The sequence below is a fragment of the Muricomes intestini genome (assembly GCF_004346165.1).
Classification (GTDB): domain Bacteria; phylum Bacillota; class Clostridia; order Lachnospirales; family Lachnospiraceae; genus Muricomes; species Muricomes intestini.
In genome coordinates, this window is record NZ_SLZZ01000013.1 from 1 (window position 1) to 96,638 (window position 96,638).

Consider the following 96,638-nt stretch of genomic DNA (forward strand, 5'->3'; position numbering starts at 1 on the left):
ATGCTCTCTGGGGTAGCCTCGTCTTTTACTACCTCGTCAATCTTCTCCCCGCCTTTATAGACCGCCATGACCGGAAGGCCCAGCACCTTCTGCCCTATGGCAAGGCGGCGTGCCTTGGTGGTGTTCAGGGAAGTAAACTTCATCTTGCCGCCGTAGGTATCTGCGAACTCATGTACCTTCGGCATCAATGCCTGGCAGGGCACACATCCGTCACCGTAAAAATCTACAAATACATAGCCCTGTGCCTTGAGCACTTCCTCTTCAAAGTTTGTCTTGTCAAGATCTTTCATCTGTTATCTCCTCCTTCTTTTTTGCGATTGAATCTTTTGTGACTGTTCAGAGCCAGACAGTGGGAAAGCCACTGGTTTTCGAGCTTGCCTCGTTAAGTTCAGGCGAGTTTAGAAATAGTCGGACAGGCTTCTCTCCACCTGCACTGCCGCAATAGCGCCATCCGCCGATGCGGTGACAACCTGCCGGAGGCTCTTCACCCGCACATCTCCCGCCGCATAAACTCCGGGAATATTGGTGTGCATATCCTCGTCTGTCTTGATATATCCTCTTTCATCCATATGGAGGATCCCTTCAAACACCTTGGTGTTGGGAATCATACCAATAAATCCAAACACCCCGAACATTCCGTCCTCCGGATCCGCGTCTATCTTTCTCGTCTCCCCGGTCTTTACATTCTTCACGGCCATCCCCTGGAGGATGTCATCCCCGTAAAGCTCTTCCACAACGCTGTCCCACATAAAATGCAGCTTTGGATTGGCGAAGGCCTTCTCCTGTATGGACTTTGCGGCGCGCAGCTCATTCCTTCTGTGAATAACCGTCACCTTCCTGGCAAATTTGGTCAGATACATGGCTTCCTCGACGGCAGAATCACCGCCGCCGACTACAAATACTTCCAAGTCTTCAAAAAAGTTTGCGTCACAGGTGGCACAGTAGGAGACTCCTTTTCCAAGATATTCTCTTTCCCCCTTGCACCCGATTGGTCTTGGGTGGGCGCCTGTGGCAATAATCACATTTTTGCCCTTGTACTCTTCCTTTTCGCCCTTTAAAACTTTCACTTCGCCTTCCAGGGAAACTTCCTTGATTGTGTCGGAGACACGCTCTGCACCGAATTTTACCGACTGTGCTGTCATCCTCGCAATCAGCTCCGGTCCCGATTCTCCATCTACCATCTGTCCTGGATAGTTCTCAATCTCATCTGTGATAGCAATCTGCCCGCCGTCCTGGCCCTTCTCGATGATCAGCGTGGAGAGACGGCTCCTGCCTGCGTACAACCCGGCAGATAATCCTGCCGGACCTCCTCCCAGAATAATTACATCATAAATTTTATCCATTTTTTCTCTCTTCCCAGTGCACTGTCGCATTAACACTTCGCAAAATAGCTTGCCTGAAAGTCAATGAGACAGCACACTAATCTTCAAATATTGTCTGCCCGTCTACCTCTGTAGTTAAAGCTTCCAGGGCTTTCATGACAATTTTACGGCGAAGTGCTTTCTCTTCGTCTTTCTTTAGAGCAGGATTTCCAAGAGGATGTGGGATTGCAATTGCCGGAACGATTCTATTTGCCCCTACTGTCATGGAAATCGGTGTTACTGTACAAATGTGCACTACAGGCAGCCCTGCTCTCTCTAATTCCTTAACCATCGTTGCACCGCAACGAGTACAGGTGCCTCAAGTGGAGGTCAAGATTACTGCATCCACACCGTCGGCCTTCAATTTCCGGCCAATCTCGGCGGCAAATGCTTTCGCAGAAGCAACTGCTGTTCCATTTCCTACAGTTGTATAAAACAAATGGTGAAGCTCTCCTATAACCCCTTCTTTCTCCATGTCCCGGAGTACATCAATAGGCAATACTCTGTCTGCATCCTGATTCGCATATACCGGATCATATCCTCCATGAGCCGTTTCATAGGTATCCTCTGTCAGATCTGTCACTCCTGTAATGTCATATTCACCATAATGAGATGCACTAGAGCTTTCTATGTGGTCTGGATTTCCTTTCGGCACGATACCACCGGAGGTAACAAGGGCAATCTTTGCATGTGCCAAGTCCTTTACTGCCGGGTTTGGAGCCACTCTGTCAAAGTTTGGCATAGGATATTCTGTCTCAAAGGGTTTGCCCGCTAGTTTTTTTAGAAGCATATCAACGGCTCTTGCTGAGCCCCGCTTCTTCTCAAAGAAGTTGACTCTGATGCCATTTGGCATATAGCCTTCTTCCGCAGAGGCACCTACAGGCTCACCTTTCCCAAGCTTTAATGCCAGAGGTGCCATTTTTGCTACTGCTCCGCGCATGCCGGCTGCATTATTTTTCGTGGCAATCATGTATACATGATTTTTAAACATATCTGCACCCGGATTCTCAACATACATGCCGGTAACAGCGGGAATCCCCAGTTCCTCCTGCACCGCGGCTGCAATCGTACCGCATGCAACACCGTAACGCCCCGCGTTAAAAGCCGGTCCTGCAATAAATACATCTGGCTTCTGTTCTTTCACCATGGCTAATATATCTGCCTTTGCCTTTTCCAGATTTTCATTAAAATAAGAATCTCCGCACACTATTGTAGCGATAATTTCCGCCTCATCTTTAAAATTTGCCGCAAATGCCAGCCCCGGGCCAACTGTCTCTCCGACACGCAGCTCTGCCGGGTAGTCAGCTTTTTCTTCTCCGCCTATCTGAGCAAAAAACTGGTTAATATAATGAACAACTTTTATCTTTGCCATTTTCTCTCCTCCTCTACCTTGCACTCAGTTTATTGAAACCTGTCTCATTTGTTGCACCTGTGATAACCTGCAGCTCCACTTCCAGAGAGCCGTCTTCGTGCAGAGTTTGTTCACTTGCTCCTGCGATTTTTGTTATATAATCGAGAGTTCCAATGACCTTGTCAAGTTTTGGAAGGATAACAACCTGGTTTGCATTTCCCCCTGTAATTACCGCATCCGCCGCAGTATCGGCATCCGCAAGAGACTGGGATTTTCCATCCCTGCCTGCATACTCGTCCGTGATAATAACGGTTTTAATTCCTTCTGCCTCAATCTTCTTGCAGTTCATAATTAGATCTGTGTCCGGATTTCCGAATCCCTCCTGAGACACGATTACACCGTCAAGATCCAGCATTCGGCAAAGCTTTGCTGTCCAGTCTGAGGAGCGCTGCTTATCCGCCAGGTAAACATTTTCATTGGTGATAATCTGACATACAAAATTCAGTGTTTTCCCATGCTGTTCAAACAGATCATGTACGACCGGATTGTTCAAATGTACATAAGTAGGATTCTTGTCACATGCAGATACACAGTTGCCGGACACAATTGCTCCATCCATTATTTCTGTAGGACTTAAGATTGTCGGGACAATTCTTTTTGCATCCACTCCATACACATAAGTATCGTGCAGAAGCCCCTGACTCTGTAGCATCTGTACATATGCCACCCTTGGAAGCTCCGGGTATTTTTCGATTCCTTCTTTCAATCCGCAGGTTTCATATACTGTCGTCTCATCCGGTGTCAGGGTGCGTGCTAATTCCCCAATATAAACAGCTACCCTGAAGCCTGCAAGTCTTACCGCTTTTTCATATTCATGAGGCTCAATTCCTTCCTGTGCCCCGCATACCATAACCAGATTCAATGTCTTAGAGAACGGTGTGTACTCTGCGCCCGGGCCGGTCATGTCGATAACCCCTTCCTGGAAGCCTACAATCTTGCCGGCTGTCACTACAGCCATTCCCTTTAATGCATATGTCTTTCCTTCTCCAACTGTATCTGTCTTCGAGATAATGCCCGGGAAGATTCCCCCTCTTCCCTCAACCTTAACCCTAGGTTCAATTACATCCTTCACTGGTGTGATCCTGACTGACGCCCCCGGTCTTGCAATATCAAAGGATACGCTTTTTAACTTTTCATCTTCAAGAGCAGTCTCCCGGACAGCCTTCTCGGACACATAAAGGATTCCGTCTTGAATTCTGGACTCTTCGGAAAACCGGATATCCTTTATGTGAATATACCCCATCTCTAATTTCACTTGCAACTACCTCCTTAAAATGTATTTTTTTAACTGCAACGAACTTAAAACTTCTCTCAATGAACCAAAATAATGCTGTCAGATTTCTGCTGATTCCAGCGCACTTTTTAATAAAGTCCAATCAATCAATTGAAAATCCTTATATACCCCTGCTCCATATAAGTCCGCTTTAAATGCAAACTTTCCACAGGCCTCAATGGCATTTTCAATGAGTTCCAAAGACTCTATATCCGGCTCCATCCCCTTTCCCGTTGTAATGATTATAGACTTGTATGGTGTTTCCTTAGGCTTTACACTTCCTGATAGCGGATGTGATAAAAGCCGGTGTCCCTCATGTATCCGGTCTCTGACCTCTTTTAAAATTTCTTCATAGGAAATGTCGTGATAGATGACATAGTGTGTCTCTCTTAGTTTTCCCAGAACTAAGGGATTATTCGTAATAATTTCGAAATTGTTTTGGGCCATTCATATGCTCCTTTCAGCATCCTTTTCTGTATAAAAAAAGACAGAGACGCACATTTACACAAATGCGTCTCTGTCTTATGACCTGAAAGATTCTCCCTGCGGCAGGAATTGCTTCTTCGGTGTCAAGTCAAAGACCCTGCAGCAAGCTGCGGGGTATTTGATCCTCGCGGCAGTCGCCAAATGGAAATGCAAGCATTTCCATTTGGCTCGTTGCTCGCGGGAATAAATAACTTTCCAGAGTTTCGTCAAATTCCAGTCCTTTTACCTGAGAGCTTTTACGCCTGTTCCCCTTCGGTTCCACAATCAAATATGGCTTCTCCTGGAATTATCAATCGAGAATACTATATGTCTTTTCTATATATTAGCACTTACTATTGCATTTATCAATGGAGGATTTATACATAAACTCTAAAACTTTTTTATACACTTTTACCAAATTATTCTGCAAATTTTCTTATTCTAAGACTTACTCCCAATTTGTTCGCCAGGGCTTTGCTGGCTTCTATCTGTTCCTCAGGCAGAACATCCACAATAGACACCTTTACCTGCGGAATCATGTCCCTGCACTCTGATATGAAATCTTGCATAGCCTCAAAGGCATTTTCAAATTTAGGCCGGGTAACCTTTATGTATTCATCCTTTGTAGGGGCATTGAGGCTGATAGATACAGAATCCACCACACCGGCAAGAATAGGAACGATATCTTTCTTATGATAAAGATTCCCCAAACCGTTTGTATTTACTCGGATGGACAGCCCATATTTCTCTTTTGCATATCTGGCCGATTCTATTAAATTTTCCAGAGCGCAGGTCGGCTCGCCATATCCGCAATAAACCAGTTCGCTGAATCCCCCAAAGTCAAATTCATCCATTGCAGCCTTAATTTCTTCCAGCGTCGGATCCTTTTTATGCCAAAGCGTACTGGAATCCCCTATGCCATTCTCGTGGCTGCGGATGCAGAAGCGGCAGCTGCAGTCACACAGGTTGGTAATATTTGCATAGACCTGTTCATTATAAACATACAAAATATCAGCCATTTTTTCCTCCATTCTTTGTCGGTTATTATAAATTCAGCATCTTCTGTGTTTTGCTTTTAACCTGCGCCTTATCCATAGATGCCCCTAATATCAGAAAAATTAGTGCGCTCCCCCCTGACTGTATTATACTTCCAGGCAGGGATATCACAGCCGCCGTAAAGGAGCCAAATAAAATTCCTTCTGTCAAGTAATATCCTCCCGCTGTAATTATTGCGGCAATAAACGGTGCTGCAATATTTCTTCTTGTCAGGATTCTTCCCTCCCTGCTCGTAAAAGGCAAGGTAATAAGCGCCTTTATTATAATCGTGGCAGGTGCCCACATTGGCGCCGTCAGTAAGTCCGCCGCACCTCCTCCGATAGCTGCCGCTGCCAACGCATACGGTCTGGGCAGAAAAACGGCCGCCATATAAATCAATGTATCTCCAAAATGGATATATCCGCCATTTGCCCCATATGGTATATGGCAGATGTAAGCCGTCATTACTGTGATCATGGCTGCAAACAGCCCTGCTGTTGTTATTTTTGATGTCCTATTCCGCATCTTTTCCGCCTCCGCTTACATAAGAATTCCCAAATACTTTTCATAATTCACGCCGTCATTTCGGGGGACATCCTCTTCTACAGAATCCACAATAGCTTTCTCAATAAATCTACCCGCCAATTCTATACACTCTGATACCTTATCTCCCCTTGCCATCCCCCCGGCTAGGACAGACGCAAACAAGTCACCGGTACCGGAATAACTTCCGCCGACATAAGGAAACGCTGAAATAGATGACTGCTTTTCTGTGACAGCCAGATTTCCCATTTTTAAAATGCCGTCATCACTATCCAGAAAGTGAACTCCTGTCACCACAACTGTCTTCAATCCCCGCTTTACCAAATTCCGGGCCAGCTGTTCAATAATTTTCAGCAAGTGCTTTTCATCCGTCATCTCCTGAATCATCCGATAGTTCGTATCTGTCAGCAGACAAAGCTCCGTCAGATTAGGTGTTATAATATCTGCACGCGCCGCCAATTCTTTCATCAAATCACAAATATTTTCAGAAAACATATCAAATACTTTTCCGTCATCTCCCAGAACCGGATCCACCAGGAGGAAAGTCTTTTTCTTATGAAACGTATCCAGAAAGTCAAAAATGTTCTCAATCTGCTGTTCACTTGCCACAAATCCGGTATAAATCCCGTCAAATTCCGCCCCCATTTTTTCCCATTCCCTCTGGAAATAGTGCATTCTATCTGTATAATCATCACAATAATAGCTTGGATATCCGGTCTGCGCACTTAATACCGCCGTCGGCAGGGGACAGGGCTGCACACCCATAGCAGCTATTACCGGAATAGCCGCCGTCAGCGAGCAGCGCCCAAAACCGGATAAATCATTGATGACAGCAATCTTCTTCGTCATGTTCAACCCTCACATAGTATAAAAACTTTTAGTATTATTACTGCCTGTTATCATATCACAATACTGGTTCACTCTAAATGTCCAGTTATTAAGATTTCAACCAGTCCAGTTATAAAAAGGGACTGACCCTTTTGAACGCCATTTTCTGAATTGTTGCAACAGTTCAGAAAATAGTCTGCAAAAGGTCAGTCCCCTTTGCAATAAGTATACATTTGATATTGCAACGTATATTTGATATCATGATACGAGGGTCAAAAGGTTATGCGTTTCATGCTAGCATGAAAAAGCATAACTTTGGAACCCCTAAAACATGAGAAAGAAGCCCGAGTAGGGCGGATTTCGAATGTTTTTAGGATTGCGGGAGCACAAAGTGCGGAGCAATCCGTAGGTATCATGGAGGCAAAATACTTTTTGACCTCAACATCATATGTTAAAAATGGATATTTGAAAAGGTGGAAACATAATGGATAATCAAAATAAAAAGCATCAGCGTCGGCCTAGATATAAAGGAACTTACCCGAAAGCTTTTAAAGACAAATATAAGGAATTGCAGCCAGAGTTATATGCTGATACTGTGGCTAAGGTAATTCAAAAGGGTAATACTCCCGCAGGCATGCACCGTTCTATCTGTGTGAAAGAGATATTAGAATTTTTGCAAATTACTCCCGGTCAGACAGGATTAGATGCAACCTTAGGTTATGGGGGGCATACTTTAGAGATGCTTAAATGTTTAGATTCGAAAGGGCACCTGTATGCTACTGATGTAGATTCTATCGAACTGCCGCGTACAAGAGAACGGTTAGAGCGTCTAGGTTACGGCCCGGAGATTTTAACAATCAGGCAGGCTAACTTTTCCAATATAGATCAAATTGTCTCTGAATCGGGCCCTCTTGATTTTATATTGGCAGATTTGGGCGTCTCTTCCATGCAAATAGATAATCCTGAAAGAGGTTTTTCTTTTAAGACAGAGGGGCCGTTAGACTTACGGCTGGATTCATCGAAAGGCATCTCTGCGGCAGAGCGTCTCAAGACTATTTCCCAGGATGAATTACAAGGTATGCTTTTAGAAAACGCAGATGAACCCCATTGTGTAGAAATCGCTCATGCCATTACCTTCGCTATTAAAAAAGGAGCGGAAATTACAACAACAAGCCAGCTCCGGCAAATTATCGAAGATACCCTGAAGTTCATTCCTGAAAGGGATAGAGACTATGAGGTTAAGAAATCCTGTCAGAGATGTTTCCAGGCATTGCGGATTGATGTCAATAATGAATTTGAAGCACTTTACGAATTTTTAGAAAAACTTCCTGATGCCATGGCTGAGGGCGGGCGCATTGCCATCCTTACTTTTCATTCCGGCGAAGATCGTCTTGTTAAAAAATCTTTCCGGCACCTTTACCGCGAAGGTGTCTATAAAGAAATAACACCCAAAGCTATCCGTCCATCGGCAGAAGAATGCAGCTCCAACAGCCGTGCCCGAAGCGCAAAATTACGGTGGGCTATAAAAAATTAAATGTGCAGATAAAATTAATGCTAATGCAAGATTCTCTCTGAGAGCTTTGCATTGGCATTTTTTATTTTCTCCCGATTTTTGATAGATAGGCCTAATATCTTTATTCATACAATCAATTTTACTTGCTTGATTTGGAGTGCTAAGATGAAGACGATGCAAAAAATGATACCAGGGGGCAAAATACCTTTTGACCCCTACATCAAAAAATGTCAATAAAGGATATTTATTTTCATATTGTTTTGGAAGGAATGCACATGAGCTCAAAAAAGGTTCCTTTTTTAAGGATAAAAAACATACATAAAAACTTTGGTCATATCCAGGCGCTGCAGGGCGTATCCATGGAAGCCTATAGGGGGGAGGTTCTCGCAATTGTCGGAGACAATGGAGCAGGAAAGTCCACCTTGATTAAAATATTGTCCGGTGTGCTTACTCCGGATACCGGAACCATTCAAATTGAAAATGATATTTATCGGAGTCTTACTCCCAGAAAAGCAATTGATGCAGGAATATCCACAGTATATCAGGATTTAGCTCTTGGTAATACAATGGATGTTAAATCCAATCTTTTTCTCGGAAGTGAGATGACACGGAGGGGATTCCTACAGAAGAAACGCATGGACGAAGAGGCCAGAAAACTAATCGGCAGCCTGGAAATCAATATTCCTGATGTAACCGTTCCTGTCGGCAGCTTGAGTGGTGGCCAGAGGCAGGGAGTTGCCGTAGCCAGGCTTGTGCACAATGGAGGAAGGCTCCTTATATTTGATGAACCCACTGCCGCTATGGGGCTGAATGAATCCAGCGCAGTATTAAAGCTGATTAAGAGACTTGCTGCAGAGGGGTTTGCAGTAATTGTAATCAGCCATAACCTTCCTCAGGTATTCCATATATCCGACAGAATATGTGTAATGCGGCAGGGAAAAGCTGTCAAAGAATTCATGACCTGTGATACAACAATGGATATCGTTGTTTCACTTATTACTGGTGTAACAACACAGTGAAACAAACATTATATAATGGAGGCTGACTGTGAGAAAGAGGAAGCTACAAGATTATTCATATACATTAATATTATTGGGGCTGCTTATATTGTTAATCGCAATGATGGCAGTTTCGTCACCTTATTTTCTTTCATGGAAAAACTGCAGAAATATATTGAATCAGTCTGCCATTTATCTCGTACTGTCTATGGGCATGACTTTCGTAATAGCAGCAGGTCAGATTGATTTGTCAGCAGGTGCAGTTATCGGATTCTCCGGTATGTGTATGGGATTGTCTTATCAGGCCGGTTTTCCGGCCATTGCAGCTATAATAATCGGATTATTCAGTGCCGCATTTATCGGACTTATTAATGGTTTGATTATATCCTATGGAAAGATAAATTCATTTATTGTAACCCTGGCAACAATGACGATATTAAGAGGGGTCATACTAATACTCACAAATTCTAAATCTATCTTTGGTTTTGGTCCTGTATTTAGCTTTATCGGAAGTGGCAATATCGGTCCGGTAAATCTACCGATTATAATTTCACTTGTCATTGCTGTTATCAGTGCGGTAATACTACATCAGACACGATTTGGAAATTACTGTCTTTTCATTGGCTCTAATGAAATTGCCTTGAACCGCTCCGGCGTAAATGTAAAAAAATATAAAGTAATGATATTTACACTCTGCAGTTTTTGTGCAGGGGTAGCCGGATTAATTGTAACTGCAAGGCTTAATTCTGCTGAACCTCTTGCCGGACAAGGATACGAGATGGATGCGATTGCGGCAACAATTCTCGGGGGGACAAGCATGCGGGGCGGCAAAGGCAGTATAATCGGAACAGTTATAGCCTGTTTTCTTTTGAATATTTTAAAAAATGGATTGACATTGCTTGCAATTTCTTCCCATTACCAGGAGATCTTGACAGGGGTAATATTATTGGTATCAGTGCTAATATCAGAATACAAAGAAAGAGAAAAAAGTGAGGTGTAAAAATGGGTAAGAAATTATTATCTTTGGGGGCAATTGCAATGGATATTGTAATTGGCAGTAATGAGCTTCCAAAAGATGATGGATTTGCGTTGATTGAACATGAAGACATGCTTCCAGGCGGAAGTGCTTCCAATGTATCTGTATCCGCAGCTCATTTAGGGCTGAAAGTATATCAGACAGGTAAAATCGGAGATGATAATATTGGAGATGAATTCAGGCGCACACTGGTGGCGGATGGGGTGGATGACCGTTATGTAATTACCAAGAGGGGAGGAACTACATTACATACTTATGTAATGACGGCGCCTGGAGGTAAACATTGTATTTTTGCCAATACTGGTGACACTGTATGCACACTAGTACCGGAGGAACTCCCAAAAGATATTATGAATTCTATGGATATTTTCTACAACGATATGTTTTCACCCAAAGCGGCGATCTGGCTTGCCAAACAGGCTGTATCACAGAAAAAGCCTGTTCTGTACAATATGCAGTGTGTCCCTTCGTTCATGAAACTTTGTGGCACATCCATGGCAAATATTGAAGAAATGTTAGGACTTTGTACTATATTTGTAAGCGGCAGAGAGGGATATTATGAGATGACTGGGGAGAAGGATTGCCGCAAAGCCATGAAAATAGTACAGGAGAAATACCATATTAAGGAAGGGGTAATCTGTACTGCCGGAGCTGACGGTGCTATGTGGTATGACGGCAATGAGCGTGAATCTCCTGCCTATTCTATTGTGCCCGTAGATACAACAGGTGCCGGAGACTGCTTTCTTGGAGGCTTACTGTACGCATACTTTGTACAGCATCAAAACAAGACTTCAGCTATGACTTTTGCGAATGCCTCGGCTGCAGTAAAATGTCTGCAGGCAGGTCCCAGAAGCAAAGCAGACGTAGAGACAATTACGAAATTTAAAGATTGCCACAATCTTTAAATACATAAAAGTACAGTTTTCAATAATCAAGGAGGAAATAGCATGAAAAAGAAACTCATTAGTGTACTGCTCTGTGTATCAATGGCTGCAATAATAGCAGCAGGATGTGGTTCATCCCCTAAAGGGCAGGCAGAGGAAAACAAAGAAACAACGGAAGAAAAGAAAACCGGAAAAGACACAAATACGGAAAAAACAGACACAGTATTTACAAAAGCAATGGCACAGGTAGACGCTGACCTTGCACCACTTCCTAAAAAGGATACAGGGGTAGAACTTGGCGCAATTGAGAGTACTCTCTCTAATTCATTCTGGGTCACCATGCAGGAAGGATATGAAGACGGGGCAAAAGAATATGGTGTCACAGTTGATGTCCAAGCTACAGACTCTGATACAGATACAGCTGGACAGCTTGATATTTTGAACAACATGCTAGTTAAAAACTATTCCGCTATCGCCGTCTCTCCTTTGACAGAAGACTGCCTCATTTCTGGAATTGTCTCTGCCAATAAAGATGACATTAAGATTATCACAACAGGAAATCAGGTGAATGAAGATGCACTGAAAAAAGCAGGCGGTAAGATTGACGCTGCAATCACTGTAGATTTCCGTAATCAAGGTGTGTTAGGGGCTCAGTATATTGTTGATAAAAATAATAGCAAGGGTAAAGTTGCCATTATTGCAGGAAATGAAGGCGGAACACAGGCTGATGCCCGCAGAGACGGAGCAAAAGAGACTTTTGAAAAAGCAGGCATGGATGTAGCGGCAGTTGAGCAATGTGATTTTGATGCCCAGAAGGCTTATGATTCAGCAGCGGCAATCGTAGAAGCAAACCCCGATATTGTAGGTATTGCCTGTGGAAACGATGATATGGCACTCGGTGTTGTCCGCGCATTAGAAGAAAAGAATATGAAAGATAAAGTAACCGTAGTTGGTGTTGACTTTACAGAAGAAGCAAAAGCAGCAATTGAAGACGGGTCTTACGATGCAACAGTTGCAATGTCCCCTTATTTGATGGGAAAAGAAGCCGTCATCATTATGTTGAAAGCGTTAGAGGGACAGGATGTATCTTCCGTCGGTGACAGTACTCCTATGGCAGTTGTAGATTCTAAAAATGTAGCGGAGATGTCCGACTGGCACTAAATTTGATTCCAGACAGGAGGGAGTAAGACATGTATCAGAATATACTTGGAGGCCTGATTGGGGCAGCTGCAGGGGATGCTATGGGGGCGGCAACGGAAGCCCGTACAACAGAACAAATTCTGGAATACTTCGGACATGAGGTCACAGATTTCGAAACGCCTCCAAAGGACACCTTTGGCGCAGGGAATGTTCCCGGACAATTAACAGATGATTTTAGCTCTGCCTATTTTGTGGCAAGACATATTGTTGATAATGGAGGAAAGGTTACAGAAGAAGTTGTGCAGGAGGCTTTGATTGACTGGTCTGAACATGAAGTATTCTTCGACCGGTTTGCCGGCCCGACAACAAGACTCGCCATCCGTGGTTTCCAGGGTGAGACAAAAGAAGACTCCAAAGAAATAAAGTTTGCAGTGCGGCAGGCTACCAACGGAGCTGCGATGAAAATTTCTCCTATCGGTTTACTCAATGGCGGAAATCTGGATCAAGCAATCCAGGATGCCGTAACTGTTACAATGGTAACACACGATAATTATCTTGCTATATCCGGAGCCTGTGCAGTAGCTGCTGCCGTCAGCCGGGCTACAATGCCGGATGCAGATATATATAATGTATTGCAGGCCGGGTTATATGGGGCAAAAGAGGGGGAGCAAATCGGCAAGGATATTGCAAAGGACGTGGCTGGGCCATCTGTAGTTAAAAGAATGGAAATGGCCATTGACATCGGTCTCGGCAAAGGTACACCAAGAGAGAAAATGGCAGAGATTGGTCACAGAATCGGTGCCGGCCTTCATGTTGCAGAAGCTATACCCTCTGCGTTTGGACTTTTTGCCGCCAATGACGGTGATGCAATGGGCTCCATTATCGGCGCAGTAAATATAGGATACGATACGGATACTATTGCAACAATGTCCGGCGCTTTAGCTGGCACACTTAAAGGCGCCAATGCTTATCCGGCACATTTTCTCCCCGTTCTGGAAAAAGCAAATTATCTGGAAATAGAGAGGCTTGCAACGGATCTTGCAAAGGCTGCCGAGGAAAGACTTCAAACACGGAAGGGGGAGAAATAATGAATCAAAAGGTGTTAGGATGTATTCTGGGTGCAGCCGTCGGAGATGCCATGGGTGCTGCGACAGAAGGCAGATCCCTCCGACAGATTGAAGCAGAATTCGGGGGACGGGTTGAAGAATTTAAAACTCCCCCTTCAGATACTCCGGCAAGGAAAAGAAGCGCTGGACAGGTAACAGATGCATTCAGTATACCCTATATATTGACCAGACATTTAATTCAGGCAAAAGGAAAGCCCTCACGGGAATTAGGAAAACAGGCATTGCTTGAATGGAGTGGTACAGAATATTTTGAACCATTCGCAGGCATGACAACCCGGAACGTAATTAACAGACTGAAACAAGAGGATAATATGAGCTTATGGGCTTTCAGCGGCCGCCTTGGAAATAAGCTTTATAAAGGACACTATTATGCCCTTTCTTCCAACGGTGCTGCCACTAAAGCTTATCCTGAGGGATTGGTCAGCCACGGTGACGTTGATAAAGCAATTTCTGATACTGTAGAACTCACCATGTGCTCTCATGATGATCCTTACAGTATTTCAGGTGCATGTGCGGTATCTGCAGCAGTAAGTGAAGCGTTAAAAGATAATACTTCTATATTTGAAATTATACAAAAGGCAATCTATGGAAGTATCAAGGGTGAATCACTTGCAAGAGAGCAAAGCGATATCTGGATCTATCCAGGACCTTCTGTAACAAAGCGTATAGAAATGGCTGTAGAAATTGCACTGCACAGTGGAAGTGGGGATGTCATTACGGAACTTCGAGAGAGGATTGGAAGCGGCCCTGCAATAGCGGAGACAGTTCCGTCCGCCCTTGGAATCCTGATTGCAAATCAGGGTAAAACTATGGAAAGTATCTATGATGCAGTAAATATTGGAGATGAGACCAGTGCGGTTGCAAGTATTGTAGGGGCAATTGCCGGTACATACTATGGCGCAGACAGTATTACAGAAGGATACCTGGATATTATTAACAGAGAAAATAATATAAATCTTCAGGAACAGGCAAAGCAAATAGCGCCATTATGGTAGTTTTCTGTTGTGAAGGTCCTGTTTACAGAGGCTATCAGGAAAGCGGAGGTATAACGATATCAGAAATTATCTTGTAGAATCTGCATTATTAGCTCACGGATTAGGAAGTCTTGCTGAGGAAGAATTGTTGCATTCATGGCCGGAGAATAATAAACAAATCGTATGGCTTGAAAAAGGAACCATTACCGTAGGTGGAATGGAGCAATTTTGTGAATTCAGAAAAGCAGCAATTAAAAATGAATATGGCCGGGTAAACTATTGCAATTTTAATGAATATATACAAACAGGTAAATCCGGAGTTCTGACAGCATCAGGTACAATGCATGTATGCGAGACATATAAGCTACCAATCGCAGTGACCTGCGGCATTGGAGGTCTGATGAAGGGGGGAAGTCTAAACAATTGTCATGATATCCAGGCCTTATCTGTAAGTCCGGTATCTTTAATTGCGACTTCTCCCAAAGATATGTTTGACCTAGATGAAACAATTAAGATAACAATAGAATCAGGGATCACTGTACTAGGCTATGATACCGACACCTGCGATGGATATCTGTTCCATGGGGAAAAGATAAAGCTCTCCGGATACTGGAACGACAATCGTGAGCTATCTGAAAAACTATTGTTGCTAAGGGCAATCCCTGAACAGGACAGAATTTCTGACAGAGAGATACTCAAACATGCATGTATCTATGGCAAGCAGCAGGAGCAGGCAGGGAAATACTACCATCCGGCTGTAAACGCTAAAATTGATCAGATGACCAGAGGGAAATCCTCAAAAATACAACTGGAATCTTTAATACAAAACATTGCCTGGGCAGAGAAATTGTAATTTTTCTTACCAAAGAAGCCAGTGCAAATTACTCTTTTAGGGCTTTGCACTGGCATTTGAGGCTCTAGTTTTTTTATTCGTTCATCCTATTTTACATATATTCAGCCATTCCTTTAGGCATATGTCCAAGTCTGGCTCCTTTGCCGTATTCTCTGGCGGCATAGATGAATGCCTCCACATTTGCCTTGGGCGTACCAATCGGCAGCTGACATCCTGTATTCAGGATAAATCCTGCAGGACTGTCTGCACACTTCGTAATGCACTCTTTACATGACTTAATTACATCATCTATAGTCCCCTGTTTCATGACATATATAGGCGGCACGTTGCCGGCCAGCCTCATACGGTCTCCCACTGCTTCTTTCGCCGCCGCCAGGTTCTCACAATTATCAATACTAAATGAAAAGAGTCCTGCGTCGGCAAGATCTTTCCAGATAGGACTTGTTTTTCCACATATATGGGCCCCCGGTCTGGTCCCCATAATCTTTTCGGTTCCGTCAATCAGCTTTTTCAAATATGGCAGAGAAAACTCATTAAATTGTTTCTTGCTTATAACATCCATGCAGGTTACCGGATCTGAAAAATTTGTACCCACCGGGCCTATTTCTTTTCTGAATGCCTCAAACCAGCGCAGTGAACTATCCACTGCCAAATCCAGCAGCCGATGCAGCATCTCTGGATTTTTTACTGTGTCGCGCAGTACCTTTTCCACCGGGCGTATAGAAATTGCCGTAGTGATAGGGCCTGCCACACTGGTTGTCATGCTAACATCGGGAAACCGGTCTTTTAAGCGCTTTGCACTTTCCAGGATGGGTGTCAAAACAGGGTTGTTATAAGGATCCACTACCTCCAGTTTGTCAAAATCCTTATAATCCTGCAGAGCATGCTCTGTCACATAGTCAATTCCGTGCTCTGGAGCATAAAGCTTCGAGCCAAGGGCACCCCCGATTGCCTTTAAGCCCAGACCCACATTAAAACCATCCACCCCAAACTCTTCTTTCCGCCGCCTGATCACTTCGCTCTTCACTTCAAAGTCCTTGGAAAACTGGGTGGTAGTGTATCCGAAAATATCTGCCATAGCCGCATCCGGAGCCTGCAGGGTATAGGGCTGATAATCTACCTCTTCCCCGGCATTATAAGCTTCCAGTCTCTCTGCGGCTGTCATTTCCTCTTTCTGCTGACTCATCAGCCGCTTCAGTTCCCCGTACTCCATTATTAACCACCTCCATCTTTCATAAAAGGGGTCTGACCCTTTTGAAGACCCCTTTTGAGCCCCCTTCTGCTATGTCCGGGAATATTAAACAATCTGCAAACAGTCTTTCATATCCTTCTATGGTACCAAGTTCTACGTATTCCATTTTGCCCGCCAGTTCCTCCATCTCCCGCTTTGCCGTTCTGGACATCAGTGCCATGTAGGCCCCTGTCTTAGACGAATTTCCTACATATACAAGCTTATCCCTGATTTCCTCGGGAAGAATTCCCGCGCCGATCAAGCTGTCCGCCGGAAGATGTGCGCCGAACTGTCCGGCAATCATAACCTGGTCAAGATCCTTCATCTGCTTCCCCGCCTGATTCAACAGAGCATAAAAGCCGGACAATATAGCTCCTTTCGCCAGCTGTACCTGCCGGACATCACCCTGAGTGACCAGCAGAGAAGCCGGTTCTTTCGCAATGACAAATTCCCGCTTCTTTCCATTAAGTTGAAGCATAGAACGCCTGTAATCTGTTTCTTCCAGCTTGTCTGGCTTTACAAATGCACCATCCTTTCGTACGATTCCCGTGCGGATGAGTTCCTTCACGGCGGCCATGATTCCACTTCCGCAAAGGCCGGCTGGTGGCTCATCCCCTATGGTTTTGACGTGTATACCTTCTTCAGAAATCTTCATATCCTCTATTGCGCCCTCGCAGGCCCGCATTCCCGAACTGATATTCATTCCCTCAAGAGCAGGTCCGGCCGCACAGGAGCAGCACAGAAGTTCCCCATGATTGGAAAATACGATTTCCCCATTCGTTCCAATGTCAATAAAAAGAACATTCTGGTTTGTCTCTTGCAGCCCGCATACATATGCCCCAGCCACGATATCCGCACCGATATATGAAGATACTGACGGCAGACAGTAAAGCCTGGCGCCTGGTGCCGCCTTAAGCCCGATACTTTCAGCAGCTATATCTCTTGCTTTTACAAACATAGGAGCATAAGGCGATTTTCCGATTGAAACTGCATCAACCCCCAACAGCATATGCATCATAGTGGAATTAGCACCCACTGCAATTTCGTAAATCTGTTCTTTTTCTATACCGGCATCTCGACATACATTTCCAATCATGGCATTAATAGACTCAACAATTGCCTCTTGAAGACGGGCAGCCCCATCTTCTGGATTTTCCAATTCATAGGTAATCCTTGTGAGCACATCCAGACCAAAATGCTTCTGCGCATTTATCATAGAATCATTGGCTGCCTGTTCTGAGGTCCGCATATTTACCAAAGATGTTACAACGGTTGTTGTTCCGATATCAATTGCCACCCCGTACAGAAGTTCTGATGTGTCTCCTTCTTCCAAAGCCATCAATTCCAATTGTCCCTTATCTGTCTCATGAAGTACAGCCGTGTACAGGCCCTCATGAAAATGAATTCTGGAAAGCACTTCGGCCGGAATGACAGGGCACTCTGTCTGCCGGCTTACCTGATCCTCAAAAGATGTCTGATCTGTCAGAGAAGGTTTTTGAATTCGAATCAGCTGTTTCCTGATATCAGGATCCTTAGCAAATTCAGGGACATATCCAGAGTTCAGGACATTATGCTTCCTTTCCTTTTGCATAAGCTCAAGTTCCATATTACTGTCCGGTCTGATGAGACAGGAAAGACGGACACCTGTATCAATTTCTTCCTGCTTTAGCAGCTGTTTTTCTGTAGAAGACAGGTCCCCCGGGATACCACTTACAACCCGCACCTTGCATTTTCCGCAGACACCTTTGCCATTACAGGGATTATCCACAAACACGTTCTCTGACAGAAGGATTTCCAGCAGCGTCTTCCCGGGTTCATATAAAAACTCTTTTTCTGTCTGCACTATTTTGATTTTATACATTATGATACAGCCTCTTGCCCCTCAAGTATTCCCCTCTTAATTGCCTGTATATTGGCCAGGGGTGATTTTGTACCCAGTCCGCACGCGGGAGAAATAATTCCGGAGCCATCTCTCCTGCATTTGTCCGCAAGACTGAAGACTTTATCTGGAGTACCGAATTCCAGAGCCCAGGTACTCACATTTCCCATCAGAGTATGGTGTTTCAGATTCTTCTTTGCTTCCTTCATGGGGACACAGGAATCAAAGCTCAGCACATCCGAATGGAGCTGCTCTGCCTGAGTATACACATTTTTCATTTGTCCGCATATATGTACAATGGTTCCCATTTTTTCTTTCTGCAGGCTGTCCAGAATGCGGTTAATATATTTCACCGCATACTCCTCAAACAGCTTTGGCCCAAGAATCTCCCCTGTACCACTGGGATCGGAAAGAGCAATCACATCCGCCCCTGCTTCAATCTGAGCTCTGGCATATTTAATGATTGCATCTGCCACAAACTGCATATATGCGTGAGCCTCTGTTCTGTTTTTCCGCAGACCTTTATAAAATACTACCGGGTCCATCACCGAACTTGCCGTACTCACAGGGCCTGTAATGTTGCCGACAATCGGTACATCCAGATTTCTCTCCTTCAAAATTTGGATAGCCTCCAGAACTATTTTTGCCCTTCCACGGGTTAAGTCTATGGGTGTGATTTTTCTCCACTCGGTAATGGAATCTACAGCATAATCTGTGACATGTGGTTCAAATATTTTTGTTCCCATTGTAACCTGGGCACCCATAGCTTCTGCCTCCACCGTCATACAGAAGGGAACCCCTACGTTCTCAAAACAGCCATTTTCATAATTTGCAATCGTAAGGTTGGCCATCTTCTGTGCGTCCAAATGAGCCTCCGGCCATACCACATGCGCTGTATCCATCAGCTCTGTGGTAATCATATTCATCATCCCGCCGGGACAGATACACGGAGGCCGGTCAACAGACTCGCCGCGCATGGCTCTGCTAAGCCTCTCCTTCTCATTCATAAGCCACTCTCCTTTGACTTTCCAGTATTAGCTACACTAGGCAATTCCTACCAGTTCCTTTGCCACACGGACCGCCTCAACAGCATTTACAGAATACCTGTCCGCCCCGATATCATCTGCATATTTCTGTGAAATGGGGCTGCCTCCCACCATAACTTTCACCTTGTCCCTGATTCCCCGTTCTTTCAGCTTATTAATGACTGTGGCCATTCCGTCCATTGTTGTGGTCATCAGAGTAGACATGCAAACAATCTTTGCGTCTACCTCTACTGCTTTATCCACAAAGGCATCCAAGGGCACATCCCGCCCCAAATCATAAGCTTCAAATCCGGCTGTCTCCAGCATGATTTTTACAAGGTTCTTTCCTATATCGTGTGTATCGCCTTCCACTACACCTATGACAACGGCAGGTTTTTTAGCATTTGCCGCTTCCTCCGGGAGATGAGGCCGAAGTACATCCAGCCCTGCATACATGGCGTCTGAACACAGCAGAACGTCCGTCACGAAATATTCTTCTTCATCATACAGCTCACTGGCCTTGTTCATTCCATCCACAAGCCCATCCATAATGCCGTCAAAAGCCGGATAGCCCGCTTCAATATATTCCGCGGCAACTTCCGGAACCTCCTCATCCTCCATTTCTACCACACATTCTGATAACTTTGCCAATAATTCTTCCTTAGATGCTGCCATCTCCATTACTCCTCCTTCTAAATAGTTACAGTTATTTTATTGAAAATTTTTAGGGTCTAAGGGGTATCTGCCATATTTGCGCGCCGCATTCATAAATGTTTCAATATTTTCCAGAGGCACATTTCCCGATAAATCACAGCCTGACGCGAGTATATACCCATTTGGAGAATCCCAGGCTTTTCGCAGACATACTTTTACAGCTTCCTCCATCATCTCCGTTGTTCCTTGTATAAAGTAATCAATCGGAGACACATTTCCAAGAATCGGCAGTTTCTGCCCTGCTGTATTTTTCACATGTTCCAGATCTACAATGTTGTCCACACTAATCATATCGCATCCGGAGGTCGCCATATCTGCTACTGTATTCGTTGTATCTCCGCAAATATGGTAACAGACCATCCCTTTGTTGTCATGAATAGATTGCATAAGCTCCTTCGTATAAGGGAGAGCAAATTCCAGATATTGCTTCCTGTGCAGTAATGTCCCTGATGCCAGAGGGTCACACAGCAGAATCAGCATTCCTTCTTTGATAAATTCTTTATAGATTAACTTCAGCCCCTCCGTAACAAATCGGAGCAGCTCATGAACCTTTTCGCTTTCTTTCCTTGTTGCCCGAAGCAACTTTTCTGTTGGGTAACAGCTTGTAGCCGCAGTAAAAGGACCTGCAATCAGGCAGCCTACGGGAACTTCGGCTCCAATTTCTTCTTTCACAATTTATTGTAGAACTACTGCTTTAAACATCCCGTCTCTCAAAGGATGCATGGCTTCCTTGATGCACATCTGGCCTGCAAATGTTACTTTTCCAATCATTTTAGTACAAGCTTCGCCATAATTTATGGGGGCTGGCAGCTTCTGGTCTTCAAATACCGCTCTCTCGGTGCCAAGTAAAGCAAATGTGGTTTTTGGGCATAGGAGCACCAGTTGATTTCCCTCTACAGCTTTCTCCACTTCTTTTAAAAAGTCATATGTAAAGTCCTCCACTACTTGCTTTGACATTTTTGGTCCTAAAATGTTTACACTGCCGGAAGAATCTGCATAACTAATTATGTCCACACCATATTTACCCGACTCTTCTATAAATTTCAGAACTTCCCCTCCCAGCTTCCAAAATACCCTTTTCATGACCTCCGGTTGTTTCCGCATAGCTTTTACTACATATTTAATATCAATGAGTACATTCAATATCGTAAATGGCCCTGACACATCTAATACTACATGTTCTCCTTGGCTTTTTAGTTCCTGACAGGCAAGAAGCACTTCATACACTCTTCCCTTTGAAAAATCAATTTCCGGGAGGTCTAAAATCTGTTCCACGGATGTACAGATGTATTCCTTTGCCCGGGGGCCAGCTTTCTCATCACCATATTTGATGATTCCACCCATAGCCTCGGCTTCAACAGTATGGCAAAACGGCAGTTCACAAAAGGGAGCGCCATTTTTTTCCTTCAGTGCTCTGGATAAACTGACCATCATATCCCGGTACATGTAAACATCTGGGATTTTCAGTCCCAGTTTTTCCATCAATCCTTTGTCGATTCCCACAGAATCATCATAAGTACAATGAAAATCTTTAATTTCTCCCATAGCCTTTTACTACCTTTCCTTATAGTTTTCTGTCTGGCTTATCAGTTTCAGCAGCACGGTTGTGTCCAGCTGTCTCCAATCATTTTCATATATCAATGCTTTTGGATTTGTCCCTTTTAATGTTTGTAGAAGTCTCTGCTTTTTTGACTCATCTCCCATATCCAGATTACTGAGAAGCAGCAGTCCTGCCTGCTCAATCTGATCCAGATAAAAACGTCCAAAATTTTTTGCTGCCAGTTCGTAATCGTCCAAATCTACAATGGTAATCAGCTTCGTAATTGAAATAGGCAGCTCTTCCTGGATCTTTGCTTTCATACACACATTGACAATATCCGAAAGCTGTCCCACGCCGGATGGCTCTATCACAATTCTGTCCGGTTTTATACTCCTTGCAATTTCTGATATTGTATCCCGGAACCCCATTGTCAGGCTGCAGCAGATGCACCCGGCATAAAGCTCCCGCACAGAAATATCTCCCCCAAACAATTCCTCATCCAATCTCACTTCCCCGAATTCATTCTCTATAATCACCGTTTTTCCCGGAAGTGCCGGGATATACTTGTTTAAAAAAGTGGTTTTCCCAACCCCCAAAAAGCCTGACACAATCTGTACCTCCACACTCTCACCTCATCCCCCCGGCTATTTTTATGCAGTGTTATTAGAGCATCTCTATAAATGCAGCTATTCTCGTTGTAATCTGGGCAATATCTGCCTGGGAATAATCCGTCTCAATACTGATATAGGGTATTTTTTTCTCTTCGTTAACAAACCGCTTAATTTTCATAGATTCCACTGTGTATGGCTGGCAGGCCTGCAGTTCCATGTCCACCACTGCATCAACTTTATATTCATCGATCATTTGATCCAATAGTTTTATCCGATTTTCATTCGGGCTCATACATGCACAGCCTATGTTCATATATTTTCTGGACAATGCCTCATAAACATCTTCAATGGCTTCATCCACGTTCTCCTCAATTGCTTTTGCACCGGTACAGTTTTCATATGCAACAACAATACCTCCATTTTCTTCGATAGCCTTAACAACCTTGAGAGTCGCTCCGCCCATAGGACACCCAGTTACCAGAATACGCGGTCTCTTCTCCCGAGTGCTTCCCTCGGACTTGATTTTATTGATTAGTTCTTCCATTTGTGCCGGAATGCCCTCCCGGTCAAAGTTAAACGTTATGCCCACTAATGTGTTGAGTAAATCTAAACCGGAAATAGGCACCGGATCTTCCTTCATGATTGAATACAATTGTTTGATCGCTGTACGTTCTGCATTTTTAACCCGGATTCCTCTTCGGATATCCTCTTCTGTGATTTCAATATAAAATACTTCCTCCAGTTTTTCTTTCATGCGGATAATTTCTTTTCTAAATGATTTTATACCGTCTTCACTGACCCTGTTAGGCAACTCCATCACATGTACCGGCTTAAACTCTTCCAGATACTCATACATCTTTTTCTTGCCGTCACATGTTGTTTCGCCTACTACCAGGTCAGAAAAGTAGAAAAATGGACATTTATCTGTTTTTCCAAAACCATAGCTTGATTTAATCAGAGGGCAAAGATTTTTAGGAAGATCCTGTTCTGCCGCCGCAATTGTTTCATCCGAAGTAGCACATAAAGAAACAACTGCCGCATTCATTGCTACTGCAAGCTCCTGGGGGAAAAATGTACAAAAAACACCAATTACAGGTTTGTCCTGATCTTTAATCTTTTTAACATTCAAAAATGCTGCCTGCCGCGCCTCGGCAAAGTCCTCAAATATCTCTGGTAAATTCTTTTTTACTTCCATTCTCATTATGTCCTTTCTCTAGCAATGCTTTGCTACTGCATCCATATAAAAAATCTCTCCTGTCTTTCCTGTAGAATTCAATGCTGATTACAGTATAAGCCCTATAATGGATTTTGACCAATTGGTATTCTCTATGCATTTCCATGTCTTATTATTATTTTCTATTACAAAAAAAGCCGCTTCTGCTTTAATTGGCAGAAACGACTTAATTTACTACAGTGCTGCAATTTCACTACAGCGCTACGATTTTTGCATTGTGATAGATATGAGGCAGGAACTTCTTCAACAAATCCTGTGTTTTCATTTTCAGATGTGCTTCATTAGTTCCGGGATTACATCCAAACCACTCATCTTCTGCTACTTCCTTATCTATAATGAGCTGTACATACTCGTCCTCATCATTCACAAGCCCCATAACAGATGCAGAGCCTGGTTTTTCACCCAAATGTTTTTCCATCAGTTGCCCTGATGCAAATGAGAGTTTTGATACCCCAATTTTCCTACTCAGTTCATTTGTATCAAGCTGCTTATCAGCAGGAAGAACTACCAGGAAGAAGCTTGTCTTTTTCTGATTACATAAGAAGATACTCTTTCTTATTTCCGTGCCCAGAGCTTCATCGATTTCCTTGCACTCCTCCATGCTTTCCACCACATCATTATCCACCCTCTCAAAGCTAATGCGAAGCTTGTTAAAGATCTGATATACCTTATCCTCCGTTGCATTGCGACCTTTCGGGGGCGCTGTTATACTAATTTCACTAATATGTACCATTTATATCTCCTCCTTCTTCATTTTAATATATAATCAAATGATGTAGGGGTCAAAAGGTCATGCTTTTCCATACAAGCATGAAACGCATGGCCTTTTGACCCTGGTATCATCAAATGTACTGTGACCGGCTGAATCACAACTATTTGAGGCAGTGAACTAACACTAGATATTGTTTTTTATAAAAGATTTCCTATAGTCAGGAAATCACAGATCGATCCCCAGCACATTTTTCACAACAAGCCCAATGACAAATGTAATCACTGAGACGCCCAGGCTTATTGCGGACATCAGGAGGAAATTTTTCTTGAAGGCCCTTCCCTTCGCAATTGATATATAGAAGTTAAATGCCGCAATGATAGCAATAGCGATTACCAGAGTGATTACCAGTGCTGCAATATAGCTTCCCTGAGGCATAACCAAATATGGAATAATCAGCAGAGCAACTGTTATCAGATACGCAAACCCGGTATAAACAGACGACTTCACAGCATTTTTCTGACTTTGCTCCCGGGAGGAAAGGTAACCGGAGGCTGCCATGGACAGTGTGGCTGAGACACCGGTAATCATTCCTGCCATTGCAATCACATGTGTATTCTGCATTGCCAGAGTGTACCCTGCAAGTGCACCTGTCAACTCCACCAAAGCATCGTTCATACCCAAAACAATATCGCCAATGTACTGAAGCCGTTCCTCATCCAGCATATCCAGCAGCTCCTGTTCATGCTTCTCCTCATCTTCCAATATCTGTGGGAGTTCCGGTATCTCTGAGAGTTCCCTCTCATAGACGGCGATCCCCTTATCTTCACCCTTTTCAAGGAACTTTATAACAAAAGTATACCCCAAAATACGCACTAATAATGAAAAAAAGAAGATATAGAAACGATTTGGTTTCACATTTACGCCTGAATACTTTCCAAAGGTCCTGGCATGCTTCCACTCATCTTTAGACATGGCCAACAGTGTTTCCTTTTCTTTCTGGTTTTTTGTCATTTCAGCTATTTTCTGATACAATGCAGCTCCCTGCACCTCATTTTTTTGAAGTTTTTTAAAATTATTTGCTGTCAAAAATGATCATCTCCCAACTTGTCAGTCTTCATTTCCTAAAGATTACTTCTATATTATACATGCCTCCAAATTATAGTGCAACACTATGAAAACAATCACATATATTTTCTGTACCAGTTCAGCCATCAGCTCGATTCCACCCCAAGGGTACCGTCCTTGTTAAACAACCACACTACGGTTGCTAACCAAGGACATGTGCTGCGCTTCATCTCGCTGTGGCAGAGCGCCATATGAATTTTCGGCAGCATATGCATACGAAAGCAAGCTTTCTCCTGCCTACGCTGTCGAAAATTCGCATGGCTAAACTGTTACCATTTTCTTTTACAAAAAAGGAGTATATACCGGACTTATATTCTCGGCATATACTCCTTGAGGATTTTCTTTTTTCTACTATGATACTTGTATCATGACCTTTCCGCTTTTGCGGTACTCTGGTTTTACGAACACATCTGCAATATCATCAAGAGGTACTACATTTGTAATTATACTTTCCACATCAATCTTTCCGGAGGCAAGTACCTGAATTGCTCTTCCAAAGGTATACGGATTGATGAATGAAGATGTAATGTGCAGTTCCTTCCTGAAGATATCATCAGGTTTAATGGAAAATCCTTCTTCAGGTGAAGACAAGCCGAAATACATAATCGTTGCGCCCTTTCCTGCAAACCGGACTGCATCCTCCTGGGTATGTATATTCCCAACACACTCTATCACTACATTTACATTCTCGCAATTTGCTGCAAGAAACTTCTCCACATCTTCCTCAAGAGGATTCACTGTTAAGTCAGCTCCCAGCGTCAATGCAAGAGTCCGCTTCTCCTCGACCGGCTCCGAAAGAATCACTTTGGAAGCCCCCGCATTCTTTGCAAGTTGAAGCATAATAACGCCAATGGGGCCGCCGCCCATCACAAGAACAGTATCTCCCGGCTTGATCTGGCACAGGTCAATTCCATGAATGCAGCAGGACATCGGCTCTGCCATTGCCGCTGCTTTATAACTCAAATCATCGGGTACCTTATAAACTTGTTTCTCCCTCATAATCACATATTCTGCAAAGCCGCCGTCAACTGTGGTGCCGACACCTATATTGTCGGTACAAAACTGCTGCATGGCATTTTTGCAGAAGTAGCACTCGCCGCACATGTCATTGGGATCCCCGCTTACTTTATCTCCTACTTTGAATTTCTTAACCTGACTTCCGACCTCCGCCACAATACCTGAGAATTCATGTCCTGGTATCAGCGGGGGATTTACTGCAAAAGCTCCCGGATCGCCATTATATATATGTACATCTGTCCCACAGATACCGCAATACTTTACTTTAATTTTGACCTCATTACTCTCAAGCGCCCTCTCCGGAACCTCTTCTACCCTCAGATCATGACGTCCGTGATATACTGCTGCCTTCATAACCTTATCCCTCCAATACTTGTTAAATACTGTTCAGAAAATTATCAATAAAGAAAATAGCTGCCCCAGCTGCTGTTGCCTCTATCTTGTATCTGCACTGCATGAGATAATCCTTTGCACAATCGTCAAAAGGATTATGTGCATCCACACGTGCACACAATTCATCCATATAATCCCCGATGTAAGCTCCCACATACCCGCCGACTATAATGACGCCGTCGAAAAGTATCCGCATGTTGTGGACAGCCACTGCAAGGTTATCCAGATATTCGTCCCACAATGCTTCTGCCGTTTTGTCCCCAGCCTTAAGCAGGACAAAAAATTCTTCCAGATTACCATCCGTGTACTGATCCAGGATACTAGCCCGGCATACAGTATCAAAACATCCGTATCTGCCGCAATAACACCTTTCACCGCCCTTGGGTACCACCACCATGTGACCGATCTCTCCGCCCTTTTGCGTATCGCCCTCATAGATAGACTGGTTAATAATAATGGAGCCTCCCACACTGTTGCTTAAGCTGATATAAAATCCGTTTTTAACTCTGTGGTCACTCCATGTCTCCGCATACCCTGCCGCATAAGAATCATGTACAAGGCGGTTGTGATACGGAATGTATTCAGCAATTTCTGCCCTGGTCTTTCCGGTAAAATCCAGTGTCATACCATAGAGGACAGACTCTCCGTCATCCGAAACCAGTCCGGGAACTGCAATTCCTACCCCAAGGAGATTCTCATCAGAAATCTCGGCCTGTCTCTTTACCTCTTTCACAACCATACCAATTTTTTTCAGATATTCGTCATCATCCAGAGCAAACTGACTTTGTTGCTTTACAATCCCTGTTACATTTCCTGACAAATCCACTGCTACGGCATTTATATGATGTGCCGTAATATAAACGCCGATTGCCATTTTCGCCTCTTTTATGTAGGTATAGGCAGTTGCGTTTCGACCGCCTGTATTTTTAATTTTGCGGGATGTATCAATAAGATTCTGTTTTTTCAGATAATCCAAATTTTGAGTAACTGTCGGAAGACTCAGCTGCAAAGCTACCACAATGTCCTGCTTCGACACTGAAGTATTTGTCCGGACATATTGATATATCATCTGCCGGTTCTTCAGCTTAATCTCGCTGGGGCTTATTTTTTCTCTGCTCATTTTGTCACCTATTTTTCGTAATAATTATTTTCCCCTTTTAGTCAAAGACCCCGCAGCAAGCTGGCGGGACATCAGACTTACAGCGCAGCAAGCTGCGGGGTATTTGACCCTCACGGCAGTCGCCAAATGGAAATGCAAGCATTTCCGCTTGGCTTGTTGCCCGCGGAAATAAAGTACTCAAAATTATAGTAATATCAAGTTGGTTTACTGTCAACCTATTTAAGTAAAACTCGCCAAAAGACCATGAAAATCATACTTTAACTTTATGTGGTCTGTCTCTTTTTCTGGATACAGTCAAACCCTACCGCAAATGCAAGTACAAGTCCTTTTACAACCAATTGTACATAGGAACTTACATTCATCAGCACCATGCCGTTTGTCAGTGCACCAATAATCAATACACCGGCAACTACATTGGACAGCTTACCATAACCTCCTGTTACAGACACTCCGCCCAGAACTACGCAGGTGATAACGTCGAATTCATACCCGTCGCCGGCAGTTGCCTGAGCCGAATTTGTCCGGGACAGCATTACGACACCTGCAAGACCTGCAAACAGGCCTGACAGTGAATACACCAGATATTTCACGCGTCCCACGCGGATTCCGGATAGCTTTGCAGCTTCTTCATTTCCGCCCACCGCATAAAAGTAGCGGCCGAAATATGTTTTATTCAATATGAAACTGCCAAGTGCAAAGCAGATAACCATAATAATAACCGGAACAGGTATCGGTCCTATATAGCCCTGGCCGATAATTTTAAAATCCACTGTGAATCCATTGATAGGGGTACCGCCGCTTATGATGTATGCAAGCCCTTTAAAAATGGTCTGTGTCGCAAAGGTTGCAATCAGAGCCGGCATTCCCACTGTGGATACCATGAAGCCATTTAAGGCCCCGATCAGGGTGGCGAGAACCAGTGACAAAAGGATGGCCACATACATGTTCATCCCGCTGTGGACCATAAAATAGGCACAGATAATATTTACAAAGGTAATGATGGAACCTGTTGCCAAATCAATTCCACCTAGCAAAATTACAAATGTCATACCGATGGAAGCGATCCCGTACATAGATACCTGGCGTACCATGGTAATAATGTTATTCGGCGTAATAAATCTGGTGTTTGCAATAGTAAATGCAACAAACAAAAATATGAACACAACCCAGATTGCTTTGTCTTTTAACTGATATACTACTTTCTCTTTCATACTGACTAACCCTCCTTGCCTGCTGCTGATGCAAATGCCATAATTTTATCCTGCTCGAATTCACTCTTATCTAGTTCTCCTGTTACGCGGCCCTCCGCCAGCACAACAATTCTGTCAGACATTCCCATCAATTCCTCCATCTCAGAAGAAATCAGCAGAATCGTTTTTCCTTCTTCTTCTATGAGATGGTTCATCAGCTTATAAATTTCGTATTTTGCTCCCACATCAATACCTCTGGTCGGTTCATCAAAGATAACCAGCTCTGAATTTGCCGCCAGCCACCTTGCCAGAATTACTTTCTGCTGATTCCCCCCGCTCAAATTCTTTACCAGCTGCTCCAATGTGGGTGTCTTAATTGCCAGCTCATCCTTATATTTATTGGCAATTTTTTTCTCCTTTTTTGCGTCAATCACACTCAAGGTAGAATTTCTCTCATATACCGCCATATTGATATTGTTTTTTATGGAAACTCCAAGCATAGCTCCGTGACGTTTTCTGTCCTCCGGCACCAGTGCAATTCCTAAATCTATTGCATCCCGGGGGCTCTTCGGATTGATTTCCTTTCCGTCAAGAATCATTTTGCCGGATTTCTTCCTGGCAGCCCCAAAGACCAGATGTGCCAGTTCCGTGCGTCCGGCTCCTACCAGTCCTCCGAGTCCGAGGATTTCACCTTTATGAACTTGCAGATTGATATCCTCATCACCGTTTCCACAGACATCCTGTAATTCCAGGACTATTTCATCCTTATTGATACAATCCTTTCTGGGAGGGTAGGTCTCTGTCAGCTCACGGCCTACCATCAGATGAATCAGCTCTTCTACATGGCTCTCTTTGGTAGCCAGTGTTTTCACATATTCGCCGTCACGTAAGACCACAATCCGGTCGGACAGGCGGTATATTTCTTCCAGTCTATGTGAGATGTATATAATAGAAATACCTTCTTCTCTCAAACGCTCTACTACCTCAAACATACTTTCCACTTCTGCGCTGGTCAGAGGTGCAGACGGTTCATCCATAATTAATATTTTTGCATCCTGCTGAATCGCCTTTGCAATTTCAACCATCTGCTGGTAGCCTACTGTGAGATTCTTCATCAGCGACTTAGGGTTAATTTTAATATGCAGGCGCTCGAATGCTTTTGCCGCTTCTTTTTCCATTGCTGCCTTATCAATAATGAAGCCCTTTTTGATAGGTCTTCCCAGAAACAGATTTTCTGCGGCAGATAATTCTGCTACATTATTAAATTCCTGGTAAATAATAGCGATTCCATTTTCTGCTGCCAGCTGGGGCGTCATGCTCGTATGCTCACTTCCATTTACCACAATCTTGCCGGAGGTGGGGATGACCGCTCCGGAACATGTTTTTATCAATGTTGACTTTCCGGCACCATTTTCACCAATCAATGCCAGAATCTCACCCTTTTTCAGCTCAAGGGAAACATCTTTCAGTGCAACGACACCCGGGTATTCTTTTCTTATATGCTGTAGCTGTAATACATATTCTTCACTCATAATATGCCCCCGTTATTGGCAGGAGGCGGCCAAAAACCGCCTCCTAAAACTATGTTTCATTAATAAATCTTTTTCTTATTCGTAATCTGCAAGATATTCATCTACATTGTCTGCATTAATTACTATGAAAGGTCTAAATATATTATGGTCATCGCCTTCAAACTTTTCTCCTGATAAAACTTTTTCATACATTTCCACACAAGCTTTTGCTGTTCTAGTGTTGGAGCCTTCAAATCCTACTGTTGTATTGGAAGCTTCATTACCGGCTTTGATTGCTCTCATCTGCTGCTCTGTAGCATCACCGGAGAAGATGCCGCAGTCTTCCGGAATACTGTTGTTGTACTTTGTCAGAAGTGCCTGATTTGCTCCGATATCGGAACCTGCACCGATTGTTACAAATACTTTACAGTCCGGATGTGCCTGAAGTACTGTCTCAACATTTGTCTGTGCATCATTTGCCTCAAGGCCTTCAATCTGGGCAACTACTTCATATTTGCCTTCTGCAGCCTTTAAACCTTCCAGGATACCATTTTCTCTTTCCAGTAAGATTGGTGTCTGGGGATACCCGATTACACATACTTCCGCTTTCTTGTCTGCTGAGTAATGCTCATTGATAAAATCTGCTGCAGGTCCTGCAATTGTCTTACCAAGCTCTGTGTTGTCAAGAACCCAGTTTACAGTTGTGTTCTCCATCTTGTCATCCCAGCACATTACCTTAATGCCTGCATCAAGAGCTTCCTTGCATACATCCTCGACTGCACTTGGATCGGAAGGATGAACCATGATCATATCCACACCTGCTGTAATAAAGTTTTCAATCTGACTGATCTGTGTAGCAGAATTGTCTTTACAGTCAACAAGTGTATACTCCCAGCCCTTCTCTTTTAGCATCTTTTCAACTTCGCCAAACACACCTGCCCAGTAGTCATTCTCCAGAGACTGAATTGTAATACCGAGTTTATACTTGCCGTCACCTTTGTCGGCAGTATCTTCAGTTTTCTTGTCGGAACCGGAATCCTCCTTCACAGGTGACTTAGTCGTACATCCTGCCAGCATAGACAGGCTCAGTACTGCAATTGTTAGCACCGCTATAATTCTTTTTTTCATAAACATTTCCTCCTTTTGGAATGATTTATTTTTTACACTTTCGTGTGTAAAAACTTAAAAGCTTGTAAACGCACCGTCCACCACAATATCGGAGCCTGTAGTGAAACTGCTTGTATCACCTGCCAGATATACACAAACAGACTGCAGCTCTTCCGGCTTTCCGAGTCTGCCCATCGGCGCCATCGCATTCCACTGTTCAATCAACGGAACAAGATGCGGTGCATTGTTAATCAGCTCGGTGCCTATATATCCAGGGCTGATACAATTTACACGGACACCTTTCTTTGCCCACTCTACTGCAAGTGATTTCGTCAGCATGATAACACCTGCTTTTGAGGCATTGTACGCACACTGGGGCTGAGGCACATTGACAATGTGGCCTGACATGGATGCTGTGTTAATGATAGATCCGCCTCCATGATTCAGCATGTATTTTCCTGCAGCAGTAGCGGTAAGAAAAACGCCTGTCAGGTTAATATCTATTACCTTTTTCCAGTGTTCAAAGGTCATCTCGTCTGCCGGTTCATTGATGCAGATCCCTGCATTACAGAATGCTGCTTCTAGTCCGCCCAGTTCAGAAACTACCTTTTCAACCATTGCGTCTACCTGCTCAGGTTCTGTCACGTCGGTCTTAACTGCTATTACCTTGCGCCCGGTCTTGTCGGCAAGTTCTTTTGCTGTCTTCTCTGCCTCGTCAATATCTACATCTACAATAGCCAGATCTGCTCCTGCTTCAGCAAATGCGGTCGCCACACTTTTACCTATTCCACGGGCACCTCCTGTCACAAAAATATGCTTTCCATCCAATCTCATTTTTTCAATAATACCCACTGCTTTTCGCTCCTTCCGTTCAAGACATAACCCGCCGTCAGGTTCGTTACGCTTTTAACAAGTAATTTAGTAAAACAATTTTATAAAATTGATTTTAAATATATTATAGTTGTTCTTCGAGATTGTGCAATATGTAAAATTACCCAAATATTGCTCTCTCTTTTTGTGTATATTAGCCAAGTCCCATGTCTTATTCCGCTATTTTCACTACTGCTTTTACAATTCTAGCTTTATCTTTTACGCTTTCGTCCATAGCTTTCTGGATATCGTTGAAGTCAAAGATATGAGTAGCAATACCCTTCAGATTGACTTTTCCCTCCGCAACTGCCTCGATTGCCATAGGATAAATATGACGGTATCTGAATACAGTCTTGAAGGTGACCTCTTTATCTAGGGCAAGGCTCATGGAAAGATTCATTTTGCCGGTCTTGCCATATCCCACGAGCACAATATTAGAGCCTTTTCTCACAACTTCGATTGCCTGATTCGTAGTAATTTCTGTTCCCGCCGTCTCAATAGCCAGATCGAAGCCTTCTTCTCCCGTGATACGTTTTGCAGCTTCAATCACATCTTCCTGACTTGCATTGATGACACCCGTTGCTCCCAGTTCCATCGCTTTTTCCAAACGTTTTTCCATAATATCTACTACATAAACTTTAGATACTCCACAGGCTTTCAATGCCATCATGGACACCAGTCCGATACACCCGGCGCCAAACACCACTGCACACTGTCCCGCATGGGCATCTCCCTGGCGTGCAGCATGGAACCCGACTGACAGAGGTTCAATCAGCGCCCCCTCCAGTGTGCTCACATTATCCGGCAATTTAAAGCAGAGCGTCTCGGGATGTGCCACATATTCCTGGAACACACCATCTACAGGAGGCGTTGCAAAGAAAACAACATCCTGGCAGAGATTGTATTTTCCCTCTCTGCAGAATCTGCATTTTCCGCAGGTCTTTCCCGGTTCCAGCGCGACCCTGTCGCCCGGTTTCAGATACTTGACTTTCTTCCCAACTTCGACTACTGTGCCTCCCGGCTCATGTCCCAGCACAAAAGGAGGCTCTACAACATAATCGCCAATTCTTCCACTTTCATAATAGTGCATATCACTTCCGCAAATACCTACGTACTCCAGTTTCACCAAAACCTCTTCATCCTCAGGAACAGGAATCGGCCTTGTAGTGTATCCCATCTTCCCAATTCCGTTCATAACCGCTACTTTCATTGTTCCTTCCATGTTCTTTCTCCTTTCAGCCCTCCCAAGTTATTTCTTCTAAATACTATTCATGAAATCTTCGATGTAAAATACAGCCGCCCCCAGCGCCGATGCTTCATTTTGGAATGTACATACAGAAATATAATCCCCCGCACCTTCGAAAATATTCCTCCTGGCAACTTTGTCCCGAAGTTCACTGATATAGGGCTTCATACAACTTCCAACATAACCCCCGAGAACCACTTCGCAGTCGAAACACATTCTCAGATTATCTACCGCAATAGACAGATCTTCTAGATATGTGTCCCATGCCTTCCTTATCTCTGGATTTTCCTTCTCCAATTCTACAAAGAACTGCTCCAGCTGACCATCGGTCTCTTTTGACAGGCGCAGAGCGGAACAATACGCATCCACACAGCCTTTCTTCCCACAGTAGCAGGTGTCCCCGTCTGGATGTATTGTAAGATGTCCAAATTCCCCACTATGCCAGTGATTCCCTATATACATGTTTTCAAATACACTTGTAGAATAGTCGTCATCTTCCATATACTCGGAAGAATTTTGAAACAGAATTGCCCCCCCCACTGTATTACTCAACGACAGGTAAACCAGATTCTCTTTTAGATATCCTAATCCCCATTCCGAGGCTGCCGCTGCACTGGCATCATTAATCAGAGTGCAGGGATAAGGAATATAGCGGGAAAACACATCTCCTGCTACATCGTATAAGTTCAATGCCCGTGAGTATGTAATATAATTTCTTGGCATATCCACTATGGCGGGAACCGAAATTCCGACACCTGTTACCTTATCCTTGTCCACCTGCTCTTCTTCAACAAACTCTTCCAGCACCCTGCCCAGAGTCTTAAAATATGCATCCTCAAATACAAATTTTTCCCGAAGACGTGCACTTGCTTTCACGGCCTTTGTCAAATCTGTCAGTACAATACCTATATGATTCTGTGTGATTTCGATTCCAAGTGCATATCGGATATCCTTCACTGTCGTAAGAGCCTTAGGCTTTCTGCCTCCATTGGACTCTAGTTCTCCCGCATCCAGAAGCACACCTGCTTCATTTAGTTCCCTCACAATTTGAAGAACCGTGGGGCTGCTCATGTGGAGTGCCGCAGCCACCTCGGGCATAGACGTCTTTTCTTTGCTGTTAATGTAGCGGAAGACCCTGTTACGATTTAATTTCTTTACCTCTGAGTTATTTTTGCTTTTCTTCATGGTGCCTTCTCTTCTGCCTTGTTAAAACTTAAACATTATTTTCTACTTTAATAAAATGTCTAATAAAGTGGTTGCAATAATAAAATAGCACTTTTATACAAACTTATCAATATTTTTATCTCTGATTTTATAGGTTTCGTCACTTTATACAATTTCAAGCTTGAAATTTTAGTACATTTTTTCTTATCATAGTCACTATATATCCGTTGTCTCACATACAATATATGTCCGCTGCCTCATATGTGCCATAAGGGGTTGATATCACGCTGCACGGCCAGTTCCCAGTTCGTGTCAGAGTAATAACTCCGTTCTCTTCAAGGATAGTTGTTTCTTCACATTTAGTTCCCAGAATGGTAGGATTCCATGCATATGCCTGATTCCTGTGCATAACAGAAGTCATTCCAGGAACAGCAACCCACTCTCTGCACTGATATCCCGTAGGCCCGCCCTGGTGATGAGCTTTCCACTCATCTTCCCAGCCAGCTTTACAGTACAGTTCTTTCACACAATCAAAGTATTCGCCATAAGAAAGACCATCTCTCATCATGGTCTGCATGCAGGCAAAAATATACTGTGTTTTTTTACACCGCTCTTTGATTTCCTCCGGAATATTACTAAAATACACAATCCTCGTCATGCTGATATTCAGTCCGTATTTTTCGCCCCCCAATACCACCATAAGACTTTTTTCAATCGGCTTATCTGTAGGAAAAGGATGGCGGTAATCCAATATCCTGGAATCAGAGCCTACCAGCACGCAATCCGGAGCGATTCCTTTTTGAATGCAAAGACTCTTGAGCAGACCGGCAATTTCGTTCTCCGTCTGCCCCGGCCTTGCGCTGTGGCACACATGCTCTGCGATTTTTGCACATTCCGTACCAATTGCCTTGTAGCGTAATTTTTCTTCCTCTGACAAAACCATTCTAAGCTCTATCAAACCTTCCAGTGCATTTTCCGTTCCCGCAATCCCGGTGTCAGATACGAATTTTCCTGGAGACACCAGCTCTCTTAGAGTTTCCTCTATAGACTCATACCAGGGAACCTCTATCACTGTTCCATGGAGAGGGTTCTGTTCTGCTCCCATGCGGGCAGCATCGCTGCTATCAGCCACCAGCCATACGTTTTCCCGGGTAATGACATAATAGGCAACACCTTCTGCATCGTTGGCAACTACATGGTTCTTCGCCCCCTGACTAATCCACGCATAGCTATCCCTTCTGCCCAGAATCACACCATCATAATCCTTCTGCCGCATCCATTCCCGGATTCTTTTTAATGTCTCCATATCGCACCCGCCTATTCCATCTCATGATTGATGCAAACCTTACCGGTCTTTCCTGTTGCAAATACTTCAAATGCTTTATCCGTTTCTTTTAGCGGAAATCTGTGTGTAATGATGTCGGAAGGATGGATTTTCTTTCTGTCTAAGAATTCCACCAGCCTTTCCATATTTCCCACAGAAGTCACCCATGAACCGTGAAGTGTCAGGTTCTTATGAAGCAGAAGGGGGCTTGGCTCAAAGGTTACAGTTCCCTGCTCCCCGAGGAAAACAACATTTCCCCACATTCTGGCAACTTCCAGACACTGGTGCCTTCCGATGCTGCTTCCTGAGCAGTCAACTGCAGCTTCAACGCCCTTTCCCTCTGTCAGATTCATCACTTCACTGACTGCATGTTCACCGCCCTGCACAACCTCATCTGCCCCGATTCTCTTTGCCATTTCCAGACGTTCGGGTGAGATGTCAACCCCAATAGCTTTCGCCCCCATTGCTTTGGCAAGCATAATTGCAGCCTGTCCTACAGGCCCAAGTCCCATAACCATGACGATATCTCTGCCGGAAACATTGGCTCTCAAAAGACCCTGATAAGCCGTTCCAAATCCGCAGGCTATCATGGCCCCGTCTTCATATGTCAGAAAATCCGGAAGATGAATACACGTACTTGTATCCGCTACCATATATTCTGCCAGTGCACCGTCCCTTTGCCAGCCGTATGCCCTCCGCTGGGGCTGCTGACAGTTGATAAAAAATCCTTTTTTACACTCATCACAATATCCGCAGCCCTGGATGTGATAAACCACTACTCTGTCACCTTCCTTGAAGTCTGTAACACCTTCTCCCACAGACACGACCTGCCCGCTTGGCTCATGTCCCGCAATGACATTGTCATACCTAGCTCCGCCGGTCTTATCCGTATGCTCAAAATAAATATACTTCAAATCACTTCCGCAAAGACTCGCCGCTTTCATTTTCAAAAGAACCTGTCCATGTCCCGGAACCGGTACATCACATTCACAGGACTCTACTTTTGCCCCTCCCGGCAGCTTCATGCCGAGCATTTTTTTAGGAATCTGCTGATTCATAATTACCTACCTCCTATTTTTTAAGCACAGTATAGCATCATTACATGACAAACTGAATTTCAAATCTTCTCTTTTCATGGACTATCTAACATCATACCAGTGTGCAATCCACAGGTATCAGGGGGCAAAATATAAATAGTCACCTTTTTTGTACTCTTTTGGTGATACCCCTACTACTTTTTTAAATATCCGGGAAAAATAATAAGGGTCTGTATACCCCATCTTTGTGCTTACTTCATAGATATACATATCTGTTGACTGCAGAAGTTTACAGGCCTCCTGCATTTTAAGGTGCAGAAAAAAGTCTACGGGGGACCGCCCTGTCTGTTCTTTAAAAATGGAATTTAGATAGCTTTTGGAAAGATCTACTTCCCTGGATATTTCCTCCAGCGTGAGCTGCTTTGTCAGATTTTTATACATGAAACGGATGACCATTGTCACATGCTTATCCTGAACACTGCTTTCATCCACTTTTTCCCTGTAATAGACTTCTGCCAGGAGAAGCGAGAGCACCTGCGATAAATAAATAAAATTTCCCATTGTATAATTTCGCTCTAGAACCCTGAAAATCAAGTTAAAAAAAACTGCCATACGGTTCTCACTGTATTTGGAATTAATCTGCACCGTCCTGCACTCATCCAGAGGAAAATATTTTGTATTCTCCCCTTTAAAATGAACCCACAATATACTCCATGGATCTTGATTATCTGCATAGTATTTATGCCTTTTCCCCCTTGGGATGCAAAAAGCCTCTGCCTTTTTTATAGAATAAGTTTTGCCGTCCACCTCTATGATTCCCTTCCCGTCTACACAGTAAATCAGAATATACTGGTCGGCTCCCTCCTCACGTTCCCTATAATGAGCCCTTGCCTTCGGAAAGAATCCCACATCTGTCGGGTAAAGGATTCTCACAAGGGGATGCCCTGCATAGTCCGCAAAGGATTCCGTTGGGATAATAATATAGCGTTCATCCTTGAATCCGTCTGATTTTCCTGAAAATTCACTCATATTCTGCCTCCGAAAAATGCTCGTGTTCTGTTGTTGGCTTCACTATAGCATTTCTGTGGAATATTGTCCATTTTTTTATAATTTATGCCATTCCAACTCTCTGCCTGCTATGCTACTCTTTATATACGATACCGTGAAATATATGCGCCGATACACCAAAGCCCGTGTAATTCACATCACGCCACATTTCAACGGAGTTCAGAAAGGAGTTATAAAATGCAAGAAAATCGTGTTCATGTATGGGAGGAAACCATTATACTTCCTACTTATCCAGTCTATCCTCCGGAGAAGGCCCCTCTTTTTCTGGAAAACCGGGCCTATCAGGGAAGCACAGGAAAGGTTTACCCACTTCCCGTCACCGAAAAGATTTCTGACCAGAAAGAAGATATGGCTTATCACGCAGTTTTTCTGGAGAATGATTTTCTTTTTATCATGATTCTCCCGGAATTGGGAGGGCGCATCCAGCGTGCCCTGGATAAGACCAACCAGTATGATTTTGTTTACTATAACCATGTTATTAAACCAGCACTGGTAGGTCTTACAGGTCCCTGGGTCTCAGGCGGAATTGAATTTAACTGGCCTCAGCATCATCGGCCCTCCACTTATTCTCCTGTGGACTTTTCCTTCCGGGAAAATGCAGACGGGTCAGCCAGCGTATATGTCAGCGAAATAGACAAGATGTACGGGACAAAGGGGATGGCTTCCTTTACCCTCTACCCCGATAAGTCTTATATCGAAATTAAAGGGCAGCTTTTCAACCGTACCGATTTACCCCAGACTTTCCTCTGGTGGGCGAACCCGGCTGTCCCGGTCAATGACCATACATTTTCTGTCTTTCCGCCGGATGTTCATGCAGTGATGGACCATGGAAAACGGGCAGTTTCCACCTTCCCTGTCGCTACAGGAGAATATTACAAATATGATTATTCTGCAGGGGTTGATATTTCCTGCTATCGGAACATAGAAGTGCCGACCTCCTATATGGCAGCTCATTCTGATTATGACTTTATTGGGAATTTTGATGAAAAAAAAGATGCGGGGCTGCTCCATGTAGCGGATCATCACATTGCACCGGGCAAAAAGCAATGGACCTGGGGGAACAGCGATTTCGGACAGGCCTGGGACAGAAATCTGACAGATGGGGACGGACCCTACATTGAGCTTATGACCGGGGTATATACCGATAACCAGCCTGATTTTACCTGGCTTAAACCTTATGAGGAGAAAACATTCACACAATACTTTATGCCTTACAAACATGTCGGGCGCGTAAAGAATGCCACAAAAGATGCCGCATTAAACCTGGAGTTCGACAACGGACAATGTATGCTCAAAGCTTATGCCTCAGGTAAATATCCGCAGACCGTCATCAAGGTAATAAAAAATGATGAAATCCTGTTTTCGGACACCGCAGACTTATCTCCTGATACGTATTATGAGGCCTCTTTTAATACTACTTTGACAGAGCTTACCGGATGTACTGCTGTGATTTTCGATAAAGACCAGAAGGAACTTGTGAGATATACTGCTGCTCCCCGGGAACTGGAACCCCTTCCTGCACCAGCAGCCGCCCTTCCTGCACCTTCGGAGCTGAAATCTGTAGAAGAACTTTACCTTGCCGCCGCTCATCTGGAGCAATACCGGCATGCGACCTTCCTTCCGGAAGATTACTATATGGAAGGGCTTCGAAGAGATACAACAGACATCAGATTAAATGACGGTTACGGCATGCTTTTATATAAACAGGGACGGTTTCAGGAAAGCATTCCTTACTTTGAAAATGCCATTCAAAAACAGACCTGGAAGAATCCAAATCCGGCTTCCGGAGAAGCTTATTTTCACCTTGGACTTGCCCTTACTATGTGCGGGAATGATGAGGAAGCTTTTGATGCTTTCTATAAATCCACCTGGTGCGCCGACACCCAGTCCTGCGGCTTTTACTGGCTGTCATGCCTGTCCGCCCGTAAAAAACGCTGCCAGGAGGCACTGGAATTTATCGACCAGTCACTTATAAGAAACTGGCATAACATGAAAGCCCGAACACTGAAAGCAACTCTCCTTAGAGTGCTCTCCCGTGATAATGGAGCCTTCATTGAGGAAAGTCTGAAAATCGATCCGCTGGATCTTGGACTTCTTTATGAAGAAGCAATTGTCTCCGGTGACCGTGAATGCTGGGTAAAACAAATGCGTACTCCGGCCCATAATTATCTCGCTTTGTCTCTGGATTATGTCAAAGCAGGGTTTTATGAAGACGCTTTTTCAATCTTATCAGCATACAGGGAATCTTCCCCTATGGTTGCTTATTATCAGGGATATATTCTGGGGAAAATGGGTGATATAGCTCAGGCCAAAGAGTATTATTCAAAGGGTGAAAAATGTGATTACAGCGGCTGTTTTCCGAATCAGCCTGAAGAGATATTGATTTTGGAAGGTGTCATCGCCGCACTGCACAAGGCCCCAAATGCACACTACTACCTTGGCTGCCTCCTCTACGATAAGAGGCGGTACGAGGGCGCTGCTGCCCACTGGGAACTTGCACTGCTGCAGAATCCGGAATTTGCCATGGCAAGCCGGAATCTGGCAATTTATTACTACAACAAAGAACAGAATCTTCCAAAGGCTTTGGACTTTATGAAGAAAGCTTTTGCGCTGGAATCCACGTACCCCCGCTTTCTGCTGGAATACAACCAGCTGCTGGAAAAGATAAGGGTTTCCAATGAAGGACGTCTCGTGCTCCTATCCGAACACCTGGATATGGTAAAAGAAAAAGATGCGCTGTATCTGGATTACATTACACTTTTAAACCTGACAGGACAATTTGATCAGGCTCTGAAACACCTTTCTTCCCATCAGTTTCACCCCTGGGAGGGCGGGGAGGGTAAGGTAAGCAAGCAATACCGATATGCCCTGATCCATAAGGCAATCCGGCTGATTGAAAAAGGAGATTATGATGCAGCTATCGATTTACTGAAAGCTTCCAAAACCTATCCCCACAATCTGGGTGAAGGAAAACTCCCCGGGACACAGGATGCAATGGCCGACTATTATATAGGAAAAGCTTTCCTTGGAAAGCAGGATGTGGAATCTGCCAGGCAGTATTTCCACATGGCAGTTCAAAAAGAGGAAACACCCTCCAGTGTGCTGTACTACAACGATCAGCCCTCTGATTTCATCTTCTATCAGGCTTTGGCGAAAGAAGAATTAAAAGACACTGCAGGGGCAAAAAAATGCTATCACCAGCTTCTTAGTTTCGGACAAAAACATATATTTGATGAGGTTGATTTTGACTACTTTGCGGTCTCCCTCCCAGAAATTGAAGTATTCCCCTCACATCCTAAAGAAAGGAACCGACTGTACTGTATGTATCTAATGGCACTTGGGAATATTGGGCTGGGGCATATATCAGAAGCACGGAAGCTGCTGGGAGACATACTGGCAGAATCACCGGGGTATCAGGGGGCAATCGAACATTTAGAATATCTCAGATAACTGTGCAGTGGGGCTGTCTATTTCAGGACAGTCCCTTTTCATATTCTCTAAAAATCAGTATTTACAACTCAATAATTCCTTTCACTACATTCTCTGCATCCTCTATGACACAGTCAAAGGCTTCCTTTACGTCATCAAACATGAATCGGTGGGTGACAATCTGTTTTACATCAATCGTTCCATTTGCTATAGCTGAGAGTGCAAGGGGATAAAGATTGCAATACCTGAATACAGACTTTATTGTCAGCTCTTTTCCCATTACTTGAGCAAAATTATAATTCAAATCACTTTCTACTGCAATCCCCACCAGCACAACTGTACCTCCTGCCCTTGCAAGCAGTGATGTCTGATATATTGTTTTTGGAGCGCCTGCTGTTTCGAATACAATATCAGCTCCTTCTTTTCCCAGTAAGCTTTTTACTGCTTTTACTGTATCCTGTTCCTTTGCATTTACTGTATAGTCTGCTCCCAATTTCTTAGCAAATTCGAGACGTTTTTCAAACAGATCAACAACAATTACTTTTGAAGCACCAAATGCTTTTGCAGACAATAATGTTACCAGACCTATGCATCCCGCGCCCAGTATCACAACTGTTTTTCCCGGCTCTACTTTCCCTTGTCTGCATGCATGCAGCCCCACGCAGAGTGGTTCTACCAGCGCACCTTCTTCTGTTGTCACATTGTCAGGGAGACAAAAGCACATATCTGCCGGGTGAACCACATAGTCCTGCAAAGCCCCTTGAATAGGAGGTGTCGCAAAAAACCTCACATCAGGACAAAGATTATACTTTCCGCTCTTACAAAACTCACATTTTCCGCAGGGAATCCCTGGCTCCAGCGCAACCCGGTCACCTATTTTTAGTGAAGTGACATGATCCCCAGTTTTAGTTATAGTACCGGCCACCTCATGCCCCAGGATAAACTGTCCGTCTACAATATAATCTCCTACTCTTCCATATTCATAATAATGTACATCAGAACCACATATTCCACAATATTCAATTTTAACCTGCACCTCGTCCTCTGCCGGCTGGGGCACCTCAATTTCACGTATATGCATTGTCCCGGGTTCTTCCATATAGGCTGTTCTATTCCTCATAACTACCTCCTAAGAAATCACTTTTACTTTTCTCCTAATCTTTACATACTGTAAACTGTCCAAAATTACCGCCAGCATAAGCACAAGTCCTTTCACCATCTTTTGCATAAAAGCGTCCATTCCGGCAAGAGACATGCCGTTACTTAAAATTCCGATTACAAGGATTCCAGCGAATGCTTTTGCCAGATTACCTTTTCCTCCATTTAAGCTGACTCCTCCCAATACGCATCCGGTTAGAACATCCATCTCATATCCTTCACCTGCACTCGGCTGCCCACTGCCTATTCTTCCAAGCATGACCATACCTGCAATCCCAACCAGAAATCCACAGCAGGTATATGCCATAATGCGTATTCTGTCTGAATTAATTCCTGACAGATTCGCCGTTTCTTCGTTGCTGCCTATGGCATAAAAATATCTTCCTAAATATGTTTTAGATAAAACAAAATAGCCAATCAGAATTATAATAATCATAATTAAAGCAGACACCGGCAAAAATCCGAATATATATGTCTGTCCCACCCATTTTAATGAGTTTGGAATTCCATAGACCGGGGTTCCTCCACACAGAGTATATGTAAATCCGTATAGGAAAATCTGCATTCCCAATGTCATAATCAGTGGTGGCACCTTCACCTTAGCAATAATAATACCATTTAGAAGACCAATGGCAGTTGCGATTGCAATAGATGCCAAAATTGCCAAAGAAATCGGCCAGCCCAGAATTGTAACAAACATGCTTATCGTGACAACCACCAGAGACACCACGGAGCCCATAGATAATTCGATTCCTCCTGTCAGAAGTACGAAGGTCATGCCTACAGAAAGAATTGCCATAATTGCAACCTGTTTTGAAATATTGATGATATTTGTTACTGTTAAAAATGCCGGATTTAAAGCGGTGAATATTACAAATAATATTACCAGTATAAAAACAACTCCATATTTTTTAAATAACTCTACAAATTTCATTTTTTCATCCCCCCTATACCAGACCGGAGGCATATTGCATCACGGTTTCCTCACTGAATTCACTTTTGCGCAGTTCCCCTGTACTTTTACCCTCGTGCATAACCATAATTCTCTCTGACATTCCCATTAGCTCCTCCATTTCAGACGATACAATTACAATGGCAATTCCCTGCTCTGCCAGCTCATTCATCAGTTTATAAATTTCCTGCTTTGCACCCACATCCACTCCACGGGTAGGTTCATCCATAAAAATAATCCTACAGTCTGCAGCCAGCCATTTTGCAAGCACTACCTTCTGCTGGTTTCCTCCGCTCAGAGAATTCGCCGGAGCTTCCAGAGTAGGAGTTTTTATTCTCAAAAGGTCTTTTTCCTTTTCTGCATACTTTTGTTCCCTTTTTATGTCCACTACCCCAAGCCTTGATATTTTTTTCAGAATAGCCAATGAAATGTTATGGCAAATGCTGTCTTCAAGGAGGAGCCCCTGTCTTTTTCTATCCTCGGTGACAAACCCCATTCCCTTAGCAACAGCATCTGCGGGATGCCTGATTTCCAATTTTTCTCCTTTAAGATACACCGCACCCGACAGCATAATATCAGCTCCGAATATTGCCCTCAAAAGCTCGGTACGTCCGGCTCCCACCAGTCCTCCGATTCCCAGGATCTCTCCTGCTCTTACCTTAAAAGAAATATTATTGACCTTGTCTGAAGTAACATGCTGTGCTTCAAAAATGACTTCTCCAATCTCATGATTTCTTTTCGGATACTCAAATGACATTTTTCTTCCTACCATATATGTAATCAGTTTATCCGTGTCCATGTTTTTCATGTCTTCTGTTATAATCTTTTTTCCATCCCGCAGCACCGTAACCCTGTCTCCGATCCGAAACAGCTCCGGCAGCCGGTGAGAAATATAAATAATCGTATACCCCTGCTCTTTTAAATCCAGCACGACATCTAAAAGTTTATCCACTTCATCCTCCGTCAGGGGTGCGGTGGGCTCATCCAAAATCAGAACTTTTAGATTCTTCGCAAGGGCTTTTGCAATTTCAACGAATTGCATATAAGATACAGATAAATCTTTTACGGCTTTTTTGCAGTCTATATTTACCTTTATCCTCTCAAATACTTCTGCAGCCCTTTTCTCCACCGTTTTTGCCTGAAATACGCCGCATTTATCCAATCGATTTCCTAAATACATATTCTCCGCAACCGATAAATCTTCCGCCAAGTTAAATTCCTGGTAGACCACCTCTATCCCCAGTTCCTTAGACAGTTTTGGGGACATGGTGTTATAAACACAGCCCTCAAACTCAATTGTTCCGGAATCAGGTTCATTCGCTCCGGAGGCCATCTTAATAAAGGTGGATTTTCCTGCTCCGTTTTCCCCTATAATGCAATGTATCTCCCCCTTATAAAAGTCTATGGAAACATCGTCCAGCGCCTGCACTCCCGGATAGCTTTTTGATATATGCTTTAGCGATAAAATAACATCATTTCCCGCCATAGGTTACTCCTTTCTCCGGCAGAAGCGGATTTTCCTCCCCGGCTGCACCAGGGGGAAAACCCTCTCCAGACCCTCCGATTATTTATAAAGATTCGTATCGGACTTCCACTCATCCGCAGTGTCAACAGTCACATTAACCATTGGCATAATAACACTTTCTGCATCCGCACCATTTAATACCTCTACACAGGCATCAACGGCCTGAGCGCCTCCGTTGTATACATCAAGTCCCACATCACCGCGGAGAATTGTCCCGTCTGCAACCATATCAATTGCATCTTTAACTCCGTCATTTCCAAACATACCGAACTTAGGATCCTTTACATCCTTACCTGCCGCCTTCCATGCCTCCGAAAAACCAAGCAGAGCGGTGTCATTCGTTGCCACTATACCCTTCATATCAGGATAAGACTGAGTCCATGCTTCCGCAGCCGCAACACCATCTTCTGTTACCAGGCCTTCCAATTCTTCCACAATCTCAATGCGGGGGTCTAATTTTGCAATAGCATCTCTGATCCCCTCTACACGGTCTCTCTGAAACTGAAACTCTTTATGCCACAATAATCCAAATTGTATCGGATCATCCCCTTCAAATGTTTCTTTTGTCCACTCTGCCGCCATTGTGCCTACGCGGTATCCGATTTCATAATTATCGCACAAAAATGTCAGCTGATAATTACAGGGTTCCCCTGTAGACGCATCTATTATGTTGTCATCATACGCACAGATTACAACTCCTTTATCCAATGCTTCTTTCACCACATCTGCAAATGCCTCCCTGTCAAAAGCATGAATAATAATTGCATCATAACCTTGGGCCACCATGTTTTCGATATTAGAAATCTGTGTGGCCGCATCATTATTGGCCACCTGGCAGCCATATTCCACACCCAGCTTTTTCGCCTCTGCTTCCATACCTTCTGACATTGTATTCCACACGGCCACATCCATAGTCTGCAGGCAAAAACCTACTTTGTAGTCTTCCTTCCCACTGCCTTCTTTTACATCGGTCTCTTTATCTGTGCTTTCTCCCGGAGCCTTGCTGCTGCATCCGATTATCATTGATACACAAAATATCCCTGTAAGCAGCGCCGCCGTAATTTTCTTTATTCTTTTTGACATCATAATCTTTTCCTCCTGATTTCTTTTATTTATGCAAGGCCGTATTTGGCCAGCATCTCTCTTTCAAAGTTCAATAAAAAGGCAGCTTCGCCGTCAATCGTTTTTTCCGTCGGTGTATCCAGGTTTCTCCATGTTTTTACATTGCGCCCGACTTCTCCTCCCATCATGACAAAAGGTTCTGAGACAATTCTTCCACGATAGTCTATATCTTTCAGTGCCTGGAATATTTCATCCCAGTTTATATGGCCTCTTCCCGGTGCCCGTCTGTTATTTTCACCCGTGTGGAAATTCACAAGATATGGTCCCGCCAGACGGATTGCATCTCCGATATTATTTTCTTCAATGTTCATATGATATGTATCCAACAACACACCAATATTTTTACTTTCTATCTCCCTTACATATTTGAGCGCCTCTTCTGCTGTATTAATCAATATGGATTCAAATCGATTTACCGCTTCTACACAATAGGTAACATCATACTCCTCTGCTGTTTTCACAACTTTTCTCATGCTGCCGACGCTTCTGTCCCAGAAATCGTCTTTGTTATCTATCGTATAGTCTGTGACACCCCAGCCCGCATAGCTTACTCCGGATATCACTTTTCCCTCCATAAATCCTACACGTTCTACAATATTCTTTAAATATTCAATTCCTGCCGCACGAACTGACTCATCCGCACTGGAAATATCATAGGCCGGATCCAGCCCCAGACTGTATGTTAATTCAATTCCACGTATATCTGCCGCTTTCTTAATTTCCTGCATCTTTTCCTTAGACATATCCAGCAATGGCTGTGCCTGAAATTCCAGAATATCAAAACCGATATCCGCTGCTTTATTGATGTATTTAATGTGGTCGGCGTCCCATTGTTTCTCCCAAAAATTCATAAAAATACCAAGCTTATTCATATACTTTGTTCCTCCTTCATCTTTTCTTTCATGTTTTTGTTTCCTTTCTTTGTACTTGTCAATCATTTGTTGCTTTTTTAAGTATATCATCCGGCCTTATCCCATACTAGGGGGGCTGTAATAGAATCATAGGGGTATTTTTTTGAAGTTACCAAAAAGCTCTGTACAGAAGCAGCAGGTTACTATGCTGCTTCGATACAGAGCTCTTTTTGTTTCTTTCTTTTATCACAACGTATTTATAAATCCAAAATCTTTTGCCTCGTGGACTTCTGTCAGTCCTTCTGTCTCAATTATCCCAATCGTATCTGCCACAAGCATGCTGGCATTGATATCAACAGAAACAACAATCAAAGTAATTCCTTTTTCCTTTAATCTCAAAATCAATTCCACAATATGTCCTCTCAGATTAATGTCCGTATTCTTGAAGGGGTTAAAGATGATTGCTAAACTGGGGTTTAAAAGATGAATTCGGTAGTAAATTAGTTTATACAAATCAAAAATATCCAGGGCCGAAACATCTTTTTCATCTATACATTCCCCCAAAAATTCCCTATACTCTTCCTTTACACTTTCTAAAACTCTTTCAGACACGATTTGCTCATGTACCTTTTTACCAAGCCCCAGGCAAAGATTTTCTATAAAGGTAAATTCCTTATAAATCATAGATTTGGTTGGATCGGGTGCCAGCAGCATAACCTGTGTCCCCAGAACCTTTTGCATTTTGCCAAATGACATTTGTTCTCCTTCGAGCCACATCTTACAGGGCAGCATGTCTTTTAGTTTTAAAAGAGAATCAATCACCCTGTTTTTATCATACAAAACAAGGCATTGCCCCGCTCTCATAATAAGATTCTTACTTTCTCTGCGAATTGTCCTAAGCCCCTTTACCTCAAAAATCACCCGGGAGGTGTTATGCCGGGGTGTAGCAGATATGTCAGGAAAAGAGTATATCATCTTCTGGAGCCATCTCCGGTTAAACTCATTTCTTTCAAACAGCTTCAAATCTCTTCCATCCTGCATAAATAAAATTCTGTCGCAAGAGTCTATAATTTCTTCATAATTGCTGCAAAAATATAAAAATGACATCCCCTGCTTTGCAAGATCTACCATAATATTCTTTAGAAGATTCAAGTGCGAAAAACTAATGCATTCACCTATCCCGCTCATAACAATGAGCTTTGCCCCCTGCTCAATTCCTTTCATAATCTCAACAATAATCCGCTCCAGCGGGGCTAGTTTATAAGCATTTACATCCGGTCTAATATTTACCTTCATACTCTCGCACAGCCAACGGAATTGTTTCCTGACCTGTGTTCTGTTATAGAAAAACTTTCTGTGCATTTTTTGAAGAACATAAATATTATCCAGAACCGTCAGCTCTGAAATCAATTTGCTCTTTTGTTCCAGCAAGTATACCTGATTTAAACTGTTATCACTATACATATGACTATTTACCAGTTTTTCGCCAACATAGATTCTCCCAAGCCGTATCGGACGATTTCTGCATAATAGTCTGAGCAGGTTCTCCCTGCCGCAGCCGTTCACCGGTATCAGCCCCAGTATTTCACCTTTATTCATATGGAAATTCATATTATCCAGATTGGTGATATCTGTCTCATCACCCACTACATTTTCCATTCTAAAAACTTCTTTTTTCATCATTCTCCTGCACATTTTTTGAAATAACCGGCAGCGTTATCTCTACGTCTGTTCCCATACCAGACACACTATTGATATGAACACCATATTGTTCTCCAAATAGAAGCTTGATTCTGTTATTCACATTTTGGATTGCAATACCGCCTTTCTTTTTCGCTGCTTCCTCCAGCTCATCCGATGAGTTACGAAGCAGCTTGCCATTTAGCTCCTCAAGAACCTTATTTTCCATTCCAACCCCGTTGTCTGAAATACGTATTATTAAATATTCCTTTGTTCTTTCTACCTTTATACGGACATATCCCTCCCCAATTTTAGGCTCCAGGCCATGATAAATAGAATTTTCCACAATAGGCTGCAGAATCAGTTTCGGCATAAAGAATTCTAAAATGCTCAAATCTGTCTCATTGTCATATTCTATCTGAATTTTTAGCCGGTCCCCGAAGCGGTATCTTTGAATGACATAGTAATTTTCTACGTTGGCAAGCTCATCCTCCAGCCTTACAAGCATATCTACATTCGATATTGTATAACGAAAAAATGTAGCCAGCGCTTCTGTCATATATGCCACCCCGTCGGCCCCATAGGTCACAGCTTCGCTGCGTATGCATTCCAGTGTATTATACAAGAAATGTGGATTAATCTGATTCTGAAGTGCAAGATATTGTGCCTGCTTTTTTGATAAATTCAAATACCTTGCTTTGTTTAACTTTTCCGCGAGATATTGAAATACCTCCGTTGTCTCTTTTGAAAGAGCCAAGTCTTCATGAAAAAATTCCTCAAAATTATAACTGTTTAAATATCTTTCGTAGATTCTAAGCAGATTCCTCTTATGCCGGCATATCAAAAAATACCATATTGTAAATCCCACAACTACCACAAAAAGGGCACCATATACTATATAAGAAATCTTCCCCTGTACTGCCGGCTTCAACAGAAAAAATATGACGCACCAAATCACAAACAGCAGTCCTCTGCTCCAGACTTTACATACAGTATTAAAATATATCTTTTCTACCTCCATAATAAAATATCCTTCTCAGCTATAAATCTTACGGTATTCGTTTGGGCGGAGCCCTGTATATATCCTGAAATTCTTAGTAAAATTTTTCAAATCATTGTATCCCACATTTTCGCAGACTACAGCCACGTTATCGTCAGTCTCTTTCAGTAACTCCTTGGCTCTCTCCATACGTACCTGAGTCAGATATTCACTGAATGTATAGCCTGCTTCCCTTTTAAATAACGTGCTCAGATAGGCTGCATTAAACCCAACCTGGGCACCAACAATATCGAGAGATATGCTCTTCTGATAGTTTTCTCTTATGTATCTCTTTGCTTCCCTTATTGGTCTGTTTTCTTCATTCATACAGGTAAAGACATACTCAGAGAATAATTTCATCACCTGTTCTTTTAGGAATTGCATAACTTCACTCAAGGAGCCTTGATTTTCCAAATTCCGGGTAAAGCGGTCATAATAGTCTTCATCCGGCTGCTCTGTCATATCATGGTTCTTAATTGTAAACAGAAAAAGTGTCATAACCTCTTTTGCCATTTGCAGAACCTCATACCCTGTCATCTCTTCACTTTCTGCCATTCTGTGATACAGCTCTGTTATAGAAGCTGACAGCTCACTTTCATTTAAGCTCTCAATCCCTCTCACAAATTTTTTATTAAACTCCCTGAACATCCGGGTGTAGGGAATCCGACTATTTTTTGTACCCACGCCTTCTATTAAACGGTTTGTTCCTTTGAATAATCTCTGTTCTACAGCTCTTCGTGCAGAGTTGGAAGAGTGAAACATCCCTTCCAGTGCATTTGTTACTTCACCCAGCCCAATCGTAATAAATAAATTTCTAAGTATATCTTTTTGCAATAGGAGACTGTCTAATAAATTTCTGACAGCATGTCTGACTTCTTTCGATTTTTCCTGCCTGTAATTTAAAAGAACATAGCAAAAATTGTCGCTCCATACATACCCGGTTTCCAGACATATCTTTCCTACAGTTTTAGTAATCAGTCTGTTCAGTTTATCATGAATATACTCTATTTCCTTCTTATCTGACAGCTTCAGTCCATCTATTTTAACAATAATAATCTGATATCTGCCCTCCTGAAAGTTAAAATGGTATTTCTCATTTATTTCTGTTCTTTCCATTGGCCCTTGCTTTAATTGATTCTTTAACAAAATATTTTCCAGAAATCCGCATCTGATTTTTTCTTTGTTTTGTTTGATCACCAGGGATGTCTTGAAATTATCTTCATCTTTTTGAATTCGCAAATAATAATTGTTGTGGATTTTTTCAAGTTCTTCATTCAATTCAATCTTTTTTACCGGTTTCAGCAGATAATTCTTCACTCCATATCTGATAGCATTCTGTGCATATTCAAAATGCCGGTACCCGCTTATAATAATAAATTCCGTTTCAGGGCTGATCGTTTTTGTCCTCTTGATCAACTCAAGTCCGTCATAGCCGGGCATTCTTATATCAGTAATTACCAAGTCAGGCTTATCATGTTCAATTATATCCAGCGCTGCAATCCCATCATTTACACATGCAATTACATCCATGTCCAGCTCTTCCCAATTCACCAGATTCTTGATTAACTGGCAAATCTTTTCCTCATCATCAGCAATCAAAACCTTCATTTTCATCACACTCCGTTTATATTCTTTTTGTTACCAAGCTATCTCTTGCATTTATTATATTCATAATCATGAATATATTCAAGTATATAAATATATACTGTGCTGACAGTATTGTGGCTCAATACAATTATAAAATGCAAAAACAGCCAAAAATCTTTGGCCGTCTTACACATTTTACAATATCAGAATATCAGGTAGGAACACCTTACTCTTATCATCACTGCCATATTGCCTTGTGGGCCAGTAACCTCCCAGTGACAGTACTTTCATTTCATCTCCTATATTCATAACTAACTCTGCCGATTTTGCCCCGCTAACTGTGACATACCATTCATATGCCTGTCCCGTGTTCATCGTTCTTTCCTGATCAAACATTACGGCTCCATCAGTAAGCATATATCCGATAGGTCCTCCGTGTAGGTGTTTCATCCATTCATCTGCATATCCTTTCTCCAGATATAATTTTTCCTGCAGATCAAAAATATCTGTAAAACGGACTCCCTTTTTGCTTGCAACGATGATCTCTGCCTGGATTTCGCAAACGTCATCATATCTTTTACGCAGTTTTTCATCAGGCTCTCCTATGGAAACTATTCTTGCAAGGTTCGCATGTAATCCCCATTTTCTTAAAGCCGGAGAGATCAGCAACGTTTTTTCAACCACTTTATCGCTCGGTGTACAATGCCGGTAGCACAAGATTCTTTCATCACTTCCGATTAGCAATACGTCTATATCTATATCATATTGTGCACATTGTTGTACAAATATTCTTTTTACTTCATTTTCCGTCATCCCGGAATGGATTTTATCTGCTGTATATTTTAATATCTGATCACAAAGTTTTCCAAACTCCTCATATCTTGCCAACTCTGCTTTGGTCATCGGATATTCTAGGCTATATATTCCTTCCAGATCTACAACTGCCCCTTCTATGGGGATATCTGATACAATGCTTCCCCCTTCCAGTAGCTTGACAGCCTGTTCCTCTTTACTTATGGATTTCCAGTCTAACTCACATGGTTCAAAACCTGCCCCCAGGAGCTGTTCCTGCATGGCTCTGTCAATGTCGGCACGCATGGCAACCGCCCATCTTTTTGTTCTGGTAATCACCAGATAGATAAAGCCTGTTTCCGTATTAAGTACAACTCCACTCTCCTCTCCTCCGGTGAGCCAGGAGAAATTATCTCTTCTGCCAAGAACCATTCCGTCATACTTATTTCTTTCGAGATAACCATATATTCTGTTCAGCTTCCTCTCAAAATCTTCCATTACGTTTCCTCTTAGCCTCTTCTATTTTTTCAGTTTCCTGAGAACTTTATAGTCCTGTTTCACATGTTCATACAGATTTTTATATACATCGAAATATTCCATATATATTTCATGATTTTCCGGAATTGGCTCCATTGGTTCCACATACTCCGCCTTTTCCTTCGCAATACTGTAATCCTTAAGATATCCGGCTGCCACTGCCCCAAGCAATGCGTCCCCATATGGTGCCCCGACTCTGTTTTTTACAAAAACAGTTGGCACATTCAAAACATCTGTAATGATCCTTCTCCACAGTCTGCTCTTTGCACCACCTTCATTCATAACCAGAGGGTAATTAATGCGCATTCCACTGTCTCTTAAAATCCTGAAAGAATCATACAGTGCATATGCAACGCCTTCCATCATTGCACGGACCAAATGTGCTTTCGTGTGGTACAAAGACAATCCAAATATAACTCCTCTGGCATCATTGTCCCATATCGGGGTCCGTTCTCCCATTAAATACGGAAGAACTACCAGACCTTCACTTCCCACGGGAATCTTTTCAGCTTCCATATTCAGATAATCATATGCATCAAAATCCGGAAGCAGCTTCTCCATGGCCATTTCCAGATCGCTGAAATTTTCTTTCAAATACCGCAGTGATTGTCCCCCCGTTTGAGTTGTTGTCACCGTAATATAAGTATTGGTGCAGTCCGATGTGTACCTGAAATTAAACATATCTTCAAAAAAGTTTTCCCGTTTATGTATAATCCCGATATTTCCGCAAGTTCCCAGATTCATCTGGACATCGCCTTCTTCTATAGCTCCGGCTCCGATCCATCCTGCGTTACAGTCCACTTGGCCTCCGGCTACCTCTATCCCTTCCACAAGCCCGGTTTCAAGTGCCGCCTGCCCACTCACCTCACCAATAATCTCTTCACAGCGGTAAAAATCCGGCATCAGGTCCATAGAAATACCAAGTTCATCCATCATCTTTTCATCAAATTTATTTTCTTTCAGATCATATGCCACCCCGTAGAATGTCCCCGCTGAAAGGTGGGCCGTATATTTTCCGGTCAATTTTAGTCTAATGTATCCGTCTATGGTTAATGCCTTATAAATTTTTTTATAATCCTCTGGTCTGTTTTCCTTTTCCCATAATAGATTCACAAGAATCGGATGATCTTCAATTCTATTTCCTGTTAATGCAAAGATTTTTTGAACACCTACATGCTCAATCAACCATTTTTCCTGCTTATTCGCTCTTCTGTCCATTAGATTATAAGCATGGTGTACCGGGTTTTCGTCCCTGTCGACAAGCACTAGTGAGGGAAGCGCCGACGAGGTTCCTATTCCTCTGATTTCTTTTGGGTCCACCCCTGCTTTTTTTATACACTCTTTTATCATGCCGCAGGTAAGAGGCCAGTAATCTGTTGCTTTATGTTCCGAATAATTGTCCTGATTTGTCAAAATTTCATACTGACGGTAAGCGTAGGCGCAGACATCTGCATGTTCGTCTATAATGCACACCTTGCAGCCGCCTGTTCCATAATCCAATCCCATAAAATAGTTTCCCATATATCCTCCAATTTAACCTCAGCATCATTTGGTTTCATTCTTCCTTTATTGTGTCCGGACTGATCACAGAATCCGGAGGTTCGCCATGTATTAGTCTATTGACATTTTTCATCTGCTCTTCGTTCAAATATCTTGTATGGCCGAGGATTTTAGAAACAATATTGGCCCTGGCGAACATCTCTAAGGTTTCCATTTTATAGAATGCATCATATACATCCGTGGTACTTATTGTCAGAGCACCGTGATTTGCCAGTAAAATAGTTTCACTTTCCGGGTATTCCTTTAAGACCCTTGTCACCTCTCTTGGCACTTCAATCGTAGTCGGTGTTGTATACCTTGTGACCGAAATTCCTTTTAATGCAAACATCACCTCCGGCAAAGCCACTTTATCAAAAGAAACCTCAGACATAGCATATCCGGTTGTTATTGGGGGATGTGCATGAACCACTGCTTTTATATCCGGTCTTTGCCTGTATGCCGCCAAATGCATTCTAATGTCCCTTGCTGGTTTCTGACCGCTAAGTACATTTCCTTCCATATCCACTGCCGTGATATTCTCTGCCTGCATCTTGCCTTTGCATATCCCGGAAGCTGTAATGAATATTTCATTCCTCCCAATACGAATGCTCATATTTCCGTCTGTCCCTACAAGCAGCCCTTTCTCATATAGCTCTTTTCCTACCTGTACTATATCTTCTTTATATTGTTCCTGTGTCCGGGGCATCTCCCACCTCTTTTCCATCATCTTACAAAGAATGCATCGTCTGCTTTAATGTTTCATACAGAGATTGATAAAGAAAATACCGCTCCTTATAAAGAGACATTATTTCCTTTTGCGGATGATATATTTTATCTGTTTTTACAAGCTGTGACGCCTGCTTTACATTCTCAAATCTTCCTGTCCCGACTCCTGCCAGCATTGCCGCTCCCAGACAGGCAGCTTCTCTGGTCTGAAGTGTTGATACGGGCATTCCCAGAATATTTGCTTTTAGCTGCAATCCATCTGCCGACTTTGCACCGCCGCCGACACATCTTAACTCTTGAATGGTTACATTTGCATCCTTTAATGTGTCAATATTTAATTTCATTTCAAATGCCTGTGCCTCAAGGATTGCCTTCACAATATCGTACCGCGTTGTTGTCATGGTAAGACCTAGAAATGCCCCCTTCATGTCAAGATCACATGTCGGATTTCCACTTCCGTTAAGGTATGGCATCATCAGGACAGGGGATAACGATTTCGGCAGTTTTTCAAACAAGTAACTGTAAATATCAGTATGATCAGCATTTGCAGTTACTTTGTCCTCATAACAAAACTCCTCCACAAACCACTTGAGCAACACCCCTCCTGTATGATTTAATGCAAACGTAAAATACATGTCAGGGTCTGTGTGAATATAACAGGGGTAAAAATTTTTATACATTGCCTGCTCTACACGAGGTTTCTGAAATATTGTAGAAATCACCTCTGCAGTACCGTGGGAATCCAATGCCATATTTTCATGCACAATTCCGGCCCCTAATGCCGCACATGTCTGGTCATGTCCTCCTGCTGCAAGAACCGCCCCGGAGTGAATTCCCAGTTCTTTCGCCAGCCGTTTATCAATTGTCCCCACGATTTCCCCTGAAGGTACTGCCCGCCCCAATTTGTCCTGCTGTATATCCAGCCTGGAGAGTATCTCCCGGTCCCACATCTTTGTATGAATATTAAAAGCCATAGTCCGGCTTGCCATGGTGTAATCCAGTACTATTTCATCGCTCCCCAGTTTCCCCAAAATGAAATCTGCATATGTTACAAACTTAAAAGTCTGTTCATACAATTGGGGCAGGTTATTTTTCACCCATATTATTTTAATCAGAGAGTTCATTGGGTGGGGACGCATACCTGTCCTCCTGAACAAGTATTCTCCGCCCAGTGCTGTGTTGCAATATTCTGTTTCCTTTGTTCCGCGATAGTCCATCCCCAATTGTGCATATGCCAGTGCTTCTCTATTACTGTTAATTGGTATGACTGCATCCCCCTGTACCGATATGGAGATCCCTTTGATATACTCTCCGGTTTTTTCTGCAGCTTCACGTATTGCCTTTTTAGTGAGCAGCCACAGACCCTCGGCATTCTGCTGGGCGTATCCTGCCCTTGAATACATAATGTCATATTCCTGAAAACCATATCCTGCAGGGTTCCCGTCTTCATCAAACACCATTGCTTTTACACCGGTTGTCCCCAGATCTATCCCTAGTAACATGTGCCACCTCTCAGCTGTTTTTCATTTACTGAAAATAAAAATTTCTTGTTTCCTTTTCCTGTTCTTCATCGTAAAAATCTGCACGTACTCCCGGAATATAAGTCAATGCCTCCAAGATTACCGGCAATACATCACCGTGAATCCCTACCGCATGGTGCACATAGGGCCCTTTCACAATCATGGTTTCTACTTTGGGCCAGTTTGGAATTTCAACCCAGGCATACGTTCCAATTGTACTTGGTCCTTCAATTACCTTCGCCTTTCCCATTAACATTCCATATTCTCCATTATCCCCATCGAATCGGAGGATCGAAATTTCACCGGGTTTCAGTTCTGCGACCACTGAACCCGGACAATGTTCCGGAAAGGCGAATGGTCTGTCTAATTTTGCTTTCTCTTTTGCCAGAGAGATCGGCCATGGACCGCAATGCTGTAATAACTCTCCATTTTCATTTTCCGGATGCCGTACGGACCAGTCTGCGAAGAAACTGGGGGTTTCTCCCATTCCTGCTGCCTGAACCATAATAGCCGTAATTGCTCCATGAATATCTGTTTCACAGACAACCGGTATCCCTTCTTCTGTAAGTAAAGCATTTGCACAGCAGGGCATGATATGAAGTGCCTGCTGCAGTGCATCCCAGCATTGAATCGCCACAGCATTGCAATAGTTTTCTTCTGCGAAATATTTCATTGCAACCTTTAATGCCGCCACTCTCCGCACAGAATCTTCTGGAATACATACCTCCATATTAGCATGAATAAATTCAACCGTATCAGACACATCCTGATTATCAGATGCCTCCAGTTCTTTCACTCTATCTGTAAACTCAACCATTGTGATCGGAAATATCTGGACTCCGAATTTTTCCAGAAGTTCACCTTCGTTCACCATCATGGTCCAAAAGTCCGCCGGTCTTGTATCAATCTGGAGGATCCGTGCTTTTCTGAATTCTTTGATTACATTTGCTGCAGCAACAAAGTTTTTCAGTCCTTTTTCAAAGCTTTCATCATCCACTCTGCAATTGGGCATATAAGTAAACGGTACCTGCATTCTGCGCAATACTTTTCCTGTTGCAAAAAGTCCGCATTGTGTATCCCGCAGCCGGCTCCCATCTTCCTCCGGGGCCTCATCTCTCGGTCCCCACAGCAATACTGGCACATTTAATGCTCTTGCAACTTTTCCACAGCTATGTTCTGAACCGAAATTACAATGAGCGATAAAAAGTGCGTCTACTTTTGCTGCTTTAAATTTATCGATCACTGATTCTACATCTTCCGCACAGCGCAGTAAGCCTTCCTCATTGATGTCTTCAATATCAACAAATTCTATTTCCAGCGCCTTCATTTTTTCTGCGATCAATTTTTTGTATTTGAGCGCATCCTCTACACTAAAAATTCTTCTTCTCGTGGGTGCATACCCAATTAATACTTTGTTTTTCATATACATTTTCCTTTCCTGGCCGCTGCCAAATACATTTTTATTTTTATGCTAATAACTGATCCTGCATACGCCGTAATTGGAGCAGGACCGATGAGTTATCAAGTTCTACCATGTCATATGTAATTACCGTATCTACCGGCACGTCTACCTTCAATACTGCCCCTTTTGCCAGGCCCGCCGGCAGCATATTCCCTGCCTTTGCTGCATGTGCATGTTCAATAGACGCCCGGTAGCAGTACTCTCCGATCGCATCCAGTGTTTCCCCTGCCTTAAGATCCCTTTTTGCAATTGTAATGCACTCTGAGGTCAGGTGATCCATAGGATGGGCAGTTGACTCTCCATATAATACTGCCTGCGCCGCGGTAATCGGAGTTTCGATAGAACATAGATGGTAGGGTCTGTACAGTAGATAGTTGGGGCCTTCTCCCATATCTCTTTGTACCAGTCCGTCAATAATCCTTTTGTTATCTGTAGTCACAATGACAAAAACACCTGGGTTAATATCGCCAATGCCATAATCTACGATCCCCGTAGTTTCCAGAATTCCTCCCTGTTCCTTCAAAGAAAACACCTTTGACAGGTCTTTGACATTACAGCTTGGTCCATGCATTCCTCTGATATCTACTTTTAAACCAGTTGCATTTGACACTGCACACATTTCTATCATGGTTTTGGAGCCATCTACAAATTCCACCAACATACGGGGGTTCATATCCCGTGCCGCTGCTTTTGCTATCCACTCCTCCTGTCCCGGATTTGCATACAAGTCAAGAGGATTGTTCTTGCCCTTTCCCGCTGCCACCACCTCAAAGCCCAGCGCCCTGGCAAAACGATAGACTTCTATAATAGAACCCGGCTCATCTCCTGCCGTCAATGAATATACAATTCCTGCCTGCTCACACATTTTTCTTAAAATTGGACCTACTGTAATGTCGCACTCTACGTTCATCATGACAATATGCTTTTTATAAAAGATACACTCGGTTGTAACCCTGGCCCCCATTTCAGGAGATCCGGTCGCATCGATTACGCTTTGAATCGGTTTTGCCCCAACCGCCAGCTTATAATTTGTTGTTGCCACTCTTTTTCCTGCTGCAATGGCAGCTTCTGCTTCCTCCAGCAAATCTGTTACAACAATTTCTTCTCTTGTTTTAGCTTGTTTATATGCATCCACCGCAATATCTGTATTGATATCCACTACAATGTCACAGATCATCCCCTTCATTTCAGAAATTTGTGAGACAATATCTTTTCCCATCTGCCCCGCACCTATAAGGGCTACATGGATTGGTGTTCCTTCTTCCTCAAGTTTTAATAACTTTGTATCAATTTCATACATACTGTTTTTCTCCTTCTACATCCATGGGTCAACTACAACCTTGATTGCTTCTCCATTTGTTACCATTTCCATTCCATTTACAAGGTTCTCCAGGTTTACTTTTCCGTTGACATACATCTCTGCATGAATATCCCTGTTATGAATAGCCTGAAGTGCATCATACAATCCTGTACCCGGGTAAGAAAAGGCACCTAACACTATAATTTCATCATAATGTATCTTATTGGAGTCCAATGTTGTCATTGGGTTTGATTTTGGAACTCCGCCGTAGATTACAACTCTTCCTCTTTTTCTGACTAACTCTAATGCCTGCTGCTGGGCAGCTGTGTTGGGTACTGCACAGATTACAATATCCGCCCCCGGACCCACCAGCTCTTTTACCTTATTCGTAGCTTCTTCCAGGTTTTTATTATTGAATATATATTCGAATCCAAACTTTTCTGCCTGCTTCATTCTTCCTCTGGCAAGCATAATGACCTTCTTTGCACCTCTCGCCTTTGCCACTTCCATATGAAGACATCCTACCGGACCGTCCCCTATCACGACAACGGTGTCCCCATAGGACACTTGATTATACTCCTGGCATGCCAGAACCCCCGACGCCGGCTCCCCAAATGCAGCATGGTCATAGCTCATCCCCTCCGGAATGTGTTCAATAAATCCCCGCTCCATCACTATTTTAGGAACAGAAATATAACCGGCAAACCCTCCCGGGAAATGTGTTCCCAGCATACGGTGGTTTTCGCATAAATTCACCATACCTCTTTTACAGTAATAGCATTCACCGCAGCTTACATCCGGTGCAAGGGCAACCCGGTCCCCTGCCTTAAACTGTCTGACATCTGAAGCGGCTTCCACTACCTCTCCGGCAATTTCATGCCCCATAACCTGATCTCTGATACCGTCCTTTAATCCATTATGATAATTCCTGATATCCCCTCCGCATATCCCACAGGCATGAACCTTAACCAGCACTCCTTCTTCGGGACATTCGGGTATCGGGCGTTCTTCAATCTCAATATGTTCTATATCCTTGAATACCGCAGCTTTCATATACCCTTTTCTCATATTTCTTTCACCTTACCTAATAAACGGTCTCCTACTGCTCCCTTGGGATGAATGACCGCAAACTGTTCTTTTGTGTAATTTGTATATTGCATCAAAGAGATACAGATGGCGTCGAAAACTGAAATTACACACAATGTACTTGCTGTGGCAAGCATATTAAACCGGCATGGCTCCTGCCCGGTTTTTACTTTAATACAAATATCTGCCATTTTCCCAATCTCAGATTCTTCATTTTCTGTAATCGCAGCCAGTGTTGCCCCCTTTGCTTTGCAGGCCGGGATCATCTGTACTAATTCTTCGGTGCCGCCTCCTTTACTGACTAAAATAAGGATATCCTCTTTCTGTAATACCCCCAGCCCCCCATGCACTGCATCGGATGGAGTTAAAAATACCGCCGGCCGTTCAATACAATTCAAAGAATGTACCCCTTTCTTAGCTGCCATTGCTGAAGTTCCGCATCCGGCAATCACTACTTTTCCTGTTCCGTCACCAATCCGTCTGACTACCTCTGCGACTTTTTCCATGTCTACAGTTGTCAGCAGCGATTCCACAGCCTTTGCCTCCATAAAAATGGTTCTTGCGGCCTCCTGGATAATATCTTTGTCCTCCATGTCTTCACCTCCCGTTTCTACTGAAATCTCCGCAAAAAATGACGTGTGTAAAAATATTGTCTTCCTTACACACGTCATATTATCATATTCATTTTTTCCCAGCTGTACATTTTTTTTATAATATTTCTGTAATTTTTTTAGTTGACAGCATGTTCCTTTCTGTACTGGGAAGGGGTTACGTGCAAATGCTTTACAAATACCTCTCTAAAATATCTTGCATCATTGTAACCGATCGCTTCTGCTATCTCATTAACTGATAAACTGCTTGTTATTAATAACCCCTGTGCTTTTTCTAACCTTAGGCCCGTAATATAATCAATGAATTTAATGTTCTTTTCTTTTTTAAATAGCTGGCTTAAATAACTTGTGTTAATAAAATTTTTTTTTGCGATTCCTCCCAGACTTATATCCTTACTGTAATTTTTTTCTATATACTCGATAATTTCCTCGATCAAAGGCCTTCCATAATTTTTTTTACTTTTCGAAAACAACAGACTGACCTCAACCAACTTGTTTTCAAGCCATCCTTCTAACACTTCTATACTGCTGTTGGCACTGATCGCACCTTCAATCTCTTCAAACATAGCTAAAGCTATATCTGTATCTTTCTCATTTTCTTTGAGTAATTTCAACACAATAAAATAAACATCCAGACAAACAATTTTTACATTAGCATAATTATTCTTCACTGCTTCCTTAAATATTTCCTGCAGGCATTTTCTTATTTCTATTTCATTCTGAGTCTTGATAAAACTTTCCAGCAGATCTTTTTTTAACCCCGTAATGATCTGGATATCACTTTTCTTTATTTTGATTTCAGTAAAGCTGCATACAGAACCTATGCCCGACAAATTACACTGCATAACACTCTGTATAGATTGCCTGTAACTTTTACAGACATCTTCCACTGCCTCTGCTTCATCCCCCAGGCCGATATGTAAGTTTAATCCATAAATATTTTCCAGAATTGTAACCAGTTTATTTGCTTTTTCAATTAAAAAATATCTTGCAATTGTTGTATCCGTGTTTAAAATCAGGACAAATTGATTATCATATTTAAAATGCGTAAAAGAATAGCCCTTCCAATTTGCAAATACTTCGTCTATTACGTTGCAGATGGCATATTGGAGAATTTCCAGTCCGGACACATTCTTGAATTTTGGAATCTCCTTGATGTTGTCTGCAACAATGGTTATTACAACATATTTTTTTTGTTTAAAAATAATTTCCATTTCTTTCAGATCTTCCAGCAGCTCTGTTGTATCAATTTCTGCATCTGCACTTATGAGCTCTGAGAGGTATCTGTTTTTCTTATAAGTTGTCCCTTCATAGGCCTTGGTTTTGATCGTGGATTCCATTGCCTGTTTTTCTCTGTTTTTGTCTAAATCCTCCAACAGGCTTTGTATCCGCATTTTGAATTCATCATTATCAATCGGCTTTAATAAATAGTCATTCACTCCCAGGGTAATTGCTGTGCGGGCATATTCAAAATTTTTAAACCCGCTTATTACAATGAATTTTAACATGGGATGGTGTTCTCTTGCTTTTGCAATAAATTCTAATCCATCCATCATGGGCATTTTAATGTCCACCAGAACGATATCCACCCGGTTATTCTGTATAAAATTTAATGCTTCCACTGCATTTTCCTGCGCCGGTGCTACTTCCAGCTCAGGAAAAAATCTGCCTATTTTTTTACAAATGCCATTTCTAATAATTTCCTCGTCATCAACCACCAATACTCTGTACATTTTCCTCCTCCTTACATTGTTTTTACAGGCAGATCGAGTTCTACGAGCGTTCCTTCACCCTCTTTACTGCCTATTTTAATTCCATACTCTTCCCCAAAGTATAATTTAATTCGTGCGTTGGTGTTTTCCAGGCCTATGCTGCTGTGGGTACCTTCATAACTCACTTTGTGGACGATATCGTTTCTGGAGTAATTTTTCAGGCTGTTGTTGAGTTGTTCCAGGCGCTCTCTTGGAATTCCATCTCCGTCATCCTCCACCTGGATAACAAGTATTTCGTCTTTTTGGTACGCCCTGACGGCTACCTGACATTTCCCAATAGAGTTTTCAATTCCATGGACCACCGCATTTTCAACAAGAGGCTGTATGAGAAGCTTTACAATCAGCAGCTCCTCACATCCTTCTTCAATTTCATAAAAAATATCTATCTTTTTGCCAAACCGCAGCTTCTGAATGATCATATAATTCTTTATATGGCCTATCTCCTCTTTCAAGGTAACATATTCCTGACCCCTGTTAATGGAATATCTGTACATCTTAGAAAGGGCCTGACAGGCGTCACTGATACTGTCCGCGCCTTCTGCTTCTGCCATCATGTCAATGGTCTGCAGGGTATTATACAGGAAATGAGGATTGATCTGTGCCTGCAGGGCATTAAGTTCTGCTTCTTTTTGATAGATTTCAGACTGGTATACATTGTCAATCAACTGTTTTGTTTTTTTTACCATTTTATCAAAGGAACCTGCAAGCTGCCCTATTTCATCCTGTGTGCCTGTATCAATATCAATGTCAAAATCGCCCTTTCCTACCTGCTTCATTTTTTTCTGAAGTTGTGTGATCGGCTCAGTGATCGAACGTTTGACAGTAAGCGCAAGATACAGAGATACAATAATACACAGTAAAGTAGTTGCTATAATTACAATCCTTAAATTTCTTATATCAGAGAGAAGATCCGCCGCTTCCAGTTCATAAATTACACTCCATTTTGTTATTTCAGATGTACTGAATGCTACAAATTTATTTTCCTTTTCAGATTCCAGATGTCCGCTTTTCTGCATCAGAGCTTCACTGATGTAATCACTTCGGAACTGTGTTCCTATATACTGGGAAGCCGGATGATAAACAATGGTTTTATTGTCATCAACGATCACGACCTTCTGTCCCTTGTTATTATTCATATCCTGTAAAAGATTCCCTAAAGTGTTACAGCTTAAATCTACAATAATGCATCCTATTTCTTTTGTGTTAGTTTCATCATAGATTTTTTTAACAATAGAAAATAATTTCTGTTCGGCTCCTTCCTGGATCGTGGAGGCTCTGTCATAAGTTGAGAGAATCATGGTATTTGTTTTACTGCGCTTCATAAATGCAAACCACTGTGTTCTGGTAAAATCATATTCTTTTCTGAGACTTAGATAATTCTTATCTGATGTATAAACCATTCCGTTATAAGAGCATACGTATATATTTTCTACCGCAAAGGAAGTAATAAATGCCATATCTATAAGGTTATTCATATATTGTTTATCCTCATAATAAGATGCTATGGTGCTCTTCTTCTCCTGGTCCAATATTTCCTTCAGCCTTCTATCCGAGGTTACCTGCATGGCAAGGTTCATCGTACTGTTAATTTCATTATCAATATTGTCAATCATCTGCTGGGTGGTTTCCTGAGTTGATTTCATAACCTTATTTTTTAAAGAATAACTCCCCATATAGGCGCTAAAAGCACTTAGAACTACTTCCGGTAAAATGATAACAATTACGAAAATCACAATAAGTTTATTGCCAACCTTTAAATTCCGATATGCATTTTGTATTTTTCCCATTACCTCTGTTCCTCATTTTTGATATTTCTTGCAAATTTCATGCCTATATTATATTATTAAATAGTCAACATTGCTATCTATCTTTTGTTTTAAAAAGAGGTTTTTATGCATAATCGTAAAAATTACCGAAAATTCGGTGTGTTAATTTTATCTTTTATAACTCTTTTTACATTTATAAATATTGTATATGGGGCACTGACATCTATCCAAGAAACAAATATGCCCGTATCGGAGAGTAAAACATTATCCATTTTAACATGGAAGCCTATACCTGCTACAATTATAGACGGGTTTCATGAACAATACCCCGATTACTATCTTAATATAGAGCGCTATCCCCAGACGAATTATATCTCTTTTTTAAATTCCAAGCTGCAGACCGATGCCTCTATTGATTTAGTAGAGATACCTGTTGAATTTTATAAAGACTATGTAGACTCTGATTCCCTGACCGAAATCACGAATACTTACATGTTATCCCGGTTTTGGAATGAACCTGTCCAGTTTTTGAAATCGGCCTCAAATACAGAAAAAGTATATGGCATACCCTATCAGAGTGCTTTTCAGGAGTTTTGGTATAATCAGGCCATTTTTGAGAAGTATCATTTAGAACCGCCAAAGAGTATCTCTAATTTTTATAAAGCGTGCGAAGTGTTATCCCAGGCCAATGTTCCTCCATTGGCAATCGGTTTAAACGATTGCCGCACGGCTCAGGTTTTTTTATCCTCCTTAATCTCTGAGGCAGTGCTAAAAGGGACCCCCTTGGATGAAGAGGCATCCATTGTCAATGCATATCAGATGCTTCATAAGAATTATTTAGATGAAACTCTTTTTTCTATGAGCAATGAACAGGCTTTTGCCGCCTTTTTAGATTCTTCTTATGCCATGGCATTTACATCGGAAGATGTAACCTCACAGTTATCTGATTCTATTATGCAGAAAATAGATATTCAGGTAACGGGAATTTATATCCAGGATGAAAACCAGACACATGTTGTGGGCACTCCTGCAGATTCCGTGCTCTGCATCAGCAGCTATTCCTCCAATCAGGATATGTGCATGGAATTCCTGGATTATTATACGCAATATGATACTGTAAAATCTTATATCGACGAAACCAAATGTACTACAAACATACAGGAATATACCATTAATCCCTTCATTTCAAAGGAATGGGAGCAAATGCGCCTGAGTGTCCCTTATCCCGGATGGGGCAGCTACCATGTTTCTTCTTTCCATTCGGATAACGGACAGGAAACATTGGCTCAAAAATTATTGTGCAATGTGATAACGCCTGATGAGTACATCCAACAAATTCAATCCGGAGGAAACAACCATGAAGCGATTAGATAAAAACAAGTTATTACTGTATCTGCTGGTAGTATGCTTTATAATTATTGCGGTTTTGTCCTACTTCCTGATCAGGCCGGATATGAATTCCCCTCAGACTTCCACTCCTAAGGAAGAATACATATGGGTCTCTACCATGACCGGAGATCCTATGTTTACGGAAAATGATATCCCTGCGTTCCGAAAATTCGGAGAAGAAAAAAATGTCACTGCCACCATTATGGGCCCTAAAGAATATGACATTACCGGGCAGATTGAAGCTTTAGAGGAAGCTATCGCCCGGAAGCCGGCAGGCATTCTGGTCCTGGGAATGGAGCAGAGTCTTGCTCCGACAATCAATAAGGCTATTCAAAAAGGGATTCCTGTAATCACTGTGGATTCAGATGTACAGTCTTCTGCCCGGATCGCATTCGTTGGTTCTAACTGGTATGATATTGGTGTTGCACAGGCTGAATCTATGGTAAAACTAATTGGCGGACAGGGTAAAATAGCTATCATGGGCATCGGCGGTGCAGACACAACAGAGGCAGCCTTTGAGGGTTACTACAGCGTCATTGACAATTATCCCGACATTACCATAGTGGGAGAATATGATGATATGGCCAACCCTGATGAATCCGCCCGTATTACTGCACAGGTACTGGAAATCTACCCCGATATTGCCGGTTTTTCAGGCTTTAATAATAACAGTGCCCGCGGCATTGCCCAAGGGATACGGGAGCATGCTCCTGAAAAAGATATCAAAGTCACCGCAATGGATATTGAACCCGCTAATTTAAAATTAGTGGACAGCGAAGAGGTCGATGTGATCATAGGACAAAAGCGTGCCCTTTTCACTTATTACGGCGGTAATTTTCTCTATGACATTAACCACTCTTCTTTGACGATCAAGGATCTGGCAGAGGGTATCACAGAGGTCATTCCAGAAAAAACATATACCGGGTTAATAAAGGTAGACCGCTCTAATCTGCACACTTACTTTCCGAATTTAAAATAATATATATCTATTTGGCGAGAACCAAGCAGCGAGGAAACCGTAGGTTTCGGAGCTTGGTTCTGAATAGTTGCAATAATATAATGATACCAGGGTCCCAAGTTTATGCAGTAATGCAAAAATTTACTGCAGGCTTTCATTTCTAATATTTCTTTGTTCTGCTTTTGCAATGTATTTACTTCTTATACTGTCAAGAAATACTGCAAGGAAGATAATTGCCGCAGATATCAGCGGCTGCTTATACAAGTCAACCTGCATAAATACAAGTCCGGCCTGAATCATTTGAATCATTACCGCACCCAGCACTACGCCGGGAAACACCTTGCCAACGCCTCCCGAGAGACTTGCTCCACCCAGTACTGCCGCTGCAATCGCATTGAACTCTTCGCCCTTTCCAAATGCAGCGTTAACAATTCCAATCTGGGCTACGGATACAATGCCTCCGATACCTGCAAATAAAGCTGACATCACATAGCATGTAAACAGAACTTTTTTTGTATTAATTCCCGCTTTTCTTGCCTCTTCCACATCATTTCCTACCGCATAAATCTGTCTGCCAAGTTTTGTTTTTTCCAAAAACAAAACTCCGAATATAATGATCACAGCAAAAATAATAATTGGCATTGGAATACCCAGAACTGCTTTTGAGCCCATGGAAGTTATAATCTTGGGCAGCTTCACCGACTCAGACCGGGTCATCAACAGACCCACGGCTTTTACAAATACCATCATACCCAGAGTTGTGATAAATGGTAATATACCCAAAATAACAATAAAAAAAGCATTGAGCACACCAACCAGCACCGCTGCCAACAGACCTATGATTATTGCCAAAGCAGTAGGCATCCCTAATTTTTGAACCGCCAGCCCGGTGACAGCCGCGGACAAATACATCACAGATCCTATGGATAAGTCAATTCCACCTGTTAACAATACAAACATAATTCCAATGGCTATAATTCCAACATAGGAGGAGGATACCACTATGTTCTTAAAAGAATCCACGCTAATGAATTTTGGTGAGAAAATACCAAATATTAAGAAGATTACAATAAATAAGATAATCGGAATATTTCTTAACACAAACATTTTTATACTTTTATTCCTGATCATTTATCTCACCCCCCTTTCCGCCTTACCCTCTGTCTGGTTAAATGCTGCTTTCAGAATGTTTTCTTTGTCAAACTCTTCTCTTGTAAGTTCTCCGTGAATTTCTCCATTTCCCATGACCAATATTCTGTCACAAATTCCCATTAATTCTTCAAGCTCAGAAGATATCACCCATACAGCTTTACCTTCCGCTGCCAGTTGATTGATGATATTGTATACTTCGTATTTTGCGCCTACGTCAATTCCTCTCGTAGGCTCATCCACAATAAACACTTCCGGATCAGCAAGCAGCCACTTTCCGATAACCACCTTCTGCTGGTTCCCCCCGCTCATGCTTTTTGCCGGATTATTCTCAATGGGAGGGCACTTTACCTTTAATTGATCTACAATAGTATCTGCTTTACTTCTGACACATTCTTCATTGACAATTTTAAGCCTTCCTTTCGCACTGGAGGGTACAGAGACCAATGATAAGTTGTCTAAAATGGAAAACTCCATTAACAGTCCCTCTTCCCGCCTGTTTTCTGTTACAAATGCCATTTTATGCTCAATCGCTTTCTGCGGATTATGTTTTTCTGTCTTTTCCCCGTTGATGATTATTTCTCCTGTTTCATAGGGGTCTAATCCATATATAATCCTGGCCAGCTCACTTCGGCCCGACCCCATCAGTCCAAACATTCCAACTACTTCACCTTTATATATATCCATATTAATATTATGTACAATTCCACTCTGAGACAGACCTTTCACACTTAGTGCAGCCTCTTTCGACGGCTGATTCGTTTTAGTGGGATATAATTGATTGATTTCTCTGCCGATCATAGATTGAATCATCCTGTCAATTGTATAATTTTCTTTTTTATCCCTGTCCGTGATACATCCGTCACGTAAAACAATAATTTGGTCTGACAACTTTTCCACGTCCGCCAAAATGTGAGAAATATAGATAATAGATTTTCCTTCTTCCTTTAGCTTATCAATAATTCCAAATAATTTCTCTGTCTCCTTATTTGTCAGAGAAGTGGTGGGTTCATCAAAAATCAAAATCTTAGGCTCCGAAGACAATGCCTTTGCAATTTCCACCAGCTGACGCTCTCCAGGAGATAACTTTTCAACAATTGTATCCACCGAAACATGTAAATCTACTGCTTCTAAAGCTTTATCCACTCGACTGCTCATCTCACTTTTTTTGATAAGCGGCAAGACCCCCATTTTCGGAAACGAATCAATAAACACATTGTCATTGATACTTAAATTGGTAAACAGGTTCAGCTCCTGATGTATAAATGCAATCCCCGCTTTTTTTGCGTCAGAGGGTCGTGTGGGCCTGTACGGTTCTCCGTTTATATACAGTTCGCCGCTGTCTGCCGGTAAAATCCCGCCTACAATATTCATCAGGGTTGATTTTCCGGCGCCATTTTCTCCGATCAGACTTAGCAGCTCACCTTTTTTTAAACCCAGCGTCACGTCTTTCAGTGCCGGAATTCCGAAAAAGCTTTTTGCTATATTCTGTAATTCTAATACATATTCACTCATATTAAACACCTGCCCCATTCACAATCGACATCCTAGTCATTAATTTTGTTCTGATTACATCAAGGAACGCTGCCGCTAAAATAACAAGTCCTTTCACAATATTAATTGTAAAATATGATAAATTGAACAGATTCAATGTATTAAACAGTAGTGTAAAGAAAAACACACCAAACAAAGTCCATATTACCTTTCCTTTTCCGCCTGATAAGCTTGTTCCTCCAATAATCGCGGCCCCGACAATATCCATCATAATGTCTTCTCCCAACGTAGGCCGTCCCATACCCAATCTTGCGGAGTAAATTGCTGAACCTGCCGCTGCACAGAATCCACTCATTGCGTAACAGAATAGTGTTACTTTTTTTGTGGGAACTCCAGAAACAATACTTGCTACCTCATTTTCACCCGTCGCATATATCCATTTTCCAAGCACCATCTTTGCTAAAATAAAGTGTGCTGCCAATGCGATTACAACCACAAAAATAGCCGCATAAGGAATAAATCCCAGAGATTTTCTTCCAAATGCTGAAAAGCTTTCCGGCAATCCCATGATATTTCTCGACTGTGTAAGATAGATTGCAAATGACAGTAAAAACATCTGCGTTACTAATGTAACCATAAATGGAGGCATTTTGAATTTTGCAACAAAGAACCCATTAAATAATCCTATGAGAGTTCCGATTATCAACATAACACATATGCTGACAGGCACTGCAGCTGCACTGCCCGCAAGCGGCCCTCCATTTTCATTAATCAGCCATCCCCAAAGAGGCGTCCCCTCAAAAATTGCCGGATCGAAGGAACTACTCATCAAAGCTGTGCCTATTACGCTCGTTACCCCTATGATCGATACCTGGGACAAGTCAATACCACCAAGAAGCAATACAAAAGTCTGCCCAATCGCAATGACCAGCAACGGCCAAAGATTAGATAATAAATTTAGCAGGTTGCTTTTTGAAATAATTCTAGGTGCAAGAGGAATCACACAGACAAAGTAAATCAGACTCATAATCAATATAAAATATTCCGATAAGAATACCCCCTGTATTATTTGTTTTGCTGATTTCTTTTGTCTGTGTGTTTCAGATTTTAATGCACTCATAACATAACCTCCATTAATACCTTGGAGCCGCCGCAAAACAGAACGTTATACTGAATATTGCATACATTAAATATGCAATATCCGGTGAGAAAATTCTATTTTACGGCAGCTCCCGGCTTTTATTGTTCTCTTATAACATTTCCCCACATATCCATTCTTTTTTCCTTAAGATTGCCTTGTGTAAGTGCAAATCCCGGGTCTTCACGGATTTCATCCGGCTGTGTCTCACCTGCTTCAATCGCATCTAAGAGACCGCTGATTGCCAGGTCAGCCTCATTATATACATCCTGGACTCCTGTTCCTTCAATCATGCCTTCGTCAATAAGTTCTCCGGCTGTTGCATCTCCATCCAGGCCGCCCATAATTACATGGCCTTCTTCACCGACTTTCACCCACTTTCCTAATGGTTCAAGTACAGATTGAATAGTCGGGAACAGGAAATCGGAAGATGTAAATATGAAATCGACATCTGGAGTTGCCTGTACCGCACTTTGCAGATTTGCAAGTGCTGTTGCCGCATCCCATTCTGTAGGTACTTCAATTGCCTCGTTAAAGATTTCCGGTTTCTTTTCAATTGCAGTATAAAAGCCCTCTTTACGTGCAATTGCATTTGGATCTCCAAGATCTCCGACCATAATAAGAGGTGTCAGCTTTTCCCCGGTTTTATCAAATTTCTTTTCTGCTTCTTCGACCATATAGTCTACACAGGCTTCCGCAACTGTTGCATTGTCACAAACTACAGTGATATTTGCACCTTCATCACTTGTTGGCGGCCTGTTAAAAATAACAATGGGGATATCAGCATTATTTGCTTCCTTTGTAACTGCAACCGCTGTATCGCCATCTTTGGGGATTACAATAATTCCATCCACATCCTGCGTAATGACATCTTTTACTTGTTCCAGCTGTTTGTTGGCATCTCCCTGGCAATTTGTCTCAATTACCTTGATCCCCTGTTCTTCCAAAGTATCGACTATCGCCTCATGCGCCGCCACCCAGAATTCAGTCTCCAGATCCTCTGTGCAAAGTGCTATTGTCTTACTTCCGCCGTCATCGTTGCTGCTGGTACTGCTGGTGCCGCCCGAACTGCCGCCGGTGCTTTCTTCGCTTTTTTTATCGGCACATCCGACAAACATTGTTGCCAGCATTGTAAGTGCCAATAAAATACTTACACGTTTTTTCATAATCTTTTACCTCCATTTTTTATGATAATTTTCTATAGACTGAGTATAATAAATTCGAGGAATTTTCAAAAGGCAGATTTTTTTAGAAAGAGAATGTGGATTTTTTTAGAGATGTTCAGACAAGATTTGACCCCCATACAAAAAGGCTGCCCCAAAGGACAGCCCTGCCTGTATTACTACTGTTTTAAAAATATATCTTCCTTATGCCCTGTCTTGTTGTTCATTGTCCGCATCACAACAGCCGAATGCCGTCCAATATTCAGTACTATCTCTCCATCTATAACAAGATATTCATCAGGCTCTATTGTATATCCGTCCTCATAAGAGTATACTAGGCGCTCCATGCGCCCTATCACAGGAACTTCTGCCTGCCACACGGGAACTGTAATTTCCCTTAGGTCTTTACTGTTGTTCAAAATTACTACAATCTGTTCATCATCTTTAAACCTGCTATATGCCAGAATGTTCCGCTCCCAGAACAGCATCCTCAGCGATCCTGTTTTTATCGGCTTTTCGTTCGTGTGTATACTGATAAGTTTTTTATGAAACTCCAACATTTCTTTATCTTCATTCCCCCAAGGATATGTTCTGCGGTTGTCAGGATCAGTAAAGCCGCACAAGCTGACTTCATCTCCATAATATACTGCAGGTGCTCCTACCCAGGTCATCTGCATAACAACAGCGATTCTCATGACAGCCTTGTTCACGCCTTCTTCCGCTGCTTTATAACCTAGCTGCTGCACCCTCCCAACAATATGATTCGTACGGGTAAGAAAACGGGAATGGTCATGATTGGACAATTCATTCATCGCTGTTTGGAGTGACGGAGTAAGCATATTTGACATAAAATGGCTCATTATGTTTACAAAATTATCCGCATTCCCCCAAAGATCCATGCGCCGCTCATCACTATGCTTTTCCATGCCGGTTAGAAACCAGGTTACCGGCTCCATAAATGCATCATAATTCATGATACTATCCCATTCATCCCCATGCAGCCACTCTGTCGGGTCACCATAATGCTCGGCAAGGATCAGCGCGTCCGGATTTGCCTCTTTCACTTCTTTCCGGAAATGCTTCCAAAACAAGTGGTTATATTCGTTGCTGTAGCCTAAATCTGCCGCCACATCCAGCCGCCATCCATCTACATTAAAGGGCGGCGACACCCATTTTTTTGCAATATATATAATATAACTCACAAGCATTTTAGAATCTTCATAGTTGAGCTTCGGGAGTGTATCATGGCCCCACCAGCCTTCATACTCTGAATTGTAGGGCCATGCGGAGTCATTTTCATTATAAAAGTGAAAAAAACTGCGGAACGGGCTGTCCGCACTGACATATGCACCTTTTTCATAACTCTCCTGCTGCTCATAAATCCGCTCCCTGTCCAACCATTTATTGAAAGAGCCACAGTGATTAAATACTCCGTCCAAAATCACACGCATTCCACGACTATGCATCGCTTCCACCAACTTGATAAACAATGCATTACTTGCCTCCAGATTAATCCGGTCACCGGTTCTCTTCTGGTATTTAGTCGCGGTTATATTGTCTGTATCCGATTCAAAAAGAGTATCACCGCCATCTGCCACAATTCTTCCAAAATGTGGGTCAATGTAATCATAATCCTGAATATCATACTTATGGTTGGAGGGAGAAACAAACAGTGGATTAAAGTATATCACCTCTACCCCAAGTTCTTCCAGATAGTCCAGCTTATCCATAACCCCCTGCAGGTCCCCGCCATAAAACCGGTGGATATCTTGGACCGCGGGCGGGCTGCTCCAATCCTTTACTTTCTCACTTGGCTGTCCTATGTATATATATTCCCTGTCCTCCACATCATTTGCAGTATCACCATTATAAAAGCGGTCCACGAATATCTGATATATGACAGCACCCTTGGCCCAGTCAGGCGTGGAAAACCCCGGAACAATAGTAAAATCATATAATTTTATAATTTCTCCTGCTGCGCCGCAGCGGTTATAGTAACAGACTTCCGCTGCTTTCCGTATTTCAAAACAGTAGGAAAACGGCTCAGAGCTCAGCTGCCATTCTATTTCATAATAGTCAAACACACCCCTGGTGTATGACTTCTTCATTTGATATTTTCCGTTTTCAGCAAAAAGGTACACTTCATCTGTATCATCCTTAGCTGTTCGGAATTTAAGGCGTACCTTTTCATATTCTTCTGGCTCCGGAGGAAAGCGGTAGTCGGATGTTCCATCACAGAACAATGCGTCTTTATTCATAAAAATCTCCTTTGGGGCAAGCACTTTCCACATGGATAGTACTTGCCCCATTTTATTTATTCGCGCGAGCAACGAGCCAAGCGCAAATGCTTGCATTTCCATTTGGCGACTTCCGCGAGGGTCAAAGACTCCGCAGCCTGCTGCGCTGCAAGTTTGATGCCCCGTCAAGCTTGCAGCGAGGTCTTTGGCTCTTCAAACAGTGCTTCAAATTCGCTTCTGGTAATCTTTTCTTTCTCCAACAGCAACTGCGCACATGCTTCCAGAACAGAGTCATATTCTTTTAATATAGCCTTTGCTTTCACGTAACACTCGTCTATAATACGCTTTACTTCTTCGTCAATGGTACTCGCTATCTTTTCGCCATATCCTCTCGAAGTGTGACCAAAATCACGTCCTATAAACACTTCGTCACTGTCATTATCGTAGTTGATCAGACCAAGGCGCTCGGACATACCGAACTTCATAATCATGGAACGGGCAATCGCTGTAGCCTGCTTGATATCCTGGGAAGCCCCTGTTGTGATATCGTCAAATATCTCTTCCTCTGCAATCCGGCCGCCCAGTGAAACTGTAATCTCCTGGAGCATATGGCCTTTCGTATTGAACATATCGTCCTTCTCCGGCAGCGGCATGGTATATCCCCCCGCGGCCCCGGTGGGAACAATAGAAACACTGTACACAGGTCCCACATCCGGCAACACATGAAAGAGAATCGCGTGGCCGGATTCGTGATAAGCCGTAATCCTGCGTTCCTTCTCAGACACGATACGGCTTTTCTTCTCCGGCCCAATACCGACCTTTACAAATGCATGGCGGATATCCGCCTGCTCCAGATACACACGGCCTTCCTTTGCAGCTAAGATTGCCGCCTCATTTAAAAGGTTCTCCAAATCTGCCCCGGTAAATCCTGCTGTAGTCTGGGCAATCTGTTTTAAATCCACGTCATCGCCCAAGGGCTTATTCTTCGCATGTACTTTAAGAATTTCTTCCCTGCCGCCCACATCAGGCCTGCCTACAATCACATTTCTGTCAAATCGTCCCGGTCTTAAAATAGCCGGATCAAGAATATCTTTCCGGTTAGTTGCAGCCATAACGATAATGCCCTCATTGACTCCGAAACCGTCCATCTCTACAAGAAGCTGATTCAGAGTCTGCTCCCTTTCGTCGTGCCCTCCGCCGAGACCGCTTCCTCTGCGTCTGGCAACTGCATCAATTTCATCGATAAAAATAATACAGGGGGCATTTTTCTTTGCGTCCTGGAACAGGTCGCGGACACGTGAGGCTCCCACACCTACGAACATCTCTACAAAGTCCGAACCGGAGATACTAAAGAAAGGAACTCCCGCCTCGCCTGCAACAGCCTTTGCGAGCAGCGTCTTTCCGGTTCCCGGAGGCCCCTCTAGGAGTACGCCTTTAGGAATCCTGGCGCCAACCTGGATATATTTTTTAGGTGTTCTGAGGAAATCTACAATCTCCTCCAGTTCTTCCTTTTCTTCCTTCAAACCCGCCACATCCGCAAAGGTTACCTTTTTATCAGATTCCGTGCTCATCCTTGCGCGGCTCTTTCCAAAATTCATGGCCTTTGCGTTGGCTCCGCCTCCCTGGCGGTTCATAAGCATAAATATCAAGGTGACACCGAGAAGTGTGACAATCAGCGGTACCAAAAGCGAAGTAACCCACGAATCCTGTGGTACATTGCGCAGATCATAATCTATGTCATACTTGTCCAGAAGTGTCTCTATATCTTTTATATCCGATACATTTACCTGTTTTATTGTCTCACTGTCCTTCATCTTTGCAGTTATAATTCCGGTAGGAACCTCTTTATTTGGCCTTATTGTGACGTCCTCAACATTACTGTCCTGCACTTCCTGCACGAACCTTGGATACGTCATCTCCTGTTCCTTAATCTGCATCCTGTTGGTCAGCCAGAGCGCAAGGAAAATAATCAACATAAATGTCAGGAACGTGGCGCCTCCCGCGTTTTTATACTTCTTGTTGTTCAATGATGTTAGCTCCTTCCTGTTATACTCCTTCCACCACACCAATGTATGGCAGATTCCTGTACTTTTGAGCATAGTCCAGACCATAGCCGACTACAAACTCATCTGGTATTTCAAATCCTACGTAATCTACTTTTACGTCTTTTTCTCTTCTCTCAGGTTTATCCAGCAGTGTGCACAGCCCTAAGCTTTTGGGATGTCTCTGCCGCAAAACATCCATCAGATGATACAGGGTTCTTCCAGAATCAATGATATCCTCCACAATGAGAACATCTTTTCCCTCTATAGATTCGTCCAGATCCTTTGCAATACGTACGACGCCGCTGCTGGAAGTTCCATCCCCGTAGCTGCTGACGCTCATGAAATCCAGTGAAACCGGCGTTGTAATCCTTTTTGCCAGTTCACACATAAAAAAGGCGCCTCCCTTTAACACGCAGATTAAATGCACCTGCCTTCCTTCATAGTCTTTACTAATCTGCTTTCCAAGCGCTTCAATTTTCTCATCTACTTCTTTTTCTGATATTAACACCCTAATCTGTTCTGACATCTGTTCTTTTCCTCCGTCACTTTTATCTCCAGTATCTGATGCGTCTGCTGTGTTACCTGGTAAGCACTGCTCATCCGGTACCCGGGTATCCATACAATCTGCCCGGCCTCTGCAATCAGCGGAAGATTTCCCCTGTCTTTGGCAGGAATCTTCTCATTAATGAAATAAGACTTTATCTTCTGTCTTTTTCCAGCTTTATCAATTACAATACTGTCCTTGCTTTGTCTTGTTCTGACAATCAGGCTGCTTTTCATTATATCATAATCAAACCATTTCGTGTAGGCTTTTTGCGGTACTTGTTTTAACGAAAAATCTGCCGGCTTTTCCAGAATTCTACAACATATCGTCAAATTCAGCTCCGGTATTGTAGTAATCCCGGGAATTTTGAGCTCCCTGGGCAAAAAGCCTTCTTCCCATTTCTCTTTTCCTTTATTTAGCACAACTCCTTCGTATGTTCTGGCAGCCTTTACGGCATACGGAAGATCAAGGCGTCTGCCGGGCTGCTTTTCAAACAGCCCGGCCACAGCTTCCACATGGGACATAGTGATATTCTGCTCCTTTCCCGCTGCCTTTACAAGGCATGTTCTCACCAGCAGCTTCTGAATAACCGGATGCAGATTTTCAAACTCGGCTCCTTTGATACAAATAGCTCCTTTCGGTGTCTCCGACACACAAATCCTACAGGCCTCCGTTCTCTGTATCTCCATGTATTCCCAAACCTGGCGCATCTGAACCATTGCCTCATTCATATGACGCACGGCCTGGGAGTTCACCTGCTCTTCTAAAACCGGTATCACAAAATGCCGCAGGCGGTTTCTTGTGTAGTCATCCTCCTCGTTAGTCTCATCCTGACAGTAACCCTGTCCCTTTTCTGCCAGATAGGCTTCAATCTCTCTGCGGGTCAAACACAAAAGCGGCCGGATTACACTGCCATTTACCGGCCTTATCCCGCCAAGCCCCTTTAGCCCTGCTCCTCTCGCCAGATTCATAAGAAGTGTCTCTGCATTATCGTTTTGATGGTGGGCTGTGGCGATCTTCGTTCCCCTGTATTCTGTAAGTGCTTTCTCAAAGGCCTCTCTGCGGACGATACGTCCGGCCTCCTCAACAGATTGTTTCCTCTTTTTGGCAATTAATTCCACATCTTCGTGATAAACTGCACATTCTACCTGATGCTCTTCGCACAGCTTCCGTACGAACCCTTCGTCTCTTGCGGCAGTTTCCCCGCGTATACCGTGATTCACATGGACAGCTATAATTTCAATGTTCATATTTTTCTTTAATTCAAGAAGCGCAAAAAGCAGGCATACCGAATCTGCTCCTCCTGATATACCTGCGATTATCCTGTCTTTGTTCTCAATCATATGATATTTTTCAATATACTGTTCTATCTTCTTCATCATATGTCAACTATACCCAATTTTTCTGCTAAATTCAAGTAACAGTTCAATAAGGTATCAGTTGGTCTCCCATATTCCCACGGCCAGCACGGTCATATCGTCCATGGGCAGTTCCCCTGTCCAGTTGAGTACCTGTTCAAGTATGTGGTGTGCCATTTCTCTAGGATTGTTCATTACCGTTCCACGGATAATGGTTTCCAGGAGAATATCCTGTTCCCCCACAGGCAGCGCGTCCATAATTCCGTCCGTTACCATAATGACAAAATCCCCGTCCTTTAGCTGGCGTTTCACGGAATCTATTTCTATGGTATGCAGAACCCCGATAGGAAGACTTGTTGAGCTTAAATGCTCCACCTGGTCACCCCTTTTAATGAAAGTCGAGGAAGCACCTGCTTTAATCAGCTCACATACTCCGCTGTACAGATCAAATACACTCATATCAATGGTAGAAAAATGGATTTCCTCTCTGCCCATCACAAGAGTTGTGTTAATCATCTGAATTGCGGTTTTTTCCGGGAATCCAGCCTCCAGGAGCTCTTCTAAAAGTTCGATGACCAGTGTACTCTCCCGGCAGGCTTTTTCCCCCGATCCCATGCCGTCAGACAGTGCCACTCCCTGCCTTCCGCCGGGCAGTTCCATCATCATAAAATTATCCCCGGATATCTGGCTGCAGCCTTTGCCTATTCTTGCCACCCCCTGCAGGGTGTAAAAAGCCGGGCCCTCTATGCACACCACCGTAGTGTAGTCCTTTCCCAGCATTTGACCGTGTGCCCCGTCCAGTACAAACCGCCGTCCCATAATTTCTGATATACCGCGGACTAGCTCCTTTGTGGTGACACATTCGTTCTGTAATGCGCGGGCAGTAACATGCACCTCATATTTTCCCTCCGGATTCATAAAAAAATTTGTATACAGAACCCGGACCCCTTTTTGCTTCAGATGCGTACTGATTTTTTTCTCCAGGCGCTCGTCGGTAAACATGCTGTCCTCCAGCTCCTTCACCGTGCTGCGTATCATATCCGCAAATGTATCCATCTGTACGGCGCACCCTTCCCGGCTCTGGACAATGCGGTTAATCCACATCATATTCTGCCTTGCATCATGAAATGCCTCCAGCATCTCCCGCAAAAAACGGGGTGCCATAATACATCTCTGCTGCAGCTTCCTTTTTGTCTCTGTATTCAGTTCATTTCCATAATTGTCCACCGCCGATAGAATTTCATATCCCATCTGATACGTGTGGACAAAATTTTCTCCCCAGCACCAAGCACATTTCTCACAGTTGACACAGACCTTCTCTTTTACCCTGTCAAACATTGCTTCGATCTCTTCATTGCTGAGGGACTTTTTTTGTTCTTCCAGACCCAAAAAAGTATGAGACAACTGTTTCAGGGAATCCGCAAATTTTTCTATCTGAGCCACATAAGGGCTGGCGTGTAACGCTTGTCCATCATCCATGTTCATCTCTCCTGTCCTTTAACATAATAAAAGAACTCCAGAAAAAATCTTCTGGAGTTTATCTTTCGTAGTATATCCATGTACAGTATTTATCTGCACGCTTTTTACAGTGCTTTTATTTGGCCGGTTTAAATATAATCTCGCCCGGATCTACAAGTCCCAGCTTTTCCTCGGCCATTTCTTTTACATACTCATCTGTCTTGACATACTCTTTGTATTCTTCTATCTCTTTGGTGCGCTCTTTCTGCTCTTTAATCTGAGTTCTTAATTCTTCCTCCTGCTGCTTGTAGTCCTTATTCTTAGCCTGCAGTGTCAACGCATTCACTGACAGCACACATACCAGCAGCACCAATATAACAGTAATCACTGTCACACTTCGCTTGTGGCTGCCAAAGCCAGAACTCCGCCTGCGGTTTTTTGAACGCTGCGTTACCCCTTTTCTCTTATTTACCATATATACTCACCCTGCTTACTCTTTCATTAAACACCCCTGCTTAATAAGCTCATTCTATCGGCTTTTACCTTTTTTTTCAAGTCTTTTTAAAAATTTTTTATACATTCTTTTTGCAAGGGAAAGCATAAAATTTGCCAGAACGATTCCGCATACCACACCTAGTATAAAAAACCAGCGGATACTACCATATGTTGTTTTATACATTTGTCTGAATAAATATACACTCACTCCCACCCAGTAAAAAAAATCTTCCAGATTGATCACAACTATATGGTGCCTTATCAGATTCCTCAGTAATCTGAGTACACCATAGCTGAAAAATATAACAGCTCCGGACAGCCCCGCATAAAGAAATATAATCGCTTCTTTTCCAATTCCCAGCATCATAGGCGGACCTACTTAAACAGCTTCGTGAAGAAATTCTCATTCTGCCGTCCGGCCTGGTTCACACTGGAATACGCAATACTGTCAATATTCCCTGCCAGATCCACTTCTCCCTTTTCCACGCTCAGACGATTCACATGCAAATCCGTCCCTTTCACCATCAGCATTCCCTGTTCTGTTTCTAACAGGATTTCATTTAAATCGAAAGAAAGAACATCCAGGACTCCGGTAACCATACTTGTCTTTCTATTGTTTACAATCAATTTATGCGCTTTGGGCATCTGCCGCTCTTCCATATACTTGCTTTCCCCCTTCGCTTTATGCTTTTCTATATATATGACAAGTTATGGGAAAATATGAGGACAGAAAAAAATGTTCTATAGATATCTGAAGAGTTCTTTTGCCTCCTCTTTCTTAGTTGTGTCCTGAAGCTGAAGCACTTCCACTTTCACGTTCTTCGTTCCAAACTGTATTTCTATAATGTCTCCGGGTTTTACCTTCACCGATGCTTTTGCCGCAGTCCCATTCACAAGGACCCTGCCTGCATCACATGCCTCATTCGCCACTGTCCGTCTCTTAATCAGACGGGACACTTTTAAAAATTTGTCTAAACGCATTTTTCCCCTTTCCGTTGTACATTTCTATACAATTAAGCCATGCAGCTCGATTTTGCATAGATTAATTGTACGGCAAAGGAAGCACTTACAACGCTGACATTATAAGTGCTTCCTGCATATATTACTCTTTTATTGATTCTCCGCTTATTAAGCGTTCACTTCATCCTTCAGTGCCTTTCCGGCTTTGAATTTAGGAGCTTTGCATGCATCAATCTTCATTGTCTTTCCAGTCTGTGGATTTCTTCCTTCTCTTGCTGCTCTTTCACTCACTTCAAATGTTCCAAATCCTACTAACTGTACTTTATCACCTTTTTTCAACTGATCTGTTACTACGTCAGTAAAAGCTTTTAATGCTTTTTCGGAGTCTTTCTTGGAGATTTCGGCTTTCTCTGCAATAGCTGCTATTAACTCTGTTTTGTTCATGGATTATTTTCCTCCTCTTTATTGTACTAGAATACAATATTCTACAGTTTTAATAAAGGCTCTCATGTACTGGCGTTCACATGATTTACCCTTATGTACTGTTATAACTGTTTCCTTTATTTTTGTCAAGGATTTTTCCCGTTTTATCGCGCTTTGAAGCACTTTTTAGGATTTTTAAACAGCTTGTCCATATGTTACATCATCTTGTCGATCATTTCAAGGACTTCTTTTCCCATTTTTTTTGATTTATCGTCCGCATCTTGCAGGGATGTTCCTTTTACGCCGTAGTAGAACTTTACCTTCGGCTCGGTACCGGATGGTCTTACACAAACCCATGCATCATCTGCCAGATCATAGTACAGTACGTTGGAAACGGGCAGTCCAGTGGGGGTTACTTCCCCTGTTCCCATATTTTGGATGGTATTCTCTTTATAGTCTCTTGCCTTTACTACTTTGTACCCGGCAATCTCTGAAGGCGGATTTTTACGCAGCGTGTCCAGAATCTCCTGAATTTTGGCAAGGCCTTCGATTCCTTTTAGCGTAATGGACTGGATATCGTCTTTGTAGTATCCATAACGGTCGTACAGAGAAATGGCAGCATCCCACAGATTCATACCTTTTGCCCTGTAATAAGCTGCCGCCTCACACAAGGCCATAGTTGCAACAATTGCATCCTTATCTCTTGCATAGGTACCGATCAGACAACCATAGCTTTCCTCAAATCCAAATAAATATTCGCCTTTTCCACTTGTTTCGAATCCAAGTATCTGTTGCCCGATATACTTGAACCCGGTCAGCACTTCAATCAAACCTGCATTATAATATTTTGCAATTGCGTCTGCCATATTGGATGTCACAATCGTTTTAATCAGATATCCATCATCCGGCAGGCCTTTTAATTCTTTTCTCTGTCCGATTTCATAATCAGCCAGCAGACAGCCCGACACATTCCCCGTCAGTGTATGATATTCTCCATTCTTATCCTTTACACGTACACCCAGACGATCTGCATCGGGGTCCGTGGCAAGTACAATATCCGCATCAACTTCCTTTGCCAATTTCAGCCCCAGCTCAAAAGCTTCTGCAGCTTCCGGGTTGGGATAAGATACCGTGGGGAAGTCTCCATCCGGCAGTTCCTGCTCTTTTACTACAAACACATTTTCAAAACCAAGTTCCCTCAGAATCCGGCGGGCAGGGATATTGCCTGTCCCATGCAAAGGGCTGTACACAATCTTAATATCTTTTCCCACTGCATCAATGGCATCCTGGTGAAGTACCTGGCTTTTTAACTCCACAATGTAAGCGTCATCCACTTCGTCTCCTATGATTTCGTAAAGGCCTGCCGCTTTTGCTTCGTTAAGGCCCATAGTCTTCATAGTGGTGTAGTCATCCACTGCTTTCACCTCATCCATGATTCCCTTGTCATGAGGCGGAGTGATCTGTGCACCATCCTCCCAGTATACCTTATACCCGTTATATTCCGGAGGATTATGGCTGGCTGTAATGTTAATTCCCGCCGCGCATTTAAGATTTCTGACCGCAAATGACAGTTCAGGCGTCGGGCGGAGGGCTTCAAACACATAAGCCTTAATTCCGTTAGCCGCCAGGCACAGTGCCGCCTCATCGGCAAATTCCGGTGACATATGGCGGGAATCATAAGCTATCGCAACCCCTTTGCCGGTATTCCCACACTTTCTAATATAGTTTGCCAGTCCCTGGGTTGCCTTCCTAACTGTATAAATATTCATACGGTTAGTTCCCGCCCCAATGATGCCGCGCAAGCCTGCTGTGCCAAATTCCAGGTCTGTGTAAAAACGTTCCTTCACCTCCTGTTCATCTTCCCTGATACTTTCAAGCTCCGACTTTGTATCTGCGTCAAAATATGGGTTTGACAGCCATGACTCGTATCTTGCTTTATAATCCATGCTGTACCTCCTGCATTATTAGTATATTTTTTATTATACAACAGGAGGCTATAAAATAAAAGTGAATATATTCTCTAAAAACCGAAGTCTTTCCTCTGTCTGAGCTATGGTCATCTGAAGTTTTTTTACATTCTTTTCCGGAATCCATGCTTTGTTAGAGTGATAGTAAGTATTTGCTGTCTTCCAGAATTTCTCCGGATATGCAAGACAAAGTGCAATATACTCCAATTCCCCGGAATCCAGCGGCCTCACACTCTGATATGCATCCAGCATGGCTTTCCCCAGATTTTCCTGCCACTGATACTTTTCCATGACTTTTCTCAGAAAATAGTAGAGATCCTGTACCTGAACATCTACTCTAAAATGTTCAAAGTTTGTGGTGGCTATCCCCTTCTGTGTAAACAGGATATTGTGGTAATTATAGTCGCCGTGCACAAGGCTCTGATTTTCAATACTTTTCTGGTACAAATTGTCATATTCAGATTCCTCCAAGCGCTTTGTTACCCTCTCAGCCAAAGTATACATTTGTTGAAAATATTCCAGCAGGAGAAACTCAAAAGCGCCTTTAGAAACTCTGTTTCGCATAAATGTGCGCACCTTCTTTAATTCACGGTTATGACTGAGGAACTCTTCCCTCAAATGTCTGCCCACAGGAGGATGCATTCCTTTTGTGTCTTTAATGGCCTTCCATTTCATTTTGCTGTGCAGCTCGGCCAGATTTCTGCAGGCCTGCAAAATTTCATACTCCCGCTTCACATCACACTCTCTGCCGGAATACCATTTTTTCAGCATATATCTGGAGCCATCCCGCGATTCACTGATCAGGTTCCCTTCTTTATTAAAAATGGGAGTATCCACATGGAAACAGCCTTCCTCCTCCAAATTGTGAAGGACGGTATACAGTAAGGGCGCGCGTCTGTCTGAGACATCTGCCTCTTTCAACAGCATTGTACCCTCTTTTGCTTCGCAAAAAAACGCACCCCTTATTTTGCGGGTGCCCTTCACTTCGATCTCATATTGTTCCAGGACTTCTAATTCATACTCTCTCATGGCTGCCCCCTACTTTAAGCGATTCTAACTCTTTCTAATGTATGAAAGGGGCAGCCTGAGTATGCTAGATGCCTAGCTTTTCTTTTACATAACTACACAATTTATCTTTGTCATTCATCTCCGGTTCATCAATGACAAGTTCCAGAAGTTCATTTAACATATCTCCTATCTGCTTTCCTGGGCGCATCCCAAGCTGCAGCAGATCCTTTCCGCTGACAGAGAGCTGCCTGAGAGTCACCGCTTGGTCGCTTATCAATATCTCCTGATAGATTTCACGCATTTCCACGATGTTTTCAATCTTTTTTCTTCTCTGATAAGGACTCTGGGCTTTCACATCAGCCATCCGCACCGCCAGATAATAGGGGAACAGCTCCACACCAATTCTGTTCATGGCGCGCCGCACATTTCTGGGTGTAGCTTCAATCCGGTAATCATGGTAGCACACAAGCCTGGTCACCTTTTTGACAGTGTCATTATCAAACTTCAGACGCCTTAATATCTTCCGGGCAATCTCTTCACTGACAAGAGCATGCCCCTTGAAATGATCCACTCCTGACTCATCCGTTGTCTTCATCTGCGGTTTACCCATATCATGAAGCAGCATTGTAAGGCGAAGAATTTTATCCTTTTTCACATTTTTCATGGCGCAGAGAGTATGCCCTGCCACATCATATTTGTGATGAGGGGTATGCTGCTCCACACCAACCATCGCATCCCACTCCGGCAAAATTACCCGCGTAATACCCAACTCACAGGCATCCTGCATCAACTCAGGATGATCGGACATCAGCAGCTTCACCAATTCCACCTGAATGCGCTCCGCGCTAATGTTATTCAAAGTGGGTGCCAGCTTACGGACAGCATCCGCGGTTTCCCCTTCAATAGGAAATGACAGCTGGGCCGAAAATCGGACCGCCCGCAGAATTCGCAGTGCATCCTCCGAAAACCTCTCCATAGGATCTCCCACACATCTGATCAGATGATGATTCAGATCCTGCATCCCGCCGAAAACATCTACCAAGCGCACTTCATCATTGTAGGCCATGGCATTAATCGTAAAATCCCTGCGCTTCAGATCCTCCTCAAGATTCGCTGTAAAGGTTACCTCCTTCGGATGCCGGTTATCCTCATACAGACCGTCCACCCGGTAAGTCGTCACCTCAAAACCGTCCTTCCCGATCATTACAGTGACGGTGCCATGTTCAATTCCCGTATCCACAGTCCGCCGAAACAGACGCTTTACCTCCTCCGGCCTGGCTGAAGTAGTAATATCCCAGTCCTCCGGCTTACGGCAGAGAATAGAGTCACGCACGCATCCCCCCACCGCAAAAGCCTCATATCCATGCAGCTGCAGATTATTTATAATCATAATCACTTTTCTTGGCAACTCAATCTTCATCTATACTCTTCCTTTCAAAAGGGGTCTGACCCTTTTGCGAGCCATTTTCAGAATTGTTTTACAATTTCTTGCTCACGTTTTTGACAACTAAATATTATAACCTGTCTTTCCTGTTCACTCAACCACTTTAAAACAGATTTTAATCTTTTTTCGTCGTAATAAACAAATGCATCGTCCAGGATAATCGGCTGGGGTTCCTCACAGAGTAAATCCATAACTGCCATTCTGAGTGCAAAGTATACCTGCTCCATTGTGCCCCGGGATACCCGTTCCACAGGAATCCTCCGCCCATCCTTGTACAGTACCATACTTAACTGTTGATCTATCAGCAGCTTTGTGTACCTGCCTTCCGTTATCTGCTCCAGGATGCTTGACGCATTCTGGTTCAGTGTATCGCCAAATTTTCTGGCCATGCTTTGAGAAACCTCCTGCATTTTATCTTCTGCCAGCAGCAGCGCCTGCCGGGCAGTCTTTAATCTGGCTGCCTCTTCGGCCGATATCTCAAGTTCAGCCAGCTGTTCCCTAAGATTTTGAAGATTTACCTGCTTTTCCTTAAGCTCCGCCTGTATACGCTGTCTCTCCCACTGAAGCTTCTGAAGACTTTCCCGATAATCGCTCTTATCATTTTTCCTGTATTTTACAGCGCCCGCACAGAGAAATGCCAGACCGGCTGCCAACAGAATCCATGAAAACAGGGAAATGATTTCGCCAAAAAGCCCCGTCCCAACAGATGCAGCCGCAGTCAACACTCTCACTGCAAGACCTGCAATAAGGCCCGCACCTCCCGCTATAAATAGCTTTTTACACGCAATTTCTGTCCCTTTTAAACTTTTCGTTTCTAAGCCCTGTTCCCCTTGCGCACTTTTAAGTTTCTCATAGCTATATTCCAGTTCATTTTGTAACTTTTCTATATCACTTTCTATATACTGACTCTCCTGGCATACTGTATCTTTCTTCCGCTCCTGTTTATCCGCCAGCTGCTTCATTTCCTGCTCAACAGCTTTCCTACGCAGCCGAAGTGTATCTACTGCAGCACTAAGGTTTACGTCTCCGCTTCCTGTCTCATAAAGATTTGCGGCATAATTTTTTAACGCTTCCGCCAGACCACTTCCCGGTTTTGCCGTAAGCTGCCCGATGGCCACTGTGTTTTCAAAAGATTCGCTGGTTATCTGTCCCAACAGCATCTCCAAGTCTCCGTCTTCTAAAGACAGTTCCTCACCATCATCCTCACACACCAGGCTTGCCCCTCTGGAATACCTGTCAAACTGCCGCTCCAACCGGAAGTTTTTCCCGCCGCTGACAAAACGCATGACACCCGCATAATAATTCGGATTATCCCAAGGCTCATAACGGCTGAATTCATCATTTAATGCAGCCCGTCCCCTCCCTCTCTCCATCCCGAAAAGCATGGCCTTTATAAATTCATAAATCGTAGTTTTCCCATATTCGTTTTCACCATAAAAAATATGAATACCCTTCTTTATGAAGAAATGCCGATCTGAAAACTTGCCGAAATTTTTCAGATATAATTCTGTGATTTCCATATTTTTCTCTCCGTCCTCATCACAGGCGGCTGTCCAGAAGTGCCTGGACTCCCTCCTGCAAGGCCTGATACTCCACACTGCCCGCTTCGCATCCCCGAAATACTTCTATGTATTGTCCTATCAGATTATTTTTATTCTCGGCATATAATAACTGATAATCATAAGCCGGCCTGGTTCCATCCACAATCTCCAGTATATTCCCATACATATCCATATGCCCGGTCTCAAACTCCACAGCCGGATCCCGAAGTCCGCGGAGAATAAACTTATACATATTTTCTATGCCGCGCTTCTTTATGACATCTTTAATATAATCTTTCAGACTCCCGTTTGTCGTGGACTCATCTATATGTAGTGTCAGATGAATGTACTCTCTGCGGGCAAAGGGGATAAACTTTACAAAAGTTCCCCTTTCTGTGATTTCTCCTCGTACGTACCCGTGCTGTCCCGTGTCATTTTTGTCCACCGGCTCCAGGGCTCCGGCATAGACTGCCAGATTTTCCACCAGCACCTGGGGTTTGTGTATATGCCCCATTGCAATATAGTCAAACCCAGTGCACTCCAACAATTCTTTTTTCACAGGTATATGCCGTTCGTCACCTCCATGCGCCAGCAAAATTTCACAAGGATATCTCCCCGGTGCCTTTATATGATATCTTTCCTCATGTATCTCTCTGGTATGGTAACTGAACCCGTACACCGCCAGATTCATCTGAGCCAGCTCTACATACTGCATGTTCTCTTCCAATAATGGATGCACATTGCCGCTCCAACAAAATGTCCTGTAATAGGAATCCTTCTTTACGTAATCATGATTGCCGGCAATGAAAACAACCTGAGTATGTGACAGCGTGGAAAACAGGTAATTTACCTCTTTCAGTTCGCGCAGCAGAGGCTGCCTGTGGAATAAATCACCGGCAATCAGTAAAACATCAGTTTTCTCCTGTTCACATAATGCTATTATGTGCGAAAAAGCATCCCATAGCTCCCTAGTGCGCTTTTCGCTGTATGCCTCCCCGGCATCCGGCTTTGCCCCCAAATGTACATCGGCAATGTGAATAAACTCCATAAGCTCCTCCATGCACAAAGAGGACGTAACCCTCTCCCTGACAGTTACATCCTCAAATCTATCTATTTGGCGAGAACCAAACAACGAAAAAACTGTAAGTTTTCGTACTTGGTTCTGAATAGTTATATTATTCGCTACAATTCACAGTTATTCACTGTTCTTGGGAATGGTATAACGTCGCGGATATTAGACATACCGGTCAGATACATGACACACCGCTCAAAGCCAAGTCCAAAGCCTGCATGCCGGGTAGAGCCATATTTTCTGAGATCCAGATAAAACTTGTAGTCTTCCTCATTCAGATGCATTTCCTTCATCCGGTTAAGAAGTTTCTCATAGTTGTCTTCCCTCTGGCTTCCGCCTATAATCTCACCTATACCAGGCACGAGACAATCCACTGCCGCAACTGTCTTCCCGTCATCATTGAGTTTCATGTAAAACGCTTTAATTTCTTTTGGATAATCTGTCACAAATACAGGGCGCTTATATATCTTTTCCGTCAGGTAACGTTCATGCTCTGTCTGCAAGTCTGTTCCCCAGGTGACCTTGTACTCAAACTTGTCATTATTCTTCTCGAGGAGCTCTACTGCCTCTGTATAAGACACTCTTGCAAAATCTGAAGTCACTACATTCTGAAGCCTGTCAAGAAGACCCTTGTCCACAAATGAATTAAAGAAATTCATCTCCTCGGCTGCATTCTCAATAACATAGGAAATCACATACTTCAGCATAGCCTCCGCCAGATCCATGTCGTCGTTTAAATCTGCAAAGGCAATCTCAGGCTCAATCATCCAGAACTCTGCCGCGTGCCGTGTTGTGTTGGAGTTTTCCGCACGAAAAGTGGGACCAAAAGTATAGATACTTCTAAATGCCTGTGCAAATGTCTCTCCATTGAGCTGACCGCTTACAGTCAAATTGGTCTCCTTGCTGAAAAAGTCCTGAGCGTAATCCACTGTGCCATCTGAATTCTTGGGCAGATTTTCCATGTCAAGAGTAGTTACCCGAAACATCTCTCCCGCGCCTTCGCAATCACTTCCTGTTATCAGTGGAGTATGAACATAAACGAACCCTCTTTCCTGAAAAAACTGATGAATCGCATATGCGGTCAATGAACGAACACGGAATACTGCCTGAAATGTATTGGTTCTGGGGCGCAAGTGTGAAATTGTTCTGAGATACTCGAAACTGTGCCGTTTCTTTTGCAGCGGATAGTCAGGTGCTGATGTTCCTTCTACCACAACATCATCTGCCTGAATCTCAAATGGCTGCTTTGCCTGCGGGGTGGCAACCAGAGTTCCCGTAACAATCACAGCCGCCCCCACATTCTGCTTTGATATCTCTTCAAAATTTACCATCTTATCATGATAAACAATCTGCAGTGTTTCAAAGTAGGAGCCGTCATTTAAGACAATGAATCCAAAAGTTTTAGAATCACGTATACTGCGAATCCAGCCCCCTACTGTCACTTTCTTATCCAAATACTCTTCTCTGTTCTTAAACAATTCCCGAATTGTTATTAGGTCCATTATAAATACTCCTCATCTTATATGTTTAACTTACAATGTTCTTATTATAACACCGCATCCGCCTGAAATACAATCCCGTTCTGTCTGCGCGCCTCATCAACCACACGTGCAGTATCCAGAGAATACTCCCTGTAAGGATGCCTGGTGCATTTTTCACTTATTAATCTCGCAAACTCCCGAAGCTCATATACCATATTATTGTCGGCCGGTGTGTATGAAATCTTCTCCCGGCTCCCGTCTCTGTAAATTATTTCTACAGATTGCGGTTTCGCAACGCCTTCTATAAGAATGCTTCCCTCTTCCCCGAGGAATATACTGGGATTTACCGAATCCGTTATCTTCGAATAGATTGCCTCTGCCATCATATCGTGATACTGCATTAAAACTACTCCACTACCCTCAAACCCATTTTTTAATTTTGTAGAAAAAGCTTTTATTTCTTCCGGCATTCCCAGCAGTCTTACAAGTGTGTGTATACAATATACTCCAATATCCATGATTGCCGCATTGGAAAGTTCAGGGTTAAATGCATTCAGTACCTCCCCCTGACGGAATCTGTTATAACGCGAGGAATACTGACAGTACTCCAACGTTACCCTGCGCAGTTTACCAATTTTGCGCAGATGTTCCTTCACCAGATCAAATGCAGGATCAAAATCGGGTCTCATCGCTTCCAAAAGAACCACTTCATTTTTTTGCGCACACCGAAACATTTCAGAAGCTTCTTTTTCATTTACTGCCATAATCTTTTCACACAATACATGCTTCTTATATTCCATCGCCTTCAAGGCCTGGGGACAGTGAGCATACGTTGGTGTCGCAATATATACGGCATCAATATCCGACTGCAGAAACTCTTCATAATCTGTATAAACGTTCGCAATATTGTGTTTGCCTGCAAAAGTATCTCCTGTCTCCTGTTTTCTGGAATATACAGCGTGGACAGCCACCTCGGGCACCTGACCGGCTGCCTCTGTCAGCCAGTCACTAATAAAATTTGTTCCTACAACTCCTAATTTCAGTTTTTTCTACCTCCTATATCAAATACTAGGTGCTTTTATACAATCTGAAACTTCTCATCTTCCTCCAGCATCACCACTGTGCAGTCATTGACATAAGTACATTCCGGCAGGATAATGAGAGCCTTAAGTTCATCCACATGTGCCGGTAAAGGTGCAAGATGCCAGATGGCTGTATTGATCTTTACCATAACTCCCTTTGGAACAACAAATGCTTTAGTCAGGGTTGTAACCGGAACACCTGCCGATGCAGGAGCAACATGAAGAATCATATCATCATTCAATGGAAGTATTATTTCCGGTGTCGTAGTATGATATTCAACTTGTTCAATAACCATTTCTTTCGGTTTTTTTACAAGGATAGGCGAAAATCCAACCCTTGTTCCATAAGATTCACTGAGCCTGTCGGGGAAAAATCTGTGGTGTTCTCCGTTCAGTGAATATCCTTCGGGCTCTGTCATAGAGTAAAATGCCCCAAATGGAGCGAATCCCTCATGTGTAAGTTCTTCTGTTTTAATTTTAAGCATCTTGGCTGCCTCCCTTTATATGTCTTATGATTTATATGTTATACATGTCTCAATGTATTTATTGTAACAACCCGGGTTCAAAAAATCAATAAGCAAACATATAGTATTGACAGCTTGCATTCCCCATTTCTTCATGCTATACTACAAACTGTCCAAAAGTCCGCAAAACCAAGGTCCATAGGGCTAATCAAACCGAGTGTTCGTGACCTTCCACTCGTAAAACAAAACTAAAGGAGATAACAAAATGAAAGAATCAAGAAACAACAAAGTGCTCTTTATGGCACAAGCAGCTATGATTGCTGCCATCTACATGGTGCTTACTCTCCTGTTCGCACCTTTCAGCTACGGAGAAGTGCAGGTCCGTATTTCCGAGGCACTGACCATCCTTCCGGTATTCACACCGGCCGCAATCCCTGGTTTATTTATTGGGTGCCTTCTCAGCAACATCCTTGGAGGCATGGCTTTGCCAGATATTATTTTTGGAAGTCTCGCCACTTTAATTGGTGCTTTCTTTACCTGGCAGCTTCGCCATAAAAATAAGTTTTTGGCACCGCTCCCGCCCATTGTATCCAATATGATTATTGTACCGTTTATTCTTCGCTATGCATATCAGGTGCCTTTGCCAATCCCTTTCATGATGCTGACCATCGGTATTGGAGAAGTAATTTCGTGCGGAGTACTGGGAATGCTTTTATACACTGCACTGAATAAATACAGGCGTACTATTTTCAGAATATCATGATATTAAATCTCTAATCTCATACTTTTGCAAATAGAAAAAAACCTATATGCCGGCACTCTCGTCCAACAAGCTGTCAGCATATAAGGTTCTTTTTTATTTTACATATCCGATAAACGTATTCCCGCTTCCTGCCGCCATGGCCGCCATATCATTGACACTGGCCGTATGTTCCTCCCCACTGTCCGGGTCCACGTAAGTCACATCTGTTGTGCTGTATCCTGTCAGAAGTATTGCATGGCTGGCATCTGTCAGTGCAATTACAGGAAGTCCTTTGTTAATTACATAGAGCACCTGATCCAGTGTGCATCCCGTCAGATCAACCTTCCTCGCATGGTACTGTTTCATCTGCTCCTCACACGCTTCAAAAGATGTCTGTCCGTCGGATTTTTTAAATACCTGTGTATCCGTATAATAAACCAGATCCCGATTCCCTTTTTCCCAAATGTACGATTGTTCAGAAGAAATCACTACACCAGATACTTGTTCTGCTTTTTGAATCGCATAAGCCGCCTTGTCATAAATCCCCGTCAGCTCGCCCATTCCATACACATAGTATTTATCAGATTTTACCTTATCGTCAAATGCAATTGTGACTGGTTCCTTCAGCTTGACCTGCTTCGGCCTGAGCATTTTAGGAGACTGGTCGGAAATGCCGTCCGCATACTGCAATTTCATCTGCTTTTCTTTTAAATCCGTAGTATAGGATTCCAGAGAAATGTTATTTTCTGCACGCTGTGCATTATTGCTGATATAATCCTGCGCCGTACCCGTATAAGTTTCTCCCGACTTTATCACCCGGTTCAATGTAACTAGGTTATCCTCCACGAGAATATCTGAAATGTATGTTCCTTCTACAGAGTAAGTCTTCACAACCTCATTTTTACTGTCTCTGATTTCCAGCTCATACATAGGCAGAACATCTTCGCCGGCCACTGTTTTCCCCTTGTCACCGGCTCTCTGACGGCCATAAATAAAGTCATTATTTACAAAACCAAGAGGCCTTACAGATTCCTCTGCCTTTGCTTGCAGAAACCTTTCTTTTCCTGTTTTTAGGTTAAGAACTACAATTTTTTGGGCATTTTCCAGAGTGCCCTCTGCTTGATAAGCAAGCAGATGCCCATCCTCAGATGCCGTGTACTGGCCTTCTTTCAGATCCTTAGCCAACACCTCCTGCTCATTCTTTTCCAGATCTGTCTGGTACAATGTTCCCCCTGCCAGAACATAAAGCATCTCCCTGTCATGGCTATAGTAAACCATCTTACCTAGTACGTCCTCGGCAATAACAAATGATTTGTTACTCGGAATAAATGCCTTTTCCTCTACAGCATTTTTTTCGATATCAAAATAGTAGACCTCTGCACCCACTCTGCCCTCATTTACTCCCCTGTTCATATAGCCATAGACAGCAAATATGGTACTTCCATCCGCATCCATACTGATGATTCTGACTGCATGCTGGTCATAGCGACTGCGCACATCATGTCCTTCTTTGTTTGCAAAACTAAACACAAGAGATAATTCATCTGTTTCTTTATTGTAAGTCCATAAATCTCTCTCCTGAACGAAAGACACGATTGTTCCATCTTTATTTGTCTCATATGGTACATCTGCCGGCGCTATGCCGAGCAATATTCCAGTTTCGTCCAACACTTTTTTATTTCCATTAAAAATCTGATTCATAGTTCGGTTATAATCTAGAAGATAAATTTCATCCCCGCTGTGCCTTACACGGAAAAACTCCTTGATATTATAAGTTTCCACCTCATCCTGGTCACCTGCACAGCTCACCTGATACTTTGCAAGCAGAGATGTATAAACACTGTTGCTCTCCTTGATACTCCACTCCACGTCACCAGATATCTTCGGTGCCAGATCTCCCCATGTAACCTGTGAGCTGTCCGAATGGATATTCACTGTCTGATAAGTAGTATTGTCGCCCTCCTCGTTTGTTTCCAGATATTCAGCCAGTTCAGGGGCATTCTTCTTGTCAAATGTCTTAGAATGAAAGTTATCTGCAAAATCCAGGCATGCCTTCACGGCAAGATCATCCGGTCTTTCAACCCGGGTATAAAAATATATTTCTTGCTTTTCAGTTTCTAGGATTACCTTTAAGACAGCTTCAGAGACATTTTCTTCCAGTGCACGGTTTAAGTCCAGCTTAACAGGTGAAGTCTCAAGATCCTTAACCTCTCCCTTATCATAAATTTTTTCTCCATCCAAAGAATATACTTCATACTGAATCGAGCGGATATCATTTTCATCCTGTTCCACTGCCATTTGTAGGGTTCCATTATCCTCCAGCGGTGTAATTGTATCCCTCATGGCAGTAATGTCCATATCATCCACATATCCTGCCAGCATATTTACATTTTTTCCTGCCAACATAAAAGAGATTCTGGGCAGCGTGGGGTCGCCAAGATCTACCGTCACATCATCCGTTCCCCTGTTTGTAGCCAGACTGCTGACGATAACTGCAATGAAAAATACACCCGCCAGGACCCCAGCCTTTATCAACCTTTTCTTTTTCATTTATCTGTCCCCTTTAAACTTATCATCCGCAGCGGTAACTTTTGGCTCCCCTCAGCCTTAAGCTCCACTGCATTACCTCCTTTTATCCTGATACAATAATTTCCCCAATGTAGGCCCTGCCTGTAAAAATGTTTCACACTCCTGGATTTTCCGTCTTGCCGCCACAGAGTTTTTCTCGGTTTTTACAGCTCGGAGTAAAATATTTTTCGGTGTATGCTCCATATCAATAAATTCTAATACCTTAGTATCGTACCCTTGAGATTCAAGATATTTTGCACGCAGACCATCTGTAACCAGTGCTGCAAACCGTTCTTTCAGCAATCCATACTCCATAACCGGAGCCAGAACATCACTGGCAATCTGTGCGTTTAACTCATGCTGACAGCAGGGCACCGAAAGGATCACCTTCGCATTCCAGCCAATTGCCTTTGCCAGTGCATAATCTGTGGCCGTATCACAGGCATGAAGGGTCACCACCATATCCACAGCCTGCACATCTTCATAGTCTGCTATGTCTCCCACCAAAAAGGTCAGCTTTTCATATCCGTACTTTCCAGCCAGCTCATTACAATGTGAAATGACTTCCCTTTTCAAATCAAGACCAATGATACGTATGTCATACTGTTTCAGCTCATGAAGGTAATAATACATTGCAAATGTCAGATATGACTTTCCGCAGCCAAAATCTAAAATCGTCAGCTCCCTTCCCCTTTCAAGCTGGGGCAGAATGTCTTCAATAAATTCCAAAAAACGGTTAATCTGCCTAAACTTGTCAAACCGGGATCTCACAATTTTTCCCTCAGAAGTCATCACTCCCAGATCCTGAAGGAAAGGAACCGCCGCACCCTCCTGTAAAATATACTTTTTACTGCGGTTATGGGAAAGCTCTACCTCCTTCAAGGTCTCTTTGCGATGCTTCTTTTGAATGGTCACCTTCCCCTTTTTGCTTATAAGCACCGTGTAGTTTGCATCTCTCATCTCTATTTGCATCTGCCGGAAATTATCCATATAGTCCAGAATTCGCTTTGATGCATCCTCAGCAACAAGGTTTTCATGAAATGCCTGCGTCTTTGTAAAAGACTCCACATGAAAGTACAGCTTGCCTTTCTTTTCAACCGGTCTCACTTTAATCTTTAAAATCCCCTCCTTCGTTCGGGGATTGCTGATAATCCCCTGAACAAGACTTATATTTAAAATCTGATTTAGCAGTTCTTGTAACCTTTCCATAAGATACCTCTCAAAACATCTTCTTCATCCTTTTTCTAATTGTAAAGCAAAATGCCCAAAGGCGCAAGAATCAGTTCCCGATTAAATACCCTTACAATCGCTTAGGAGGACAGAAATATTTCTGTCCTCCTAAATAGTATCATAAGTTCTCGGAATTTCCAGCCTTCATTTTTCAAGGCTTTCCATCCCTTTATTTTAAAAATCACCCACCTTTTTTGCCGAAAACACTTGACAAA

General features: G+C 43.0%; 83 protein-coding genes and 1 riboswitch. Of the genes, 12 read left to right on the forward strand and 71 right to left on the reverse strand.

From position 1 onward, the window contains the following. The 8 genes from trxA to EDD59_RS10225 all read right to left on the reverse strand — a co-directional run. Positions 1–290: thioredoxin TrxA (trxA, locus tag EDD59_RS10190; RefSeq protein ID WP_132381483.1), on the reverse strand; the 290-nt coding region annotated here is incomplete at its 3' end. Positions 291–398: 108 nt separating this feature from the next. Beyond that, positions 399–1,343: a thioredoxin-disulfide reductase gene (gene trxB, locus EDD59_RS10195; RefSeq protein WP_132381485.1), complete on the reverse strand. Its 945-nt coding sequence runs from the start codon at positions 1,341–1,343 to the stop codon at positions 399–401. A gap of 76 nt (positions 1,344–1,419) precedes the next feature. Further along, entirely contained in the window at positions 1,420–2,733 is a 1,314-nt protein-coding gene (gene grdB, locus EDD59_RS10200) for a glycine reductase complex selenoprotein B (protein WP_132381487.1), read from the reverse strand. Positions 2,734–2,746: 13 nt separating this feature from the next. Further along, positions 2,747–4,027, reverse strand: a complete 1,281-nt coding sequence (locus EDD59_RS10205) for a glycine/sarcosine/betaine reductase component B subunit (protein ID WP_243117391.1) — start codon at positions 4,025–4,027, stop codon at positions 2,747–2,749. Between the two features lie 78 nt (positions 4,028–4,105). Continuing rightward, the gene (locus EDD59_RS10210) at positions 4,106–4,492 is read right to left on the reverse strand and encodes a GrdX family protein (protein WP_132381489.1); all 387 of its coding nucleotides are present in this window, start codon (positions 4,490–4,492) and stop codon (positions 4,106–4,108) included. 243 nt (positions 4,493–4,735) lie between these two features. Next, a riboswitch (glycine riboswitch) is annotated at positions 4,736–4,824 on the reverse strand. Between the two features lie 105 nt (positions 4,825–4,929). Then, positions 4,930–5,529, reverse strand: coding sequence for a TIGR04100 family radical SAM protein (locus EDD59_RS10215; protein ID WP_132381491.1), 600 nt, complete (start codon positions 5,527–5,529; stop codon positions 4,930–4,932). A gap of 25 nt (positions 5,530–5,554) precedes the next feature. Next, positions 5,555–6,070 carry a TIGR04002 family protein gene (locus EDD59_RS10220; RefSeq protein WP_132381493.1) on the reverse strand — a complete coding sequence of 172 codons (516 nt, stop codon included), beginning with the start codon at positions 6,068–6,070 and terminating at the stop codon, positions 5,555–5,557. A gap of 15 nt (positions 6,071–6,085) precedes the next feature. Further along, on the reverse strand, positions 6,086–6,937 hold the full coding sequence (locus EDD59_RS10225; RefSeq protein WP_132381495.1) for a pyridoxamine kinase: 852 nt from the start codon (positions 6,935–6,937) through the stop codon (positions 6,086–6,088). Between the two features lie 463 nt (positions 6,938–7,400). Here EDD59_RS10225 and rsmH point away from each other — a divergent pair, with 463 nt between their 5' ends. From rsmH to EDD59_RS10265, 8 genes are all read left to right on the forward strand, one after another. Then, complete coding sequence (gene rsmH / locus EDD59_RS10230; protein WP_132381497.1) at positions 7,401–8,450, forward strand: 16S rRNA (cytosine(1402)-N(4))-methyltransferase RsmH; 1,050 nt, start codon at positions 7,401–7,403, stop codon at positions 8,448–8,450. 254 nt (positions 8,451–8,704) lie between these two features. After that, positions 8,705–9,448: an ATP-binding cassette domain-containing protein gene (locus tag EDD59_RS10235; RefSeq protein WP_243117392.1), complete on the forward strand. Its 744-nt coding sequence runs from the start codon at positions 8,705–8,707 to the stop codon at positions 9,446–9,448. Positions 9,449–9,476: 28 nt separating this feature from the next. Further along, positions 9,477–10,427, forward strand: coding sequence for an ABC transporter permease (locus EDD59_RS10240; protein WP_243117393.1), 951 nt, complete (start codon positions 9,477–9,479; stop codon positions 10,425–10,427). Positions 10,428–10,429: 2 nt separating this feature from the next. Next, positions 10,430–11,368 carry a carbohydrate kinase family protein gene (locus tag EDD59_RS10245; RefSeq protein WP_132381499.1) on the forward strand — a complete coding sequence of 313 codons (939 nt, stop codon included), beginning with the start codon at positions 10,430–10,432 and terminating at the stop codon, positions 11,366–11,368. Between the two features lie 42 nt (positions 11,369–11,410). Further along, the gene (locus tag EDD59_RS10250; RefSeq protein WP_132381501.1) at positions 11,411–12,508 is read left to right on the forward strand and encodes a sugar ABC transporter substrate-binding protein; all 1,098 of its coding nucleotides are present in this window, start codon (positions 11,411–11,413) and stop codon (positions 12,506–12,508) included. A gap of 29 nt (positions 12,509–12,537) precedes the next feature. Further along, positions 12,538–13,575 carry an ADP-ribosylglycohydrolase family protein gene (locus EDD59_RS10255; protein ID WP_132381503.1) on the forward strand — a complete coding sequence of 346 codons (1,038 nt, stop codon included), beginning with the start codon at positions 12,538–12,540 and terminating at the stop codon, positions 13,573–13,575. Beyond that, positions 13,575–14,609, forward strand: a complete 1,035-nt coding sequence (locus tag EDD59_RS10260; protein WP_132381505.1) for an ADP-ribosylglycohydrolase family protein — start codon at positions 13,575–13,577, stop codon at positions 14,607–14,609. The genes EDD59_RS10255 and EDD59_RS10260 overlap by 1 nt, the downstream gene beginning before the upstream one ends. 124 nt (positions 14,610–14,733) lie before the next feature. Further along, positions 14,734–15,441 (forward strand): pseudouridine-5'-phosphate glycosidase, encoded by a 708-nt coding sequence (locus EDD59_RS10265; protein WP_243117394.1) that lies wholly within the window; start codon positions 14,734–14,736, stop codon positions 15,439–15,441. Between the two features lie 91 nt (positions 15,442–15,532). Here the strand turns inward: EDD59_RS10265 and EDD59_RS10270 are convergent, their stop codons facing one another. The 21 genes from EDD59_RS10270 to EDD59_RS10370 form a co-directional block, all read right to left on the reverse strand. Further along, entirely contained in the window at positions 15,533–16,654 is a 1,122-nt protein-coding gene (locus EDD59_RS10270) for a uroporphyrinogen decarboxylase family protein (protein WP_132381509.1), read from the reverse strand. 19 nt (positions 16,655–16,673) lie between these two features. Next, positions 16,674–18,533, reverse strand: a complete 1,860-nt coding sequence (locus EDD59_RS10275; protein ID WP_132381511.1) for an ASKHA domain-containing protein — start codon at positions 18,531–18,533, stop codon at positions 16,674–16,676. After that, positions 18,533–19,558, reverse strand: coding sequence for a methylcobamide:CoM methyltransferase MtbA (locus EDD59_RS10280; protein WP_132381513.1), 1,026 nt, complete (start codon positions 19,556–19,558; stop codon positions 18,533–18,535). Before EDD59_RS10280 ends, EDD59_RS10275 begins: the two co-directional genes overlap by 1 nt. 36 nt (positions 19,559–19,594) lie before the next feature. After that, positions 19,595–20,251 carry a cobalamin B12-binding domain-containing protein gene (locus tag EDD59_RS10285; protein ID WP_132381515.1) on the reverse strand — a complete coding sequence of 219 codons (657 nt, stop codon included), beginning with the start codon at positions 20,249–20,251 and terminating at the stop codon, positions 19,595–19,597. A 36-nt stretch (positions 20,252–20,287) separates the two neighbouring features. After that, complete coding sequence (locus tag EDD59_RS10290; RefSeq protein WP_243117395.1) at positions 20,288–20,962, reverse strand: uroporphyrinogen decarboxylase family protein; 675 nt, start codon at positions 20,960–20,962, stop codon at positions 20,288–20,290. 3 nt (positions 20,963–20,965) lie between these two features. Further along, positions 20,966–21,835 (reverse strand): uroporphyrinogen decarboxylase family protein, encoded by an 870-nt coding sequence (locus EDD59_RS10295; protein ID WP_132381519.1) that lies wholly within the window; start codon positions 21,833–21,835, stop codon positions 20,966–20,968. 9 nt (positions 21,836–21,844) lie between these two features. After that, a complete protein-coding gene (locus EDD59_RS10300) occupies positions 21,845–22,453 on the reverse strand; it encodes a GTP-binding protein (RefSeq protein WP_132381521.1) in 609 nt (202 codons plus the stop codon). 40 nt (positions 22,454–22,493) lie between these two features. Beyond that, the gene (locus tag EDD59_RS10305) at positions 22,494–23,636 is read right to left on the reverse strand and encodes a double-cubane-cluster-containing anaerobic reductase (protein ID WP_132381651.1); all 1,143 of its coding nucleotides are present in this window, start codon (positions 23,634–23,636) and stop codon (positions 22,494–22,496) included. Positions 23,637–23,868: 232 nt separating this feature from the next. Next, a complete protein-coding gene (locus EDD59_RS10310; RefSeq protein WP_132381523.1) occupies positions 23,869–24,408 on the reverse strand; it encodes a prolyl-tRNA synthetase associated domain-containing protein in 540 nt (179 codons plus the stop codon). 204 nt (positions 24,409–24,612) lie between these two features. Next, a complete protein-coding gene (locus EDD59_RS10315) occupies positions 24,613–25,473 on the reverse strand; it encodes a VIT1/CCC1 transporter family protein (RefSeq protein WP_243117396.1) in 861 nt (286 codons plus the stop codon). A 390-nt stretch (positions 25,474–25,863) separates the two neighbouring features. Then, entirely contained in the window at positions 25,864–26,883 is a 1,020-nt protein-coding gene (locus tag EDD59_RS10320; RefSeq protein ID WP_132381525.1) for a zinc-dependent alcohol dehydrogenase family protein, read from the reverse strand. A 22-nt stretch (positions 26,884–26,905) separates the two neighbouring features. Then, entirely contained in the window at positions 26,906–28,042 is a 1,137-nt protein-coding gene (locus EDD59_RS10325) for an ROK family protein (protein ID WP_243117397.1), read from the reverse strand. A 263-nt stretch (positions 28,043–28,305) separates the two neighbouring features. After that, the gene (locus tag EDD59_RS10330; RefSeq protein WP_132381527.1) at positions 28,306–29,253 is read right to left on the reverse strand and encodes an ABC transporter permease; all 948 of its coding nucleotides are present in this window, start codon (positions 29,251–29,253) and stop codon (positions 28,306–28,308) included. A gap of 5 nt (positions 29,254–29,258) precedes the next feature. Beyond that, positions 29,259–30,764: a sugar ABC transporter ATP-binding protein gene (locus tag EDD59_RS10335; protein WP_132381529.1), complete on the reverse strand. Its 1,506-nt coding sequence runs from the start codon at positions 30,762–30,764 to the stop codon at positions 29,259–29,261. Between the two features lie 75 nt (positions 30,765–30,839). Further along, complete coding sequence (locus tag EDD59_RS10340; RefSeq protein WP_132381531.1) at positions 30,840–31,871, reverse strand: sugar ABC transporter substrate-binding protein; 1,032 nt, start codon at positions 31,869–31,871, stop codon at positions 30,840–30,842. A gap of 54 nt (positions 31,872–31,925) precedes the next feature. Next, on the reverse strand, positions 31,926–32,702 hold the full coding sequence (locus EDD59_RS10345) for an SDR family oxidoreductase (protein WP_132381536.1): 777 nt from the start codon (positions 32,700–32,702) through the stop codon (positions 31,926–31,928). Between the two features lie 190 nt (positions 32,703–32,892). Next, positions 32,893–33,942 carry an NAD(P)-dependent alcohol dehydrogenase gene (locus tag EDD59_RS10350; RefSeq protein ID WP_132381538.1) on the reverse strand — a complete coding sequence of 350 codons (1,050 nt, stop codon included), beginning with the start codon at positions 33,940–33,942 and terminating at the stop codon, positions 32,893–32,895. 36 nt (positions 33,943–33,978) lie between these two features. Beyond that, positions 33,979–35,151, reverse strand: coding sequence for an ROK family transcriptional regulator (locus tag EDD59_RS10355; protein WP_132381541.1), 1,173 nt, complete (start codon positions 35,149–35,151; stop codon positions 33,979–33,981). A gap of 211 nt (positions 35,152–35,362) precedes the next feature. Beyond that, on the reverse strand, positions 35,363–36,436 hold the full coding sequence (locus EDD59_RS10360) for a M24 family metallopeptidase (RefSeq protein ID WP_132381544.1): 1,074 nt from the start codon (positions 36,434–36,436) through the stop codon (positions 35,363–35,365). Between the two features lie 11 nt (positions 36,437–36,447). After that, positions 36,448–37,512, reverse strand: coding sequence for a zinc-dependent alcohol dehydrogenase family protein (locus EDD59_RS10365; protein WP_132381547.1), 1,065 nt, complete (start codon positions 37,510–37,512; stop codon positions 36,448–36,450). Positions 37,513–37,629: 117 nt separating this feature from the next. Further along, positions 37,630–38,520, reverse strand: coding sequence for a helix-turn-helix domain-containing protein (locus EDD59_RS10370; RefSeq protein ID WP_132381550.1), 891 nt, complete (start codon positions 38,518–38,520; stop codon positions 37,630–37,632). Positions 38,521–38,736: 216 nt separating this feature from the next. Between EDD59_RS10370 and EDD59_RS10375 the strand changes: the two genes are divergently transcribed. After that, positions 38,737–42,009, forward strand: a complete 3,273-nt coding sequence (locus EDD59_RS10375; RefSeq protein WP_132381554.1) for a DUF5107 domain-containing protein — start codon at positions 38,737–38,739, stop codon at positions 42,007–42,009. 61 nt (positions 42,010–42,070) lie between these two features. Here the strand turns inward: EDD59_RS10375 and EDD59_RS10380 are convergent, their stop codons facing one another. The 18 genes from EDD59_RS10380 to EDD59_RS10465 all read right to left on the reverse strand — a co-directional run bounded on the left by EDD59_RS10380 (position 42,071) and on the right by EDD59_RS10465 (position 65,034). Then, a complete protein-coding gene (locus EDD59_RS10380) occupies positions 42,071–43,108 on the reverse strand; it encodes an NAD(P)-dependent alcohol dehydrogenase (protein WP_132381557.1) in 1,038 nt (345 codons plus the stop codon). 9 nt (positions 43,109–43,117) lie between these two features. After that, positions 43,118–44,080 (reverse strand): ABC transporter permease, encoded by a 963-nt coding sequence (locus EDD59_RS10385; RefSeq protein WP_165920905.1) that lies wholly within the window; start codon positions 44,078–44,080, stop codon positions 43,118–43,120. A 13-nt stretch (positions 44,081–44,093) separates the two neighbouring features. Next, complete coding sequence (locus tag EDD59_RS10390; protein WP_132381563.1) at positions 44,094–45,584, reverse strand: sugar ABC transporter ATP-binding protein; 1,491 nt, start codon at positions 45,582–45,584, stop codon at positions 44,094–44,096. Positions 45,585–45,662: 78 nt separating this feature from the next. After that, entirely contained in the window at positions 45,663–46,709 is a 1,047-nt protein-coding gene (locus EDD59_RS10395) for a sugar ABC transporter substrate-binding protein (RefSeq protein WP_132381565.1), read from the reverse strand. A 26-nt stretch (positions 46,710–46,735) separates the two neighbouring features. Continuing rightward, a complete protein-coding gene (locus tag EDD59_RS10400) occupies positions 46,736–47,617 on the reverse strand; it encodes a D-psicose 3-epimerase (RefSeq protein WP_132381567.1) in 882 nt (293 codons plus the stop codon). A 225-nt stretch (positions 47,618–47,842) separates the two neighbouring features. Continuing rightward, positions 47,843–49,255, reverse strand: coding sequence for an ATP-binding cassette domain-containing protein (locus tag EDD59_RS10405; RefSeq protein WP_165920906.1), 1,413 nt, complete (start codon positions 49,253–49,255; stop codon positions 47,843–47,845). A gap of 1 nt (position 49,256) precedes the next feature. Then, the gene (locus EDD59_RS10410; protein ID WP_132381571.1) at positions 49,257–50,297 is read right to left on the reverse strand and encodes a sensor histidine kinase; all 1,041 of its coding nucleotides are present in this window, start codon (positions 50,295–50,297) and stop codon (positions 49,257–49,259) included. Between the two features lie 15 nt (positions 50,298–50,312). Further along, a complete protein-coding gene (locus EDD59_RS10415) occupies positions 50,313–51,923 on the reverse strand; it encodes a response regulator transcription factor (RefSeq protein WP_165920907.1) in 1,611 nt (536 codons plus the stop codon). 174 nt (positions 51,924–52,097) lie between these two features. Next, positions 52,098–53,192: a M24 family metallopeptidase gene (locus tag EDD59_RS10420; protein ID WP_132381575.1), complete on the reverse strand. Its 1,095-nt coding sequence runs from the start codon at positions 53,190–53,192 to the stop codon at positions 52,098–52,100. A 21-nt stretch (positions 53,193–53,213) separates the two neighbouring features. Next, a complete protein-coding gene (locus EDD59_RS10425) occupies positions 53,214–54,752 on the reverse strand; it encodes an FGGY-family carbohydrate kinase (RefSeq protein ID WP_132381577.1) in 1,539 nt (512 codons plus the stop codon). A 34-nt stretch (positions 54,753–54,786) separates the two neighbouring features. Then, on the reverse strand, positions 54,787–55,497 hold the full coding sequence (locus EDD59_RS10430) for a class II aldolase/adducin family protein (protein WP_132381579.1): 711 nt from the start codon (positions 55,495–55,497) through the stop codon (positions 54,787–54,789). 1 nt (position 55,498) lies between these two features. Next, complete coding sequence (locus EDD59_RS10435) at positions 55,499–56,998, reverse strand: FGGY-family carbohydrate kinase (RefSeq protein WP_132381581.1); 1,500 nt, start codon at positions 56,996–56,998, stop codon at positions 55,499–55,501. A 25-nt stretch (positions 56,999–57,023) separates the two neighbouring features. After that, positions 57,024–58,439, reverse strand: a complete 1,416-nt coding sequence (locus EDD59_RS10440) for an L-fucose/L-arabinose isomerase family protein (protein WP_132381583.1) — start codon at positions 58,437–58,439, stop codon at positions 57,024–57,026. A gap of 43 nt (positions 58,440–58,482) precedes the next feature. Then, positions 58,483–59,778: an NAD(P)H-dependent oxidoreductase gene (locus tag EDD59_RS10445; RefSeq protein WP_132381585.1), complete on the reverse strand. Its 1,296-nt coding sequence runs from the start codon at positions 59,776–59,778 to the stop codon at positions 58,483–58,485. Between the two features lie 15 nt (positions 59,779–59,793). Next, entirely contained in the window at positions 59,794–60,846 is a 1,053-nt protein-coding gene (locus tag EDD59_RS10450) for an alcohol dehydrogenase catalytic domain-containing protein (protein WP_132381587.1), read from the reverse strand. Then, a complete protein-coding gene (locus tag EDD59_RS10455; protein WP_132381589.1) occupies positions 60,843–61,457 on the reverse strand; it encodes a KpsF/GutQ family sugar-phosphate isomerase in 615 nt (204 codons plus the stop codon). The genes EDD59_RS10450 and EDD59_RS10455 overlap by 4 nt, the downstream gene beginning before the upstream one ends. Positions 61,458–61,594: 137 nt before the next feature. Continuing rightward, positions 61,595–63,208, reverse strand: coding sequence for a response regulator transcription factor (locus tag EDD59_RS10460; RefSeq protein WP_132381591.1), 1,614 nt, complete (start codon positions 63,206–63,208; stop codon positions 61,595–61,597). An 11-nt stretch (positions 63,209–63,219) separates the two neighbouring features. Next, positions 63,220–65,034: a sensor histidine kinase gene (locus tag EDD59_RS10465; protein ID WP_132381593.1), complete on the reverse strand. Its 1,815-nt coding sequence runs from the start codon at positions 65,032–65,034 to the stop codon at positions 63,220–63,222. A gap of 105 nt (positions 65,035–65,139) precedes the next feature. Here EDD59_RS10465 and EDD59_RS10470 point away from each other — a divergent pair, with 105 nt between their 5' ends. Together EDD59_RS10470 and EDD59_RS10475 are read left to right on the forward strand one after the other, a co-directional pair. Further along, complete coding sequence (locus tag EDD59_RS10470) at positions 65,140–66,387, forward strand: ABC transporter substrate-binding protein (protein WP_132381595.1); 1,248 nt, start codon at positions 65,140–65,142, stop codon at positions 66,385–66,387. Beyond that, positions 66,371–67,381 (forward strand): substrate-binding domain-containing protein, encoded by a 1,011-nt coding sequence (locus tag EDD59_RS10475; protein ID WP_165920908.1) that lies wholly within the window; start codon positions 66,371–66,373, stop codon positions 67,379–67,381. The genes EDD59_RS10470 and EDD59_RS10475 overlap by 17 nt, the downstream gene beginning before the upstream one ends. 120 nt (positions 67,382–67,501) lie before the next feature. Here the strand turns inward: EDD59_RS10475 and EDD59_RS10480 are convergent, their stop codons facing one another. The 22 genes from EDD59_RS10480 to EDD59_RS10585 form a co-directional block, all read right to left on the reverse strand. Next, on the reverse strand, positions 67,502–68,491 hold the full coding sequence (locus tag EDD59_RS10480; RefSeq protein WP_132381599.1) for an ABC transporter permease: 990 nt from the start codon (positions 68,489–68,491) through the stop codon (positions 67,502–67,504). Continuing rightward, the gene (locus EDD59_RS10485; protein ID WP_243117398.1) at positions 68,492–70,024 is read right to left on the reverse strand and encodes a sugar ABC transporter ATP-binding protein; all 1,533 of its coding nucleotides are present in this window, start codon (positions 70,022–70,024) and stop codon (positions 68,492–68,494) included. Position 70,025: 1 nt separating this feature from the next. Next, on the reverse strand, positions 70,026–71,123 hold the full coding sequence (locus tag EDD59_RS10490; RefSeq protein WP_132381603.1) for an ABC transporter permease: 1,098 nt from the start codon (positions 71,121–71,123) through the stop codon (positions 70,026–70,028). A 119-nt stretch (positions 71,124–71,242) separates the two neighbouring features. Beyond that, positions 71,243–72,307, reverse strand: a complete 1,065-nt coding sequence (locus EDD59_RS10495; RefSeq protein WP_132381605.1) for a sugar ABC transporter substrate-binding protein — start codon at positions 72,305–72,307, stop codon at positions 71,243–71,245. 176 nt (positions 72,308–72,483) lie between these two features. Then, positions 72,484–74,562, reverse strand: a complete 2,079-nt coding sequence (locus tag EDD59_RS10500) for a glycoside hydrolase family 13 protein (RefSeq protein ID WP_132381607.1) — start codon at positions 74,560–74,562, stop codon at positions 72,484–72,486. 164 nt (positions 74,563–74,726) lie between these two features. Then, positions 74,727–76,568: an ATP-dependent zinc metalloprotease FtsH gene (gene ftsH, locus EDD59_RS10505; protein WP_132381609.1), complete on the reverse strand. Its 1,842-nt coding sequence runs from the start codon at positions 76,566–76,568 to the stop codon at positions 74,727–74,729. A gap of 19 nt (positions 76,569–76,587) precedes the next feature. Beyond that, positions 76,588–77,112: a hypoxanthine phosphoribosyltransferase gene (gene hpt / locus EDD59_RS10510; protein ID WP_132381611.1), complete on the reverse strand. Its 525-nt coding sequence runs from the start codon at positions 77,110–77,112 to the stop codon at positions 76,588–76,590. Beyond that, on the reverse strand, positions 77,088–78,473 hold the full coding sequence (tilS, locus tag EDD59_RS10515) for a tRNA lysidine(34) synthetase TilS (RefSeq protein ID WP_243117399.1): 1,386 nt from the start codon (positions 78,471–78,473) through the stop codon (positions 77,088–77,090). Before tilS ends, hpt begins: the two co-directional genes overlap by 25 nt. Before the next feature lie 93 nt (positions 78,474–78,566). Continuing rightward, on the reverse strand, positions 78,567–79,967 hold the full coding sequence (locus EDD59_RS10520; RefSeq protein WP_132381613.1) for a SpoIIE family protein phosphatase: 1,401 nt from the start codon (positions 79,965–79,967) through the stop codon (positions 78,567–78,569). Positions 79,968–80,082: 115 nt separating this feature from the next. After that, complete coding sequence (locus tag EDD59_RS10525) at positions 80,083–80,421, reverse strand: FtsB family cell division protein (protein ID WP_132381615.1); 339 nt, start codon at positions 80,419–80,421, stop codon at positions 80,083–80,085. 54 nt (positions 80,422–80,475) lie between these two features. Then, positions 80,476–80,808, reverse strand: coding sequence for a spore cortex biosynthesis protein YabQ (yabQ, locus tag EDD59_RS10530; protein WP_132381617.1), 333 nt, complete (start codon positions 80,806–80,808; stop codon positions 80,476–80,478). Positions 80,809–80,816: 8 nt separating this feature from the next. Further along, entirely contained in the window at positions 80,817–81,101 is a 285-nt protein-coding gene (yabP, locus tag EDD59_RS10535; protein ID WP_132381619.1) for a sporulation protein YabP, read from the reverse strand. An 81-nt stretch (positions 81,102–81,182) separates the two neighbouring features. Beyond that, positions 81,183–81,422: an RNA-binding S4 domain-containing protein gene (locus tag EDD59_RS10540; RefSeq protein ID WP_132381621.1), complete on the reverse strand. Its 240-nt coding sequence runs from the start codon at positions 81,420–81,422 to the stop codon at positions 81,183–81,185. Between the two features lie 147 nt (positions 81,423–81,569). Next, positions 81,570–81,845, reverse strand: coding sequence for a non-specific DNA-binding protein Hbs (locus tag EDD59_RS10545; protein WP_089983893.1), 276 nt, complete (start codon positions 81,843–81,845; stop codon positions 81,570–81,572). A 194-nt stretch (positions 81,846–82,039) separates the two neighbouring features. Next, complete coding sequence (locus EDD59_RS10550) at positions 82,040–83,770, reverse strand: phospho-sugar mutase (protein WP_132381623.1); 1,731 nt, start codon at positions 83,768–83,770, stop codon at positions 82,040–82,042. A gap of 48 nt (positions 83,771–83,818) precedes the next feature. Next, positions 83,819–84,820 (reverse strand): CotS family spore coat protein, encoded by a 1,002-nt coding sequence (locus EDD59_RS10555; protein ID WP_132381625.1) that lies wholly within the window; start codon positions 84,818–84,820, stop codon positions 83,819–83,821. Between the two features lie 64 nt (positions 84,821–84,884). After that, positions 84,885–86,219 carry a CCA tRNA nucleotidyltransferase gene (locus tag EDD59_RS10560; RefSeq protein ID WP_132381627.1) on the reverse strand — a complete coding sequence of 445 codons (1,335 nt, stop codon included), beginning with the start codon at positions 86,217–86,219 and terminating at the stop codon, positions 84,885–84,887. A gap of 47 nt (positions 86,220–86,266) precedes the next feature. Next, entirely contained in the window at positions 86,267–87,763 is a 1,497-nt protein-coding gene (locus tag EDD59_RS10565; protein ID WP_132381629.1) for an ATP-binding protein, read from the reverse strand. Between the two features lie 19 nt (positions 87,764–87,782). Further along, entirely contained in the window at positions 87,783–88,832 is a 1,050-nt protein-coding gene (locus tag EDD59_RS10570; RefSeq protein WP_132381631.1) for a metallophosphoesterase family protein, read from the reverse strand. Positions 88,833–88,966: 134 nt separating this feature from the next. After that, entirely contained in the window at positions 88,967–90,358 is a 1,392-nt protein-coding gene (asnS, locus tag EDD59_RS10575) for an asparagine--tRNA ligase (protein ID WP_132381633.1), read from the reverse strand. A 44-nt stretch (positions 90,359–90,402) separates the two neighbouring features. Beyond that, positions 90,403–91,380 (reverse strand): Gfo/Idh/MocA family protein, encoded by a 978-nt coding sequence (locus tag EDD59_RS10580; RefSeq protein ID WP_132381635.1) that lies wholly within the window; start codon positions 91,378–91,380, stop codon positions 90,403–90,405. Positions 91,381–91,415: 35 nt separating this feature from the next. Next, entirely contained in the window at positions 91,416–91,904 is a 489-nt protein-coding gene (locus EDD59_RS10585) for an ureidoglycolate lyase (protein ID WP_132381637.1), read from the reverse strand. A gap of 244 nt (positions 91,905–92,148) precedes the next feature. On the opposite strand from EDD59_RS10585, the gene EDD59_RS10590 reads away from it, so the two are divergent. Beyond that, positions 92,149–92,646, forward strand: coding sequence for a QueT transporter family protein (locus tag EDD59_RS10590; protein ID WP_132381639.1), 498 nt, complete (start codon positions 92,149–92,151; stop codon positions 92,644–92,646). A 93-nt stretch (positions 92,647–92,739) separates the two neighbouring features. Here the strand turns inward: EDD59_RS10590 and EDD59_RS10595 are convergent, their stop codons facing one another. Together EDD59_RS10595 and EDD59_RS10600 are read right to left on the reverse strand one after the other, a co-directional pair. Further along, entirely contained in the window at positions 92,740–95,175 is a 2,436-nt protein-coding gene (locus EDD59_RS10595; protein ID WP_132381641.1) for a C39 family peptidase, read from the reverse strand. A 72-nt stretch (positions 95,176–95,247) separates the two neighbouring features. Next, entirely contained in the window at positions 95,248–96,402 is a 1,155-nt protein-coding gene (locus EDD59_RS10600) for a class I SAM-dependent methyltransferase (protein WP_132381643.1), read from the reverse strand. Positions 96,403–96,638 lie beyond the last annotated feature (236 nt).

Coding starts and splice junctions, on each gene's coding strand:
- trxB (WP_132381485.1), bottom strand. CDS start 1,343: ATGGATAAAATTTATGATGTAATTATTCTGGGAGGAGGTCCGGCAGGA.
- EDD59_RS10210 (WP_132381489.1), bottom strand. CDS start 4,492: ATGGCCCAAAACAATTTCGAAATTATTACGAATAATCCCTTAGTTCTG.
- EDD59_RS10215 (WP_132381491.1), bottom strand. CDS start 5,529: ATGGCTGATATTTTGTATGTTTATAATGAACAGGTCTATGCAAATATT.
- EDD59_RS10220 (WP_132381493.1), bottom strand. CDS start 6,070: ATGCGGAATAGGACATCAAAAATAACAACAGCAGGGCTGTTTGCAGCC.
- EDD59_RS10225 (WP_132381495.1), bottom strand. CDS start 6,937: ATGACGAAGAAGATTGCTGTCATCAATGATTTATCCGGTTTTGGGCGC.
- rsmH (WP_132381497.1), top strand. CDS start 7,401: ATGGATAATCAAAATAAAAAGCATCAGCGTCGGCCTAGATATAAAGGA.
- EDD59_RS10235 (WP_243117392.1), top strand. CDS start 8,705: ATGAGCTCAAAAAAGGTTCCTTTTTTAAGGATAAAAAACATACATAAA.
- EDD59_RS10245 (WP_132381499.1), top strand. CDS start 10,430: ATGGGTAAGAAATTATTATCTTTGGGGGCAATTGCAATGGATATTGTA.
- EDD59_RS10250 (WP_132381501.1), top strand. CDS start 11,411: ATGAAAAAGAAACTCATTAGTGTACTGCTCTGTGTATCAATGGCTGCA.
- EDD59_RS10255 (WP_132381503.1), top strand. CDS start 12,538: ATGTATCAGAATATACTTGGAGGCCTGATTGGGGCAGCTGCAGGGGAT.
- EDD59_RS10260 (WP_132381505.1), top strand. CDS start 13,575: ATGAATCAAAAGGTGTTAGGATGTATTCTGGGTGCAGCCGTCGGAGAT.
- EDD59_RS10270 (WP_132381509.1), bottom strand. CDS start 16,654: ATGGAGTACGGGGAACTGAAGCGGCTGATGAGTCAGCAGAAAGAGGAA.
- EDD59_RS10275 (WP_132381511.1), bottom strand. CDS start 18,533: ATGTATAAAATCAAAATAGTGCAGACAGAAAAAGAGTTTTTATATGAA.
- EDD59_RS10280 (WP_132381513.1), bottom strand. CDS start 19,558: ATGAATGAGAAGGAGAGGCTTAGCAGAGCCATGCGCGGCGAGTCTGTT.
- EDD59_RS10285 (WP_132381515.1), bottom strand. CDS start 20,251: ATGGCAGCATCTAAGGAAGAATTATTGGCAAAGTTATCAGAATGTGTG.
- EDD59_RS10295 (WP_132381519.1), bottom strand. CDS start 21,835: ATGGGAGAAATTAAAGATTTTCATTGTACTTATGATGATTCTGTGGGA.
- EDD59_RS10305 (WP_132381651.1), bottom strand. CDS start 23,636: ATGGAAGTAAAAAAGAATTTACCAGAGATATTTGAGGACTTTGCCGAG.
- EDD59_RS10310 (WP_132381523.1), bottom strand. CDS start 24,408: ATGGTACATATTAGTGAAATTAGTATAACAGCGCCCCCGAAAGGTCGC.
- EDD59_RS10320 (WP_132381525.1), bottom strand. CDS start 26,883: ATGAAGGCAGCAGTATATCACGGACGTCATGATCTGAGGGTAGAAGAG.
- EDD59_RS10325 (WP_243117397.1), bottom strand. CDS start 28,042: ATGAGCAGAGAAAAAATAAGCCCCAGCGAGATTAAGCTGAAGAACCGG.
- EDD59_RS10330 (WP_132381527.1), bottom strand. CDS start 29,253: ATGAAAGAGAAAGTAGTATATCAGTTAAAAGACAAAGCAATCTGGGTT.
- EDD59_RS10335 (WP_132381529.1), bottom strand. CDS start 30,764: ATGAGTGAAGAATATGTATTACAGCTACAGCATATAAGAAAAGAATAC.
- EDD59_RS10340 (WP_132381531.1), bottom strand. CDS start 31,871: ATGAAAAAAAGAATTATAGCGGTGCTAACAATTGCAGTACTGAGCCTG.
- EDD59_RS10350 (WP_132381538.1), bottom strand. CDS start 33,942: ATGGAAGGAACAATGAAAGTAGCGGTTATGAACGGAATTGGGAAGATG.
- EDD59_RS10355 (WP_132381541.1), bottom strand. CDS start 35,151: ATGAAGAAAAGCAAAAATAACTCAGAGGTAAAGAAATTAAATCGTAAC.
- EDD59_RS10360 (WP_132381544.1), bottom strand. CDS start 36,436: ATGGAGACATTAAAAAGAATCCGGGAATGGATGCGGCAGAAGGATTAT.
- EDD59_RS10365 (WP_132381547.1), bottom strand. CDS start 37,512: ATGAATCAGCAGATTCCTAAAAAAATGCTCGGCATGAAGCTGCCGGGA.
- EDD59_RS10370 (WP_132381550.1), bottom strand. CDS start 38,520: ATGAGTGAATTTTCAGGAAAATCAGACGGATTCAAGGATGAACGCTAT.
- EDD59_RS10375 (WP_132381554.1), top strand. CDS start 38,737: ATGCAAGAAAATCGTGTTCATGTATGGGAGGAAACCATTATACTTCCT.
- EDD59_RS10380 (WP_132381557.1), bottom strand. CDS start 43,108: ATGAGGAATAGAACAGCCTATATGGAAGAACCCGGGACAATGCATATA.
- EDD59_RS10385 (WP_165920905.1), bottom strand. CDS start 44,080: ATGAAATTTGTAGAGTTATTTAAAAAATATGGAGTTGTTTTTATACTG.
- EDD59_RS10390 (WP_132381563.1), bottom strand. CDS start 45,584: ATGGCGGGAAATGATGTTATTTTATCGCTAAAGCATATATCAAAAAGC.
- EDD59_RS10395 (WP_132381565.1), bottom strand. CDS start 46,709: ATGATGTCAAAAAGAATAAAGAAAATTACGGCGGCGCTGCTTACAGGG.
- EDD59_RS10400 (WP_132381567.1), bottom strand. CDS start 47,617: ATGAATAAGCTTGGTATTTTTATGAATTTTTGGGAGAAACAATGGGAC.
- EDD59_RS10405 (WP_165920906.1), bottom strand. CDS start 49,255: ATGGAAAATGTAGTGGGTGATGAGACAGATATCACCAATCTGGATAAT.
- EDD59_RS10410 (WP_132381571.1), bottom strand. CDS start 50,297: ATGGAGGTAGAAAAGATATATTTTAATACTGTATGTAAAGTCTGGAGC.
- EDD59_RS10415 (WP_165920907.1), bottom strand. CDS start 51,923: ATGAAGGTTTTGATTGCTGATGATGAGGAAAAGATTTGCCAGTTAATC.
- EDD59_RS10420 (WP_132381575.1), bottom strand. CDS start 53,192: ATGGAAGATTTTGAGAGGAAGCTGAACAGAATATATGGTTATCTCGAA.
- EDD59_RS10425 (WP_132381577.1), bottom strand. CDS start 54,752: ATGGGAAACTATTTTATGGGATTGGATTATGGAACAGGCGGCTGCAAG.
- EDD59_RS10430 (WP_132381579.1), bottom strand. CDS start 55,497: ATGATGGAAAAGAGGTGGGAGATGCCCCGGACACAGGAACAATATAAA.
- EDD59_RS10435 (WP_132381581.1), bottom strand. CDS start 56,998: ATGTTACTAGGGATAGATCTGGGGACAACCGGTGTAAAAGCAATGGTG.
- EDD59_RS10440 (WP_132381583.1), bottom strand. CDS start 58,439: ATGAAAAACAAAGTATTAATTGGGTATGCACCCACGAGAAGAAGAATT.
- EDD59_RS10445 (WP_132381585.1), bottom strand. CDS start 59,778: ATGTATGAAATTGATACAAAGTTATTAAAACTTGAGGAAGAAGGAACA.
- EDD59_RS10450 (WP_132381587.1), bottom strand. CDS start 60,846: ATGAGAAAAGGGTATATGAAAGCTGCGGTATTCAAGGATATAGAACAT.
- EDD59_RS10455 (WP_132381589.1), bottom strand. CDS start 61,457: ATGGAGGACAAAGATATTATCCAGGAGGCCGCAAGAACCATTTTTATG.
- EDD59_RS10460 (WP_132381591.1), bottom strand. CDS start 63,208: ATGTACAGAGTATTGGTGGTTGATGACGAGGAAATTATTAGAAATGGC.
- EDD59_RS10465 (WP_132381593.1), bottom strand. CDS start 65,034: ATGGGAAAAATACAAAATGCATATCGGAATTTAAAGGTTGGCAATAAA.
- EDD59_RS10470 (WP_132381595.1), top strand. CDS start 65,140: ATGCATAATCGTAAAAATTACCGAAAATTCGGTGTGTTAATTTTATCT.
- EDD59_RS10475 (WP_165920908.1), top strand. CDS start 66,371: ATGAAGCGATTAGATAAAAACAAGTTATTACTGTATCTGCTGGTAGTA.
- EDD59_RS10480 (WP_132381599.1), bottom strand. CDS start 68,491: ATGATCAGGAATAAAAGTATAAAAATGTTTGTGTTAAGAAATATTCCG.
- EDD59_RS10485 (WP_243117398.1), bottom strand. CDS start 70,024: ATGAGTGAATATGTATTAGAATTACAGAATATAGCAAAAAGCTTTTTC.
- EDD59_RS10490 (WP_132381603.1), bottom strand. CDS start 71,123: ATGAGTGCATTAAAATCTGAAACACACAGACAAAAGAAATCAGCAAAA.
- EDD59_RS10495 (WP_132381605.1), bottom strand. CDS start 72,307: ATGAAAAAACGTGTAAGTATTTTATTGGCACTTACAATGCTGGCAACA.
- EDD59_RS10500 (WP_132381607.1), bottom strand. CDS start 74,562: ATGAATAAAGACGCATTGTTCTGTGATGGAACATCCGACTACCGCTTT.
- hpt (WP_132381611.1), bottom strand. CDS start 77,112: ATGTCAGAACAGATTAGGGTGTTAATATCAGAAAAAGAAGTAGATGAG.
- tilS (WP_243117399.1), bottom strand. CDS start 78,473: ATGATTGAGAACAAAGACAGGATAATCGCAGGTATATCAGGAGGAGCA.
- EDD59_RS10520 (WP_132381613.1), bottom strand. CDS start 79,967: ATGGATGATGGACAAGCGTTACACGCCAGCCCTTATGTGGCTCAGATA.
- EDD59_RS10525 (WP_132381615.1), bottom strand. CDS start 80,421: ATGGTAAATAAGAGAAAAGGGGTAACGCAGCGTTCAAAAAACCGCAGG.
- yabQ (WP_132381617.1), bottom strand. CDS start 80,808: ATGATGCTGGGAATTGGAAAAGAAGCGATTATATTTCTTTATGCGGGG.
- yabP (WP_132381619.1), bottom strand. CDS start 81,101: ATGGAAGAGCGGCAGATGCCCAAAGCGCATAAATTGATTGTAAACAAT.
- EDD59_RS10540 (WP_132381621.1), bottom strand. CDS start 81,422: ATGCGTTTAGACAAATTTTTAAAAGTGTCCCGTCTGATTAAGAGACGG.
- EDD59_RS10545 (WP_089983893.1), bottom strand. CDS start 81,845: ATGAACAAAACAGAGTTAATAGCAGCTATTGCAGAGAAAGCCGAAATC.
- EDD59_RS10550 (WP_132381623.1), bottom strand. CDS start 83,770: ATGGATTATAAAGCAAGATACGAGTCATGGCTGTCAAACCCATATTTT.
- EDD59_RS10555 (WP_132381625.1), bottom strand. CDS start 84,820: ATGAGAGAGTATGAATTAGAAGTCCTGGAACAATATGAGATCGAAGTG.
- EDD59_RS10560 (WP_132381627.1), bottom strand. CDS start 86,219: ATGAAGATTGAGTTGCCAAGAAAAGTGATTATGATTATAAATAATCTG.
- EDD59_RS10565 (WP_132381629.1), bottom strand. CDS start 87,763: ATGGAAATCACAGAATTATATCTGAAAAATTTCGGCAAGTTTTCAGAT.
- EDD59_RS10570 (WP_132381631.1), bottom strand. CDS start 88,832: ATGGAGTTTATTCACATTGCCGATGTACATTTGGGGGCAAAGCCGGAT.
- asnS (WP_132381633.1), bottom strand. CDS start 90,358: ATGGACCTAATAACAATTCGGGAATTGTTTAAGAACAGAGAAGAGTAT.
- EDD59_RS10585 (WP_132381637.1), bottom strand. CDS start 91,904: ATGCTTAAAATTAAAACAGAAGAACTTACACATGAGGGATTCGCTCCA.
- EDD59_RS10590 (WP_132381639.1), top strand. CDS start 92,149: ATGAAAGAATCAAGAAACAACAAAGTGCTCTTTATGGCACAAGCAGCT.
- EDD59_RS10595 (WP_132381641.1), bottom strand. CDS start 95,175: ATGAAAAAGAAAAGGTTGATAAAGGCTGGGGTCCTGGCGGGTGTATTT.
- EDD59_RS10600 (WP_132381643.1), bottom strand. CDS start 96,402: ATGGAAAGGTTACAAGAACTGCTAAATCAGATTTTAAATATAAGTCTT.